The 113,121-nt window shown below is 73.5% G+C and carries 102 protein-coding genes, 3 tRNA genes, 1 other RNA gene and 2 pseudogenes (1 of these 108 only partly in view); 70 read left to right on the top strand and 38 right to left on the bottom strand.

All coding sequences use genetic code 11. The features are described 5' to 3' along the window. Nucleotides 1–3,243, top strand: the 3' portion of a protein-coding gene (locus OG294_RS16015; RefSeq protein ID WP_327067175.1) for an NAD-glutamate dehydrogenase. It extends 1,719 nt beyond the left edge of the window; only the last 3,243 of its 4,962 coding nucleotides appear in the window; the start codon falls outside the window, past its left edge; the stop codon is at nt 3,241–3,243. Between the two features lie 111 nt (nt 3,244–3,354). On the opposite strand, the gene OG294_RS16010 is transcribed toward OG294_RS16015, so the two are convergent. Beyond that, complete coding sequence (locus OG294_RS16010; RefSeq protein ID WP_327067174.1) at nt 3,355–6,120, bottom strand: FtsK/SpoIIIE domain-containing protein; 2,766 nt, start codon at nt 6,118–6,120, stop codon at nt 3,355–3,357. Between the two features lie 304 nt (nt 6,121–6,424). On the opposite strand from OG294_RS16010, the gene OG294_RS16005 reads away from it, so the two are divergent. The 3 genes from OG294_RS16005 (at nt 6,425) to prfB (ending at nt 10,901) form a co-directional block, all read left to right on the top strand. Then, nucleotides 6,425–8,305 (top strand): serine/threonine-protein kinase, encoded by a 1,881-nt coding sequence (locus OG294_RS16005; RefSeq protein ID WP_327067173.1) that lies wholly within the window; start codon nt 6,425–6,427, stop codon nt 8,303–8,305. A gap of 168 nt (nt 8,306–8,473) precedes the next feature. After that, on the top strand, nt 8,474–9,775 hold the full coding sequence (locus tag OG294_RS16000; protein ID WP_327067172.1) for a serine/threonine-protein kinase: 1,302 nt from the start codon (nt 8,474–8,476) through the stop codon (nt 9,773–9,775). Nucleotides 9,776–9,791: 16 nt separating this feature from the next. Next, nucleotides 9,792–10,901, top strand: a complete 1,110-nt coding sequence (prfB, locus tag OG294_RS15995) for a peptide chain release factor 2 (protein WP_327067171.1) — start codon at nt 9,792–9,794, stop codon at nt 10,899–10,901. A 75-nt stretch (nt 10,902–10,976) separates the two neighbouring features. Here prfB and OG294_RS15990 read toward each other — a convergent pair whose 3' ends face one another. Next, nucleotides 10,977–11,171 carry a hypothetical protein gene (locus OG294_RS15990; protein WP_327067170.1) on the bottom strand — a complete coding sequence of 65 codons (195 nt, stop codon included), beginning with the start codon at nt 11,169–11,171 and terminating at the stop codon, nt 10,977–10,979. 500 nt (nt 11,172–11,671) lie between these two features. Between OG294_RS15990 and ftsE the strand changes: the two genes are divergently transcribed. The 12 genes from ftsE to OG294_RS15930 all read left to right on the top strand — a co-directional run bounded on the left by ftsE (nt 11,672) and on the right by OG294_RS15930 (nt 24,565). Next, entirely contained in the window at nt 11,672–12,361 is a 690-nt protein-coding gene (gene ftsE, locus OG294_RS15985) for a cell division ATP-binding protein FtsE (RefSeq protein ID WP_145905956.1), read from the top strand. Nucleotides 12,362–12,416: 55 nt separating this feature from the next. Continuing rightward, nucleotides 12,417–13,328, top strand: coding sequence for a permease-like cell division protein FtsX (ftsX, locus tag OG294_RS15980; protein ID WP_327067169.1), 912 nt, complete (start codon nt 12,417–12,419; stop codon nt 13,326–13,328). Between the two features lie 24 nt (nt 13,329–13,352). Beyond that, nucleotides 13,353–14,516 carry a S41 family peptidase gene (locus tag OG294_RS15975; RefSeq protein ID WP_327067168.1) on the top strand — a complete coding sequence of 388 codons (1,164 nt, stop codon included), beginning with the start codon at nt 13,353–13,355 and terminating at the stop codon, nt 14,514–14,516. A gap of 61 nt (nt 14,517–14,577) precedes the next feature. Beyond that, nucleotides 14,578–15,054, top strand: a complete 477-nt coding sequence (gene smpB, locus OG294_RS15970; protein ID WP_327067167.1) for an SsrA-binding protein SmpB — start codon at nt 14,578–14,580, stop codon at nt 15,052–15,054. Nucleotides 15,055–15,145: 91 nt separating this feature from the next. Further along, the gene (locus tag OG294_RS15965; protein WP_327067166.1) at nt 15,146–16,477 is read left to right on the top strand and encodes an alpha/beta hydrolase; all 1,332 of its coding nucleotides are present in this window, start codon (nt 15,146–15,148) and stop codon (nt 16,475–16,477) included. A gap of 108 nt (nt 16,478–16,585) precedes the next feature. Then, nucleotides 16,586–16,957: a transfer-messenger RNA gene (gene ssrA / locus OG294_RS15960) on the top strand. Between the two features lie 229 nt (nt 16,958–17,186). Next, a complete protein-coding gene (locus tag OG294_RS15955) occupies nt 17,187–19,499 on the top strand; it encodes a HelD family protein (protein WP_327067165.1) in 2,313 nt (770 codons plus the stop codon). Nucleotides 19,500–19,899: 400 nt separating this feature from the next. Continuing rightward, a complete protein-coding gene (locus OG294_RS15950) occupies nt 19,900–21,375 on the top strand; it encodes an NAD-dependent malic enzyme (protein ID WP_327067163.1) in 1,476 nt (491 codons plus the stop codon). Nucleotides 21,376–21,878: 503 nt separating this feature from the next. Beyond that, nucleotides 21,879–22,160 carry an HU family DNA-binding protein gene (locus tag OG294_RS15945; protein WP_035848732.1) on the top strand — a complete coding sequence of 94 codons (282 nt, stop codon included), beginning with the start codon at nt 21,879–21,881 and terminating at the stop codon, nt 22,158–22,160. Between the two features lie 85 nt (nt 22,161–22,245). Further along, nucleotides 22,246–22,929 carry a response regulator transcription factor gene (locus OG294_RS15940; RefSeq protein WP_327067162.1) on the top strand — a complete coding sequence of 228 codons (684 nt, stop codon included), beginning with the start codon at nt 22,246–22,248 and terminating at the stop codon, nt 22,927–22,929. Then, the gene (locus OG294_RS15935) at nt 22,926–24,203 is read left to right on the top strand and encodes a sensor histidine kinase (protein WP_327067161.1); all 1,278 of its coding nucleotides are present in this window, start codon (nt 22,926–22,928) and stop codon (nt 24,201–24,203) included. The genes OG294_RS15940 and OG294_RS15935 overlap by 4 nt, the downstream gene beginning before the upstream one ends. A gap of 83 nt (nt 24,204–24,286) precedes the next feature. After that, nucleotides 24,287–24,565, top strand: a complete 279-nt coding sequence (locus OG294_RS15930; protein WP_327067160.1) for a hypothetical protein — start codon at nt 24,287–24,289, stop codon at nt 24,563–24,565. A gap of 129 nt (nt 24,566–24,694) precedes the next feature. Here OG294_RS15930 and murA read toward each other — a convergent pair whose 3' ends face one another. Continuing rightward, the gene (gene murA / locus OG294_RS15925) at nt 24,695–26,041 is read right to left on the bottom strand and encodes a UDP-N-acetylglucosamine 1-carboxyvinyltransferase (RefSeq protein ID WP_184937677.1); all 1,347 of its coding nucleotides are present in this window, start codon (nt 26,039–26,041) and stop codon (nt 24,695–24,697) included. Between the two features lie 254 nt (nt 26,042–26,295). Between murA and OG294_RS15920 the strand changes: the two genes are divergently transcribed. From OG294_RS15920 to OG294_RS15895, 6 genes are all read left to right on the top strand, one after another. Then, the gene (locus OG294_RS15920) at nt 26,296–26,865 is read left to right on the top strand and encodes a YqgE/AlgH family protein (protein ID WP_327067159.1); all 570 of its coding nucleotides are present in this window, start codon (nt 26,296–26,298) and stop codon (nt 26,863–26,865) included. A 78-nt stretch (nt 26,866–26,943) separates the two neighbouring features. After that, on the top strand, nt 26,944–27,222 hold the full coding sequence (locus OG294_RS15915) for a DUF3039 domain-containing protein (protein WP_327067158.1): 279 nt from the start codon (nt 26,944–26,946) through the stop codon (nt 27,220–27,222). An 88-nt stretch (nt 27,223–27,310) separates the two neighbouring features. Further along, entirely contained in the window at nt 27,311–28,927 is a 1,617-nt protein-coding gene (locus OG294_RS15910; protein WP_327067157.1) for a beta-N-acetylhexosaminidase, read from the top strand. A gap of 266 nt (nt 28,928–29,193) precedes the next feature. After that, the gene (locus OG294_RS15905) at nt 29,194–30,075 is read left to right on the top strand and encodes an FAD binding domain-containing protein (protein WP_327071567.1); all 882 of its coding nucleotides are present in this window, start codon (nt 29,194–29,196) and stop codon (nt 30,073–30,075) included. Nucleotides 30,076–30,095: 20 nt separating this feature from the next. Beyond that, complete coding sequence (locus OG294_RS41135) at nt 30,096–31,373, top strand: (2Fe-2S)-binding protein (protein WP_442789169.1); 1,278 nt, start codon at nt 30,096–30,098, stop codon at nt 31,371–31,373. After that, nucleotides 31,370–33,739, top strand: a complete 2,370-nt coding sequence (locus OG294_RS15895) for a xanthine dehydrogenase family protein molybdopterin-binding subunit (protein WP_327067156.1) — start codon at nt 31,370–31,372, stop codon at nt 33,737–33,739. The genes OG294_RS41135 and OG294_RS15895 overlap by 4 nt, the downstream gene beginning before the upstream one ends. A 124-nt stretch (nt 33,740–33,863) precedes the next feature. On the opposite strand, the gene OG294_RS15890 is transcribed toward OG294_RS15895, so the two are convergent. Next, a tRNA-Cys gene (locus OG294_RS15890) sits at nt 33,864–33,935 on the bottom strand. Nucleotides 33,936–34,202: 267 nt separating this feature from the next. Between OG294_RS15890 and OG294_RS15885 the strand changes: the two genes are divergently transcribed. Next, entirely contained in the window at nt 34,203–35,639 is a 1,437-nt protein-coding gene (locus OG294_RS15885) for an MFS transporter (RefSeq protein WP_327067155.1), read from the top strand. Nucleotides 35,640–35,678: 39 nt separating this feature from the next. Here the strand turns inward: OG294_RS15885 and OG294_RS15880 are convergent, their stop codons facing one another. Next, nucleotides 35,679–36,317 carry a hypothetical protein gene (locus OG294_RS15880; protein WP_327067154.1) on the bottom strand — a complete coding sequence of 213 codons (639 nt, stop codon included), beginning with the start codon at nt 36,315–36,317 and terminating at the stop codon, nt 35,679–35,681. 188 nt (nt 36,318–36,505) lie between these two features. Next, entirely contained in the window at nt 36,506–37,753 is a 1,248-nt protein-coding gene (locus OG294_RS15875) for a hypothetical protein (RefSeq protein ID WP_327067153.1), read from the bottom strand. A gap of 289 nt (nt 37,754–38,042) precedes the next feature. Between OG294_RS15875 and OG294_RS15870 the strand changes: the two genes are divergently transcribed. Genes OG294_RS15870 through OG294_RS15855 form a run of 4 tightly spaced genes read left to right on the top strand, consistent with a single transcriptional unit; the run spans nt 38,043 to nt 45,180 of the window. After that, nucleotides 38,043–40,643, top strand: coding sequence for a phosphatidylglycerol lysyltransferase domain-containing protein (locus OG294_RS15870; RefSeq protein WP_327067152.1), 2,601 nt, complete (start codon nt 38,043–38,045; stop codon nt 40,641–40,643). A gap of 27 nt (nt 40,644–40,670) precedes the next feature. Continuing rightward, nucleotides 40,671–41,309 (top strand): class F sortase, encoded by a 639-nt coding sequence (locus tag OG294_RS15865; RefSeq protein ID WP_327067151.1) that lies wholly within the window; start codon nt 40,671–40,673, stop codon nt 41,307–41,309. Next, a complete protein-coding gene (locus OG294_RS15860) occupies nt 41,306–42,628 on the top strand; it encodes an alpha/beta hydrolase (protein ID WP_327067150.1) in 1,323 nt (440 codons plus the stop codon). Before OG294_RS15865 ends, OG294_RS15860 begins: the two co-directional genes overlap by 4 nt. Further along, nucleotides 42,625–45,180 (top strand): DUF2156 domain-containing protein, encoded by a 2,556-nt coding sequence (locus OG294_RS15855; protein ID WP_327067149.1) that lies wholly within the window; start codon nt 42,625–42,627, stop codon nt 45,178–45,180. Before OG294_RS15860 ends, OG294_RS15855 begins: the two co-directional genes overlap by 4 nt. 15 nt (nt 45,181–45,195) lie before the next feature. Here the strand turns inward: OG294_RS15855 and OG294_RS15850 are convergent, their stop codons facing one another. Next, complete coding sequence (locus tag OG294_RS15850; protein WP_327067148.1) at nt 45,196–45,627, bottom strand: SsgA family sporulation/cell division regulator; 432 nt, start codon at nt 45,625–45,627, stop codon at nt 45,196–45,198. Between the two features lie 247 nt (nt 45,628–45,874). Here OG294_RS15850 and OG294_RS15845 point away from each other — a divergent pair, with 247 nt between their 5' ends. The 3 genes from OG294_RS15845 (at nt 45,875) to OG294_RS15835 (ending at nt 49,626) form a co-directional block, all read left to right on the top strand. Beyond that, nucleotides 45,875–47,704 (top strand): DEAD/DEAH box helicase, encoded by a 1,830-nt coding sequence (locus tag OG294_RS15845; RefSeq protein ID WP_327067147.1) that lies wholly within the window; start codon nt 45,875–45,877, stop codon nt 47,702–47,704. A 387-nt stretch (nt 47,705–48,091) separates the two neighbouring features. Then, nucleotides 48,092–48,742, top strand: a complete 651-nt coding sequence (locus OG294_RS15840; protein ID WP_327067146.1) for an IclR family transcriptional regulator — start codon at nt 48,092–48,094, stop codon at nt 48,740–48,742. Nucleotides 48,743–48,813: 71 nt separating this feature from the next. Next, entirely contained in the window at nt 48,814–49,626 is an 813-nt protein-coding gene (locus OG294_RS15835; RefSeq protein ID WP_327067145.1) for a S16 family serine protease, read from the top strand. A 16-nt stretch (nt 49,627–49,642) separates the two neighbouring features. Here OG294_RS15835 and OG294_RS15830 read toward each other — a convergent pair whose 3' ends face one another. Further along, a complete protein-coding gene (locus OG294_RS15830) occupies nt 49,643–50,146 on the bottom strand; it encodes an Lrp/AsnC family transcriptional regulator (RefSeq protein WP_327067144.1) in 504 nt (167 codons plus the stop codon). Between the two features lie 219 nt (nt 50,147–50,365). Between OG294_RS15830 and hppD the strand changes: the two genes are divergently transcribed. After that, nucleotides 50,366–51,514 (top strand): 4-hydroxyphenylpyruvate dioxygenase, encoded by a 1,149-nt coding sequence (hppD, locus tag OG294_RS15825; protein ID WP_327067143.1) that lies wholly within the window; start codon nt 50,366–50,368, stop codon nt 51,512–51,514. 87 nt (nt 51,515–51,601) lie between these two features. Here the strand turns inward: hppD and OG294_RS15820 are convergent, their stop codons facing one another. Continuing rightward, complete coding sequence (locus tag OG294_RS15820; RefSeq protein ID WP_327067142.1) at nt 51,602–52,387, bottom strand: hypothetical protein; 786 nt, start codon at nt 52,385–52,387, stop codon at nt 51,602–51,604. A 106-nt stretch (nt 52,388–52,493) separates the two neighbouring features. Between OG294_RS15820 and OG294_RS15815 the strand changes: the two genes are divergently transcribed. The 3 genes from OG294_RS15815 (at nt 52,494) to OG294_RS15805 (ending at nt 56,290) form a co-directional block, all read left to right on the top strand. Continuing rightward, nucleotides 52,494–53,207 (top strand): response regulator transcription factor, encoded by a 714-nt coding sequence (locus OG294_RS15815; RefSeq protein ID WP_327067141.1) that lies wholly within the window; start codon nt 52,494–52,496, stop codon nt 53,205–53,207. Between the two features lie 101 nt (nt 53,208–53,308). Further along, nucleotides 53,309–54,727: a HAMP domain-containing sensor histidine kinase gene (locus OG294_RS15810; protein WP_327071566.1), complete on the top strand. Its 1,419-nt coding sequence runs from the start codon at nt 53,309–53,311 to the stop codon at nt 54,725–54,727. A gap of 141 nt (nt 54,728–54,868) precedes the next feature. Next, on the top strand, nt 54,869–56,290 hold the full coding sequence (locus OG294_RS15805) for a glycosyltransferase 87 family protein (RefSeq protein WP_327067140.1): 1,422 nt from the start codon (nt 54,869–54,871) through the stop codon (nt 56,288–56,290). A gap of 47 nt (nt 56,291–56,337) precedes the next feature. Here the strand turns inward: OG294_RS15805 and OG294_RS15800 are convergent, their stop codons facing one another. After that, complete coding sequence (locus OG294_RS15800) at nt 56,338–56,781, bottom strand: SsgA family sporulation/cell division regulator (RefSeq protein WP_327067139.1); 444 nt, start codon at nt 56,779–56,781, stop codon at nt 56,338–56,340. A gap of 352 nt (nt 56,782–57,133) precedes the next feature. Between OG294_RS15800 and OG294_RS15795 the strand changes: the two genes are divergently transcribed. The 8 genes and pseudogenes from OG294_RS15795 to OG294_RS15760 all read left to right on the top strand — a co-directional run. After that, nucleotides 57,134–58,444: an RDD family protein gene (locus OG294_RS15795; RefSeq protein WP_327067138.1), complete on the top strand. Its 1,311-nt coding sequence runs from the start codon at nt 57,134–57,136 to the stop codon at nt 58,442–58,444. A gap of 72 nt (nt 58,445–58,516) precedes the next feature. After that, on the top strand, nt 58,517–59,200 hold the full coding sequence (locus OG294_RS15790) for an RDD family protein (RefSeq protein ID WP_327067137.1): 684 nt from the start codon (nt 58,517–58,519) through the stop codon (nt 59,198–59,200). A gap of 157 nt (nt 59,201–59,357) precedes the next feature. Continuing rightward, nucleotides 59,358–60,047: an endonuclease V gene (locus tag OG294_RS15785; RefSeq protein ID WP_327071565.1), complete on the top strand. Its 690-nt coding sequence runs from the start codon at nt 59,358–59,360 to the stop codon at nt 60,045–60,047. A 121-nt stretch (nt 60,048–60,168) separates the two neighbouring features. Next, complete coding sequence (locus tag OG294_RS15780) at nt 60,169–60,858, top strand: hypothetical protein (RefSeq protein ID WP_327067136.1); 690 nt, start codon at nt 60,169–60,171, stop codon at nt 60,856–60,858. Between the two features lie 58 nt (nt 60,859–60,916). Further along, entirely contained in the window at nt 60,917–62,464 is a 1,548-nt protein-coding gene (locus tag OG294_RS15775; protein ID WP_327067135.1) for a PPE domain-containing protein, read from the top strand. 71 nt (nt 62,465–62,535) lie between these two features. Beyond that, nucleotides 62,536–63,825 (top strand): S8 family serine peptidase, encoded by a 1,290-nt coding sequence (locus tag OG294_RS15770; protein WP_327067134.1) that lies wholly within the window; start codon nt 62,536–62,538, stop codon nt 63,823–63,825. Nucleotides 63,826–63,830: 5 nt separating this feature from the next. Beyond that, nucleotides 63,831–64,328, top strand: coding sequence for an HIT family protein (locus tag OG294_RS15765; RefSeq protein WP_327067133.1), 498 nt, complete (start codon nt 63,831–63,833; stop codon nt 64,326–64,328). After that, nucleotides 64,304–64,603 (top strand): annotated as a pseudogene (locus OG294_RS15760) (glyoxalase); the annotation flags it as partial. The gene OG294_RS15765 and the pseudogene OG294_RS15760, both read left to right, overlap by 25 nt. Before the next feature lie 163 nt (nt 64,604–64,766). Here OG294_RS15760 and OG294_RS15755 read toward each other — a convergent pair. Together OG294_RS15755 and OG294_RS15750 are read right to left on the bottom strand one after the other, a co-directional pair. Next, on the bottom strand, nt 64,767–65,069 hold the full coding sequence (locus tag OG294_RS15755) for a hypothetical protein (protein ID WP_184937733.1): 303 nt from the start codon (nt 65,067–65,069) through the stop codon (nt 64,767–64,769). A gap of 107 nt (nt 65,070–65,176) precedes the next feature. Next, complete coding sequence (locus OG294_RS15750; RefSeq protein WP_327067132.1) at nt 65,177–65,704, bottom strand: hypothetical protein; 528 nt, start codon at nt 65,702–65,704, stop codon at nt 65,177–65,179. Between the two features lie 310 nt (nt 65,705–66,014). Between OG294_RS15750 and OG294_RS15745 the strand changes: the two genes are divergently transcribed. Continuing rightward, nucleotides 66,015–67,184 carry a type IV toxin-antitoxin system AbiEi family antitoxin domain-containing protein gene (locus OG294_RS15745; protein ID WP_327067131.1) on the top strand — a complete coding sequence of 390 codons (1,170 nt, stop codon included), beginning with the start codon at nt 66,015–66,017 and terminating at the stop codon, nt 67,182–67,184. 22 nt (nt 67,185–67,206) lie between these two features. Here OG294_RS15745 and OG294_RS15740 read toward each other — a convergent pair whose 3' ends face one another. Together OG294_RS15740 and OG294_RS15735 are read right to left on the bottom strand one after the other, a co-directional pair. Next, a complete protein-coding gene (locus OG294_RS15740; RefSeq protein WP_327067130.1) occupies nt 67,207–67,794 on the bottom strand; it encodes an isochorismatase family protein in 588 nt (195 codons plus the stop codon). Between the two features lie 119 nt (nt 67,795–67,913). Beyond that, nucleotides 67,914–69,269: a nicotinate phosphoribosyltransferase gene (locus tag OG294_RS15735; protein WP_327067129.1), complete on the bottom strand. Its 1,356-nt coding sequence runs from the start codon at nt 69,267–69,269 to the stop codon at nt 67,914–67,916. 181 nt (nt 69,270–69,450) lie between these two features. Between OG294_RS15735 and clpS the strand changes: the two genes are divergently transcribed. The 6 genes from clpS (at nt 69,451) to OG294_RS15705 (ending at nt 72,495) form a co-directional block, all read left to right on the top strand. Beyond that, on the top strand, nt 69,451–69,744 hold the full coding sequence (clpS, locus tag OG294_RS15730) for an ATP-dependent Clp protease adapter ClpS (RefSeq protein WP_327067128.1): 294 nt from the start codon (nt 69,451–69,453) through the stop codon (nt 69,742–69,744). A gap of 68 nt (nt 69,745–69,812) precedes the next feature. Further along, complete coding sequence (locus OG294_RS15725) at nt 69,813–70,397, top strand: DUF2017 domain-containing protein (RefSeq protein WP_327067127.1); 585 nt, start codon at nt 69,813–69,815, stop codon at nt 70,395–70,397. 62 nt (nt 70,398–70,459) lie between these two features. Continuing rightward, nucleotides 70,460–70,891: a M67 family metallopeptidase gene (locus OG294_RS15720; protein ID WP_327067126.1), complete on the top strand. Its 432-nt coding sequence runs from the start codon at nt 70,460–70,462 to the stop codon at nt 70,889–70,891. A 134-nt stretch (nt 70,892–71,025) separates the two neighbouring features. After that, a complete protein-coding gene (locus OG294_RS15715; protein ID WP_327067125.1) occupies nt 71,026–71,130 on the top strand; it encodes a putative leader peptide in 105 nt (34 codons plus the stop codon). A gap of 118 nt (nt 71,131–71,248) precedes the next feature. Then, nucleotides 71,249–71,527 carry a MoaD/ThiS family protein gene (locus tag OG294_RS15710; protein ID WP_184937747.1) on the top strand — a complete coding sequence of 93 codons (279 nt, stop codon included), beginning with the start codon at nt 71,249–71,251 and terminating at the stop codon, nt 71,525–71,527. Then, nucleotides 71,527–72,495, top strand: coding sequence for a PLP-dependent cysteine synthase family protein (locus tag OG294_RS15705; protein WP_327067124.1), 969 nt, complete (start codon nt 71,527–71,529; stop codon nt 72,493–72,495). Before OG294_RS15710 ends, OG294_RS15705 begins: the two co-directional genes overlap by 1 nt. Before the next feature lie 79 nt (nt 72,496–72,574). Here the strand turns inward: OG294_RS15705 and OG294_RS15700 are convergent, their stop codons facing one another. Beyond that, on the bottom strand, nt 72,575–73,129 hold the full coding sequence (locus tag OG294_RS15700) for a type II toxin-antitoxin system PemK/MazF family toxin (protein WP_327067123.1): 555 nt from the start codon (nt 73,127–73,129) through the stop codon (nt 72,575–72,577). Nucleotides 73,130–73,296: 167 nt separating this feature from the next. Here OG294_RS15700 and OG294_RS15695 point away from each other — a divergent pair, with 167 nt between their 5' ends. After that, on the top strand, nt 73,297–73,497 hold the full coding sequence (locus tag OG294_RS15695) for a MerR family transcriptional regulator (protein WP_327067122.1): 201 nt from the start codon (nt 73,297–73,299) through the stop codon (nt 73,495–73,497). Between the two features lie 212 nt (nt 73,498–73,709). Further along, the gene (locus tag OG294_RS15690; RefSeq protein ID WP_327067121.1) at nt 73,710–74,456 is read left to right on the top strand and encodes an MBL fold metallo-hydrolase; all 747 of its coding nucleotides are present in this window, start codon (nt 73,710–73,712) and stop codon (nt 74,454–74,456) included. A 74-nt stretch (nt 74,457–74,530) separates the two neighbouring features. Here OG294_RS15690 and OG294_RS15685 read toward each other — a convergent pair whose 3' ends face one another. Further along, nucleotides 74,531–75,787: a PTS transporter subunit EIIC gene (locus OG294_RS15685; RefSeq protein ID WP_327067120.1), complete on the bottom strand. Its 1,257-nt coding sequence runs from the start codon at nt 75,785–75,787 to the stop codon at nt 74,531–74,533. Between the two features lie 253 nt (nt 75,788–76,040). Next, complete coding sequence (locus OG294_RS15680) at nt 76,041–77,285, bottom strand: PTS transporter subunit EIIC (protein WP_327067119.1); 1,245 nt, start codon at nt 77,283–77,285, stop codon at nt 76,041–76,043. A gap of 317 nt (nt 77,286–77,602) precedes the next feature. Between OG294_RS15680 and OG294_RS15675 the strand changes: the two genes are divergently transcribed. The 4 genes from OG294_RS15675 to rdgB all read left to right on the top strand — a co-directional run bounded on the left by OG294_RS15675 (nt 77,603) and on the right by rdgB (nt 79,915). Further along, entirely contained in the window at nt 77,603–77,893 is a 291-nt protein-coding gene (locus OG294_RS15675; protein ID WP_327071564.1) for a PTS glucose/sucrose transporter subunit IIB, read from the top strand. Nucleotides 77,894–77,995: 102 nt separating this feature from the next. Continuing rightward, nucleotides 77,996–78,721 carry a ribonuclease PH gene (rph, locus tag OG294_RS15670; protein WP_327067118.1) on the top strand — a complete coding sequence of 242 codons (726 nt, stop codon included), beginning with the start codon at nt 77,996–77,998 and terminating at the stop codon, nt 78,719–78,721. Nucleotides 78,722–78,823: 102 nt separating this feature from the next. Beyond that, nucleotides 78,824–79,213 carry a hypothetical protein gene (locus tag OG294_RS15665; RefSeq protein ID WP_327067117.1) on the top strand — a complete coding sequence of 130 codons (390 nt, stop codon included), beginning with the start codon at nt 78,824–78,826 and terminating at the stop codon, nt 79,211–79,213. Between the two features lie 90 nt (nt 79,214–79,303). Then, nucleotides 79,304–79,915: an RdgB/HAM1 family non-canonical purine NTP pyrophosphatase gene (gene rdgB / locus OG294_RS15660; protein ID WP_327067116.1), complete on the top strand. Its 612-nt coding sequence runs from the start codon at nt 79,304–79,306 to the stop codon at nt 79,913–79,915. 67 nt (nt 79,916–79,982) lie between these two features. Here the strand turns inward: rdgB and OG294_RS15655 are convergent. From OG294_RS15655 to bcp, 3 genes and pseudogenes are all read right to left on the bottom strand, one after another. Then, nucleotides 79,983–80,064, bottom strand: a tRNA-Leu gene (locus OG294_RS15655). 42 nt (nt 80,065–80,106) lie between these two features. Continuing rightward, a pseudogene (locus tag OG294_RS15650) lies at nt 80,107–80,250 on the bottom strand (HNH endonuclease); the annotation flags it as partial. Between the two features lie 24 nt (nt 80,251–80,274). Then, the gene (bcp, locus tag OG294_RS15645) at nt 80,275–80,748 is read right to left on the bottom strand and encodes a thioredoxin-dependent thiol peroxidase (protein ID WP_327067115.1); all 474 of its coding nucleotides are present in this window, start codon (nt 80,746–80,748) and stop codon (nt 80,275–80,277) included. A gap of 141 nt (nt 80,749–80,889) precedes the next feature. Here bcp and OG294_RS15640 point away from each other — a divergent pair, with 141 nt between their 5' ends. The 9 genes from OG294_RS15640 to OG294_RS15600 all read left to right on the top strand — a co-directional run bounded on the left by OG294_RS15640 (nt 80,890) and on the right by OG294_RS15600 (nt 89,311). Further along, nucleotides 80,890–81,243 (top strand): DUF3618 domain-containing protein, encoded by a 354-nt coding sequence (locus tag OG294_RS15640; RefSeq protein ID WP_327067114.1) that lies wholly within the window; start codon nt 80,890–80,892, stop codon nt 81,241–81,243. A 182-nt stretch (nt 81,244–81,425) separates the two neighbouring features. Beyond that, nucleotides 81,426–81,728, top strand: a complete 303-nt coding sequence (locus OG294_RS15635) for a GroES family chaperonin (protein ID WP_327071563.1) — start codon at nt 81,426–81,428, stop codon at nt 81,726–81,728. A gap of 171 nt (nt 81,729–81,899) precedes the next feature. Then, entirely contained in the window at nt 81,900–82,505 is a 606-nt protein-coding gene (locus OG294_RS15630) for a hypothetical protein (RefSeq protein ID WP_327067113.1), read from the top strand. 293 nt (nt 82,506–82,798) lie between these two features. After that, a complete protein-coding gene (locus tag OG294_RS15625; RefSeq protein ID WP_327067112.1) occupies nt 82,799–83,623 on the top strand; it encodes an ABC transporter permease in 825 nt (274 codons plus the stop codon). Next, nucleotides 83,616–84,443 carry an ABC transporter permease gene (locus tag OG294_RS15620; RefSeq protein ID WP_327067111.1) on the top strand — a complete coding sequence of 276 codons (828 nt, stop codon included), beginning with the start codon at nt 83,616–83,618 and terminating at the stop codon, nt 84,441–84,443. The genes OG294_RS15625 and OG294_RS15620 overlap by 8 nt, the downstream gene beginning before the upstream one ends. A gap of 38 nt (nt 84,444–84,481) precedes the next feature. Further along, a complete protein-coding gene (locus OG294_RS15615) occupies nt 84,482–85,438 on the top strand; it encodes an ABC transporter ATP-binding protein (protein WP_327067110.1) in 957 nt (318 codons plus the stop codon). Between the two features lie 55 nt (nt 85,439–85,493). Continuing rightward, a complete protein-coding gene (locus tag OG294_RS15610) occupies nt 85,494–86,792 on the top strand; it encodes a hypothetical protein (RefSeq protein WP_327067109.1) in 1,299 nt (432 codons plus the stop codon). 198 nt (nt 86,793–86,990) lie between these two features. Further along, entirely contained in the window at nt 86,991–88,202 is a 1,212-nt protein-coding gene (locus OG294_RS15605; protein ID WP_327071562.1) for a DUF445 domain-containing protein, read from the top strand. Nucleotides 88,203–88,270: 68 nt separating this feature from the next. Beyond that, entirely contained in the window at nt 88,271–89,311 is a 1,041-nt protein-coding gene (locus tag OG294_RS15600) for an adenosine deaminase (RefSeq protein ID WP_327067108.1), read from the top strand. Here the strand turns inward: OG294_RS15600 and OG294_RS15595 are convergent. The 3 genes from OG294_RS15595 to OG294_RS15585 form a co-directional block, all read right to left on the bottom strand. Beyond that, nucleotides 89,284–90,165 (bottom strand): YidC/Oxa1 family membrane protein insertase, encoded by an 882-nt coding sequence (locus OG294_RS15595; protein WP_327067107.1) that lies wholly within the window; start codon nt 90,163–90,165, stop codon nt 89,284–89,286. The genes OG294_RS15600 and OG294_RS15595 overlap by 28 nt on opposite strands. A 123-nt stretch (nt 90,166–90,288) precedes the next feature. Then, a complete protein-coding gene (locus OG294_RS15590; RefSeq protein ID WP_327067106.1) occupies nt 90,289–90,585 on the bottom strand; it encodes a DUF6412 domain-containing protein in 297 nt (98 codons plus the stop codon). A gap of 124 nt (nt 90,586–90,709) precedes the next feature. Beyond that, entirely contained in the window at nt 90,710–91,780 is a 1,071-nt protein-coding gene (locus OG294_RS15585) for a Gfo/Idh/MocA family oxidoreductase (protein ID WP_327067105.1), read from the bottom strand. Between the two features lie 183 nt (nt 91,781–91,963). Here OG294_RS15585 and OG294_RS15580 point away from each other — a divergent pair, with 183 nt between their 5' ends. The 3 genes from OG294_RS15580 to OG294_RS15570 all read left to right on the top strand — a co-directional run bounded on the left by OG294_RS15580 (nt 91,964) and on the right by OG294_RS15570 (nt 94,670). Continuing rightward, nucleotides 91,964–92,743 carry an HAD-IIA family hydrolase gene (locus OG294_RS15580; protein ID WP_327067104.1) on the top strand — a complete coding sequence of 260 codons (780 nt, stop codon included), beginning with the start codon at nt 91,964–91,966 and terminating at the stop codon, nt 92,741–92,743. Between the two features lie 170 nt (nt 92,744–92,913). Then, nucleotides 92,914–93,615, top strand: coding sequence for a uracil-DNA glycosylase (locus OG294_RS15575; RefSeq protein WP_442789332.1), 702 nt, complete (start codon nt 92,914–92,916; stop codon nt 93,613–93,615). A 137-nt stretch (nt 93,616–93,752) separates the two neighbouring features. Then, on the top strand, nt 93,753–94,670 hold the full coding sequence (locus tag OG294_RS15570) for an alpha/beta fold hydrolase (protein ID WP_327067103.1): 918 nt from the start codon (nt 93,753–93,755) through the stop codon (nt 94,668–94,670). Between the two features lie 4 nt (nt 94,671–94,674). On the opposite strand, the gene OG294_RS15565 is transcribed toward OG294_RS15570, so the two are convergent. From OG294_RS15565 to OG294_RS15555, 3 genes are all read right to left on the bottom strand, one after another. Next, nucleotides 94,675–95,991: a hypothetical protein gene (locus OG294_RS15565; protein ID WP_327071560.1), complete on the bottom strand. Its 1,317-nt coding sequence runs from the start codon at nt 95,989–95,991 to the stop codon at nt 94,675–94,677. A 283-nt stretch (nt 95,992–96,274) separates the two neighbouring features. After that, nucleotides 96,275–96,871: a DedA family protein gene (locus tag OG294_RS15560; protein ID WP_327067102.1), complete on the bottom strand. Its 597-nt coding sequence runs from the start codon at nt 96,869–96,871 to the stop codon at nt 96,275–96,277. Between the two features lie 393 nt (nt 96,872–97,264). Further along, a complete protein-coding gene (locus OG294_RS15555; protein ID WP_327067101.1) occupies nt 97,265–98,539 on the bottom strand; it encodes a multidrug effflux MFS transporter in 1,275 nt (424 codons plus the stop codon). Nucleotides 98,540–98,660: 121 nt separating this feature from the next. Between OG294_RS15555 and OG294_RS15550 the strand changes: the two genes are divergently transcribed. Continuing rightward, the gene (locus OG294_RS15550; protein WP_327067100.1) at nt 98,661–99,746 is read left to right on the top strand and encodes an LLM class flavin-dependent oxidoreductase; all 1,086 of its coding nucleotides are present in this window, start codon (nt 98,661–98,663) and stop codon (nt 99,744–99,746) included. Here OG294_RS15550 and OG294_RS15545 read toward each other — a convergent pair. From OG294_RS15545 to OG294_RS15535, 3 genes are all read right to left on the bottom strand, one after another. Continuing rightward, the gene (locus OG294_RS15545) at nt 99,743–101,680 is read right to left on the bottom strand and encodes a putative bifunctional diguanylate cyclase/phosphodiesterase (RefSeq protein ID WP_327067099.1); all 1,938 of its coding nucleotides are present in this window, start codon (nt 101,678–101,680) and stop codon (nt 99,743–99,745) included. The genes OG294_RS15550 and OG294_RS15545 overlap by 4 nt on opposite strands. A gap of 317 nt (nt 101,681–101,997) precedes the next feature. Continuing rightward, a complete protein-coding gene (locus OG294_RS15540) occupies nt 101,998–102,423 on the bottom strand; it encodes an OsmC family protein (protein WP_327067098.1) in 426 nt (141 codons plus the stop codon). An 82-nt stretch (nt 102,424–102,505) separates the two neighbouring features. After that, nucleotides 102,506–103,273, bottom strand: coding sequence for a VOC family protein (locus tag OG294_RS15535; protein WP_327067097.1), 768 nt, complete (start codon nt 103,271–103,273; stop codon nt 102,506–102,508). Between the two features lie 300 nt (nt 103,274–103,573). Between OG294_RS15535 and OG294_RS15530 the strand changes: the two genes are divergently transcribed. Continuing rightward, on the top strand, nt 103,574–103,954 hold the full coding sequence (locus tag OG294_RS15530) for a chorismate mutase (RefSeq protein WP_327067096.1): 381 nt from the start codon (nt 103,574–103,576) through the stop codon (nt 103,952–103,954). 41 nt (nt 103,955–103,995) lie between these two features. Here the strand turns inward: OG294_RS15530 and OG294_RS15525 are convergent, their stop codons facing one another. The 8 genes from OG294_RS15525 to OG294_RS15490 form a co-directional block, all read right to left on the bottom strand. Next, a complete protein-coding gene (locus OG294_RS15525; protein WP_327067095.1) occupies nt 103,996–104,298 on the bottom strand; it encodes a hypothetical protein in 303 nt (100 codons plus the stop codon). A 1-nt stretch (nt 104,299) separates the two neighbouring features. Next, nucleotides 104,300–104,455 (bottom strand): hypothetical protein, encoded by a 156-nt coding sequence (locus OG294_RS15520; protein ID WP_327067094.1) that lies wholly within the window; start codon nt 104,453–104,455, stop codon nt 104,300–104,302. Between the two features lie 42 nt (nt 104,456–104,497). After that, nucleotides 104,498–105,487, bottom strand: coding sequence for an EamA family transporter (locus tag OG294_RS15515; RefSeq protein WP_327067093.1), 990 nt, complete (start codon nt 105,485–105,487; stop codon nt 104,498–104,500). Nucleotides 105,488–105,565: 78 nt separating this feature from the next. Further along, a complete protein-coding gene (locus OG294_RS15510; RefSeq protein ID WP_327067092.1) occupies nt 105,566–107,923 on the bottom strand; it encodes a transglycosylase domain-containing protein in 2,358 nt (785 codons plus the stop codon). 145 nt (nt 107,924–108,068) lie between these two features. Then, nucleotides 108,069–109,265, bottom strand: coding sequence for a sensor histidine kinase (locus tag OG294_RS15505; protein WP_327067091.1), 1,197 nt, complete (start codon nt 109,263–109,265; stop codon nt 108,069–108,071). Between the two features lie 159 nt (nt 109,266–109,424). Further along, a complete protein-coding gene (locus OG294_RS15500) occupies nt 109,425–111,068 on the bottom strand; it encodes an MFS transporter (protein WP_327067090.1) in 1,644 nt (547 codons plus the stop codon). 257 nt (nt 111,069–111,325) lie between these two features. Beyond that, nucleotides 111,326–111,399, bottom strand: a tRNA-Lys gene (locus tag OG294_RS15495). A 69-nt stretch (nt 111,400–111,468) separates the two neighbouring features. After that, the gene (locus OG294_RS15490) at nt 111,469–111,909 is read right to left on the bottom strand and encodes a MarR family winged helix-turn-helix transcriptional regulator (RefSeq protein WP_327067089.1); all 441 of its coding nucleotides are present in this window, start codon (nt 111,907–111,909) and stop codon (nt 111,469–111,471) included. A gap of 69 nt (nt 111,910–111,978) precedes the next feature. Between OG294_RS15490 and OG294_RS15485 the strand changes: the two genes are divergently transcribed. Continuing rightward, on the top strand, nt 111,979–112,386 hold the full coding sequence (locus OG294_RS15485; protein ID WP_327067088.1) for a VOC family protein: 408 nt from the start codon (nt 111,979–111,981) through the stop codon (nt 112,384–112,386). Between the two features lie 50 nt (nt 112,387–112,436). Here OG294_RS15485 and OG294_RS15480 read toward each other — a convergent pair whose 3' ends face one another. Next, a complete protein-coding gene (locus tag OG294_RS15480) occupies nt 112,437–113,003 on the bottom strand; it encodes a DJ-1/PfpI family protein (RefSeq protein WP_327067087.1) in 567 nt (188 codons plus the stop codon). Nucleotides 113,004–113,121: the final 118 nt, after the last annotated feature.

The following is a 113,121-nucleotide window of genomic DNA, read 5'->3' as shown; positions in this document are numbered from 1 at the left end:
TCGCTGGGCGAGGAGGGCGACTTCCGGCTCAACCTCTACCAGCCGGTCGGCGCAAGCGACGACGAGCGCCGTTTCAAGGTCTACCGGGTCGGCGGCCCGATCTCGCTGACCGAGGTGCTGCCGGTGCTCCAGCGCCTGGGCGTCGAGGTGCTCGACGAGCACCCGTACGCGCTGCGCCGCTCGGACCACACCACGGCCTGGATCTACGACTTCGGCCTGCGGCTGCGGGAGAGCACCGAGCTGACCGACGAGGCCCGCGAGCGCTTCCAGGAGGCCTTCGCCGCCACCTGGACCGGCCGCGCGGAGAACGACGGCTTCAACGGCCTGATCCTCACCGCGGGCCTGAACTGGCGCCAGGCGGTCGTGCTGCGCGCGTACGCCAAGTACCTGCGCCAGGCCGGCAGCACCTTCTCGCAGGACTACGTCGAGGACGCGCTGCGCAACAACGCGCACACCACCCGCCTGCTGGTCAACCTCTTCGAGGCCCGGCTCAGCCCCAGCCACCAGCTGGGCGCCGACGAGCTGACCGAGGGCATCCTGGAGGAGCTGTCGGGCGCGCTGGACGAGGTCGTCTCGCTGGACGAGGACCGCATCCTGCGCTCCTTCCTGCACCTGATCAAGGCCACCCTGCGGACCAACTTCTTCCAGCGCGCCGCGGACGGCCAGTGGCACCCGTACGTGTCGATGAAGCTCGACCCGCACGCGATCCCCGACCTGCCGGCCCCCCGCCCGGCGTTCGAGATCTGGGTCTACTCGCCCCAGGTCGAGGGCGTGCACCTGCGCTTCGGCAAGGTCGCCCGCGGTGGTCTGCGCTGGTCCGACCGGCGTGAGGACTTCCGCACCGAGATCCTCGGCCTGGTCAAGGCCCAGATGGTCAAGAACACCGTGATCGTGCCGGTCGGCGCCAAGGGCGGCTTCGTCGCCAAGCAGCTGCCGGACCCGGCGGTGGACCGGGACGCCTGGCTGGCCGAGGGCATCTCGTCCTACAAGACCTTCATCTCGGCGCTGCTGGACATCACCGACAACCTGAAGGGCGGCCAGGTCGTCCACCCCGTCGACGTGGTCCGCCACGACGAGGACGACACCTACCTGGTGGTCGCCGCCGACAAGGGCACCGCGACCTTCTCCGACATCGCCAACGGCGTGGCCGAGCAGTACGGCTTCTGGCTGGGCGACGCCTTCGCCTCCGGCGGCTCGGCCGGCTACGACCACAAGGGCATGGGCATCACCGCCCGCGGCGCCTGGGAGTCGGTCAAGCGCAACTTCCGCGAGCTGGGCGTCGACACCCAGGCCGAGGACTTCACCGTGGTCGGCATCGGCGACATGTCCGGTGACGTCTTCGGCAACGGCATGCTGCTCAGCGAGCACATCCGCCTGGTGGCCGCCTTCGACCACCGGCACATCTTCCTGGACCCGAACCCGGAGGCCGCCTCCTCCTACGCCGAGCGGCGCCGGCTCTTCGACCTGCCGCGCAGCTCCTGGGACGACTACGACAAGTCGCTGATCTCGGCCGGCGGCGGGGTCTTCCCGCGCAGCGCCAAGTCGATCCAGCTCAGCCCCCAGGCCCGCGCGGCGCTCGGCATCGAGGTCGCCAAGCTCACCCCGGCCGAGCTGATGAAGGCCATCCTGCAGTCCCCGGTGGACCTGTTCTGGAACGGCGGCATCGGCACCTACGTCAAGTCCGAGCGGGAGACCAACGCGGACGTCGGCGACAAGGCCAACGACGCGATCCGGGTCAACGGCAGCCAGATCCGGGCCCGGGTGATCGGCGAGGGCGGCAACCTCGGCTGCACCCAGCTCGGTCGCATCGAGTACGCCCAGAGCGGCGGCCCGGCGGGCCCCGACGGCACCGGTCGCGGCGGCTGGATCAACACCGACGCCATCGACAACTCGGCCGGCGTGGACACCTCGGACCACGAGGTGAACATCAAGATCCTGCTCAACCAGGTGGTCGCCGAGGGCGACATGACGGTCAAGCAGCGCAACGTCCTGCTGGCCGAGATGACCGAGGACGTCGGCCGGCTCGTGCTGCGCAACAACTACGCGCAGAACGTGGTGCTGGCCAACGCGGTGGCCCAGGCGCACAGCATGGTCAACGTGCACTCGCGGATGATCAACCGGCTGGAGGCCGACGGCCTGCTCGACCGCGGGCTGGAGTTCCTGCCCAGCGAGAAGCAGCTGAAGGAGCGTCAGGCCAACGGCTTCGGGCTCACCCAGCCCGAGCTGTCGGTGCTGCTGGCCTACACCAAGATCACGCTGGCCGAGGAGCTGCTCGCCACCGGGCTGCCCGACGACCCGTACTTCCGCGACACCCTCCACCTGTACTTCCCGAACGCGCTGCACCAGCGCTTCGCCGACGCGGTGGACAACCACGCGCTGCGCCGGGAGATCGTCACCACCCTGATCGTCAACGACACGATCAACCGCGGTGGCTGCACCTTCGCCTTCCGGCTGCGCGAGGAAACCGGGGCGACCTACGAGGAGATCGCCCGCACCCACACCGCCGCTCGCGCGGTCTTCGGCCTGGAGAAGATCTGGGACGAGGTCGAGGGCCTGGACAACAGGATCCCGGCCGAGATCGCGACCCGGATGCGCCTGCACTCGCGCCGCCTGGTCGAGCGGGCCACCCGGTGGATGCTCAACAACCGTCGCCAGCCGCTGGACATCGCCTCGACGATCGACTTCTTCCAGCAGCGGGTGGACCAGGTGTGGACCAGCCTGCCCAAGCCGCTGCGCGGCGAGAACCTGTCCTGGTTCGAGAAGATCCACAGCGAGCTGACCGGGGCGGGCGTCCCCGACGCGCTGGCCACCCGGGTCGCCGGGCTCTCCTCGGTCTTCCCGACCCTGGACATCACCGAGGTCGCGGACCGTTCCGGCAAGGACGTGGCCGAGGTCGCCGACCTCTACTACGACCTCGGTGACCGGCTGGGCATCACGCACCTGCTGGACCGGATCATCGAGCTGCCGCGCACCGACCGGTGGTCCTCGATGGCGCGCACCTCGATCCGCGAGGACCTCTTCGCGGTGCACGCCCAGCTCACCGACGACGTGCTGGCCTGCGGCGGGGAGAACGCGACCAGCGAGGAGCGCTACAGCGCCTGGACCGAGCGCAACAGCACGCTGCTGAGCCGGGCGCAGACCACGCTGGACGACATAAGGGGATCGGACACCTACGCGCTGTCCAGCCTCTCGGTGGCCATGCGGGTGATCCGCACGCTGCTGCGCACCGGTTCGATGCGCTGACGTCGCCAGGACAGGACAGAGCGGCGGGGCCGCACCTTCGGGTGCGGCCCCGCCGCTCTGCTCTGTTCTGCCTGCGCCCGGTTGCCGGGCGGGCGGTTGCCGGGCGGGCGGTCAGCCCTGGGCCGCCCGCTGCAGCGCGCTGGCAAGCAGCGCCAGGTCGGTGGGGCCGTTGCCCAGCTCGCGCACCGGTCGGCGGGTCGGCGGAGCCCCCAGCTGGGCCGGGTCGACGGCGACCACGGTGGGGCGCAGCGTGGCGGTGCGCGGGATCCGGCCGCTGACCCGGGCGGTCTGGAAGGCCAGCACGGCGCCGTCCGGGCGGCGCAGGTAGCCACGCCCGGGGGTCTGCTCGGGCAGCGCGGCGGCGTCGTCGACGTGGACCAGCAGCTCGGAGTCGCCGGGGTGGTCGGTGCGCAGTGCGATCCGCCAGTGCGCGGCCTCGGCCAGTTCGCTGCCCGCGCTCAGCTCCGGGCGGCTGGTGGCCGCCACCAGGTGCACGCCCAGCCGGGCGCCGCGCTGGGCGACGGCGGCCAGCGCGCGGGCCAGCGGGCGGCCGGCCGGCGAGGTGGGGGAGAGCAGCGCGTCGTAGTCGTCGACGACCACGATCAGGCGCACGGGCGGCGCGTCGGCCACCACGGTGGCACTGCCGGCAGGTTGTGCCGTCCCGGCGACCGGGGCCGGGGCAGCCCCGGCGACCGCGGCCACCGGGGTGCGGGCGGGCGCGGGCTCGGCGCTGCGCGGCTGACCGATCACGGCCGGCCGGGAGGCCAGCGCCTGCTCGGCGAACCAGACCGGGAACGAGCGCCCGGCGAACAGCGCCTCGCGCCGGGCCAGCTCCTCGTGCAGCGCCTCGGCGGTCAGCAGCGCCCGGCGCGGGTCGCCGGCGGCGTCCAGCTGGCCGGTGACGTGCGGCAGCTCGGCGCAGGCGGCCAGGCCCGCGTCCCGTCCGCCGATCAGCTGGACGTGCAGCCGGTCCGGGCGCTCGCCCACCGCCAGCGAGGCGACCAGGGTGCGCAGCAGCTCGCTCTTGCCGGCGCCGCGGGCGCCGCCCACCAGCAGGTGGCCGGGGCCGGTCAGCTCGGAGCCGGCCAGGTCGACCGTGCACAGATCGTCCCTGGTGGTGCCGAGCAGCGCGGCGGCGGTACCGGCGGTGCTGGGCAGGTCGTCCCAGCGGGACGAGAGCTTGGCGGGGGTGACGGTGTCCAGGCGCAGCAGGTCGAGCAGGCGCAGCGCCTCCGGCAGCGGGCCGCGGGAGACGGGTGCGGCCTCGCGCAGCGGGGCCAGCGCCCTGGCCAGCCGCTCGGCCCAGGCGGGCGAGACGGCGTCCAGCGCGACCTCCTCGGTGCGCTGCTCGCCGCCGGCGACGGTCAGCCGGGTGGCCACCTCGCCGGTGACCGTGGCGGTGGCGCCCAGGCCGGGGGGCAGCTGCTCGGCGTGCTCGGCCAGGCAGAGCGCGAAGACGCCGGCGGCCGGGCCGTGGCGCAGCAGCCGCTCCAGCGCCTGGCGGGAGCGGGGCGAGCCCGGGTCGCCGTCCACCAGCAGCACGGTGGCGGGCTGCGCCTCCTCGGGCTCGCGCTCGGCGAGTTCGGTCAGGCGCTGCTCGGCCTGCGCGGGGTCCAGGCCGAAGAGCAGGCGGCAGTCCTGGCCGTGGCCGGGGCGCAGGTGCGGCAGCCAGAGCGACCAGGCCCAGTCGGCGGTGCGCCGTTCGGCCTGCTGCCGCTCGTCGGCGCTGACCACCACCAGGCTCAGCCCGCTCGGCGGGTGCAGGGTGGCGAGCTGGGCGAGCAGGGCCCGGGCCAGCCCGAGCAGCCGCACGCGCGGGCCGGCAACGCCCAGGCTGCCCGCCCGGCGCAGGTCGACGGTGACCGGGACGGCGGGCAGCACCGTGCCGGGGGTGGTGCCGGGGCCGCCCGCGAGGTCGGCGGTGCCCAGGCGCAGGGTGAGCGCGTCGGGGTGGGCGGGCACCCGCTCCCAGAGCCGCGGGCCCGGGCCGAGCGCGCTGAGCAGCAGGGTGGCGGGATCGGGCCAGCGCTCGCGCAGCGCGGTGGCCTGGCGCTCGCGGGCCTGGGCGTGCTGCTGGGCGGCGTCCCGCGCGCCGGCCGGTGCGCCCGGGGCGGGTGCGGCGGCGCGGCCGAGCCGGCGGGCCAGCAGCGAGCGGGTGCGGCCCGCTCCGCCGGGCGCGGGCAGCTCGGGCTGCTCGGCGACCGGGGGGCTGGGCCGGGCCGGGGGCGGCGGGCTGACCTGGAGGTGGCCCAGGCCGTCCGGCATGGTGGCGCGGGCCTGCTCGGCGCCGGGGGCGGTCGCCAGGGTCACGGTGGACTCGCCCAGGCGCAGCAGCGCCCCCTCGGTCAGCGCACGCGGCTCCTCGCCCAGCATGCGGCCGTCCAGCACGGTGCCGTTGGTCGAGCCGAGGTCGTGCACCGTCACGGTGCCGTCGGCGGCCAGCTGGAGGGAGAGGTGCAGCCGGGAGACGTCGGGGTCGTCGAGCGGCACGTCGGCCTCGCTGGAGCGGCCCACCCGCACCTGGCGGCCGTGCAGTCGGTGCACGCCGCCGGCGTCCGGGCCGCCGACCACGCGCAGCTCGGCGGCGGGCCCGGCGGGCGGCTCGTCGGCGTCCGGATCGGGCTCGCCGAGCGCGAGCACCGCGCCGTCGAGCAGCGGGGGGTGGCCGAGCGGGGTGCGTTCGTCGATCCGCTGGGACCCGGCGTACAGGTGCACATGGGTGGCGCTGCGTGCGCCGCGCACGCCCACGGCACCGGCCAGCGCCACCGCGAGCGAGCCGAGGGTCGTACCGACCGGGGCGGTGACCAGGACGTCGGTGGCGGGTGCGGGCACGCCCGCGCCCACGCGGGGTCGGAGGACCGTCAGCCGGATCTGCATCTCGCCCCGGGTTCCCCTCTGCTCGTGATGAGTGTTGGACCACAGGAGTGCTGGTCCTCATCCTGCCACCCGGGACTGACAGTCCGCGCACCGTACCGGATTTGACGATCTTGTGATCATCGCCATGGTGGAGCCGACGGGGACTCAGGTCAAGGCGGCCCGGAGCACCGGATCCGGCCACCACCGTCCACACGCGGGGGCCGGTCATCAGGCTGGGGTTTGGCGGACACCGTTAGAGTTGCCGCACACACGGACTATCGCCCGCAGGCGACGGTAGGCCTCGGTAGGGCAAGGAGTGCACCAGGTGCGGCCGGTAGGCAGCAAGTATCTGCTCGAGGAGACCATCGGGCGTGGTGCCATGGGCACCGTCTGGCGCGGGCGGGTACGCGAGGACGCCGGGCTGGCGGACCTGCAGCCGGGCCAGCAGGTCGCGGTCAAGGTGCTCAAGGAGGAGCTGGCCGCCGACCAGGACATCGTGCTGCGCTTCCTGCGCGAGCGCTCGGTGCTGCTGCGGCTGAGCCACCCCAACATCGTCCGGCTGCGCGACCTGGTGGTCGAGGGCGAGCTGCTGGCCCTGGTCATGGACCTGGTGGACGGCCCCGACCTCTACCGCTACCTGCGTGCCAACGGCCCGCTCAGCCCGATCGCCGCGTCGCTGCTGATGGCCCAGATCGCCGACGCGCTGGCGGTCAGCCACGCGGACGGCGTGGTGCACCGCGACCTCAAGCCGGCCAACGTGCTGCTGGCCAGCAGCTACGTGGACGGCCAGGGCGAGCAGCTGCACCCGATGCTCACCGACTTCGGCATCGCCCGGCTGGCCGACTCCCCGGGAATCACCCGCACCAGCGAGTTCGTCGGCACCCCCGCCTATGTCGCCCCCGAGTCGGCGAGCGGCCGCCCGCAGACCTCCGCGGTGGACATCTACGGCGCCGGGATCATGCTCTACGAGCTGGTCACCGGGCGCGCGCCGTTCCAGGGCGACGGTGCGCTCCAGGTGCTCCAGGCCCACCTGACCCAGGAGCCGCCGCGCCCGCCGGGCATGCCCGAGCCGCTGTGGACCGTGGTCGAGCGCTGCCTGCGCAAGGACCCGGCCCAGCGCCCGAGCGCCACCTCGCTGGCGCACGCGCTGCGGGTGGTGGCCGCCGGGGTCGGCGTGCACGCCGCACCGGCCGCGGTGGACGCCGCGCTCGCCGTGGGCGCGCTGCTGGTGCCCGAGGCGCAGCCGGCCGAGGTGCCGGGGACCGGCCCCGGCAGCACACTGCCGGGCGCAGGCCAGGCCGGCGCCCCGGGCCAGCCGGACCCGGCCACCCAGCTGCTGACCGCGCAGTACGACCCGGGCGCGGCCACCCAGGTGATGCCGCACGGCGCCCCCACGGCTCCGGGCGGCGCGCACCTGTCGGGCGCCGACCCGACCCGGATGATGCCGCCCACGCCGGCCGGCCCGCCGGCGGCCGCGCCGGGCCCGGCCCAGCCGGAGGCCCCGCACCCCTGGCAGACCCAGCTGCGCGCGGCCCGCGACCGCAACCAGCAGACCCAGGTCTTCGCCGCCGAGGAGTTCGAGCCGCAGCAGGCGCCGCAGGCCTACCCGGGCGGCGGCTACGGCTACCCGCCGCAGGGCCAGCCGCGGCCGGGCGGCTACCCGCCGCCGGGCGGCCGCGGCGAGCCGTACCAGGGCGAGCCCTACCGGGAGGAGCCCTACCGGGGCGAGCAGGGCCGGGGCTACGGTCGTGCCGAGCGCCCGCCGGTGGCCCCGCCGCCGTACCAGGCCCGGCGCCCGCAGCAGCCGCCCGGCGGCCAGCGGGACCCGTACGCCGGGCAGGGCTACGCCGAGCCGGACCCGCGCTACAGCGGTGAGCAGGCCTACCGCGAGCCGGCCCAGCGCCAGGCCCCGCCCGCGATGCCGCCGCGGCGCCCCGAGCCGCCGCTGCCCCGGGAGCGCGAGCCGGAGCCGGAGCGCGAGGCCAGGCCCCGCCGCGAGCCGCGCCCGCGCAGCCGCAACCGGATGTACATCCCGGGCCTGGGCTGCCTCAAGGGCTGCCTGATGGTGCTGCTGATCCTGGCGGTGGCCGCGATCGCGCTGTGGAACTTCACGCCGCTGCCGCGCTACTGGACCGACGTGCACAGCGCGGTCACCTCCACCACCAGCTGGATCAGCAGCACCTGGCACTCCGTCACCGGGAACTGACGGACCGCCACGGAGCGGTCGGCATTGACTCTTTGTCGACAAATGACGGCATCGAGGTCCCGCGGAGGGGTCCGGGGCGCGTAGGTTGGTCGGTGACGCACCGACCTCACGAGCGTTCCCGGACCCCCGCGACGTCCCGGGAACGCTCCCGCCGCCCACGGAGCAGCATTGGCACGCAAGATCGGCAGCCGGTACACCGTGCACCAGGTGATCGGCCGGGGGTCCGCCGGCACCGTGTGGCTGGGCGAGGGACCAGACGGACCGGTGGCCGTCAAGCTGCTGCGCGAGGACCTGGCCACCGACCAGGTGCTCGTCGGCCGCTTCGTCCAGGAGCGGGCCGCGCTCACCAGCCTGGACCACCCCCGGGTGGTCGGGGTGCGCGACATGGTGGTGGACGGCGACGACCTGGCCCTGGTGATGGAGCTGGTGCACGGCACCGACCTGCGCTCGCGGCTGGAGCGCGAGGGCGTGCTGGCCCCGCAGGCCGCCGTCTCGGTGATCGCGGACGTGGCGGACGGTCTGGCCGCGGCCCACGCGGCCGGCATCGTGCACCGGGACGTCAAGCCGGAGAACGTGATGCTCGACCTCGCGGCCCCGGCCGGCCCCGGCGGCGCGCCGCGGGCCAAGCTCACCGACTTCGGCATCGCCCGCCTCGTCGACGCCCCGCGCCGGACCAGGGCGACCCGGATCATCGGCACCCCCGACTACCTGGCCCCCGAGATCATCGAGGGACTGGAGCCGCGGGCGGCCGTCGACATCTACGCGCTGGCCACCGTGCTGTACGAGCTGCTGGCGGGCTTCACCCCGTTCGGCGGCGGGCACACCGGGGCGGTGCTGCGCCGCCACGTCACCGAGAGCGTGCCGCCGGTCCCCGGGCTGCCGGACGGCCTGTGGCGGATCATCGCGGAGTGCCTGGCCAAGGCCCCCGCCTCCCGGCTGCGCGCCGCCGAGCTGGCCGAGCGGCTGCGCGAGCAGCTGCCCGCGCTGGCCGGTCTGCCGCCGCTGGCGCTGCCCGCCCAGGACCGCCCGCCGGCCGAGGAGGCGCTGACCCCCGCCGAGGCCGTCTACGCCGAGGCGGACACCGGCTCCGGGACGCACCGCCGCCGGCGCGGCCCGGCCGTGCCGCTGGTCCCCGCCCCGGCGCCCGACTCCACCCGGGACACCCACACCAGCCTGCGCCGCCCCTCCGCCCACGAGCTGGCCGGCTACGCGGCCGAGTCGCGGGCCCAGCGCTCCGCACCGGCCGCCGGCCACCGCGGCGCCGGGCGCCGGGCGCTGGTCCGTCGCCGCCGGCAGCTCGCGGTGCTGCTGGCCGTGGTGCTGCTGGTGGCCGGCGCGATCGCCGCCTTCGGCGCCTTCGGGGGCGGCGGGCACCACCACTCGGGCGGTTCCTTCACGCACGGCGCGGCGGCGGTGGCGGGCTCCGTGGCGAGCACGGGGCCACCGGCCGGTCCCGGTGCACCGCGCTAGCCATTAGGCTGGTGGCGTGGCAGCCGTCGATCCTTCCGAAGAGCTCAAGAACCTCGAAACGACCATGGGGTCGATCGAGGCCGTCCTCGACCTGGACAAGATCCGGGCCGACATCGAACGTCTGGAGGAGGAGGCAGCAGCCCCCGCCCTCTGGGACGACGTCGCGAACGCGCAGAAGGTCACCAGCCGACTCTCCTTCCTGCAGGGCGAGCTGCGCCGGGTGGAGAACCTGCGCAGCCGGATCGCGGACGTGGAGATCCTGTTCGAGCTGGCCGAGGACGAGGGCGACGCCGACACCCGCACCGAGGCCGAGACCGAGCTGGCCTCGGTCAAGAAGGCGGTCGAGGAGCTGGAGGTGCGCACCCTGCTCTCCGGCGAGTACGACGCCCGTGAGGCCCTGGTCAACATCCGGGCCGAGGCGGGTGGCGTGGACGCCGCCGACTTCGCCGAGCAGCTGATGCGGATGTACCTGCGCTGGGCCGAGCGGCACGGCTACTCGACCGAGGTCTACGACACCTCCTACGCCGAAGAGGCCGGCATCAAGTCCGCCACCTTCAGCGTGAAGACCCCCTACGCCTACGGCACGCTCTCGGTCGAGCAGGGCACCCACCGCCTGGTGCGCATCTCGCCCTTCGACAACCAGGGCCGCCGCCAGACCTCCTTCGCCGGCGTCGAGGTGCTCCCGGTCGTCGAGCAGAGCGACCACGTCGACATCGACGAGGGCGAGCTGCGGATCGACGTGTACCGCGCCTCCGGCCCCGGCGGCCAGGGCGTCAACACCACCGACTCGGCGGTGCGGATCACCCACCTGCCGACCGGCATCGTGGTCTCCTGCCAGAACGAGCGCTCGCAGATCCAGAACAAGGCCTCGGCGATGAACGTCCTGCAGGCCAAGCTCCTGGAGCGGCGCCGCCAGGAGGAGAAGGCCCGGATGGACTCCCTCAAGGACAGCGGCAGCTCCTGGGGCAACCAGATGCGCTCCTACGTGCTGCACCCGTACCAGATGGTCAAGGACCTGCGCACCGAGTACGAGGTCGGCAACCCGCAGGCGGTGCTGGACGGCGACATCGACGGCTTCATCGAGGCCGGCATCCGCTGGCGCAAGCAGAGCGAGGCCGCTCAGTAAAGAGTGGGCAAAGCAGAAGCGGAAGGGCCCGGACGCCAGCGTCCGGGCCCTTCCGCTTCTCTTTCTTCGGCTTGATTACGCCAGCGCCTGCCGGCAGATCAGCGCCACTGCCAGCAGTGCGGCCAGCAGGGCGAGCAGGGTGGCGGGGGAGAGCGCGGCGAAGGGGCTCTGCTGCTCCTGCAGCCGGGCGCGCTGGGCACGGCAGACCGGGCAGCGGCCCTCGCTCACGCGGCCGGCGCAGTTGGCGCACACCAGATGGTCGCACGTCATGCGATCTCCTCCTTGCTGCTACTGCCAACGCACCGGGGGGCCCGATGGTTCCCGTGCCTGACCCGGGTGGGGGAGCGGCGCGGGCCGCGGCATCGCGGTTTGCCTCTACTCTGCCAGGTTCCGGGGCATCCGGCGCCCGGGCCGGGGAACCCCGGGCGGGCACTTCTCCCTCAATCATCACATTGGCGACAAGCGGACCGCGAAACCCCGGAGCCGCTGTGAAATGGCTCGCAATTTTCCCGTCATTCCTCCCCAAGAACGGACAATTCACCCGCTGTGTTCGGCGGAGCGCCCTGCGCGGCGTAAGCCGGGTCGCGTATGGTCCCGAGCCAAGGAGCGGCCCCGGCCGCCTCCACCGCCCGCCCCGGCCGACTCGCGGGGTGGGACCGACCCAGGAACGGTGCGACCGGTGGGCCTCATCGGCCCGAAGTAACGATCGGGTTACGGTAGTTGTCCGCGTCGTCAGCTGTTCCGCCTAGGATGGCCTCCGTGATGCAGCCGTGATCAGATTCGACAACGTTTCCAAGACCTATCCCAAGCAGAACCGCCCCGCCTTGTCGGAGGTCTCGCTGGAGATCGAGAAGGGCGAGTTCGTCTTCCTGGTCGGCTCCTCCGGCTCCGGCAAGTCCACCTTCCTGCGGCTGTGCCTGCGCGAGGAGCGCCCCAGCACGGGCGAGGTGCACGTGCTCGGCAAGGACCTGGGCAAGCTGTCCAACTGGAAGGTGCCGCACATGCGGCGCCAACTGGGCACCGTCTTCCAGGACTTCCGCCTGCTGCCGAACAAGACCGTGGCGCAGAACGTGGCCTTCGCGCTGGAGGTCATCGGGAAGCCGAAGAGCGCCATCAACAAGGTGGTGCCCGAGGTGCTCGACCTGGTCGGCCTCGGCGGCAAGGAGGACCGGATGCCCGGCGAGCTCTCCGGTGGTGAGCAGCAGCGCGTGGCGATCGCCCGAGCCTTCGTCAACCGCCCGATGCTGCTGATCGCTGACGAGCCGACCGGAAACCTGGACCCGCAGAACTCGGTCGGCATCATGAAGCTGCTGGACCGGATCAACCGCACCGGGACCACGGTGCTCATGGCCACCCACGACCAGGCCATCGTCGACCAGATGCGCAAGCGCGTGATCGAACTGGACAAGGGGCTGCTGGTCCGCGACCAGGCCCGCGGCGTCTACGGATACCAGCACTAGCCGGCTCCCGCCCGCCGTCGGTCCGCCAGCATTCACCTTGGAGTAGAAGAAGCTCATGCGCGCCCAGTTCATCCTGTCGGAGATCGGTGTGGGTCTCCGCCGCAACCTGACCATGACCATCGCGGTCGTGGTCAGCGTCGCGCTCTCGCTCGCGCTCGCCGGGGCCAGTCTGCTGGTCCGGGACCAGGTCAACTCGATGAAGGGGTACTGGTACGACAAGGTCGAGGTCAGCATCTACTTCTGCACCAAGGCGGACGCGAAGAACGCCCCGCAGTGTGCGAACGGTGCGGCCACCGACCAGCAGATCGCCGACGTCAAGGCGGGCCTGGACAAGCTCAAGCCGCTGGTCGAGAGCTCGACCTTCGAGACCCAGGCGGAGGCGTACAAGCACTGGAAGGACATGAACCCGGACAACAGCCTGGTCTCCGTCCTCGGTGCCGACGCCATCCCGTCCTCCTGGCGGGTCAAGCTGAGCGACCCGACCCGCTACGACGTGATCCAGAGCGCTTTCGCCGGCCATCCGGGCGTGCGCTCGGTGGAGGACGAGCGGCAGATCCTGGACAACCTCTTCGGGCTGCTCAACGGCCTGCAGACGGCGGCCTTCGTGATCATGGTGCTGATGCTCTCGGTGGCACTGCTGCTGATCGTCAACACGGTCCGGGTCTCGGCGTTCAGCCGAAGGCGCGAGACCGGGATCATGCGCCTGGTCGGTGCCTCCAACTTCTACGTGCAGATGCCGTTCATCGCGGAGGCGGCGTTCGCCGCGCTGCTCGGCGCGGTGCTGGCCTCCGGCCTGCTGCTGCTGGGCAACTACGGCGTGCAGAGCTGGCTGGCCAAGAAGGTGCAGTTCATCCACTTCATCGGCCTGTCCTCGGTGCTGCAGGTGATCCCGCTGCTGATCGTGGCCGGTATGGCGATGGCGGCGGTCGCGGCCTTCCTGACCCTGCGCAAGTACCTGAAGGTCTAGCGAAGGGCGCCTACACTCCGGTCCATGAGCGCGACTTGGCGGCGGGCACGCCACGGCGCCACCCTCAGCCTGCTGTTCGGCGCGGTGCTCTTCGGCGGCGCCGCGGTGGGCGCCTGGGGTGGCACCGGGCCCGCCGCCGCGCCGCGCCGCTGGAGTGCCGCGGACGCCGCGCCGGCCGGCGGGCCGGGTGCGGCGGCGCTCTCCCCGCAGCAGGCCGAGCGCCTGGTGGCTCGCGGCGACGACCGCTGGGCCGCCTACTACAGCCCGCAGGAGTACGCCGAGTTCGCCCAGGGCCTGGACGGCGAGTACCTGGGCACCGGCCTCTTCGTGGACCGGGACGACGACGGTGCCACGCTGATCACCGAGTTGACCGCGGGCTCACCGGCCCAGGCCGCCGGGCTGCGGGTCGGCGAGCGGCTGCTCGCGGTGGACGGCACGCCGGTGGACCGGCTGCCGGTGACCGAGGTGGTGGCCCGGCTGCGCGGCCGGCCCGGCACCCCAGCAGCCGCCGGACGCCCGGCCGGCCCCGGCTCCGCCGTGCGGCTCACGGTCCAGCGCCCCGGTGCGGCGCCGCGCGAGGTGACGGTGCGCCGCACCGTGCTCGCGGCCCAGGACGTCGCGGTCGACCACCCCGCGCCCGGCGTGCTGTGGATCACCGCCCGGGCCTTCACCACCGGCGTCGGCGAGCAGATCGCGGCGGCCCTGCGGCACGCCCCCGCCCGCGGCGCGGTGCTCGACCTGCGCGGCAACTCCGGTGGCCTGGTGGCCGAGGCCGTCACCGCCGCCTCGGCCCTGCTGGACGGCGGCCCGGTCGCCTCCTACCTGGTCGGCGGGGAGCGGCGGGAGCTGACCGCCGCACCCGGCGGGGACACCGCCACCCCGTTGGTGGTGCTGGTCGACGGCGGCACGATGAGCGCCGCCGAACTGCTGGCCGGCGCGCTGCAGGACCGCTGCCGGGCGGTGCTGGTGGGCAGCCGGACCTTCGGCAAGGGCACCGTGCAGCAGCCCAGCCGGCTGCCCGACGGCTCGGTCCTGGAGCTCACCGTGGGCCGCTGGTTCACCCCGGCCGGGCACTCCCCGGAGGGCACCGGCCTGCTCCCCGACGTCCGGGCCGGTGACCCGGTGACCGCCGACACCCTCGCCCTGCGGGTGCTCGACGGCCTGGGCACCGCCGCCGCCCGCCCGTAACGGTGCCCACCGGTAAACCGGCTGCCGAGCGGTTGCCCGGGATGCGAGAATGGCCGGTGCTATGGCAAAGGAAAAGGGACAGAAGCTGATCGCGCAGAACAAGAAGGCGCGACACGAGTACACGATCCTCGACACCTACGAGTGCGGGATGGTGCTCACCGGCACCGAGGTCAAGTCGCTGCGCGAGGGCCGGGCCAACCTGGTGGACGGCTACGCCTACACCCAGGCCGGCGAGGTGTGGATCGACAACGTCTTCATCCCCGAGTACACCCAGGGGACGTGGACCAACCACTCCGCGCGGCGCAAGCGCAAGCTGCTGCTGCACAAGATGGAGATCCGCAAGCTGGAGGCGAAGACCAAGGAGACCGGCCACACCCTGGTGCCGCTCTCGCTGTACTTCAAGGACGGCCGGGTCAAGCTGGAGCTGGCGCTCGCGGTCGGCAAGAAGCTCTACGACAAGCGGCAGACGCTGCGCGAGAAGCAGGACACCCGGGAGACGGCCCGCGCGGTCGCCGCCGTGCGCCGCCGCCAGGGCTGATTGTGCCCCTTCTGTAGCAGCTTGGTCCCAACGGGGTGAGCTGCCCTGATCAGCGACCTTTTGTCCAAGGAAGCATCAGTACGATCGCGGCATGAACGTCTCCCTGTTGGACGGCTGGTTCCCGTGGACCGTCCAGCTCGCGGCAGCCGCCGCGCTGCTCCTCGCCGTCGGCTGGCGGGACCGCCGCTGGCGGTTGCGCCGGGCGCCGCTGGCGATCGGCGTCGCGGCCGTGCTGACCGCGCTGCTCGGCCTGCTGACCGTCACCGTCGGCGGGGTCACCGACCCGCTGCCGCCCGCGCTCTGGTGGTGGCTGGGCGCGGCCGTGCTCGCGCTGACCGTGCTGGTGGCCGGCTGGCGCTCGGCGCGCTGGTGGCGCCGCGCGGTGGCGCCGCTGGCCGGGCTGCTCGCGGTGCTGGCCGGCGCCAACGCGCTGAACGCCTCCACCGGTTACTTCCCCACCCTGGACGACGCGATCGGGGAGCTCAGCGGTGCCCCGCTGCCCCAGCAGGTGACGCTCGATCAGCTCGGCTCGCTCACCGGCAGGACCACCACCGGCCGGATCGTGCAGGTGGACATACCCGACACCGCCAGCGGCTTCGCCCATCGCCAGGAGCTGGTCTACCTGCCGCCGGCCTGGTTCCGCAGCAAGACCCGCCCCAAGCTGCCGGTCCTGGAGATGATCGGCGGCGAGTACGCGGCCCCCGACAACTGGGTGCGGGCCGGCGACGCGGTGCAGACCGCGGACGCGTACGCGGCGCAGCACGGTGGTTTCGCCCCGGTCCTGGTCTTCGCGGACGCGACCGGCGGATTCAAGGTCGACACGGAATGCGTGGACGGGCCCAGCGGGATGGCCGAGGACCACCTGGTGAAGGACATTCCGCCCTATGTGGAGAAGACCTTCGACACGTCGGCCGACCCGCGCAAGTGGGGCGTGGTCGGCTGGTCGATGGGCGGTACCTGTGCGATCGACCTGACGGTCGAACACCCCGGGGTCTTCACGCGTTTCGAGGACATCTCCGGTGACATCGGCCCCAACACCGGCGACAAGCAGCAGACCATCGACAAGCTCTACGGCGGCGACGCGGCGGCCTGGGCGGCGCACGATCCGATGACCGTACTGGCTCATCACGCCAAGTTCCGCGACACCGCCGGCTGGTTCGAGAGCGGGGACCAGGAGAGCCGGCAGACCGCCCAGGGCAAGGAGCTGGCGGCGGCCGCGCGCAAGGACGGGATCAGGTGCGAGCAGACCGTGCAGCCGGGCCGGCACGTGTGGCAGTTCGCCTCCAACGCGTTCGCCCAGGCGCTGCCCTGGCTCTCCCAGCAGCTGGGCACCCCGGGCCCGCACGCCGGCAAGCCCGCCACGGTCCCCGATGCACCGGCGCCGGGCCCCGCCCCGAAGGGTTCGCCCGACCCGAAGGTGTAATCGGCTGGACCGCGCCAAACCGGGCGCGTACCATGGGCGGAGCACCACCGGGCGATGCTGATCACCCGGAGTTGTTTCTCAGGAAGCTGTACCTTCTTAAAAAAACATGGGGATGATCGGTTTCGACAGGGGACGTCGAAACAGGAGAAGCGAGCCGAGGAACGCGGCAATGATCTCGTTAACCATCTGTCGCAAAAAAATAATCGCCAATACTAAGCGCGAGACCTTCGCGCTCGCTGCCTGAGCAGCGAGTAGCCAAGGAGTCAGACCGGGGAGTTCCCGACTCGGATCCTGGCTTAATCTAGGGAACTGAACCGTCCGCCCCGGTTACGGGGGCGGGTGGGAAATCAAACAGTAGCTGGGCCCGTTGGCGGCTTGTCCGCGTGACTGCCAGGGCCGAGAAAAGCACAGCGGACTGCGCTCGGAGAAGTCCTGAATCCACTCCACTGGACCCGGGTTCGATTCCCGGCATCTCCACCATCCCATGTGCATGCGGGCCGCCTTCCTCGACGGAAGGCGGCCTTCGTGTTTCTCCGGCCGGGGTCCGGGAGTAGGATCGTCCGTCCGCCGACTTTGGACGGCGGTCTTCTCCCACCAGCAGACGAGACGTACGACAGGGGATTCCTTGGGCGCGCACGGCAGGCAGCACGCGGCCGCAACCACCGAGGCCGGCACGGCACCATCGGGCACCAGCACCACGAACACCGTGATGACCACCGCCGCGAACAGCTCGGCCGAGGGGCTGCGCGAGCGCGAGATCGCCGGTGAGCAGCGGCACCTCGACACGGTGTACCAGCGCCTGGAAGAGAAGCTCGCCGAGGCCGAGTACGTCCTGGAGGACGCCGCCCGGCGGGTCCAGGTCGGCACCCCCGGCGCGCTCGCCGAACGGGACGCCCAGGTCTACCGGGCCGGCACCCACCTCAACCGGCTGAACAACGAGTTCGAGGACTTCCTGTTCGGCCGGATCGACCTCCAGCAGGCGGACGCCCCCGAAGAGCACGGCATCCCCTCCTTCACCCCGCTCGATCCGGCCGACGAGAACGTCGCGCAGACCCTGCACATCGGCCGGCTCGGCGTGCTCGACGCGGAGTACGGCCCCCTGGTGATCGACTGGCGGGCGCCGGCCGCCGCGCCGTTCTACCGGGCCACCCCGCTGGAGCCGGGCCGGGTGCTGCGCCGCCGGGTGATCCGCTCCAAGGGCCGCAAGGTGATCGGCGTCGAGGACGACCTGCTGCGCCCCGACCTGACCCCCACGCTGGACGGCCAGGAGCTGGCCGTGATCGGCGACGGCGCGCTGATGGCCTCGCTGGGCCGGGCCCGCAGCCACACCATGCGCGACATCGTCTCCTCGATCCAGAAGGAGCAGGACGAGGTGATCAGGGCCCCCGCCGCGGGTGCCACCCTGGTCACCGGCGGCCCCGGCACCGGCAAGACCGCCGTGGCGCTGCACCGTGCCGCCTTCCTGCTCTACCAGGACCGGCGCCGCTACGCGGGCGGGATCCTGGTGGTCAGCCCGACCCCGCTGCTCGTCTCCTACACCGAGGGCGTGCTGCCCTCGCTCGGCGAGGAGGGCCAGGTGGCCATCCGCGCGGTCGGCAGCCTGGTGGACGGCATCGAGGCCGAGCGCTACGACACGCCCGAGGCGGCCCGGGTCAAGGGCTCGGCCCGGATGGTCCAGCTGCTGCGCCGCGCGGCGCGGGCCGCGCTGGAAGTGTCCATGAGCGGCTCCGCCGCCGGCGGTGCGCCCACCGAGCTGCGGGTGGCGGCGCGCGGCGAGGTGGTGCGCCTGGACGCCGCCCGGCTGCGCACGGTGCGCGGCAACGTGATCGGCAGCGGCGGCACCCCGCTCAACCTGCTGCGCCCCCGGGCCCGCCGGCTGCTGCTGGACGCGCTCTGGTCGGAGGCCACCCGGCACCTGCCGGCGCCCGCCGACCACTTCTCCCGCGAGCAGCGCCAGGAGCAGAAGGAGAGCTTCGACGAGTACGTCTCGGACGAGGCGCCGTTCCTGGACTTCCTGGACGCCTGGTGGCCCGCGCTGACCCCGCGTCAGGTGCTCGCCACGCTGCGGCAGAGCAAGCACACCAACCGGATCGCCCGGCGCGTCGTGACGCCCGAGGAGGCCCGCCTGCTGGCCGCCTCCTGGCGCCACCTGGACGAGCGCGGCCGGGGCGCGCTGTCGGCGCACGACGTGGCGCTGATCGACGAGCTGCAGCTGCTGCTCGGCGAGCCCGCCCGGCCCAAGGTGCGCGAGGTCGACGCGGTCGACCTGCTCACCGGCCTGGACGAGGTGACCACCTACGCCGACCGCAGCGCCCGCCAGCGGACCGCGGTTCCGGTGGAGCGCACCGAGTACGCCCACGTGATCGTGGACGAGGCGCAGGACCTCACCCCGATGCAGTGGCGGATGATCGGCCGCCGGTCCCGGATGGCGACCTGGACGATCGTCGGCGACCCGGCGCAGAGCTCCTGGCCGTTCCCCGAGGAGGCCAGGAGCGCGCTGGACGAGGTGCTGTCCGGCAAGCCGCGCCGCCGCCACACGCTGACCGTGAACTACCGCAACCCGGCCGAGATCGCCGAGGTGGCGGCCAAGGTGCTGGAGCTGGCCGCGCCGGGCACCCCCTCGCCGACCGCGGTGCGCTCCACCGGGATCGAGCCGCGGTTCGCGGCCGTGACCGCGGTCGAGCCCGCCGCCTTCGCGGCTGCGGCCCGGGCCGAGCTGGTCCGGCTGCTGGGCGAGGTGGACGGCACGGTCGCCGTGGTGGTCCCGATGGACCGCCGGGCCGAGGCCGCGCAGTGGATCGCGGACCTGGGCGAGCGGGTGGTGGCACTGGGCAGCCTGGAGGCCAAGGGCCTGGAGTACGACGCGACGGTGGTCGCCGATCCGACCGGCATCGCCGGCGAGTCGGAGGCCGGTCTGCGGGTGCTCTACGTGGCGCTGACCCGGGCCACCCAGCGGCTGACCGTGCTGTCCGGCCCGGACGACCTGCCGGACGCGGCCGGGGTCCCGGCGCTGCTGCGCTGAACCTGACGCTCCGTCAACGACTGTGGCCCCCACCGGAGGTGGGGGCCACAGTCCTACGTTGGTGACACCGACCCGCCATGCTCGCCTCGCGGCAAGTGGTCGCTCGAAGCGACTAAGGTTGGGCCCGGGGGCTTGGATCGAGCCGGTGTCCCGTCCAATGTAACCCATCGGTCCCGACAGGCAATCCCATGCGGCGGATTTTCGGTGCTTGTCCAGGTTCACCGCATCCTCTGTTGTCGGTTCCGTGCAATCAACGGACGATATTTCTGGGAAGCCCCTGGTAGGTGCGACGATCGGGGCCTAGGATGCGCGAGGCGCAGCATCAACAAACTGTTGAAGTAACGGCGCGTTGAGGACGGCCTGGCCAGCTCTCACCTCAGTGGACGGAAGAAGGACGTCGATGGCGACGGTGCCCAGTGTCTCCAACTCGATCACGGTGCGGCTGGAGGTTCCGGCCAGCGGTAACGCGGTCAGCAACATCACCACCGCCGTGGAGTCCTCCGGTGGCTCGGTGACCGGCCTGGACGTCACGGCCTCCGGTCTGGAAGCACTGCGGATCGACGTGACCGTGGCGGCCGCGTCGGTTGCGCACGGCGAGGAGATCGTCGAGAAGCTGCGGGCGATCGAGGGCGTCACGATCGGCAAGGTCTCGGACCGCACCTTCCTGATGCACCTCGGCGGCAAGATCGAGATGTCCTCGAAGCTGCCGATCCGCAACCGTGACGACCTGAGCATGATCTACACCCCCGGCGTGGCCCGGGTCTGCATGGCGATCGCCGAGAACCCCGAGGACGCCCGCCGCCTGACCATCAAGCGCAACAGCGTGGCCGTGGTCACCGACGGCTCCGCGGTACTGGGCCTGGGCAACATCGGCCCGCAGGCCGCGCTGCCGGTGATGGAGGGCAAGGCGGCCCTGTTCAAGCGCTTCGCCGGGATCGACGCCTGGCCGATCTGCCTGGACACCCAGGACGCCGACGAGATCGTGGCCATCGTCAAGGCGATCGCCCCCGGCTTCGCCGGCATCAACCTGGAGGACATCTCCGCGCCGCGCTGCTTCGAGATCGAGGCGCGGCTGCGCGAGGCGCTGGACATCCCGGTCTTCCATGACGACCAGCACGGCACCGCGATCGTGGTGCTCGCCGCGCTGACCAACGCGCTGCGGGTGGTCGGCAAGGAGATCGGCGAGATCCGGGTGGTCATGTCGGGCGCCGGTGCGGCCGGCACCGCGATCCTCAAGCTGCTGCTGGCCGCCGGCGTCGAGCACGCCACGGTGGCCGACGTGCGCGGCGTGGTGCACAGCGGCCGTGAGGACCTCAACGACTCGCTGCGCTGGATCGCCGAGCACACCAACCGCTCGGGTCGCACCGGCAGCCTCAAGGAGGCCGTGGCGGACGCCGACGTCTTCATCGGCGTGTCGGCCCCGAACGTCCTGGACGGCGACGACATCGCCTCGATGGCCGACAAGGCGATCGTCTTCGCGCTGGCCAACCCGGACCCGGAGGTCGACCCGGCGGTGGCCCGGCAGACCGCCGCGGTGGTCGCCACGGGCCGCAGCGACTTCCCGAACCAGATCAACAACGTGCTGGTCTTCCCGGGTGTCTTCCGCGGCCTGCTGGACGCGCAGAGCCGCACGGTGAACACCGAGATGATGATCGCCGCCGCGCGGGCGCTGGCCACCACGGTCACCGACGACCAGCTGAACCCGAACTACATCATCCCCAGCGTCTTCCACCCGGACGTGGCCAAGACGGTGGCCGCGGCCGTGCGGGAGGCCGCGCTGGCCGCCGGTGGCGAGGGCGACCAGGCCCCCTCCCGGCCGACGCCGGGCATCGTCGGCACCCTGGACACGGCCGCCTTCCCGGTCGTCCGGCTCTGACCTGGGAGGGTCCGCGGGGCGGTATTCGGTCGCTCGTCTGACCGAATACCGCCCCCGCCCGTGTCGGGCAGCCCCGATTCCTTGCGACACAAGGGGAAGGGTGTGTTTGGGCTTGTCCCCGTCAGGGCGTACGGTAGCCCTGCACGGGGCAGGCGTGTCCGACAAGTACGGAACGTCCCCCAACCACTCGGCGAGTCGTTCCCGGCCGCCGCCCGCGTCGGTCCGCCGGCGCCGACGAAGCGTCATAGCTGCGTGGGGAGGGCGCCGTTCGGGGTGGATGGCCGAGGCCCGATTGGCTTTCTCGGGGCCGGTAAGGGCAGGATTCGTTCCCAGGCAGGCACGTGGCAGGACTGACACGACGCGCGGCCCGGAGCACGAGCCGCGCACCTACCACCAGCCGCCTGAACGAGCACAGTGTGCGGACCAGCGGCCCAGCCGGGTGCCTCCGGAGGGACGACCGATGGGCCCCCGCACACCGCAACGAACAGACCACAGGAGTACACATGAACCGCAGTGAGCTGGTGGCCGCTCTGGCCGACCGCGCCGAGGTGACCCGCAAGGACGCCGACGCCGTTCTGGCGGCATTCGCCGAGGTCGTGGGCGAGGTTGTGGCCAAGGGTGACGAGAAGGTCACCATCCCCGGTTTCCTGACCTTCGAGCGCACCCACCGCGCCGCTCGCACCGCCCGCAACCCGCAGACCGGTGAGCCGATCCAGATCGCGGCCGGCTACAGCGCCAAGGTGAGCGCCGGTTCCAAGCTGAAGGAAGCCGCCAAGGGCGCCTGATCTCCGCTGGAGCGGGGGCGGTCCGGGTTTCCGGACCGCCCCCGCTCCGTCGTTGTGGCAGTGCCGCGCCGTAAGGTCGGAGACCATGCGCGTACTGGTACTGGAGGACGACCCCAGGCTCGGCCCGGAGATAGCCGACGGGCTGCGCCGGGCCGGATTCGCCGTCGACCTGGCCGCCGACCTGGCCGAGGCCGACCTCAAGCTCGCGGTCACCGACTACCACTGCCTGGTGGCCGACCGGGCGCTGCCCGACGGCGACGCCCTGCGGCTGGTCGCGGACCGCCGCGCGGCCGGCTGGCAGCGCCCGGTGCTGCTGCTCACCGCGATGGACTCGGTGGCCGACCGGGTGGCCGGCTTCGAGCACGGAGCCGACGACTACCTGGTCAAGCCGTTCGCGGCCGCCGAGCTGGCGGCCCGGGTCCGCAACCTGTGCCGCCGCCCCGAGCCGGCCCGGCTGCCGCAGCTGCGCCTGGGGGACCTGGAGCTGGACCTGCCGCGCCGCCGGGTCACCCGGGCCGGGGTGCTGCTCACCCTCACGGCGAAGGAGTTCGCCGTCCTGGAGCTGCTGATGCTGCAGGCGGGGACGGTGGTCACCCGCACCCGGCTGATCGAGAGCTGCTGGGACGAGCTGAACGAACCGATGTCCAACGTGGTCGACGTGCTGATCCGCCAGCTGCGCCGCCGGCTCGGCCCGCCGGACCCGATCGAGACCGTGCGCGGCGTCGGCTACCGGCTCGTGGACCCGGCCGGGCACGGCGGTCGCGGATGACCTCGCCGGCCGCCCGGGGCCTGCGCCGGCTGCGCTGGACCCTGACCCTGCTCTTCGCCGGCACCACGGCCGCCTGCCTGCTGGTGCTGGCCACCCTGGCCGCGCACACCGACGCCCAGTCCCGGGCCAAGGAGCTGGACAACGACGCGGCCCGGCGGGCCGGCGGGCTGGCCAGGGCGCTCTGGTTCGACAACGACACGCTGGCCGTCGACCCGCTCGGCGAGGACGAGCTGGCCCGCGGTGCCGACGTGCTCGGCGCGGTCCAGGTCCCGGCGGGCGGCACCGGGCTGCCGAGCGTGGTGCGATGGGTCCGCCCCGACACCGCCCACCTGCCGGGCGGCGAGCTGCTGGGCAGGCTCTGGACCCAGGTGCAGACCGGCCAGGACGCCACGCTGGCCACCGGGCCCGGGGGCAGCGGGCGGATGATGCGCTGGGCCGCCGCGCCGGTCTGGAACGGGGACGCCATCGCCGCCCTGGTGGTGGTCGGCGCCGACCCGGCACAGAGCCGGGCCGACCACGAGCGGCTGGTCCGCTGGCTGCTGCTGGGCTGCTCGGCGCTGGTGCTGGCCGCCGCCGCGATCGGCCACCTGCTCTCCGGCCGGGCGATGCGCCCCGCGCTGCGCGGCCTGGAGCGCCAGGAGCAGTTCCTCACCGAGGCCGCGCACGAGCTGCGCACGCCGCTGGCCACGCTGCGCCTGGCCGTCGAGCGCGGGGCCTCGGCGCCGGAGCGGGCGCCCGCGGCGCTCGCGGAGGCGGCGGCGCTCAGCGACCGGCTGGCCCGGCTGGTCACCGGCCTGCTGGCCCGCGCCCGGATCGACTCCGGCACCCAGCAGGTGGAGCTGATGCCGCTGCGGCTGGACCAACTGGTCGAGCAGACCGTGGCCGAACTGGTGGAGGGCCTCGGGACCGCGCCGGCCCAGGGCTGGGGGAGGGTGACCGTGCTGGTCGGCGAGCAACCGCTGATCGTGCGCGGCGACCCGGAGCTGCTGGGCCAGGCGGTGCGCAACCTGGTGGAGAACGCGCTGCGCTACGGCGCCGGGACCCCGGTGACGGTGGCCGCCGCGCCCGGCCTGGTCACCGTCACGGACGCCGGGCCGGGGGTGCCCGAGCAGCGCCGCGAGGCGGTCTTCCGGCGGGGCGTCACCAGCGGTGCGGGCACCGGAACGGGGCTGGCCATCGTCCGCTGGGTGGCCGAACTGCACGGCGGCAGCGCGCGGCTGGTGCAGGCGCCGGGCGGCGGCCTGCGCGCCGAACTCAGGCTGCCGCAGGAGTGACCGGAGCACCGGCCGACGAGCTGTTACACAGCTGGTGAGAATTCCTCATCGTCTTCTCATAATGCGCCTGGGAGGCTTGCTTCATGAGCAAGCGCACCTCGACGAGCGGCCGACGACTGTGGCAGATGGGCGGCATGGGCCTGGCGGCCACCGCGGTGGCGGGCGTGCTGTACGTGCTGCCGGCCACCGCCGCGGCGGAGCCGCCGGCCGCACCCGGCCGGCCGACCGCCGTGGCGGGATCGGGCAGGGCGCACGTCGACCCCGCCCCGGTGCTCCGCTCGGGGCGTGATGTGCTCGGCGCCCTGCTGGAGCGCCGGGTCCGCCACCACCGCCAGCACGAGGGCGGCCAGGGGCGGCACTGAGCTACCGGTGCACCGCGTGCCGGTGGACGGGAGGACACACCTGGCGGGGTGCCTCCTGAGCAACGGGGCCGCCCTGGCGGGGGCGGCCCCGGTTCGTTCTCCGCGCCGGTCCAGCCGGCCCGGGCGCGGTCAGACCGCCGCGAGCAGCTCCTGCTCGCTCGGCAGCTCGACGTGCGCGCCGAGTCCGCGCAGCTTCTCCATGAAGTTCTCGTAGCCGCGGTTGATCAGCGAGATGCCGTGCACGGTCGAGGTGCCCTCGGCGGCCAGCGCCGCGATCAGGTAGGAGAAGCCGCCGCGCAGGTCCGGGATCACCAGCTCGCCGCCGAGCAGCTTGGACGGCCCGGAGACGACCGCCGAGTGCAGGAAGTTGCGCTGCCCGAACCGGCAGGGGGTGCCGCCCAGGCACTCGCGGTAGAGCTGGATGTGCGCGCCCATCTGGTTGAGCGCCGAGGTGAAGCCGAGCCGCGACTCGTACACCGTCTCGTGCACGATCGACAGGCCCGCGGCCTGGGTCAGCGCGACCACCAGCGGCTGCTGCCAGTCGGTCTGGAAGCCCGGGTGCACGTCGGTCTCCAGGGCGATGGCGTTCAGCTCGCCGCCCGGGTGCCAGAACCGGATGCCCTCGTCGTCCACCGCGAAGGCGCCACCGACCTTGCGGAAGGTGTTGAGGAAGGTCATCATCTCCAGCTGGCGGGCGCCGCGGACGTAGATGTCGCCCTTGGTGGCCAGCGCGGCGCAGGCCCAGGAGGCGGCCTCCAGCCGGTCCGGCAGCGCGCGGTGGTGGTAGCCGCCCAGCTCGTCCACGCCGGTGATCAGGATGGTGCGGTCGGTGCCCATCGAGATGATCGCGCCCATCTTCTGCAGCACGCAGATCAGGTCGACGATCTCCGGCTCGATGGCGGCGTTGCGCAGCTCGGTGTCGCCCTCGGCGAGCACCGCGGTGAGCAGCACCTGCTCGGTGGCGCCGACCGAGGGGTAGGGCAGCTCGATCTTGGTGCCGCGCAGCCGCTGCGGGGCCACCAGGTAGGTGCCCTGCGGGTGCTTCTCGATGGTGGCGCCGAACTGGCGCAGCACCTCGAAGTGGAAGTCGACCGGGCGCCCGCCGATGTCGCAGCCGCCCAGGCCCGGGATGAACGCGTGGCCGAGGCGGTGCAGCAGCGGCCCGCAGAACAGGATCGGGATCCGCGAGGAGCCGGCGTGCGCGTCGATGTCGGCGACGTTGGCGCTCTCCACGTGGGAGGGGTCCAGGATCAGCTCGCCCTCCTCGTCTCCGCTGCGCACGGTCACCCCGTGCAGCTGGAGCAGGCCGCGGACCACCTTGACGTCGCGGATGTCCGGAACGTTGCGCAGTCTGCTGGGGCCCTGGCCGAGCAGGGCGGCCACCATCGCCTTGGGCACCAGGTTCTTGGCGCCGCGGACGCGGATCTCGCCTTCCAGCGGGTTTCCGCCGTGCACCAGCAGGACGTCGTCGGTCATCGTTCTCGCAATCCGGGGGTTGCAACTGCGGCAAACGGGGGTACGCCGCGGTTGGGAGAGGTAGGACCGGCGGACGTACGGCTCGGGCCGCACGGGCGCCACCTTCGATAGATGGTAGTAGCCGGTTGAACGGTTCCCTGTTCTTCTGATGGTGATCATGCTCTCTTAGGGTGGAAGCCGGTCATCATGTCCGCCGATCGGGTGAGGCGCGGCGCGGTGGAGGTTTCACCGTCCCCTGCGGGATCATGTGAGGCATGACCGCGGTCTCCTCGCACACCGGCCGGCTCCTCGTGGCGGCCCCCGTGCTCACCGATCCGAACTTCGCGCGGTCGGTGGTGCTGATGCTGGACCACGACGGGCAGGGCGCGCTGGGCGTCGTCCTCAACCGGCCCACGCCGGTGGCGGTGAACGACGTCCTGAACGGCTGGGCCCAGTTGGCCGGCGATCCCCAGGTGGTCTTCCAGGGCGGCCCGGTGGGCCTGGACTCGGCGCTGGCGGTGGCCGTGATCCCGGGCGAGCCGGGCCCCGAGGACCCGCTGGGCTGGCGCCGGGTGCACGGCGCGATCGGGCTGGTCGACCTGGAGGCGCCGCCGCAGGTGCTCGCCGGTGAGCTGGGCGGCCTGCGGGTCTTCGCCGGCTACTCGGGCTGGACGCCGGGCCAGCTGGAGGCGGAGATCGCCGAGGGCGCCTGGTACCTGGTGGACGCGGAGCCCGGTGACATCTCCTGCCCGCGTCCGGAGCTGCTGTGGCGCGCGGTGCTGCGCCGCCAGCGCGGGGCGCTGGCGATGCTCGCCACCTACCCGGAGGACCCGACGCTCAACTGACGGGGGACCGGCCGCGGTGGCGCGGCGCCGCGGTAGCGGGGGTCCGTTTCGTGCGCCGCCCCCATAGACTTGGCGCCCATGAGCACTCTTGAGCCCGAGCGCGGCCTCGGCACCGGCACCCTGGTCGAGCCCGTCCCGCAGGTGTCCAACGGCGACGGTGACCACGAGCGCTTCGCGCACTACGTCCAGAAGGACAAGATCATGGAGAGCGCGCTCTCCGGCTCCCCGGTGGTCGCGCTCTGCGGCAAGGTCTGGGTGCCCGGGCGCGACCCGAAGAAGTACCCGGTCTGCCCGATGTGCAAGGAGATCTTCGAGGGCATCGAGCCGGGCGGCGGCGGGGACGACAAGAAGAAGTAGCGGGGGGCGCCGGGTCCCGGCGCCGGGCGCGGTATTTTCCCCGTCAGTGGTCTATGCCACTTGGGGCGGGCGGGGCAGGATGTGCGCCATGGACCTGATCCCCGCACCGATCGCTGTCCGCACGACCGCCACCGACCCCGGCCTGCCGCTGGGTCCGGACACCACGCTGGCCGGTGGCCCCGGTACCGAGGACGCCGAGCGCTGGCTGCGCTCGGTGCTCGGTGCGGCCACCGGCCTGGCGCTGCCCCGGGCCGCGGACCCGGTCGTCGCGCTCGGCCTGGACCCGGCGCTGGCGCCCGAGGAGTACCGGCTCGCCGTCGACCCGGCCGCCGGCCGGGTACGGATCACCGCGGGCGGCCCCGCCGGTGCGCACTGGGGCGCCCAGACGCTGCGCCAGCTGCTCGGCCCCGACGCCTACCGCCGGGCCCCGCTGCGCCGCACCGGCTGGACGCTGCCGGCCTGTGAGCTGCGCGACGCGCCGCGGTTCGGCTGGCGCGGGGTGCTGATCGACGTCGCCCGCCACTTCCTGCCGCTGGGCGACCTGCTGCGGTACGTGGACCTGCTGGCCGCGCACAAGCTCAACGTGCTGCACCTGCACCTGACCGACGACCAGGGCTGGCGCTTCGAGGTCAAGCGCTACCCGCGGCTGACCGGGGCGGGCGGCTGGCGGGAGCGCTCGATGGTGGGCTACCGGGCCGCGGGCGTGCGCGACGACCGGCCGCACGGGGGCTACTACACCCAGGACGACCTGCGCGAGCTGGTCGCCTACGCCGCCGAGCGCGGCATCACCGTGGTCCCCGAGATCGACCTGCCGGGCCACACCCAGGCCGCCATCGCGGCCTACCCCGAGCTGGGCAACACCGACGTGGTGGACACCGCGGCCCTCGGCGTCTGGTCGGACTGGGGGGTCAGCAGCAACGTGCTCAACGTCTCGGACGCCACCCTGGCCTTCTTCGAGGGGGTGCTGGAGGAGCTGCTGGAGGTCTTCCCGTCCGAGTACGTGCACCTGGGGGGCGACGAGTGCCCCAAGGACCAGTGGCGGGCCAGCGCGGCGGCGCAGGCGCGGATCAAGGAGCTGGACCTGGCGGACGAGGCCGAGCTGCAGAGCTGGCTGATCCGGCACTTCGACACCTGGCTGACCGCGCGCGGCCGCCGGCTGATCGGCTGGGACGAGATCCTGGAGGGCGGGCTGGCGCCCGGCGCCGCGGTCGCCTCCTGGCGCGGCTACGCGGGCGGGGTGGCCGCCGCGCGGGCCGGGCACCCGGTGGTGATGTGCCCCGAGCAGTACGTCTACCTCGACCACCGGCAGGCCGACGGGCCCGAGGAGCCGATCCCGGTCGGCTTCGTGCGCACGCTGGCCGACGTCTACCGCTTCGAGCCGGTCCCGCCGTCACTGGATGAGGTGAGCGCGCGTCAGGTGATCGGGACTCAGGCCAACCTGTGGAGCGAGTTCGCCGACAGCGCCCGGGACCTCGACTACCGGGCCTTCCCGCGGCTGGCCGCGTTCGCCGAGGTGGCCTGGTCGGCACTGCCGCGCGAGGCCGCCGAGCGGGACCTGGCCGACTTCGAGCGCCGGATGCGCACCCACTACGCGCGTCTGGACGCGCTGGGCGTGGCCTACCGGCCGGCGACCGGGCCGCACCCGTGGCAGCGGCGCCCCGGGGTGCTCGGCCGGCCGCTGCCGGGACCGGCGCCGCAGGTCTGACGATGTGTCAGTCGGGTCAGGTGATCATCGGGGAACCAAGGCCGGGCTCCGGACGTCAAGAAATGGTGAACATCCGGTCTCATTGATGGGGGATCTGCCCGAAAGCGACCGGATCGTCCGGGACCCCCAGGGTGATCACGGTGCGCGATGTGCCACAGTGGCCCGACCCGGTGGGCGGCTTCAGTTTGGGTGGCCCGGACCCGTACTCTACGGGCGGTACCGCAAAGAGACTGGAGCACGGTGGGATCCTGGTGAACCGGACGATCATGCTGCCGACCTCCCTCGACGAGGCCGTCGAGACGCTGGCCACCAGCCCCACCGCCGTGCCGGTCGCCGGCGGGACCGACCTGATGGAAGCCGTCAACGCCGGCCGGCTGCGCCCGGCCGCGCTGCTGGGCCTGGGCCGGATCACCGAACTGCGCGGCTGGCGCTACGAGGACGGCGGCACCGCGGTGCTCGGCGCCGGCCTGACGCTGGCCCGGATGGACCGTCCCGACTTCGCCGCGCTGATCCCCGCGCTGGCCGACGCCGCCCGCACCGCCGGCCCCCCGCAGACCCGCAACGTCGGCACGCTGGGCGGCAACATCGCCTCCGCCGCCCCCACCGGCGACACCCTGCCGGTGCTGGCCGCACTGGAGGCGGTGGCCACCCTGGCCAGCGCCGGCGGCACCCGCGAGGTGCCGGTCGGTCACCTGCTCACCGGCGTCGACCCGATGCGCCCGGGCGAACTGCTCAGCTGGGTCCGGGTTCCGCTGCTGCACGCCCCCCAGGTCTTCCTCAAGGCCACCGGGCGCAGCGGCCCCTCCCGGGCGATCGCCTCGGTGGCCCTGGTGCTCGATCCCGCGCGGCGGGCGGTGCGTTGCGCGGTGGGCGCGGTCGCGCCGGTGCCGCTGCGGCCGCTGGACGCGGAGGCCTGGGTGGCCGGCTGCATCGACTGGGACGCCCGCGGCGAGGAGGGCGCGCAGCCGATCGACCCGGCCGCGGCCGCCGCCTTCGGCGAGTACGTCGCCACCGCCTGCGTCCCCGACGGCTACGGGGCCGACGGCTCCCTGGCGCTCGGGGTGGAGGGGCCGACGGCGACGGCTCTGCGGCTACGGCGTACCGTGGCGGTGCTGGCCCGCCGGGCACTGGGAAGGGCACTGAAGTGACGGCCGAGGTGACCGCCGACATGGCGACCGATCCGACCAACCACCCCGTCGCGCTGGGCGACGGACGACCCACCACGTCCTACACGCTGCGGGTCAACGGCTTCGAACGGCCCGTCACCGACGCCTGGATCGGCGAGAGCCTGCTCTACGTGCTGCGCGAGCGCCTCGGCCTGGCCGGCGCCAAGAACGGCTGCGAGCAGGGCGAGTGCGGGGCCTGCTCGGTGCAGGTGGACGGCCAGCTGGTGGCCGGCTGCCTGGTGCCGGCGGCGCTCGCGGCGGACAGCGAGATCAACACCGTGGAGGGCCTGTCGGCCGGCGGTGCGGCCAGCGACGTGCAGCAGGCGCTGGCCGAGTCGGGCGCGGTGCAGTGCGGTTACTGCACCCCCGGCATGGCGATGGCGGTGCACGACCTGCTGCAGCGCAACCACCGGCCCAGCGAGGTGGAGGCGCGGCAGGCGCTGTGCGGCAACCTCTGCCGGTGCACCGGCTACCGCAGCGTGCTGGCCGCCGTGCAGACGGTGGCGGACGCGCGGGGGGCGGCGCTGCTGGAGGCCGAGCAGGCCGCCGAACAGGCCGCCGGGGAGGCGGGCGCCGCACCCGCCCCCGACGCCGCGGACCCGCAGGCGCCGCTCGCCGAGCCGGCCCCGCTCCCCGCGCCGGACCCGGTGGCCCAGGCCGCCCCGGTGGCGCCGGTCGACCAGGTCGATCCGCCGGTCTACCAGGACGCCTGGACCGAGACCGCCACCACCGGCGAGGTCCCGCTGTTCGGCAGCGACGGCAGCGGCTGGATCACCGCCGACCCGCTGCTGGGCCAGCAGCCGCCCGCCGCCGAGCACCCCGCGGCCACCGCCGCCGGCATCGGCCTCGGGGTGATCCCGAACCAGGGCTACTCCGGCTACGACCCGACCGCCTACGGCCCGGGCACCGTCTACGACGGCGGCAGCAGCTACGAGCTCACCCCGGCGCACGGCACCGCCGCCCCCGGCGCGCCGTACGAGGGGACCCCGGCGCACGGCACGCCGTACGAGCCGACGCCCCCGCACGGCGTCCCGTACGACGCCACGCCCGCGCACGGCACCGCGTACCCGGCCGCGCCGCCGTACGCGGCCGGGCCGTACGCCCAGGCGCCCTACCCGGGTGTGGCCTACGACGGCGTCGGCTACCAGGGCACCCCCGCGCACGGGGTCCCGGCCCCCGGCACCCCGTTCGACGGCACCGTCTACGAGACCGCCCCCGGGATGCCCGAGGCGGGCACCCCGGCCCACGGCCTCCTCCTCCCCGAGGACGACCACGCATGACCACGCCCACCGAGACCAGCACCGCCGCCACCACCGCGGGCGAGGACACCGAGCGCGGGGGCGCGCCGCAGGGCCGGCCCGTGACGGCCTTCGGCCGGGGCGGTCCGCACGGACTGGGCAGCTCGCCGCTGCGCACCGACGCGCTGCCCAAGGCGCTCGGCATCTACCCCTACGCTGCCGACCTGTGGGCCGAGGGGATCCTGTGGGGCGCGGTGCTGCGCTCGCCGCACCCGCACGCCCGGATCGTCTCGATCGACACCTCGGCCGCGCTGGCGATCCCCGGCGTGCACGCGGTGCTCACCGCCGCCGACCTGCCCGCCCCCGGTGCGGGTGGGAGCGGCACCGGCCCGCTGTGGCCCGGCGGGCGTCCGGTGCTGGCCGGCGAGGTGGTCCGGCACCACGGCGAGCCGGTGGCCGCGGTGGCCGCCGACCACCCCGACACCGCGCGCCTGGCGGCGGCCTCGATCGCGGTCGAGTACCAGCTGCTGGACGCGCTCACCGACCCCGAGCAGGCCTTCCACGGCCCCGCCCTGCACCCCGACGGCAACCTGCTGCGCCACCTGCCGCTGCGCACCGGCGACCCCGACGTGGTCGGCGAGGTGATCGTGGAGGGCCTCTACCAGGTCGGCCGCCAGGACCCCGCCCCGATCGGCGCCGAGGCCGGCCTCGCTGTGCCGCGCCCGGACGGCGGCGTCGAGCTGCACCTGTCCTCCACCGACCCGCACGGCGACCGCGAGCGCACCGCCGCCTGCCTGGGCCTGGAGCCGGACCGGGTGCGGCTGGTGGTCACCGGGGTGCCCGGGGCGACCGCGGACCGCGAGGACCGTTCGTTCCAGGCGACGCTGGCCCTGCTGGCGCTGCGCACCGGGCGGCCGGTGAAGATGACGCTCACCCGCGAGGAGTCCTTCCTGACCCACGCGGCCCGGCACCCGGCACTGCTGAGGTACCGCCACCACGCCGACGCGCAGGGCAAGCTGGTCAAGGTCGAGGCACAGATCCTGCTGGACGGCGGCGCCTACGCCGACGTGTCGAGCGAGGTGCTGGCTGCCGCCACCGCCTTCTCGGTGGGCCCCTACCTGTGCCCGAACGTCTTCGTCGACGCCTGGGCGGTGCGGACCAACAACCCGCCCGCCGGGCGGATGCGCGGCGAGGGCGCGCTGCAGTCCTGCTTCGCCCACGAGTCGCAGCTCGACCTGCTGGCCGCCCGGCTCGGCCTCGATCCGCTGGAGGTGCGCCGGCGCAACGTGCTGGCCACCGGCGACGCGCTGCCCACCGGGCAGGCCGTCACCTGCCCGGCCCCGGTGGCCGCGCTGCTCGACGCGGTCGCCGAGACCCCGCTGCCCGCGCTCCCGGTGGCCGAGCCCGACACCGAGTGGCTGCTGCCCGGCGGCCCCGGCGGCGCGGGCGAGCCCTCGGCGGTGCGGCGCGGGATCGGCTACGCGGTGGGCATGGTGCACATGCTCGGCGCGGAGGGCGAGGACGAGGTCTCCACCGCCACCGTGCGGGTCAGCGGCGACAGCGCCACGGTGATCTGCGCGGCGGTCGACGCCGGGCAGGGCTTCGCCACGCTGGCCCGGCAGATCGTGCAGTCGGTGCTCGGGGTGAGCGAGGTCTACGTCGCGCCGGTGGACAGCGACCAGTCGATCGCCGGGCCCTCGGCCCGCGGCCGGCACACCTGGGTGTCGGGCGGCGCGGTGGAGAAGGCCGCGCTGATGGTCCGCCACCAGCTGCTGGCGCCGATCGCGGCGGACTTCGGCATGTCGGTGGAGCTGCTCTCGATCGCCGACGGCAAGATCACCTCCTACGACGGGGTGCTCGGCATGCCGGTCGAGGAGGCGTTGGAGGGCAAGGAGCTCTGGGCCACCGCCCAGTGCCGTCCGCACCCGACCGAGCCGCTCGACGAGGCCGGTCAGGGCGACGCCTTCGTCTCGATCGCCTTCTGCGCGATGCGCGCGGTGGTGGACGTGGACATCGAGCTGGGCGCGGTCCGGGTGGTCGACGTGACGGTGGCCCAGGACGTGGGCCGGGCGCTGAACCCGGGCCAGATCGAGGACCGGATCGAGGCGGGCGTGGCCCAGGGCGTAGGCCTGGCGCTGCTGGAGGACCTGCGCACCGCGGGCGGCGTGATCGCCAACCCCTCGCTCACCGGCTACCGCCTGCCCACCGCCCTGGACACCCCCGAGGTGCGGATCGCCGCGCTGCTGGAGGAGCGCGACGTGGTCGCCACCTTCGGTGCCAAGGCGGTCAGTGCCGTCCCGGCCGTGGTCGCGCCCGCGGCGGTGGCCGCGGCCGTCCGGGCCGCCACCAGCCTGCCGATCGGCCGGCTGCCGATCCCGCCGGAGGACGCGGTGGTCCTGGCGGTCTGACCGCTGCTCAGCACGTGCCGAACCCGCCGGGCCCGCCCGGCGGGTTCCGCGCTTTCCGGCGCCCGGGAATGCCGGAACATCCGGTCGGCGAGAAGCCGACCGGATATTCCGGGAAAAAACGCGGAGGCCATGACGGGAATCGAACCCGTGTAAACCGCTTTGCAGGCGGTTCCCTCAACCACTCGGGCACACGGCCGTGCGAAGGGCGCTGACGGCCCTTCGAGTCAGGAGTGGGCGGGGCGACAACAGGAGGGAGCGGCGGGGCGAATACGGTGGCACATCGCGGGGCTCCTCTCCGGTGTCGGTATTTCTGCGGTGCTTTCGGAATTCATTCTGCTGGCCGGTCGACGGGGCGTCAATAGCCGAATGTGACGGGCGTATGAAGTCCTACGACCATGGTCGTAGGATGGTCGGGACTCCAGGTCAGGAGTCAATCGCTCGGTTGGCACTTACCATGGCGGGCATGAGCATAGCCACCGAGACCTCGAAGCCCTCGTCGCTGCCGGCGGACCACGGTGGCGAAGGCGTGCTGAGTGCCCGCTACCGCGCGCTGACCCTCGGGATCGTCTCCGTCGTGCTGCTGCTCGCGTTCGAGGCGACCGCCGTCAACACGGCGATGCCGGTGGCGGCCCGGCAGCTGCACGGGCTCGGCCTGTACGCGTTCGCCTTCTCCGGCTACTTCACCAGCACGCTCTTCGCGATGGTGCTGTCGGGGGAGTGGTGCGACCGGCGCGGCCCGGTGCTGCCGCTGTTCGCCGGGATCGGGATCTTCGCGGCCGGGCTGGTGGTCGCGGGGACGGCGGGCAGCATGTGGCTCTTCGTCGGTGGCCGGGCGATCCAGGGGCTGGGCGGCGGGCTGGTGATCGTCGCGCTCTACGTGGTGGTGGGGCGGGCGTTCCCGGAGCGGCTGCGGCCGGCCGTCTTCGCGGCCTTCTCGGCCGCCTGGGTGCTGCCCTCGATCGTCGGTCCGCTGGTCTCCGGCCTGGTCACCCAGCACCTCGGGTGGCGCTGGGTGTTCCTGGCCGTCCCGGCCCTGGTGGTGCTGCCGCTGGCGGTGATGGGCCCGGCGCTGCGCCGCGCCGAGCGCGAGCTGCCGGCGGCCCCGCCCGGCGGATCGCTGGACCGGGGCCGGATCGGGCTGGCCGCGATGGCCGCGCTGGGTGCCGGGCTGCTCCAGTACGCGGGCCAGCGGCTGGACCTGCTGGGTCTGCTGCCGGCCGCGGCGGGCGGCGCGCTGCTGCTGCCCGCCGTGCTGCGGCTGCTGCCCAGCGGCACGCTGCGGGCCGCGCGCGGGCTGCCGACGCTGATCCTGCTGCGCGGGGTGGCGGCGGGGGCCTTCTTCGCCGCCGAGGCGTTCATCCCGCTGATGATGGTCACCCAGCGGCACCTGTCGCCGACGCTGGCCGGGCTCACCCTGACCAGCGGCGGGCTCTCCTGGGCTTTCGGCTCCTGGCTGCAGGGGCGCCCGGGCGCGGAGCGGTACCGCGAGCGGCTGATCAGGATCGGCTTCCTGCTGACGGCGCTGGCGATCGCCGGTGCCGCGCTGGTGCTGCTGCCGGCGGCCCCGACCTGGACCGCCGCACTCGCCTGGGTGTTCGGCGGGGTGGGCATGGGCCTGGCGATCGCCAGCATCAGCGTGCTGATGATGAAGCTCTCGCCGCCCGAGGCGGCCGGCGCCAACTCGGCCTCGCTGCAGATGTCCGACGCGCTCGGCAACGTGCTGCTGGTGGGACTGGCCGGGGTGCTGTTCTCCGCGCTCGGCGGCGGCGCGGTGGCAGCGGCGGACGCGAGCGGCGCGGGCGGCGGGGCGCGCGGCGGCTTCGCCGCGATCTTCCTGGTGATGACGGCCGTCGCGCTGCTCGGCGCCGGGCTGGCCGCCCGGGTCAGGGAACGGGCCTGAGGGCCCGGGCGGGCGGCTGACGGCCGGTCGGTCGGCCGGTCAGGAGGACCGGCGGCGCCGGTACTGCTGGAAGGTGGCCGCGCCGGCGGTGGCCAGCAGGGTCACCCCGGCCAGCGTCTCGGGGGTGTTCGGCCCGGTGCTGCCGCCCAGCCCCGCGTGCGAGGTGCCCTTGGGTCCGGTCTCGCCGGGCTGCCCGTAGTGGCCCGAGCTGCCGCTCTGGTCCTCGTGGCCCGGGCGGTCCGACTGCGCCGAGGAGCCGGGCGCCGCTGACCCCGCGCCCGGCCCGGACCCCGACTGCCCGGGCTTGGCACTGCTGTCGTGCACGGTGAAGGTGGTGGTCACCTGGCTCTTGGTCACCGTGGTGCACTTGATCGTCACGTCGTAGACGCCGGGCCTGGCGTGCTCGGGGACGGTGGCCATGGCACCCGTCAGCCCGCGCAGCGAGCCGAGCTTGACCGCGGGGATGTCCTGGCCGTCGGAGCCGCCCTGCTCGCGGGAGCGGAAGACGGCCTGGCCGCCGGCGCCGTCGCAGTTGCCCCCGTCGAAGACCGCGAACTGGCTGCCGGGGGTGACCGGGTCCGGCTCGATGATGACCGGGTTGGCGGCGGCGGTGCCGGCGCAGCCGAGGCCGACGGCCAGCGCCAGCAGCCCGGTGGCGGCGAAGTGACGAGCGCGCATGGTGTCTCTCCGGGACGCGGCCACGGGGTCGTCCCCGTGGAGGAGTAGGCGGAACCGTGTCCTGGCATCCAGGGGACGGGCTCACGCGGTGGTGCGCATCCGCACCAAGGCCGCGCGGAGGGCCGAAAACCGGCAGCTACCTGGGGTGATGGCGACTCACCCGGGGTAGCGCCAAACGGGGCCCCGGGTCAGTGCGCGGCACCCAGGAAGCTCGACCAGCCGCCCGCCGGGGCCTCGCCGACCGCCAGCGACTGCAGCTTGCGCAGCACCGCCGGGTCCTGCACCTCCAGCCACTGCACCAGCTGGCGGAAGGAGACCAGCCGCACCTCGGGCTTGTCCGCGATGGTCTTGAGCACCTCCTCGACGGCGTTCATGTAGATGCCGCCGTTCCAGCCCTCGAAGTGGTTGCCGATGTACATGGGCGCGCGGTTGGTGGTGTAGGCACGGTCGAAGCCGGACAGGTAGGACTCCGTGGCCTGCTTCTGCCAGGCCGTGTGCATCGTCGGATCGCCCTTGGTGTTGTCGCCGGACTGGTTGAACATGATGTTGTAGTCCATCGAGAGCACCTGGAAGGTGTGCCCGGGGAACGGGATGGACTGCAGCGGCATGTCCCACAGCGCGCCGCCCTGCACCTTCTGCGGCCAGATCTGGAGCCCGCCGGGCCCGCTGGTGTCGTACTTCCAGCCGCGCGCGGCGGCCGTCGGGAGCAGGCCGCGCTGGCCCTCCAGGCACGGGGCGCGCCCGCCGATCAGCTCCTTGCGGTAGTCGAAGGGCAGCGCGGGCAGGTCGGTGAAACCGGTGTTGGTCTTCCAGTTCATGACGAAGGACATCGCCTGCTCGATCTCGCTGTCCCAGTCCTCGGGCGACCACTTGCCGCCGCCGGTGGCGCCGCAGAAGTGCCCGTTGAAGTGGGTGCCGATCTCGTGCCCGTCCAGCCAGGCGGCGCTGATCTGGGTCAGCGTGTCGTGGATGTGCTGGTCGCTCAGGTAGCCGATGTCGGAGGCGCCGATGCGGTGCTGCGGCGGGTGGTAGAGCTCCTTCTTGGACTCCGGCAGGGTGTAGATCCCGCTCAGGAAGAAGGTCATCGAGGCGTCGTGGTCCTTGGCCAGGCGGCGGAACCGGGAGAACAGCTGGTCGTCCAGCTCGCCGGCGCCGTCCCACGAGAAGACGACGAACTGCGGTGGGCGCTCGCCCAGTTCGAGCGGGACCGGTTGCGGCTGGGCGGGCTGCGGGCCGGTGTCGGAGGTCGAGCCGTCGCCGATCAGGGTGGTCGGCGGCTTGGCGGGGGTGTTCGGCATGCTCGGGGAGGCGGAGCTCGGGGCGGGGGCGGCCTCGGTGCTCTTGGCGGTGGTGCCGGGGCGGGCACAGCCGGCGGCCACCGTCGCGGCGGTGGCCGCGCCGGCGGTCAGCAGGGTACGGCGGGACAGGTCGTCCATCATCACTCCGGTTCGGGTCGGGGCTCGGGGCGGGGCGCGGAACCGCGAGCGGGCGGGCGGCGGAGCTCAACGACGAGACGGTGCCCGACTGGTGGCGATTAGTCCGCTGAAAGACCGTTATGGGCGATTTGTCCCACAGCATCGCACGCTCTATCGCGGCGCACCGGGATGGCGATGCCCAAACGCCCGATAAGCGCAGCCGCACGGCGTGTCGAGTCGCGTCCCGGCCGCAAAGATCATCAGATTGGACGCGGGCTGTGCGGTGCGGGGCGGGAGGAGCCGAGGCGTCATGTGGGAGTCGCTGCGGGACGCGTACCACTCCCGGATCGTCGAGCCGGGCCGGGAGCCGCTCTTCCTGCTGCTGATCGGCCTGATCACGGCCTTCCTGTTCATCCGCTTCAGCACCCGGATGATCCGGCGCGGCACCTCCTGGTGGCCGGGCAACGTGACCCCCGGCGGCCTGCACATCCACCACGTGGTCTTCGGGCAGGCGCTGATGGTGGTGGCCGGAGTCGCGAGCTTCGCCTACCACGGCACCCACGGCCTGGCGCGCGACGGACTGGCGATCGCCTTCGGCGCGGGCTGCGGCCTGGTGCTGGACGAGTTCGCGCTGGTGCTGCACCTGGAGGACGTCTACTGGAGCGAGCAGGGCCGCAAGTCGGTGGACGCGGTGATCCTCGCGATCGCGCTGATCGCGCTGGTGCTGGTCGGCGAGCTGCCGCTGGGCGGGATCAGCGGCAAGCCCTCGATCGGGCAGCTGGCCGGGGCCGCGGTGCTGCTGCTCCTGGTGGTGGTCAGCCTGCTCAAGGGCAAGCTGTGGACCGGGCTGATCGGCGTCATGCTGCCGGTGCTCGCCGTGGTCGGGGCGATCCGGCTGGCCAGACCCGGCAGCCCGTGGGCCCGCTGGCGCTACCGCAGCCGCCCCAAGCGGATGGCCCGCGCCGAGCGGCGCGAGGCCCGGGTGCACCGGCGGATGGAGGCGTTCAAGGTGGGCGCGTACAACCTGCTGGCCGGCGCCCCGGACGCGGTACCCGACGGCACGGCGGCTGCGCCGGCCGCGGCCGAGGCCCCCGCGGCCGTCCCCGTACCCGTCCCCGCCCCCGCGCCGGCCCGCCCACTGCCGCCGTGGCGCCGGCGCTGCGCCGTGAGCGCCGAGTGGTACGCGCGGATCGCCGCCGCGCTCAACCTGCTGGCCGGGCTGATCGCCCCGTTCCGGGAGCGGGTGGAGCGGGCCAACAGCGGCGAGTTCTTCACCCCGGTGCTGGTCACCGCCGGGTTCACGGCCGCGCTCTTCGCCGCCCTGCTGGCGGTGATGCTGCGCCGGCGCAAGCGGGCGGCCTGGATCGTGGCCACCGCGGTGGCGGCGATCTACACGGTGCCCTTCGCGGTGGCCCTGGCGGTGCTGCCCGAGGACCGGGCGCACCCCTTCAACTGGGTCTCCTTCGCACTCACCGCACTGCTGCTCGCCGTGCTGCTGGCCGGCCGGCGCGCCTTCCACGCCCGGGGCGCCCGCGGCAACCTGGTGCTCGGCCTGTCCGTGCTGCTGATCGGCGGGCTGCTCGTCACCGTGCTCGGCGCCGTGCTGGTGCACGCCGGCACCACCCCGCAGGCGGACTGGGGCGACTGCTTCGGCTACGCGGTGGTGCGGCTGTTCACCGTCTCCGGCTTCGGCGACGTGACCGCGCAGGTGAGCGTCGACCGCTGGGCCGACCTGACCATCAACGTGCTCGGCGCCGCGCTCTTCCTGCTGGTGCTGCGGGTCTTCTTCCGCTCCCCGCACGGGCGGGTGCACCTGCAGCCGCAGGACGAGCAGCGGCTGCGCGCCCTGCTGGAGCGGCACGGGGCGCGCGACTCGCTCGGCTATTTCGCGCTGCGCCGCGACAAGTCGGTCTGCTGGTCGCCCTCCGGCAAGGCCGCCGTGCTCTACCGGGTGGTCAACGGGGTCGCGCTGGCCTCCGGCGACCCGATCGGCGACCCGGAGGCGTGGCCGCAGGCCATCGCGTGCTGGCGGGAGCTGGCCCGGGCCAACGCCTGGGTGCCGGCCGTCACCGGCGCGGGCGAGCAGGCCGGCACGGTCTACCGGCGGACCGGCCTCAAGGCCCTGGAGTTCGGCGACGAGGCGATCGTCGAGGTGACCGCCTTCAGCCTGGAGGGCCGCAGCATGCGCACCCTGCGCCAGGCCCACAACCGGGTCCGCAAGGCCGGCTACCGCGCGGTGATCCGCCGCCACCGGGACATCCCCACGGACGAACTGACCGCGCTGGTGCACCTGGCCGACGCCTGGCGCCACGGCCGCACCGAGCGCGGCTTCTCGATGGCGCTGGGCCGGCTCGGCGACCCCGCCGACGGCGACTGCGTGCTCGCCGAGTGCCGGGACGAGAACGACCGCACCTGCGCGCTGCTGAGCTTCGTGCCCTGGGGCGCGCACGGCCTCTCGCTCGACCTGATGCGCCGCGACCGGGAGTCGGAGAACGGTCTGGTGGAGTTCCTGGTCACCGAGCTGCTGCTGGCCGGGGCGGCCGGTGCGCTGCCGCTCACCCGGGTCTCGCTGAACTTCGCGATGTTCCGCTACGTCTTCGAGCAGGGCGGCAAGCTGGGGGCCGGACCGGTGCTGCGGCTGTGCCGGGCCGTGCTGCGCTTCCTGTCGCGGTGGTGGCAGCTGGAGTCGCTGTACCGGGCCAACGCCAAGTACCAGCCCAGCTGGGAGCCGCGCTTCCTGCTCTACGAGAAGTCCTCCGAGCTGCCCACCATCGCGGTGGCCAACGGGCTGGCCGAGGGGTTCCTGGTCCGGCCCAGGCTGCGCGGCTCGCTGCGCCGGGGCGCGGCTCACCCGTCCGGCGGCACAGCCGATGCGGCGGGGCAGGCCTCCGGTTTGGCTGAGCAGGGGTGAGCCGAGGATCTGCGGACGGGAGCCGGCGTGGGCAGGCAGCGCAGTCCCTGGTCGGCGGCGGTGGCGCTGGGGGCGACGGTGGTGGTGGGGGCCTGGCTGGTGCAGGACGGCAGCCGCGGTTCGCTGCCGCCCGCGCCGTCCGCCGCCGAGGCGGGGGAGGACGGCGCGATCCGTCCGGCCGCGCTCAGCGGCACCCCGATGCGGGCCTCGGAGCCGGTGCGGGTCAGGATCCCGGCGGTCGGTGTGGACGCCCCGGTGACCGGGGTCGGGCTGGACGGTGAGGGCCACCTGGCCACCCCGCCGGACAATCGGCGCAATCTGGCGGGCTGGTACCGTGACGGGGTGACGCCCGGCCAGCGCGGTACCGCGCTGCTGGTCGGCCACGTGGACACCGCCGCCGGCCCCGCCGTCTTCTACGGTCTGGGTGCGCTGCACCGCGGTGACCAGGTCGACGTGGCCCGGCAGGACGGCACCACCGCCTGGTTCGTGGTCGACGCCGTCGACGTCTACGACCGTTCGGACTTCCCGGACCACCGGGTCTACGGCCAGGCCCCGGACGCGCAACTGCGGTTGATCACCTGTGGCGGCGGGTTCACCAAAGGACAGGGCTACCACGGCAACGTGGTGGTATTCGCACATCTGACAGGTCATCGGGGGGCACAGTGACGGCAGCACTGGCGTGGGACGGTCCGCTGGACTGGCCGATCACCAGCGGGGTGATCCCGATCCTGGTGCTGGCGCTCGGCTGGCTCGCGCTGGTCGGCCTCGCCGTCTCCAGCAGCACCCACTGGTGGAGCCGGCGGTTCCCGTGCGCCGTGCTGCTGACCGCGGCGCTCACCGTGCTGGTGCGGGCCGTGGTGAACGACTGGTGGCAGCCGTGGCCCGACGGGCTCACCCGCGAGGTGGTGTTCTGGGTCGGGATCGGGATCCTCGGCCTGCTGCTGGCGCTCTTCCGGCTGCCCCCGCTGCGCTGGCGCGGCCGGTTCGCGGCGGTGGGCGCGGCGCTGCTGGTGCTGCTGATGTCCGGCTCGGAGATCAACCGGCAGTACGACCAGTACCCGACCCTGCGGGTGCTGCTGGCCCCCTGGATCCAGCACACCCCGACCTTCTCGGCGGGCAGGGCCACCAGCACGCTGAGCGCGCCCGCCGGGCGCACGCTGGCCGAGGTCTGGCACAGCCCGGCCGGGCTGCCGGCCAAGGGCACCATCACCACCACGGCGATACCCGGGCACAAGTCCGGCTTCGATCCCCGCGACGCCTACATCTACCTGCCGCCGGCCTACCAGGCCACCGCGCCGCGCCCGCTGCTGCCGGTGCTGGTGCTGATGGCCGGCCAGCCCGGGGGACCGGCCGACTGGGTCAACTCCGGCGACCTGGCCGGCACCATGGACTCCTTCGCCGCCGCCCACCAGGGCCTGGCGCCGATCGTCGTGGTGGTCGACCCGACCGGCTCCGACTGGGCCAACACGCTCTGCATGGACTCCAAGATCGCCAAGGCGCAGACCTACCTCGCCCAGGACGTGCCCGACTGGGTGCACGCCCACCTGCAGACCGGCACCGGCCGCGGCGCCTTCGCGATCGGCGGGCTCTCGCTCGGCGGCACCTGCTCGCTCCAGATGGCCGTCAACGCACCGCAGGTCTACGGCTCCTTCCTGGACATCTCCGGCCAGGACGAGCCCACCCTGGGCAGCCACGACAAGACCGTGCAGGCGGCCTTCGGCGGCAACGAGGCGGCCTTCGACGCGGTGGACCCGCTGCACGTGATGGCCCGCCAGAAGTTCCCCGACACCGCGGCCGCGTTCGTGGTCGGCAAGAGCGACGGCGAGTACGGCCCGCAGCAGCGCAAGGTCTACCAGGCCGCCGTCGCGGCGGGCATGAGGGCGACCTTCACCGAGGTGCCCGGGGGCCACGACTGGAACACCTTCCGGGCCGGGCTGAGCGGCCAGCTGACCTGGTTGTCCCAGCAGCTCGGGCTGATCGGATGAGCCCGGCGGAACCGCCCGGGAGCGGGCCCGCGACCACCGACGCCGGTGCCGCGCAGCCCGTCACCCCGCGGCCCGAGTCGCCCTGGCGGCGTGGGCTGCGGGCCTGGCCGCCGGTGGCCCGGGCGCTGCGCGAGGCGCCGCTGACGGTGGCGCTGACCGTGCTGCTCTGGGTGGTCGGCGCCGCCACCGGCAGCCTGGGCAGCGGCCCCTCGCCGCACCTGCTCTCCCGGGTCGGGGTGGGCATCCCGACGCTGGAGGCCGGGCGCTGGTGGACCCCGCTCAGCTCGCTGTGCTGGTGCTCGGGCATCGCCGCCTACCTGCTGACCACCGCCGCGCTGCTGGTGATCGGGCCGATCGCCGAGCGGCGGCTGGGCCGGTGGCGGGCCGGCGCGGTGGTGATCGCCGGCCAGGTGGTCGGCGTCCTGCTGGGCACCGGCCTGGTGCGGCTGGGCATCGCGGTCGGCGAGACCTGGACCCAGGGGCTGAACGAGCAGGTCGCGGTCGGCCCGGCGCCGGGGCTCTTCGCGCTCGCCGGTGCGGTCAGCTTCCGGCTCACCGCGCTGTGGCGGCGCCGGCTGCAGCTGGTGGTGGTGCTGGTGCCGCTGGTGCTGATGCTCTACGTCGGCCACCTGCAGGCCGTCCAGCGCCTGGTCGCGGCGGCCTTCGGGCTGGCCGCCGGGCTGCTGCTGGTCCGCGAGCGGGTGTCCTGGCGGCCGCGCCGGCCCTCGCACGCCGAGACCCGGGTACTCGTCGCGCTCTGCGTGGCCGGCTCCGCGCTCGGGCCGCTGATCGCCTCGCTCTACCGGGACGCCTACGGCCCGTTCAACACCTTCAGCGACCTCTACTTCTCCCGCCCGCCCAGCGCCGAGGACATCGCCTACGCCTGCTCGGTGTCGGCCGACGAGTGCGCGCACCTGAAGTCGGCGCTGCACTTCTACGACTCGCCGGGGCGGCTGATGGCGGCGCTGATCCCGGTCCTGCTGCTGGTGCTGGCCGAGGGGCTGCGCCGCGGCCTGCGGCTGGCCTGGTGGTGCATCGCGGTCGTCCAACTGCTGTGGATCGCGCTGCTCAGCTGGCTGCTGGAGGTGCTGCTCGGCCAGGCCGGCGACCTCGGCGGCCAGGGCGAGGTCTGGCAGCTGGTCGGCGAGGCGCTGCTGATGCCGGTGCTGGTGCTGCTCCTGCTGCTGATCACCCGCAAGCGCTTCTCGCTGCGGCTGCCCGCCCGGGACCTCAAGCGGCTGGGCCTGGTGACCGGCGGCACCCTGCTGGCCGCGTGCCTCGCCTACCTGGGGATCGGCTGGCTGGTGCGCGACCAGTACAACCCGGACGCCACCCTGCCCGTCCTGCTGCGGGGCCTGCCCTCGGAGTTCCTGCCGCCCGCCTACAACGACCTGATCCTCACCTCCCCGGTGGCCGTCGGCGGCACCTCGCAGGCCCTGTCGGCCTATACCGGGCTGCTGTTCTGGGTGGTCACCCTGCTCTCGCTGCTGCTGGCCTTCCGCCGTCCCAGCGTGCAGGCGGACGCCGCGGACGCGGCCCGGGCGCGCGAGCTGCTGACCCGGCACGGCGGCTCGACGCTCTCCTTCATCGCCACCTGGGACGGCAACCACTACTGGTTCGACGAGGGGCGCGAGGCCGCCGTGCCGTACCGGGTGATCTCCACCGTGGCGCTGACCACCGGCGATCCGTTCGGCGAGCCGGCGGCGCGGCGGCGGGCGGTGGCCGGGTTCGCGGCGTACTGCGACGCGCGCGGCTGGACCCCGTGCTTCTACAGCGTCACCCCGCAGACGCTGGACGAGGGCGAGCGGCTCGGCTGGCGCTCGCTGCAGGTCGCCGAGGACACCGTGGTGCCGCTGGCGGACCTGGCCTTCACCGGGAAGAAGTGGCAGGACATCAGGACCTCGCTGAACAAGGCCCGCAAGGAGGGCATCACCGCCGAGTGGTGGAGCTGGCAGCACGCGCCGATGGCCGTGCGCGACCAGGTGCGCTCGATCTCGGAGGAGTGGGTGGCCGACAAGGGCCTGCCCGAGATGGGGTTCACCCTGGGCGGCCTGGACGAGCTGGCCGATCCGGCGGTGCGGATCCTGGTCGCCGTCGACCAGGACCGTACGGTGCACGGCCTGACCAGCTGGATGCCGGTCTACCGGGACGGCGAGCCGATCGGCTGGACGCTGGACTTCATGCGCCGGCGCGCCGACGGCTTCCGCGGCGTGATGGAGTTCCTGATCGCCTCCGCGGCGCTCGGCTTCAAGGAGGAGGGCGCCGAGTTCCTGAGCCTGTCCGGGGCGCCGCTGGCCCGGGCGGACCGCGGCGTGCCGCAGACCGCGCTGCAGCGGATGCTCGACTGGATGGGCAAGAGCCTGGAACCGGTCTACGGGTTCCGCTCGCTGCTCGCCTTCAAGGCGAAGTTCCAGCCCGAGTACCGGCCGATGTACATGCTCTACCCCGACCCGGCGGCGCTGCCCAGCATCACCCGGGCGATCGGCAAGGCCTACCTGCCGCACCTGACGCCCAGCCAGGGCATGCGGCTGATGCGCAGGCTCTCGGGCTGAGCCGCGCGGCCCGGGTCAGCCGAGCAGCTCGGCCAGCGCGCGGTCGGCGTCCAGGTGGCGGCCCTCCTGGTGCTCGGGCACGCAGCGGTAGCTGGCCGCCAGGAAGCGCCGCAGGTCCCCCGCCTCGAAGCGGAGCAGGGCGATCCCCTCGGGTGCCCGCAGCTCGACCATCGTGTGCGGACCGCGCGAGGGCCTGATGTGCACGTCGCCCAGCCCGGCGGGCAGGTCGAGCCCGGTGGCCAGCAGCTGCCGGGCGAAGACCCAGACCACCTCGTCCGCCGCGGACGGCGCCGCCACCTCGTCCAGCGAGTACTCGCCGGGGAACACCAGCCGGACCGCCAGCGGGTCGGCCGCCCGGTAGCGCAGGGTCACCTGCAGCCGGGTGGAGCAGTGGCTGGACAGGATCAGGGCGGCCTGGACGGACTGCTCGACTGCGGCGCTGCACATGGGGGCTCCTCGGGTCGGGTGGTGCGCGTACGACAGGAGAGAGTGCGGGGGAGCGGGTTGATTACCCGGGTTCGCGGGGTGATCCCGGTCACGTGGCGTCCGTCGGTGTCGAGCCCTCGATGACGGCGCAGCCCGGTAGGCTAGGCGGGTTGTCCGATCGCCCATCCACCGCACACCCGGGCCGCTCCACCGCCCTGACCTGCGACGATCCCCCTCGGAGACCGTGAGTACTGCCGCCTCGTCCGCCATGTCGCCCCTGTTCTCAGACGCGCAGCCGACCGCGCAGCCGCAGGCCCGTCCGGCCGCGGCGGCCGGGCAGCACCACCTGTCGCCGGCCTTCCCCGGGCGTGCCCCCTGGGGCACCGCGGGCAAGCTGCGCGCCTGGCAGCAGGGGGCGCTGGACACGTACATCGAGAAGCAGCCCCGGGACTTCATGGCGGTCGCCACCCCGGGCGCCGGTAAGACCACGTTCGCCCTCACCCTGGCCTCCTACCTGCTGCACAACCACCTGGTGCAGCAGGTGACCGTGGTCGCGCCGACCGAGCACCTGAAGAAGCAGTGGGCCGAGGCCGCCGCGCGGATAGGCATCCGGCTGGATCCGGCCTACTCCTCGGGGCCGCTCTCGAAGGACTACCACGGCATCGTGGTCACCTACGCGGGCGTGGGCGTCAACCCGATGCTGCACCGCAACCGCACCGAGGCGCGCAAGACGCTGGTGATCATGGACGAGATCCATCACGCCGGCGACTCCAAGTCCTGGGGCGAGGCCTGCTTCGAGGCCTTCGAGCCGGCCACCCGCCGGCTGGCGCTGACCGGGACGCCGTTCCGCTCGGACACCAACCCGATCCCGTTCGTCCAGTACGAGGCGGACACCGACGGGCTGCGCAAGTCGGTGGCCGACTACACCTACGGCTACGGGCACGCGCTGGCCGACCACGTCGTGCGTCCGGTGATCTTCCTGTCGTACAGCGGCAACATGCGCTGGCGCACCAAGTCCGGCGACGAGCTGGAGGCCCGGCTCGGCGAGCCGATGACCAAGGACCTGATCGCCCAGGCCTGGCGCACCGCGCTCGCTCCGCAGGGCGAGTGGATCCCCAACGTGCTGCGGGCCGCGGACAAGCGGCTGACCGAGGTGCGCAAGGCGATCCCGGACGCGGGTGGTCTGGTGATCGCCACCGACCAGAACGCGGCCCGCGCCTACGCCAAGATGATCCGCGAGATCACCGGGCACAAGGCCACCCTGGTGCTCTCCGACGAGGCCGAGGCCTCCCAGCGGATCTCCGACTTCTCGGCGAACGACGACCGCTGGATGGTCGCGGTCCGGATGGTCTCCGAGGGCGTCGACGTGCCGCGGCTGGCGGTCGGCGTCTACGCCACCTCGATCTCCACCCCGCTCTTCTTCGCGCAGGCGGTCGGCCGCTTCGTGCGCGCCCGCAAGCGCGGCGAGACCGCCTCGGTCTTCCTGCCCTCGGTGCCGATGCTGCTCGGCTTCGCCAACGAGATGGAGCTGCAGCGCGACCACGTGCTGGACCGGCCCAAGAAGGAGAGCGAGGGCCTCTTCGACGAGGAGGACCGGCTGCTGGCCGAGGCCGAGCGGGCCAACGACGGACCGGACGGCGCGGGTGGCGAGGAGCTCTCCTACGAGGCGCTCGGCTCCGACGCCGTCTTCGACCGGGTGCTCTACAACGCCATGGAATTCGGCATGCAGGCGCACCCGGGCAGCGAGGAGGAAGAGGAGTACCTCGGCATTCCCGGCCTGCTGGAACCCGACCAGGTGCACCTGCTGCTGCAGAAGCGCCAGAGCCGGCAGATCCAGCGCTCGAAGAGCAAGCCCGCCGACGAGGCCGACCTGCTCGAGCTGCCGGCCGAGCAGCGCCCGGTGGTGACCCATCAGGAGCTGCGCGACCTGCGCAAGGAGCTGAACGGGCTGGTCGCCGCCTGGCACCACCGCACCAACCAGCCGCACGGGACGATCCACAACGAGCTGCGCCGCCAGTGCGGCGGCCCGCTCACCGCGCAGGCCACGGCCAATCAGCTCAAGGCCCGGATCGCGATGGTCAGGAAGTGGGCGAACTGATGCCCCGCCCGGTGCGATTCCGCTAACGATTCGCTGGGAGTCCACTGGGGAGATGCTGTGGAGGTGAGGGTGTCCGAAGTCCGAACCCAGGGCACCCGAACCATCGCCGTGCTCCGGTGAAATTGGTGGCATTGCCCCGATAGGTCCGAATCGGAAATATCGATCATGACCGAATTTTGGACAACCACTTCCGCAGCGGCGAATCAGTTATTACCTTTCCCCCACGCTCTCACGCAGGCACGACCGCCGACCGGAGCGCTCAGAGCCGCGTGTGCCGACGACGACGCAGCCGGCCTGGACCGCGTCCACCACCCCTGCGCGCGACACCACCGTCCCGTCCCGGCCCTCCGCCGAGGCTGCCGACCACCGCGGAAAGGAATGCGTGTCGTGACCGCAGAGACCTCCCAGACCCTCGACCGCGGCGTCAGGGTCCTCAAACTGCTGGCCGACTCCGAACGCGGCCTGACCGTGACCGAGCTGGCCGCCCGGCTCGCCGTCAACCGCACGGTGGTCTACCGGCTGCTGGCGACCCTGGAGCAGCACGGCCTGGTCAGACGTGACATCGGCGGCCGGGCCCGGGTGGGCCTGGGCGTGCTGCGGCTGGCCCACCGGGTGCACCCGCTGCTGCGCGAGGCCGCGCTGCCGGCGCTGCGCAGCCTGGCCGAGGACCTCGGCGCCACCGCCCACCTGACCCTGGTGGACGGCACCGAGGCGCTCGCCGTGGCCGTGGTGGAGCCCAGCTGGACCGACTTCCACGTGGCCTACCGCACCGGCCTGCGCCATCCGCTGGACGAGAGCGCCGCGGGCCGGGCGATCCTGGAGGCCCGCAAGTTCCCGGGCCAGCGCCGGCCCGAGCAGAGCTTCGTGATCACCCGGGCGGAGGAGCAGTCCGGCGCCAGCGGTGCGGCGGCCGCGCTGGTCGGGCTGAGCGGCATCGAGGGCAGCGTCGGCGTGGTGATGCTCAACGGGCTGGTGCCCGAGCGGGTCGGGCCGCGGGTGGTGGAGGCCGCCACCGAGGTGGCCGACGCGCTGCGCTGAGCGGACGGTGCGCCCCGGCCGCCGTGTGTTCGACGGGCCGTCGGGGAAATGAGGGGCGCCGGTGTGTTTGGATGCCCTACGTGCCTGCGCTCACCGCTGACCCGAAACCGTCCGGCCGTCCGACCATCCGGCTGCGGGCCGTGCTGCTCTGCGCCGTCGTGCTGGCCGGGTTCCTCGCGTTCTCGTTCCTGGCCCCGCTGCCGTTCACCAAGACCTGGCCGGGGGACACCGCCGACGCGCTGAACAGCTACCAGGGCCAGCAGGTGCTCACCATCACCGGCGCGCCGGTGCGCCGGACCAGCGGATCGCTGCGGGTCGTCACGATCAGCGCGACCGGGCCGGGGGACTCGCTCACCCTGGAGCAGGCGGTCTCGGGCTGGCTGGACCCGGACGTCGCGGTGCTGCCGCGCCAGGCCGTCTACCCGCCGAGCAACCCGAGCGCGGCCACCCAGGAGATGACCCAGTCCCAGGACGACGCGACCATGGCCGCGCTCGACTACCTGCACCTGTCGCCGGACCAGGTCAAGGTCACCGTCGACCTGGGCCGCATCGGTGGCCCCAGCGGCGGGCAGATGCTGAGCCTGGCGATCATCGACAAGCTGGTCGGCAACGGCAAGGGCGGTGACCTGACCGGCGGGCGCAACATCGCCGGGACCGGCACCATCACGAGCGACGGCACGGTCGGCCCGGTCGGCGGGGTCCAGCTGAAGACCCACGCGGCGGCGCGCGACGGGGCGACCGTCTTCCTGGTGCCGCGCGGCGAGTGCTCGGACGCCAAGGTGAACCCGCCGGCCGGGCTGCGGCTGGTGCCGGTGAACACGCTGACCGACTCGCTGAACGCGCTCAACGCGCTGAACAGCGGCGGCCCGCTGCCCAGTTGCTGACACCGAGGGCGAGCGCTCAGTCGGACTCGGCGGCCTGCTGGGCGCCCTCCGCCGCGGCCTGGGCGACCAGCGGCAGCACCCGGTAGGGCACCGGGTTCTCCAGTGCGATGGCGGTGGAGGCCCGGACGATGCTGTCGAAGCCGACCACCCGGTCGATCACCCGCTGCAGATCGGCGTTGGAGCGCGCCACGATCCGGCAGAGCATGTCGCCCTGCCCGGTGATGGTGTGCAGCTCGAGCACCTCGGGGACGGCGGCCAGGTGCGCCCGGGCGTCCGCGCCCTGCCCCTGGGAGATCTCCAGGGTGGCGAAGGCCGTCACCGGGTACCCGAGCGCGGCCGGCTCCACCTCGGGACCGAAGCCGCCGATCACGCCGCGCGCCTGCAGCCGGTCGAGCCGTGCCTGCACCGTGCCGCGGGCCACCTGCAGGCGGCGCGAGCACTCCAGCACGCCGATCCGCGGCTCCTGGGCCAGCAGGGCGATCAGCCGGCCGTCCAGGGCGTCGATGGGAGAGTTCAGCACGATGGCCCTTTCGCTGGGCAACCTGTACAGGCGACGCACGAATTGTCCCGCCGAACGGCACAGCTTGACCAGAGCAAAATGGAACAGTTGCTTAATGCTGTGATCAGCGCCACGCTCCCTGCACAGCCCGTGGCGAAGCACCCCCATGCCGAACCCGGCTCACCCCCGCCCCACACCCTCGGGGCGCGTCGAGGTCCAACGCCCTACAGGGAGGCCGTCATGACCGATACCGCCGCTCAGTCCGTCCCCGCGCACGCGGGAGAGGTCGACCCCTTCCCGGTCCGGGGGATGGACGCGGTCGAGTTCGCCGTCGGCAACGCCAAGCAGGCCGCGCACTACTACTCCACCGCCTTCGGGATGCGCTGCGTGGCCTACCGCGGCCCCGAGACCGGCCACCGGGAGACCGCCAGCTACGTGCTGGAGTCCGGCAGCGCCCGGTTCGTCCTCACCTCCGTGATCAAGGCCACCACCGAGTACGGCAAGTTCCTGGAGCAGCACGTCGCCGAGCACGGCGACGGCGCGATCGACCTGGCGATCGAGGTGCCGGACGTGCGCGCCGCGTACGCCTACGCCACCGGGCACGGCGCCACCGGTGTGGTCGAGCCGCACGAGGTGAACGACGAGCACGGCACCGTGGTGCTGGCCGCGATCGCCACCTACGGCCAGACCCGGCACACCCTGGTCGACCGCTCGCGCTACTCGGGCCCGTACCTGCCCGGCTTCGTGACCCGCGCGCCCATCGTCGAGCCGCTCAAGAAGCGCAACTTCCAGGCGATCGACCACTGCGTGGGCAACGTCGAGCTCGGCAAGATGAACGAGTGGGTCGCCTTCTACAACAACGTCATGGGCTTCACGAACATGAAGGAGTTCGTCGGCGACGACATCGCCACCGAGTACTCCGCGCTGATGTCCAAGGTGGTCGCGGACGGCACCCGCAAGGTGAAGTTCCCGCTCAACGAGCCGGCCATCGCCAAGAAGAAGTCGCAGATCGACGAGTACCTGGAGTTCTACAACGGCCCCGGGATGCAGCACATCGCGCTGGCCACCAACGACATCGTCCAGACGGTGCGCCAGATGCGGGCGGCCGGCGTGGAGTTCCTGGACACCCCGGACAGCTACTACGACACGCTCGGCGAGTGGGTCGGCGACACCCGGGTGCCGATCGACGAGCTGCGCGAGCTGAAGATCCTGGCCGACCGCGACGAGGACGGCTACCTGCTGCAGATCTTCACCAAGCCGGTGCAGGACCGGCCGACCGTCTTCTTCGAGATGATCGAGCGGCACGGCTCGATGGGCTTCGGGAAGGGCAACTTCAAGGCGCTCTTCGAGGCGATCGAGCGCGAGCAGGAGAAGCGCGGCAACCTCTGAGCCGTCCACTGCGCGGTGCGCACCCCGGGTCGCCGCCGACCCGGGGTGCGCGGCGTTGCGCGCGGCTCCCGACGGCCGACAGGGCGGTCAGCGGACCACGGTCTGCACGTCCGGGGCGTGGCCGTTCCAGGTGACGAAGACCGAGTTGGCGGCGTTGCCGCGGGAGAAGTCGATGCGCAGCCACTCGTCGCCGTTCCACAGCTGCATCTGCCAGCCCGGGTCGGGGACGGCGGAGACCAGCTCGGCGCTGTCCGGCCCGAGGTCCAGCGCCACCCGGCCGCCCGGCACCAGGTAGCTGTGCACCGTGCCGGTGGTGGCGCCCACGGTGCCCGCCGAGCCCTGGGTGCCCAGCGCGGCGCTCAGCGGGTCCTGCGCGTCGTCGTCCGGGGTGCCGCCCGGGCTGTCGTCGTCGGAACTGCCGGGCGTGGTCGCGCCGCTGCCGCTGGGGTTGGTGGTGCCGCTGGAGCTGGTGGTGCTTCTGGGGTCCGCCGCACCGCTGGGCGCGGGCCTGGTCACGGGCGCCGGGGCGGTCACGGGTGCGGCCGTCGTCGGCGGCGTGGGCGCGGGTGCGCCGGCCGTGGGGCGCGGGGCGGGGGTGGCGGGCTCGGCGGGCGCGGCACGGGACCGGGAGGCGGCCGGCGGGTCGGTCGGCGCGGCGGACAGCGGGGTCGCCCCGGTCGGCGGTGCGGACGGCGCGGGTGCGGCGGCGGTGAGGCCGGCGGGCTGGTCGGGCGCGGCCACCGGCAGCGGCAGGGCGCTGGGCGCCTCGAAGGCGGAGTCGGACAGGACGGCATTGACGCCCAGCCAGGACAGCACCACCCCCGCTGTGGTGGCCACCGCCCAGGCGCCCGTCTGAACCAGTCCGCTTCGCATCGCCCGCCATCCTGCCGTATCCACCGGCCGGTGACGGCGGGGGCCCTTCGGCCCGGATCCCGGTGCCGGGCCCGGCACCGGGCCCGATGCCGTAGCGTGCAGGGCCATGGCAACAGTCCTGGTGGTCGAGGACGACCCGTTCGTCCGTTCGGCCCTGATCCGGCACCTGTCCGAGTGCGGGCACGCGGTGCGCAGCGTCGGCACCGCGCTCGAGGCGCTGCGCGAGGTCTCCCAGGTCGGCTGTGACCTGGTCATCCTCGACCTCGGCCTGCCCGACCTGGACGGCGGCGAGGCGCTGAAGATGATCCGCGGGCTGAGCAACGTGCCGGTGATCGTCTCCACGGCCCGCGACGACGAGGCGGAGATCGTCCGGCTGCTCAACGACGGCGCGGACGACTACCTGGTGAAGCCCTTCTCCGGTGAGCATCTGACGGCCCGGATGGCGGCCGTGCTGCGCCGGCTCGTCGGCGGCGCGGCCCCGGTCTCGCCGGTGCTGCGGGTCGGCGGTCTGGCGGTGGACGTGCAGCGGCGCGAGGCGGTGCTGGACGGCCAGGCGCTGGACCTGACCCGCCGTGAGTTCGACCTGCTGGCCTTCCTCGCGGCCCGGCCCGGTGTGGTGGTGCCGCGCCGCGAGATCCTGGCGGAGGTCTGGCGGCAGACCTACGGCGGCGACCAGACCATCGACGTGCACCTGTCCTGGCTGCGCCGCAAGCTCGGCGAGACCGCCTCCACGCCGCGCTACCTGCACACCGTGCGCGGCGTCGGGGTGCGGATCGAGGCCCCGGCCCCGGCCCCGGCGGGCGCGGAGCACCAGCCGTGAGACCACGGGGCGGCACACCGGCGCCGGTCGCACCGGCGGGCGGTGCACGGCCGGCGGAGGGCGCCGCGGCCGGCGAGCGGCCCGCGCCCGCCGGCCAGTCGCTGCGCTGGGTGCTGGTCAAGGCGGCCGTGGCCGGGACGACGATGGTCGCGCTCGCCTTCCTGATTCCGCTCGGCCTGATGGTCCAGAAGACCGCCAGGGAGCGCGCCTTCACCGCCGCCGACCGCCAGGCCGCCGCGCTGGGCCCGGCGCTGGCGATCACCACCGACCAGGCGGCGCTGTCCCGCGCGGTGGCCAGCACCGACGCCGGCGCCCGGGGCTGCATCGCCGTCCACCTCCCGGCGGTCGGCTCCGGCCCCGCCCGCAGCGGCGCCGGCCAGACCATCGGCACCGGCCGGGCCCAGGCCGCGGAGATCGCCGCCGCGGCCGGCGGCCGGGTGCTCACCGTCGCGGTGCCCGGCGGCTACGCCCGCCTCCAGCCGGTCGCCGTGGACCCGGCCCGGGTCGCCGTGGTGGAGGTCTTCGTCGCCGACGCCGACCTGACCCGCGGCGTGCCCACCGCCTGGCTGGTGCTGTCGCTGGTCGCGCTCGGCCTGGTCGCGCTCGCCGTGCTGGTGGCCGACCGGATGGGCGCCCGGCTGGTCGGCGCGGCCCGCCGGCTGGCCGGTGCGGCCCGGGCGCTGGGCGCCGGCGACCTCGCCGTGCGGCTGCCGGTGACCGGACCGCAGGCCGAGGGCAGCCCCGCCGAACTGCGCGAGGCGTCGGCCGCCTTCAACGCGATGGCCGACCGGGTGGTCCAGCTGCTGGCCGCCGAGCGCGAGCTGGCCGCCGACCTCTCGCACCGGCTGCGCACCCCGCTGACCGTGCTGCGGCTGAACGCCGCCTCGCTCGGCGAGGGGGACGCCGCCGACGCGACCCGGCACGCGGTCGCCCAGCTGGAGCGCGAGGTCGACCAGATCATCCGCTCCACCCGCCGCGCCCCCGGCGAGCCCGCGCCCGTCGTGGCGGGCTGCGACGCGGCCGAGGTGATCCGCGAACGCGTCGGCTTCTGGTCGGCGCTGGCCGAGGACGAGGGCCGGCCCTGGCAGCTGCACGGCGCCGAGGTGCCCGCGCCGGTGCCGGTGGCGCGCGGCGACCTGGCCGCCGCGGTCGACGCCCTGCTCGGCAACGTCTTCCGGCACACCGCCGTCGGCACCGCCTTCGCGGTGGACGTGACGGCCGCCGAGCACGGCGTGATCGTGCTGGTCGGTGATGCCGGAGCGGGGTTCGACGATCCGTCGGCCGCGCTGCGACGCGGCGAGGGGGACGGCGGCGAGGGCTCCACGGGCCTCGGCCTGGACATCGTCCGCAAGCTCGCCGAGGCCAGCGGTGGACACCTGGCCCTGGGCCGCTCGGCCGCCCTGGGCGGTGCCGAGATCCAGCTGCGGCTGGGCGGCGAGCGGCCCGCCCCGGTCGCCCCCGCACGCCGGCTGGGCCGGGCCCGGCGGGCGGGACGGGGTGCGGTGCGGCGCGGGGCCTGAGGCAGCCGGAGCGGTCCGGTCACCGACCGCTCCGCAGGACGATCTTCACGGCCCGTAGCGGCCCGAACGAACCGGCGGTCGGGTGGTGGTCGTCCGGTATGGTCGATGGCTGGTCGACCGACCGGCGGGATGGAGCGGGCAGTGACAGCGGTGCAGCAGGACCAGGGGACCGCACAGGTCGCCCCCGGCCCCGTCCCCTCCGATGCCCCGGCCTGGCGCCGCCGGCTGGAGTCCCCGATACGCGCGGTACGCGAAGCACCGCGGCAGCAGATGCGCAAGGCCGCCCTGATCGCCCTGGGCTCGCTGCTCGCCTACGCCGTCGTCCGGCACTTCATCGGCACCTCGATGGTCGACATGATGGTCTACCGGGCCGAGGGCGGCGCCGTGGCCAACGGCCACGACCTCTACGCGCTGCGGGTCACCCAGTGGAACCTGCCCGCCACCTATCCGCCGTTCGCGGCGATGCTCTTCGTACCGACCACCTGGCTGCCGGTCCCGTTCCTGCGGGTGGCGGTCACGGTGGGGAACATCGGGCTGCTCGGGCTGGCCGCGCTGCTCTCGTTCCGGCTGGTGGGCTGGCCGCGCCGGGAGCTGCGGCCGGTCGGCGTGGTGCTGGTGGCCGGGCTCGGCGTCTGGCTGGAGCCGGTCTTCACCACGCTGCGCTACGGCCAGATCAACCTGATCCTGCTCTGCCTGGTGCTCTGGGACGTCACCACGCCCGACCACCGCAAGTGGAAGGGCATCGGCATCGGCATCGCGGCCGGCATGAAGCTCACCCCCGGGCTCTTCGCGGTCTACCTGCTGCTCACCGGACGCGTCCGGGCCGCCTTCACGGCCGGTGCGGCCTTCCTGGCCTCGTTCGCGATCGGGGCGGCGGTGCTGCCCGGCGCCACCTGGGGCTTCTGGACGAAGTATCTGTACGACTCCTCCCGGGTCGGCGTGGTCTACATCGTCGACAACCAGTCGCTGCGCGGCGTCACCGCCCGGTTCCTGCACCTGGCCGACCCCGGCATCGTCGCCACCCTGGCCGCCGGGCTGATCGCGGTGGCGGGCCTGGCCGTCGCCACCTGGACCTACCGCAGCTCCCGCTGGCTGCCGCGGGGCGAGGCCTGGGGGGTGTGCTGCGCCGCCGTCACCGCGCTGCTGATCTCGCCGATCAGCTGGACCCACCACTGGATCTGGTGCGTGCCGATCGTGATCCTGCTGGCCGCCGAGGCCGCTCACGAGCGCTCCAGGCCGCCGGCGGTCCGCCGTCGGCGCTGGCGGCTGATCCACCGCCTGACGGTGGTCGGGTTCTGCTCGTTCTCGATGTGGCTGGTGCCGCACAAGGGCATCACCAACCTGCAGATGAACATCTTCAAGCAGGTGCCGGCGGGGATGTACCCCCTGATCGGGCTCTGCTTCCTGCTGGTCGCCGCGCTGCGGGTGCGCTCCCGCCGCCGCGCGGCCGGCCAGCCGCTGCTGCCGCCCCTGGTTCCGGGACAGCGGGTGGGCAGTGCGGACGAGGGGACGAGGACGGACGTGGTGGGCGCGGCCGGTCAGCGCGCCCCCGCGGCGCGCTGACGTCCCCGGTCGGTCGGCGCCGGACCCGCGGCACCGTCGGCACGCGCTCAGGCCAGCAGCTCGGCGAGCGAGCTGTCCAGGTCCAGCACGTTCAGCTCACCGCCGGGCGGCACCAGCCGGTGCGCCCGCTCCAGCCAGGCGGCCACGGCCGGCAGCGGCGCCTCCAGCAGGGCGTCACCACCCGGTGAGGTGAGCGCGAGGCAGAGCACGCTCTGCCGCCCGCTGTGGGTGACCCCGGCCGCCGGGTGGGGCCGGGTCGGCCAGATCCGCACGTCGCCCTGGCCGCACGGGCGGAAGGTGCCCTCCACCAGCAGCTCCCGGGAGAACACCCAGGTCACCGGGGTGCCGGTGTCCAGGTGGAAGGTGATGTGCACCGCGTACGGGTCGTGGCTGCCGTACGAGAGCCGGGCCGGGACGGGGACGCTGCGCTCGGGGGAGAGCACCAGGTTGAGCTCGAGTTCCAACTCCACCACGCTCGGCCGGCTGTCCATGTCGCTGATCCTCTCGGTCGCGTCCGGGCCCGCGGTGGGCCCGGTACACCTGGAGAGAGCGCGGAGCGGCCCGGCTCTTACACGGGTTTTCGATCCGATTTCCGCAAGCTCTCCGAGGAGCGGGAGCGCGGCCCGGCCGCAGGGCGCGCAGCGTTCGGTGCGCGCTGGCAGCGCACGAGGGGGCGTGCTCGGCCGGGCAGGCAGACCACCGGGCCAGTCAAGCGGGTCGGGCTCCCGGCCGTGGTCCTTATCCGCAACTCTCCGCCGGAGCCGATCCGGAGGTACTACTCTTTGTGACTGCCCGGCGACGTGGCGTACCCCTCGCCGGCGGATCACAGGAGAGTAGATCTGCATGTCGGACCAGCCGTTGGTCGCCAGCGCGGACACCGCCGCGGTCCCCGCGCCCGGTTACTACCCGGACCCGTCGGTGCCGGGCTTCGTCCGCTACTGGAACGGCGGCACCTGGGTGCCCGGGACCAGCCGCCCCGCGCCCGCCGAGGGCGAGGTCCTGGCGGTGCCCGCGTTTGCGGCCCGGCCCGCGGTGCGCCCCAACGCGCGGTACATCCCGCCGCCGGCGGTGCCGGAGCGCGCGGCGCCGCAGCGGGCGGACGGCGGCGGGGGCGAGACCGGGCCGGTCTTCCTCGACCAGACCGGGGCTGGGGCGGTCTTCACCATGGCGCCGCCGGAGCCGGAGAGCGCGGCGGAGCTGCCGGAGCACAGCGGCTGGCAGGCGGACCCGCAGGCGCAGCGCGGGCTGCTGGAGACCGGGCGGGCGCCGCGGTGGGTCTCCTGGGGAGCGCTGGAGGAGGCGGCGCCCGCTGCCGAACCGGCGCCGGTGGCGGTACGGCGGGCCGAGCCGGTGGCGGCCGTGCCCGTGGCCGAGCCGGAGCCGGCCCGCGCGCCGGTTCCGGTGCCCGTCGCGGCGCCGGCCGTGCCGACGGTCCCGGCGGTGTCTGCGGTCCCGGCGGTGCCTGCTGCGCCCGCGGCGGCCGTGGTGCGCCGGAAGTCGGCGGAGCCGACGTCCAGTGCTGCGGTGCTCCCCGCTCGGGCGGCTCGGCCGCCTGCGCGCGTGACCGCGTCCGTGCCGGTGCCTGCTGCCGCGCACGTTTCCGCGCCGGTGGTGACCGGCGCGGTCGGCCGGCGGCTGGCGGCCCGGCTGGTCGACGTGCTGATGCTGGGCGGCCTGGGTGCCGCGGTCGGGATCCCGCTGACCATGGCGACCCTGGCGGACGTGCAGCTGAAGCTCGACCGCGCCCGGACGGCCAGTCACCTGACCGGCCGCGAGGTGCAGGTCTGGCTGATCGACGGCAGCCTCATCGGCCGGGTGGCGCTGCTGCTCGGCACGCTGCTGCTGGGCGGCTTCCTCTTCGAGGTGCTGCCGACGGCCCGCACCGGCCGCACCTTCGGCAAGAGACTGCTCGGCCTACGGGTCGTCAGAGCCGAGGCGGGGCCGCAGGGGCGCGACGGTCGCGGTGGTCACGGTGGCCGCGGCGCCGATCGAACCCAACCGCGGCCGCCGAGCCTGGGCCGGTCCTTCGTCCGCTGGCTGGTGGGCCAGCTGACGATGGTGACCGTGCTGGGCCCGCTCGTGCTGCTGGCGGACCGTCAGCGGCAGCGCGGCTGGGCCGATCGGGCGGCGCGGACGCGGGTCGTCAAGGCCTGACGCCCAGGCGCCGATCATCAAAACGGGTCAAATATCCATAGAAGATACGATTTTCGATGTTCTACTCTCCCTATGAGCACCTACGACCCTTCGAGCTCTGAGCCGGAAGGGGGCGGCAAGCCCTCCTTCGACAAGCAGCCGCCTTCGTCGAGCACGCCCGGGGAGACCCCGCCCAACGGCTCCCCGTACGACACCAACGCCTATGGCGCCGGCCCCTACACGGGCGGCCCGTTCGGGGGCGACCCGCACGGCGCCGGTCCGTACGACGGCGGCCCGCACGGCGGTGGGCCGGGGGGATCGCCCTACGGCGCCCCGGGCGCCGGGCAGCCCGCCGGCATGCCGCCGCTCGGCACCTGGCCGCACCGGATCCTGGCCCGGGTGATCGACTACGTGCTCATCCAGGTGATCGCGCTCGTGGTGGTGCTGCCCTTCACCGGCTTCGGCAACCGGGACGGCTGGACCGACGGGGTCTGGGTCTACTACGCCCTCTACCTGGTCTACGAGGGCGTGATGCTCTCCCGGGACGGCCAGACGCTCGGCAAGAAGGTGATGAACGTCCGCGTCGCGATGCTGGCCGACGGCAGCAGCCCGGTCAGCTCCGCCGCGTGGACCCGCGCGGCGGTCTACACGCTGCCGGCCGCGATCTGCTGCGGGATCTGGTGGCTGGTCGACGGCATGTTCGGGGTGTTCAACAAGCCCTACCGGCAGTGTCTGCACGACAAGGCGGCGAAGACGGTGGTGGTTTCCACCCGGTGAGGGTGGGTGCGGGCGGACCGCGCCGGCGGCAGCGCTAGCGTGGTCCGCGACGTCCGTACCGACTTCGGGGGAAACCGTGAGCGTGTCCGACCGCCCTGCCGACTGCCCTGCCGACGGCCGCGGCGTGCCCGGCGCGGGTGCCGAGGCGCCGGCCCGGGTGGACCTGGCGAGCTGGCCGCGCACCGAGGAGGCGGCGCTCGCCGAGCAGCGGCGGCTGCGCCCGCTGGTCGAACCGCAGGGGCCGGCTCCCGCCCCCGGCGCGCTGGTGGCCGGGGTGGACGTGGCGTACGACGACGAGCGGAACACCGTCGCCGCGGCAGCCGTGCTGCTCGACCTCGGCACCCTGGAGGTGGTCGAGGAGGCCACCGCCGTCGGCCCGATCGCCTTCCCGTACCTGCCGGGGCTGCTGGCCTTCCGCGAGGTCCCCGCCGTGGCCGACGCCCTGGCCGGGCTGCGGCAGCGGCCCGACCTGGTGGTCTGCGACGGCTACGGCCTGGCCCATCCGCGCCGGCTCGGGCTGGCCAGCCACCTCGGCGTGCTGACCGGACTGCCGACCCTGGGCGTCGCCAAGACGCCGTTCGGCTTCGAGCACTGGGACCCGGCACCCGAGCGCGGCGCCTGGTCCCCGTTGCTCGACCGGGACACCGGCGAGGAGGTGGGCCGTGCACTCCGTACCCGCGCAGGGGTGAAGCCGGTCTTCGTGTCGGTCGGTCACCGGATCGGGCTGACCGAGGCGGTCGCCGTCGCCCTCGCGCTGACGCCGCGTTACCGCCTGCCGGAGACCACCCGACAGGCCGATTCGCTGTGCCGCAGGACGCTGGCGGCGAGCCTGCCGGTCGACTCCTGACGGGACGCCGGGTGTTGCACGGCGGGGTTGGAGTTGAGTTGAATACTTGGGAAGCTGAGTCGGTTCGGGACTGACGCGAACACGACGGGCATGACGGGGTGAAACGGGGGAGGCACGAACCGTGGCCGACAAGCGGAGCAGCGGATCGGGTTCGACGGGCGGTGCCGGTTCGGGCTACCAGGTCGAGGTGGACAGCCTGCGCGCGTTCGCGGGCCAGGTCCGCGGCCTGCTGGCGGAGTTCCAGGCGAGCGCCGACGGGCCCACCACGCACGCCAGGACCGGCGTGGGCGGCACCTCCTTCGGCGAGTTCGCCGAGGCCAAGGCGCTGCACGACCAGTACGAGCTGATGCGTGACGGCCTGCGCGACGTGCTCAGCGCGTTGCACGAGGCGATCGACGACGCGCAGCGGAAGGCCGATCTGACCGCGACCAACTACGAGGAGCAGGAGCACCGGACGGCGCAGACGCTGAAGGTCTCCTCCGACGGCTGGTCGGTCAGCACCGCGACCCCTGCGCCGATCACCTACGGCGCGGGCGCCGCCGGGGTGGTGGCGGGCGCTGTTGCCGGGCGCTCGGCAGCGAAGCCCGCCGGCCGGACGGCGGTCAAGGACACGGCGGCGGAGGCACCGCAGGAGCCCCCGGCGGTGACGCCGGGGGAGGTGCCGGGGGAGGCACCTGGAGCAGTGCCTGGCGCGGTGGCGCCGGGTGGCGGGGTGCCGGGTGCGGCGGGGAAGGGCAACTCCACGCGGCCCGGGGTGACGGACGAGAACGGCGACGGGGACGGCGGACCGGTGGAGCAGCCGACGTGGTGATGACAACCGTGCAGAGGACCGAGTGCAGGACCGACCGTGGGACCGGAGGCGTGCGATCGTGAGTGCCGATGTCACCGACTTCAACGGCTACAGCCACAGCGCGCTGCGGAAGATGGTCGAGGCCCTGAACTCGGGCGATGTGATGGCCGCCAGCGACCCCTGGCGGCGGGCGTCGGACACCCTCAAGAAGATCCGCACCGCCCTGGACACGGCCTCCGGCGACGCCACCTACAGCTGGCAGGGCAACACCAGCGACGCCTTCTACTCGAAGATGACCAAGCTGGCGACGAGCGTCAACAACGCGGCGGCGTACGCGAACGACGCGGCCAACACGTTGCAGATGATGTCCGAGGCGATCGACCAGGCCAAGCACGACATGCCCGAGGAGCCCGGCTTCTGGTCCCAGGTCGGCAACGCGATCTCCGACACCGCGCAGAACGCGGTCGGGATCCAGGACGACAGTACGCAGATCCCGATCAAGGATCAGAAGAAGTCGGAAGCGGTCGCGGTCATGCAGACCCTGGCCAACAAGTACCGGACGGCGACGCCGGTGCTGAAGCCGCCGCCAATCCAAGATTATGACGAGACACAGGTACCACCCCCGGACCCGACAGCTTCGGCTGCCCTGAGCGCCTTCGTGATGGGCGCTGGCCTCGGCGCCATCGGTGGTTACACCTCGGCCCCTGTGAACACCCAGGTGGTGGGCCGTGTTTCCGAGGTACCGGCTGCTCCGGCAGTCGCCCCGCCGCGTCCGTCGGCCTGCGCGCCCGTGGCGCCGACGGATGCCGGGATCAAGGGTGGCGTCGCCAATCCGGCACCGAAGCCGTTGAAGTCGGTGGCGGTCGGCGCGGATGCGCCCGTCGCCGACCACAAGGCCGACTCGCACGCTGCCCGCCCGGCCTCCGGGCCGTCAGCTCCCGTGGCGCAGTCGAGCGTCACGGGCAACGGGACCGGTCTCGACGCCACTGCTGTCGCTGCGCCAAGGCCGCCCTCGGCCGCGCCCTCGGGCGGTCCGACCGGTCTGGTCGGAGGTGGGGGCGGCTCGGGCAGCATGCCGCCGATGGGCTTCGGTACCGGCGCCGGACGGATTCCGACGGTGGATCCCCGGCTCTCCGCCGGGGCCTTCAACGGTGAGGCGGAGTCGAACCGGCGTCCAGGTGTGGGCGGGTCGACGCCCGGCGAGGAGGGCGCAGAGGAGTCGGCCGGCGGCTCCGGACGTCCCGGTGCGACGCGGCAGGGTCTCGGCCCGGCCGAGGAAGCGTCAGCAATTGGTCGCAGCAGCGGCTTCGGGCGCGGCGGCGCTGCCCGGAGGAGTGGCGGCGGCGGGTCCGTGGTCGGCGAGGGCGAGGAGGCGATGGTCGGCCGGGCCGAGAGCGCGCAGCGCAAGGGCTTCACCGAGGGCGGCAGCGGCCTCGGCCTGCGCGGCCGGGCGGCGAGCGAGTCCGAGGCCGCCGCCGCGGAGCGGCCCCAACCGGGCCTGCTGCCGGGCGGGACGCAGGCGGCCCGCCGGAAGAAGCGGAAGGAAGGCAAGCGGGCCGACTACCTGGTCGAGGACGAGGAGACCTGGATGTCGGACGAGGGCGTCAACCCGGGCGTGGTGGAATGAGTCACCGACTGAGGTGACAGCTTCGAGGAATGGGGTGATCGACAGTGGCGAGTCGTCGGCCGGTGCGGGGGATGGCCGTCCTCGCCGCGGGGGCGTTGGTGTGGGGGCTGGCGGCTGCGCCTGCCCTCGCGGACAGCACCAGGGATCAGCAGTGGCCGTTGCAGGCCTACCAGGCCGATACCAAGGTGTGGCCGATCAGCCAGGGGGACGGTGTGACCGTCGCGGTGATCGACACCGGAACGCAGGCGGATCATCAGGATCTGACCGGGCAGGTCCTCCCCGGAGCCGACTTCTCGGGCGATCAGACCGACGGCCGGGTGGACAAGGACGGTCACGGCACCGGCATGGCGAGCCTCATCGCCGGGCACGGGCACGGGGACCAGGCCCAGGACGGCGTGATGGGGCTCGCGCCGAAGGCCAAGATCCTGCCGGTGCGGATTGCCCTCGCGAGTGCGGGCGACGTCCAGGCAGGCCCGGACAGCAAATTTCCAGATGCTCTGCGCTACGCGGTTGATCATGGGGCAAAGGTCGTCAACATGTCGTTCGGTGGCCCGATGCGAACCAGCCCCGACGATCGCGCGGCCGTCTCCTACGCGATGGCACACGACGTCGTCCTCGTAGCGGCTACCGGCAACCTCGGTTCGGTGGTCTCCTATCCCGCCGCCTTCCCCGGTGTTGTCGCGGTCGGGGCGATCGACCGGCAGGGGAACGTCTGGGACCACTCGAACCGCGGCCCCGAAACCACGCTGGTCGCACCCGGGGTGGGCATCACCAGCGCGGGCAACAAGAGCGCGACCGACTACCGCTACGCGAACGGCACCTCCGACGCCACCGCCTACGTCTCCGCCATCGCCGCCCTGGTGCGGTCGAAGTACCCCGCGCTCTCGGCCGGTCAGGTCATCCGGCGCATGATCACCAGTGCCGCCGCGCCCCCCGACCACAGCCAGGTGCCCAACGACCGCTACGGCTACGGGATCGCCTCGCCCTCCAAGGCGCTCGCCCCCAATCCGGCGGTGGACAACGGGCCGAAGGACAACCCGCTGCTGACCCGCGTCGAGTCGCAGGGGGCGCCGGACTCGTCCTCGCCGGCGCCGGTGCCGCAAGCAACCGGCGGCAGCCACGGCGGATCGACGCTCTGGCTCTACGGGGCCGGTGGCGGGGTGCTGGTGCTGATCGTGCTCGGCGTGACGTTCCTGATCCGCCGGGCCAACCGGCGCCCGGCCGCCGCCGCCCCGGCCGCCCCCAACGGCGTGCCGGCGCCGGGCGCCTACCCGCCCCCGTATCCACCTCAGCAGCCCTACCCGCCTCAGCAGCCCCATCAGGCGCCCTACCCGCCCCAGCACCACGACCCCAGGAGCTGACCCGCGTGCCTGCCGAAGCCGCCGCCACAGCCACCTGCTTCTCCTGCGCCAACACCGCGCTCCTGCCCGACCTGCCGCCGCGCGAGTCGGTGGCGCTGGACGAGCACTGGCGGGTGGCGCACGCGGTCGGGGTGGGGCTGCTCGGGTGGCTGGTGCTGGTCCCGCGGCGGCATGTGACCACCATCGCCGAGCTCACGGACGAGGAGGCGGCGGCGCTCGGGGGGTGGCAGGTGCGGCTGTCGCGGGCGCTGTCGGAGGTGACGGGGTGCGTGAAGACGTACCTCGCGCAGTTCTCCGAGGCACCGGGCTTCAGCCACCTGCACTTCCACCTGGTGCCGCGGCCGGCCGAGTTGGATCCGCAGCTGCTCGGGCCCGGCGTCTTCACGCTGATCGACAACCCGGCGCACCCCGCGCCCGAGCCGGCGGCGATGGATGCGTTCGCCCGGCGGCTGCGTGCCTGTCTCGACCGCAATCAGAATTCTGGGGCGAGGCCCTGGGGATGACCGAGCTGGTCAAGCCGCCGGTGCTGGCGGCCCGGGGCGGCTGCTGGTTCCGGGGCGGCGGGCCGGAGGTGCACCTCGGCGTCGAGCAGGACTTCGTGCCCGCCCGCAAGGCGCACCCGGGCATCCTGGTGCACGGGCTGCGGGCGCTGGGCGAGCGGCTGGAGGCACACGGGCACCCGGTGCAGTGGGACGGCGAGTTCCCCGGGTACGACCGGTTCTACGCCTTCGACAAGGTGGGCAACCGGCTGGAGTTCCTGGAGCCGAAGCAGGGCTGACGGCGTTGGGCCACTCATCGGGCCGGCAGAGCTGGGGTCCCCCGTCACCGTGGCTGCCGGTCGCCCCTCGCGGGCTCGCGCAGTCTCGGTGCCATGGTCCGTGCTGGCTGCACGGGTGGTGCTGGTCGTGCGGTTGGTGCGGGTCGTGCGCGTGCCACGGTGTTCAGGCGACGAGTTCGCGGGCCTCCAGGTAGGTCCGCACCACCGCCATGCCGTACACCGGCTGGATCAGTTGCTGGCCTTTGAAGAAGGGCCGGGCGGGTGCGAACCCGGCCGCGACGAGCAACTCGCGGATCTCTGCTATCTCCGCCTCGCTGCGGGCCGTGAAGCGGACCTCCCAGCCCTTCTTGTACGTCGAGCCCCGCTCGCCGGCCCGGCGGGCGGGGTCGGGCTGCCGGACGTATCCGGGCAGCCGGCCCAGGCGCAGCTGCGCCGCGCTCAGACCTGATGTCTCGTCATATGGCATGCCCTGATGGTAGGCAATGCCTCTGCGGCACTTGTTCCGAGGGAGTGTTCCCGGGGCGTGGCCCGGGTCACACCGGCGCGCGGTGCCGCGCGCCGGCCCCGGCCGGTTCAGGCCGTCGCCGGGCCGTCCTGGGCGGCGAGCGGCGCGGCCGGGACGAGGTGCAGGGCGTCCTGGGCGGCCTTGGCCCGGGCGTTCTCCAGCGCGCGCAGCGCGGTCTGCTGGGTGAAGGCGAGCAGGCCGACCGTGATGGCGGCCATCACCACGCCGAAGACCAGGTGGGCGGCGGTGCTGGTGACCGTGACGCCGACGGCGTTGAGGACGAAGTGGCTGCCGAGCCGCAGCGCGAGCAGCCCGATGGCGACCTTGCGGGTCTCCTTGCCGCGCCAGAGCGCCTTGGCCAGCCGCAGGCGCTTGCGCATCATGGTCAGCGAGACGGCGATGTTGGCGACGACCAGCGCGCCGAGCACCGGGAGCAGGACCGGGTAGGCCTTGATCAGGTCGTAGGCGCAGGCGAAGACGGCCTCGAAGCCGAAGAACCAGACCGGGAGCTTGAGCTCCTCGATCGGCTCGGTGATGGCGGCGAGCCCCTTGGGTGCGGCGTCGGTCCCGGCCGGCTTGGCGGTCTTCGTGAACATGGCGGACTCCCCGTTTTCCGTCCGGCCTCGCGCTCTCCGCCCCGCCGGTGATCATGATTCTGCCGGGCGGCGGCCCATCGGGGCCAGTGCGAAAGGGTCACTCGTCCGTCATGACGGATGTCACGGTCCGGGCCCGAAATCGGGGTGTGGTTCAGGTCGTGACGCAATCTGCAAGTACTTTGCTCCTAGTTACTCCGTTTGAGTGAGGGTATGGCGACTTTAGTGCTGGGCTGTCCCGATTTGACGACGGTTCAGTAACGGTGCGTCAGGTCATGAATGCGGCGACCGGGTGACAGGGGAGGGTTGTCGCATGAGCTACCAGATCCCTTCCTCGGTCCCCTCGCTCGAAGAGCTGGCCCGCCGCCAGCAGAACGTGATCACGGCGAGTCAGCTGCGCGCCCGCGGCGTGCCGTCCCGGGTGGTCAGTGAGCACTGCCGGCGCGGCGGTCCCTGGCAGCGCCTGCTGCCCCGGGTCTACCTGCTGCAGACCGGTGCGCCGACCCCCGAGCAGCGGATGTGGGCCGCGCTGCTCTACGCGGCGCAGAACGGCCGCGAGACGGGCAGCCGGGAGGGCGCGGTGATCACCGGCGCCGCGGCCCTCGCGCTCTACGGGTTCACCGCGGTGCCCCGGCTCCCGGCGGTCACCGGCGTGCAGGTGCTGGTGCCCAGGCAGCGCCGGCTGCGGGACGCCGGTGATGTGCGGATCCAGCGCACCGCACGGGAGTTGGAGGCTCATGAGGTGCACGGGCTGGCCTGCGCGCCGGTGGCCAGGGCGGTGGCGGACGCGCTGCGCGAGTGGATCGACGGCGAGGCGGCGGCCGAGGCGGAGCGTGCCGAGCAGTGCGCCGCGGAGGCCTCAGGGACGGGTGCCGGCCAGCCCGCGAGCCAGCCCGCGGGCCAGTCCGTGAGCCAGTCCGTGAGCCCGGCGACCGGGCCGTCCGCCGGGCCGGCGGTGCGGCTGGAGCCGCGGGCGCTGCGCTCGGTGCTGCGCGAGGCGGTGGCCGGGACGGCCGCCGACGCGCAGCCGGGCTGCACCCTCGCCGAGCTGATCGCCGAACTGCGCGAGGCGCACCTGATCGAGGTCCCGCGGGTCCGGGCGGCGGTGGACGAACTGCTCGCCGCCGAGCGCGAGTCGGCGCTGCTGTCGGTGATCGAGCTGGCCGCCGCCGAGTTGCTGCCCGCTCCGCTGGTCGGCCCCGAGCTGCGGATGCGCGGCGGCACCTTCGTCGCGGTGCCGGACCTGTACTGGCCGCAGGCGGGGGTGGCGGTGGAGGTCGACTCCGAGCTGCGCTGCGTCAGCGAGGGCGAGCAGGCCTGGGTGCGGGCCGGTCAGCACCGGATGGAGTACCTGGGGGTCCGGGTGGTCTACCTCGACGCCGAGCGGCTGGCCGGCGAGCCGGCGGCGGTGGCGGAGCAGCTGCGGCAGACCTTCCTGGTGGGCGGGGCCGACCTCGTCGAACTGCTGCTGTCGGAGGGCTGAGCGGCACCCGCCGCCCAGCGCCTCACCCCAGGGCCGGGGCTCCGGTCAGCTCCACTCCGGCCTCGCGCAGCTGGTCGAGCGCGGCGGCCGTGGTCGCGGGCGCGACGCCCGCGGTCAGGTCGAGCAGCACCCGGGTGGCGAACCCCTCGCGCACGGCGTCCAGCGCCGTGGCCCGCACGCAGTGGTCGGTGGCGAGGCCGACCAGGTCCACCGCCGTCACGGAACGCTCGCGCAGCCAGTCCGCGAGCGAGCCGCCGTTCTCGTCGACGCCCTCGAACCCGCTGTACGCGGCCGCGTACGCGCCCTTGTCGAAGACCGCCTCGATCGCCCCGGAGGTCACCGAGGGCGCGAAGTTGGGGTGGAAGCCCACCCCCTCCGTCCCGGCCACGCAGTGCGGCGGCCAGCTGTCGACGAAGTCGGGGTCGGCGGAGAAGTGCGCCCCGGGGTCGTGGTGGTGGTCGCGGGTGGCCAGGATGTGGCTGTACTCGCTGCGGGCGGTGGCGATCAGCTCGGTGATCGCAGCCGCGACCTCGGCGCCGCCGGCGACGGGAAGACTGCCGCCCTCGCAGAAGTCGTTCTGCACATCGATGACGATCAGGGCCCGTTGCATGGCTGGTTCCTCGCAGGCGGTCGGTCGGGGTAGGGGAGTGGAGTGTGGCCACTCTAGGGAGTGGGGGTGGGGGGCGGAAGGGGCGGCACCGGCGGGATACCGCCCCTGGCGTCCGCCCGTCAGCCCAGCAGCAGCTCGGTGGTCAGCACCGGCTCGCCCTTGGAGAGCTGGGTGGCCGACAGCGGCAGCGCGGCCCGGGAGCGCAGGTGCCGCTCGCGTGCGGCGGTCAGCGGCTCGCGTCCCACCATCTCGCCGCCGCGCACCAGCGGGACCTGCAGCGCGTACGGTGCGAGCTGCTCCGGCAGCGCTCCGGTGCCCACCACCTCGGCCTCGGCCACGCCGTCCGCGTCCGGGCGCCGGGCGGCCCACTTGCGCCCGCCCACACTGGACTTGGCGCCCGCCGAGCGCTTGGCCACCGGCACCAGCGGTGCCTCGGGACCGGCCGAGGCGGCGCGGGCCACCAGCTTGTAGACCATGGCGCAGGTCGGGTGCCCGCTGCCGGTCACCAGGCTGGTGCCGACCCCGTAGCCGTCCACCGGGGCGGCGGCCAGGGCGGCGATGGCGTACTCGTCCAGGTCGGAGGTGACGATGATCCTGGTCCTGCGCGCGCCCAGCTCGTCCAGCTGGCGGCGGACCCGGTGGGCGAGCAGGGTCAGGTCGCCGGAGTCGATCCGTACCGCGCCCAGCTCGGGCCCGGCCACCTCGACGGCGGTGCGCACCGCCTCGGCCAGGTCGTAGGTGTCCACCAGCAGCGTGGTCCCGGTGCCCATCGAGTCGAGCTGCGCGGTGAACGCGTCCCGCTCGCTGTCGTGCAGCAGGGTGAAGGCGTGCGCGGCGGTGCCGGTGGTCGGGATGCCGTGGGCGAAGCCGGCCGCCAGGTCGGAGGTGGCGGCGAAACCGGCGATGTAGGCCGCGCGGGCGGCGGCCACGGCGGCGGCCTCGTGGGCCCGGCGGGCCCCCATCTCGATGCACGGCCGCTCCCCTGCGGCGGCCGTCATCCGGGAGGCCGCCGCCGCGACCGCCGAGTCGAAGTTGAGGATGGAGAGGATCACCGTCTCCAGGATCACCGCCTCGGCGAAGCTGCCCTCCACGGTGAGCAGCGGCGAGCCGGGGAAGTAGGCCTCGCCCTCCGGGTAGCCGTGGATGTCGCCGCTGAAGCGGTAGTCGGCCAGCCAGCTCAGCGTGGCCTCGTCCACCACGCGCTGGTCGGCCAGCCAGTCCAGCTGGGGGGTGGTGAAGCGGAAGTTCTCCACCGCGTCCAGCACCCGGCCGGTGCCGGCGAACACCCCGTAGCGGCGGCCGTCGGGCAGCCGGCGGGTGAAGACCTCGAAGACCGAGCGGCGGTGCGCGGTGCCGCTGCGCAGTGCGGCCTGCAGCATGGTCAGCTCGTAGCGGTCGGTGAGCAGCGCGGTCGAGCCGGCTGTCGGCGAGGTGGGCGCGGCGGACTGCGTCGCCGCGAATGCCTGGGCGTCCATGAGGATGATGCTACTACCACTTAGCGTCAGATTGACGATTTCCTGCCCGAGGGCCGGGTCGGAATCGCTCCGAGGTCCCCCGGATGGCAGCATGGGAGGTCAGACGAGCTGTACCGAAGCATGCCCGGATCCGGCTGGACCCGCTCCGGGCCCCGCGAGCCACCGATGAGGAGAGCCAGTCGTGAGTGTCGCGCCGGCCGAGATCGAACGCCCCGAGGCCGAGAGTCTCCCGGTGGCGGAGCCGGACACTCCGTGGGTGACCATCGTCCACAACGACCCGGTCAACCTGATGAGCTACGTCCTCTACGTCTTCCAGGCCTACTTCGGCTACCCGAAGGAGAAGGCGCGCAAGCTCATGATGGAGGTCCACACCCGGGGCCGCGCGGTGGTCTCCAGCGGTACCCGCGAGGAGATGGAGCGCGACGTGCAGGCCATGCACGGCTACGGCCTGTGGGCCACGCTGCAGCACGACTGACCCGCCGTCGGCCGGCGGGGCGCCGGCTGATCCAACGACACCTACGAGAACCGGACGGTTACCTGACGATGGCTGGGTTGTTCGAGCGGACCCGAGACGGCGGCGCCGCGATCGCCCTTGAAGAGGTGGAGGTCGCCATCCTCCGCTCGCTCGAGGTGCAGATGCTGGAGCTGATCGGTCCAGGCCCCGGCGAGGCGCCCGGTGCCGAGGCCGACCCGTTCGCCGCGCTCTTCGCCGACGGGCCCACCGAGGCGCCGGGCGATCCCGCGCTGGCCCGGCTCTTCCCCGACGCGTACGGCGAGCCCGGCAAGCCGGTGGACGCCGGGACCAAGGCGGCCGCCGGGGAGTTCCGCCGGTACACCGAGCTGGACCTGCGCGCCCGCAAGCGCGAGGACGCGCTGCTGGTGATCCGCTCGCTGGACACCGTCGGCCAGGGGGGCGGGGTGCTGCAGCCCAGCACCGAGGACTGCCCGCGCTGGCTGAGCGCGCTCAACGACCTGCGGCTGACCCTCGGGGTGCGCCTGGAGGTCACCGAGGAGGACGAGCAGGGGCTGTACAGCCTGCCCGACAGCGACGAGCGCAAGCCGCTGGTGATGGCCTACCTCTGGCTCGGCGCGATGCAGGAGTCGCTGCTGGAGGCGATGACGGGCTGAGCCCGTCCGGCGGGTCCCGGGTGAGCCCGGGGCCCCGGACGGCCGGGCCCTATCCTGGCCGCATGCTGACCATCACCCGAGAGCTGCACGACGCGATCGTCGCCCACGCCCGCGCCGACCACCCGGACGAGGCCTGCGGGGTCGTCGCGGGCCCGGCCGGCAGTGACCGCCCCGAGCGCTTCATCCCGATGCTGAACGCGGCCCGCTCGCCCACGTTCTACGAGTTCGACTCGGCCGACCTGTTCAAGCTGTACCGCGAGATGGACGACCGGGACGAGGAGCCGGTCGTGGTCTACCACTCGCACACGGCCACCGAGGCCTACCCCTCGCGCACCGACGTCAGCTACGCCTCCGAGCCGAACGCGCACTACGTGCTGGTCTCCACGGCCGAGGGCACCGGCGTGGACGACCCGTTCCAGTTCCGCTCGTTCCGGATCGTCGAGGGCGTGATCACCGAGGAGGAGGTCACGGTCGTCGACGGCGCCGCCGCCTGACCGGGGCGCCGGCATCGCCCCCGGTGCAGGAGCGACGGGGCGGGCCGCGGGGGAATCTCACAGCGTGGTCGAAAAGCATCCAGTCTGCGAGACGCGCATGTCGGAACCGGGGCGGGAATCTATACGATGAGCCCATGCGTTCCGTCGATGTGAGCACTCAGGCCCCGGGCACCCGCCTCGTGGCGCGCCTGCACATCGACCTGTGCCGGCACGCCGCGGCCATCTGTCCCGGCACCTGAACCGCGATCGCCCCGCCCGTACGGGGAGGCCGCGCAGCACGTCCCGTCGCACGTCACGAAGCCAGTTCACCCCCGCCGCGCGCCCGCGGCACCCTCTCACCCGCCCAGGAGCGCAGCCATGGCCATCGAGGTCCGCATCCCGACCATCCTCCGTACCTACACCGACGGTGCCAAGGCCGTCGAAGGCGCCGGCACCAACCTCGGGGAGCTCATCGCCGACCTCGATGTCCGCCACCCGGGCATCGCCGCCCGCCTGCTGGACAACGGCGACCTGCGCCGGTTCGTGAACGTCTACCTGAACGACGAGGACGTCCGCTTCCTGGAGGGCATCGCCACCGGCGTCAAGGACGGTGACAGCATCACCATCCTGCCCGCCGTCGCCGGCGGCTCCCGCTGATGCGCTACGACAGCCCGCTCGCGGCCGTCGGCAACACCCCGCTGGTCCGGCTGCCCCGCCTGTCCGCCGCCATTCCCGGCAACGCGGACGGGCGGGTCAGCCTGTGGGCGAAGCTGGAGGACCGCAACCCGACCGGCTCGATCAAGGACCGCCCGGCGCTCTACATGATCGAGCGGGCCGAGGCCGCCGGCCGGCTCACCCCCGGCTGCACCGTGCTGGAGCCCACCAGCGGCAACACCGGTATCTCGCTGGCCATGGCGGCCAAGCTCAAGGGCTACCGGATGGTCTGCGTGATGCCGGAGAACACCAGCGAGGAGCGGCGCGAACTGCTGCGGATGTGGGGCGCGGAGATCATCTCCTCGCCCGCCGCCGGCGGTTCGAACACGGCGGTGCGGGTGGCCAAGGAGCTGGCCGCCGAGCACCCCGACTGGGTGATGCTCTATCAGTACGGCAACCCCGACAACGCCGGGGCGCACTACGCCACCACCGGTCCGGAGATCCTGGCCGACCTGCCCACGGTCACGCACTTCGTGGCCGGACTCGGCACCACCGGCACCCTGATGGGCGTCGGCCGCTTCCTGCGCGAGAAGGTGCCGGGCGTGCGGATCGTGGCCGCCGAGCCGCGCTACGACGACGTGGTCTACGGGCTGCGCAACCTGGACGAGGGCTTCGTCCCCGAGCTCTACGACGCCGAGGTGCTCACCACCCGGTTCAGCGTCGGCTCGGCCGACTCGGTCCGCCGCACCCGTGAACTCCTCGCCGAGGAGGGCATCTTCGCGGGCGTCTCGACCGGCGCGATCCTGCACGCCGCGCTCGGCGTCGGCCGGCGCGCGGCCGAGGCGGGCGAGCAGGCGGACATCGTCTTCGTGGTCCCCGACGGCGGCTGGAAGTACCTGTCCACCGGCATCTACACCGCCGAGAGCACCGAGGCGGCCGTCGAACTGCTCCAGGGCCAGCTCTGGGCGTGACGCCACCGCACCACAGGCGTGGCCGGCCCCCGAGCAGGGGAGCCGGCCACGGCGGTGTCAGGGGGCATGCGGGTGGGGTTCACCTGGACGGGTGAGCGCTCTGGACGCGGGCCCAGAGGTGGCTGTCGACCGGGCCGACGCGGCGGCGGAAGTGGGTGAGCGGGACCTGCCGGAGTTCGTCCAACTCCAGCCAGCTGGCCCGGCCCTGGCGGTCGGCGACGGTGCCCGGGGGGAGGGCGAGGACGCCGGGCAGCTCGGCGTGGTGCTTGCTGGTGATCTTCGCGACGGTGGCGGTGCGCCCGTCCACCCGCAGGACCAGGCACGGGCGGTCCTTGCTGCCGTGGCCGTCCTCGAAGGGGACTTCGGCCCACCAGATCTCGCGCGGCGCGGGCGTCCGCCCGGCCCCGCCGGGGCGCGCGCCGGGCCGTTCGTCCCGGCCGGCGGGCCCGGGGCGGCCCGCGGGCGGTGCGCTGCGCGGCCGGGGCGGGCGGGGGCCGCGACCGCGGTCCGTTCCGCCGCCCGATCCGCTGCCCCGGCGCCGGCCCGCGAGCACCGCGAGGCCGATCAACAGGGCCAGGGCGGCCAGCACGATCAGCCCGATCAGCGTGGGCGGGACGCCATGCGAGTGATTCATGTGCTGACCGTACCGGGCTGTGACAGTTGAGAATTTATCCGCTTCCCGTTTCCGCTCTGTCACGGATCCATCACCGGGCCCGGCCGACACCCGCGCCCCTCACGTCACCGGAAATCGTTCAGGCAAGCCCCTAGCTCAGCTCTCGGAACACCCGGAGGTGGCGCCAGATGAGCAGTCAGCGCAGCAACGGCGACGCGTGGTCCTACGCCGAGATCGCCCGCCACATCGGAGTCCAGCCCGACACCGTGCGCAGCTACCGCCGGCACGGCCTGCTCCCCGACCCCGACTTCGTCGACCAGGCCGGCCACCCGCGCTGGTACGCCGACACCATCCGGGCCTGGGCCGTGCGCCGCCCGGGCCACCGCTGAGAAGGGGTGCGTCCGCCCCCGCGCGCGGCCCGAGCGCGCGACCCGCCCCCGCGCCGCCCCGTTCTGGTGATTCCAGCCACAGCGCGGCACGGGGGCGGGGGCAAAGTGCCGCTCCGCCCTTACTCTCGACACGCGACCGCTGCAGCTACCCGCCGGTGTGACCCGGCGGTAACTGGCGTGCTCGGGACCTGGATCGGGCGGAGGGGCTCAGGATGAAACTGACTGTGGTGGGGTGCTCCGGGAGCTTCCCCTCGCCCGACTCGCCCTGCTCCAGCTACCTGGTCGAGGCCGACGGCTACCGCCTGGTGCTCGACCTCGGCAACGGCGCGCTCGGCGCCCTGCAGAACCACATCGGCCTGTACGACGTGGACGCCGTCGCGCTGAGCCACCTGCACGCCGACCACTGCGTCGACCTGTGCGTCTACTTCGTGGCCCGCAACTACCGCCAGGAGGGCTGCCCGGAGCCGCTGCCGGTCTACGGTCCCGAGGGCACGCCGGGCCGGCTGGCCCGCGCCTACGACATGCCCGAGCAGCCCGGGATGAGCGGGGTCTTCGAGTTCCACACGCTGACCCCCGGCACCTTCGCGCTCGGCCCGCTGACGGTCACCGCGATCCGGGTCAACCACCCGGTGGAGGCCTACGCCTTCCGGATCGAGCACGGTGGCCGGTCGCTGGTCTACTCCGGCGACACCGGGGAGTGTCCGGAGCTGGTCGAGCTGGCCCGGGACTGCGACTTCTTCCTGTGCGAGGCCGCCTTCACGGACGGCAAGGAGACCGTGCGGTCGATCCACCTCAACGGCCGCGAGGCCGGCGAGCACGCGGCCGCCGCCGGTGCGCGCCGCCTGGTGCTCACCCACATCCCGCCGTGGACCGATCCGCAGCGCAACCTGCGCGATGCCGAGGCCGCGTTCCGGGGCCCGGTGGAGCTGGCCAAGGCCGGCGCGACGTACGAGATCTGAGCGGGGAGACGGACATGCGAGAGGGGCACCGGCCGCGGCCGGTGCCCCTCTCGCATGCGGTCAGTGCGCGGGCGTCACGCCTTGGTGACGTCCTCGACCTCGTCCTCGGGCTCGCGGCCCGGGGTCGGGAGGTTGAACTTGGTGATCGCGAAGCGGAAGACCACGTAGTAGACCACCGCGAAGACCAGGCCGATCGGGATGATCAGCCAGGGCTTGGTGGCGAAGTGCCAGTTGAAGACGTAGTCGATCGCGCCGGCCGAGAAGGTGAAGCCGTCGTGCACGCCGAGCGCCCAGGTGATCATCATCGACAGCGCGGTCAGCACCGCGTGGACGGCGTAGAGCGCGGGGGCGATGAAGAGGAAGGCGAACTCGATCGGCTCGGTGATGCCGGTCATGAACGAGGTCAGCGCCAGCGACATCATCATGCCCATGACGGCCTTGCGGCGCTCGGGGCGGGCGCAGTGCGCGATGGCGAGCGCGGCGGCGGGCAGGCCGAACATCATGACCGGGAAGAAGCCGGACATGAACTGTCCGGCGCTGTGGTCGCCGGCGAAGAAGCGGTTCAGGTCACCCTGGACCAGCTTGCCCGAGGCGTCGTGGAAGGTGCCCGCCTGCTGCCAGAAGAAGGTGTTCGCGAACTGGTGCATGCCGACCGGCAGCAGCCCGCGGTTGATCAGGCCGAAGATGCCGGAGCCGACCGCGCCGAGGCCGATCGCCCAGTTGCTGAAGCTGTTGAGCGCGTCGCCGACCGGGCCCCAGGCCAGGCCGAAGGCGATGCCGAGGAAGGTGCCGACGAAGGCCATGATGAGCGGCACCAGGCGGCGGCCGTTGAAGAAGCCGAGCCAGTCGGGCAGCTTGGTGCGGTGGTAGCGCTGCCACAGCGTCGCGCTCAGCAGGCCGATGACCACACCGCCGAGCACGCCCGGGTTCTGCGGGGTGCCGGCCGGGTTGGCGGCCGTGACGCTGCCGGACATCGGGAAGACCGTCAGGACGTTGTGGAAGACCAGGTAGCCGACGAGGGCCGCGAGTGCGGTGGAGCCGTCCGCCTTCTTGGCGAGACCGATGGCGATGCCGACGCAGAAGAGCAGCGGCATGTTGTCGAAGACCGCGTGACCGGCGGCTGCGAAGGTGGCGACCAGCTTGGCCGGCAGGTGCAGCTTGTCCTGTACGTCCGTCTGCCCCAGGCGCAGCAGGATTCCGGCGGCCGGCAGGACGGCGATCGGCAGCTGGAGGCTGCGGCCGATCTTCTGCAGGCTCTGCAGGGAGTTCTGCCCGAACTGCTTGAGGGGCGATGGTGCGGCGGGCGCCGGTGCCTGCGCAGTCGTACTCATGGGGTGGTTCCTCACGACAGGGCGTACCGGGTGGGGTGCGGCCGGGGCCGGTACGCGAACTGGTCTACACCACTAGTGGTGTAGACCAGTTTTGTAGCACGGGCCGAGAGGGGCTGGAAGGGCAGAAAGGCCCGCAGGTGGGAAGCGCTATGAAATCGAAACCTTGTTGTGGATTAACGATCATCCCACTGGATCGCGATCGAACCGTGAGCTGTCTCACGCTGGGCCATGACGGCCCTTGGGGCCACTGGGTTCAGTCCCTGGTGGTGTCCTCGACCTCGTCCTCGGGCTCGCGGCCGGGGGTGATCAGATTGAACTTGGTGATCATGAAGCGGAAGAGCGCGTAGTAGACCACCGCGAAGCAGGCGCCGATCAGGATGATCAGCCAGGGCTTGGTGGCCAGGGTCCAGTTGATCAGGTAGTCGATCAGGCCGGCCGAGAAGCTGAACCCGTCGTGCACCCCCAGTGCCCAGGTGACGCCCATCGACACCCCGGTCAGCAGGACGTGCGCCACGTAGAGCAGGGGGGCGACGTAGAGGAAGGAGTACTCGATCGGCTCGGTCACGCCCGTCACGAAGCTGGTCAGCGCGACCGAGGTCATCAGGCCCATCACCTCCTTGCGGCGGTGCGGCTTGGCGCAGTGCGCGATGGCCAGGGCGGCGGCGGGCAGCGCGAACATCATGATCGGGAAGAAGCCCGAGGTGAACTGCCCGGCCGTCGGGTCGCCCGCCAGGAAGCGGTTGATGTCGCCGTTGACCACGGTGCCGTCGGGCTTGGTGTAGCTGCCGTACTGGAACCACATGAAGGTGTTCAGGAACTGGTGCATGCCGATCACCAGCAGCGCGCGGTTCGCCACGCCGAAGATGCCGGAGCCGAGCGGGCCGAGGTCGGAGAGCCACTTGCTGAAGTGGGTCAGCGCCGTCCCGATCGGCGGCCAGACCCACAGGGCCAGGACCGCGAAGACCAGCCCGACGAAGGCCATGACCATCGGCACCAGGCGGCGCCCGTTGAAGAAGCCCAGCCAGTCCACCAGCTTGGTCCGGTGGAAGCGCACCCAGCACCAGGCGGACATCAGGCCCATGATGATGCCGCCGAAGACCCCCGGGTTCTGGTAGCTCGGTGGCGTGGTCGGCGGCTTCACCGGGAACTGGTGCAGGATGTTGAAGTAGACGAGGAAGCCGGCCACCGCCGCGAGCGCGGTCGAGCCGTCGGCCTTCTTGGCCATGCCGATCGCGACGCCGACGCAGAAGAGCAGCGGCAGGCCGAGCGAGGAGTCCAGCAGTGCGCCACCGGCGCCCGACAGCACCTTGGCGACGTCCGGCCAGTCGGCGACCTTGCCCTCGGGGCCGAAGATGTCCGGCTGGCCCAGGCGGTTGAGGATGCCGGCGGCGGGGAGCACGGCGACCGGCAGCTGCAGCGAGCGGCCCATCTTCTGCAGGCCCCCGTAGAAGGTCTGCCACCGCTGCTTGCGCGGGACCGCGGGGCTCGCCGAGCTCATCATCGTCCTTCCGCAGTTCCGGCAGGCCGGAGCCGCGAGCGGTCCGGGCGGTGGGCGGTTGCGGGAACACCGGCACCACCCCGCACGTTTTGGGAAGTACACCCGTATTGGTGTAGACCAGTCGTGGCGCAGCCGTACCGACGTGGACCTGAACCCCACTCATCGTCATCCTGGGAGGAAGATCCACGACGTGCGCGCGGTGCTGGGCCGATCGGGTACCAGCGTGGCGCATCATCCGGAACCGGGTGATCCTGGTCGCGCCGGTGTGCGCGGCGGGCTGCTGAGCCCGCGTCATCCCGGCCACCCCCGCAGGGCACATCGCAGGACGGCCTCCGGCAAAGCAACCGGAACGCCGAAACAGAGGGAGAAAGACAATGGCCACCAAGGCTGAGAAGATCGTCGCCGGTCTCGGCGGTATCGACAACATCGAAGAGGTCGAAGGCTGCATCACCCGGCTGCGGACCGAGGTCAAGGACGCCTCCCTCATCGACGAAGCCGCCCTGAAGGCCGCCGGCGCCCACGGCGTGGTGAAGATGGGCACCGCGATCCAGGTCGTCATCGGCACCGACGCGGACCCGATCGCCGCCGAGATCGAGGACATGATGTGAGCTGAGGCTCACCCGGCACCGCCGCCCGGGCCCGTCACCGCACCGCGGTGGCGGGCCCTCGGGGTATGTCCGGTATGCGTGGAGCGACTAGGCTCAGACGCTATGTCACGCATCGACGGTCGCACGCCCGACCAACTCCGCCCGATCACCATCGAGCGCGGCTGGAGCAAGCACGCCGAAGGCTCGGTCCTGGTCTCCTACGGCGACACCAAGGTGCTCTGCACCGCCAGCGTCACCGAAGGCGTCCCGCGCTGGCGCAAGGGCAGCGGCGAGGGCTGGGTCACCGCCGAGTACGCCATGCTGCCGCGCGCCACCAACACCCGCGGCGACCGCGAGTCCGTCCGTGGCAAGATCGGCGGCCGCACCCACGAGATCAGCCGGCTGATCGGCCGTTCGCTGCGCGCCGTGGTCGACCACCGCGCGCTCGCCGAGAACACCATCGTGCTCGACTGCGACGTGCTGCAGGCCGACGGCGGCACCCGCACCGCCGCGATCACCGGCGCCTACGTCGCCCTGGTCGACGCCGTCTCCTGGGCCCGGGAGCGCAAGCTGCTGCGCGCCAAGGGGCAGCCGATCACCGGCGGCGTCAGCGCGGTCAGCGTCGGCATCATCGACGGCGTGCCGATGCTCGACCTGCGCTACGAGGAGGACGTGCGCGCCGAGACCGACATGAACATCGTCTGCACCGCCGACGGCCGCTTCGTCGAGGTCCAGGGCACCGCCGAGGGGGCGCCGTTCGACCGCGACCTGCTCAACCAGCTGCTCGACCTGGGCACGCTGGGCTGCGCCGAACTGGACGAGATCCAGCGCAAGGCGCTCGAGGGCTGATCGGATCCGAACGGATCACGTCAGGGTGGGCGGGCGGGGCTGTACACGGCGCCGTCCGGAACGTACGGTTCCCGGACCAGCACACCGCATCGGAGGACCGCGATGCAGCAGAGCATGACCCGTCCCGCCGCCCTCGCCGTGGCCGCGCTGATCCTCGTCCTCCCGCTCAGTGCGGTCAGTTGCTCGGCCACCCGGAAGGCGCTCGACTGCGGCAACACGGCGGTGCGCGTCGGCACCGACCTCGGCCAGCTCAACAGCGCCTACGGCAACGCGAACAACGACCCGGCCGCGGCCGGGCGCGCGCTGGCGAACCTCAAGGCCGACCTCGACAAGCTCGGCAGGAACGCCGGCGGCACCGACGTCTCCAAGGCCGTCACCGACCTGCAGCAGCAGGCCGACAAGGCACAGCAGGCGATCGACGCCAAGCAGGTCCCCGACCTCGGGCCGATGGGTGACGCGGCGTCGAACCTGACGAAGGTCTGCACCGGCTGAGCCGCTGACGGGCCGTCGCACGGCCGGGCGGCGGCCCGTCAGCGGGCCGTTGGGCGGCGACCGGGGCGGGACGGGGGATACTCGGGGGTCATGAGCACTCCCCGACGCCTCGTCCTCGCCACCCGCAACCAGCACAAGGTCATCGAACTGCGCGCGATCCTCGGCGCCGCGGGCCTCGACGTCGACCTGGTCGGCGCCGACGCCTACCCCGAGATCCCCGACGTCCGCGAGACCGGCGTGACCTTCGCCGAGAACGCCCTCCTCAAGGCCCACGCGCTCGCCCGGGCCACCGGCCTGCCCGCCGTCGCCGACGACTCCGGCCTGTGCGTGGACGTCCTCGGGGGTGCGCCCGGCATCTTCTCCGCCCGCTGGGCCGGCAAGCACGGCGACGACCGCGCCAACCTGGAGCTGCTGCTCGCCCAGCTCTCCGACATCGCCGACCCGCACCGTGGCGCCCACTTCGCCTGTGCGGCGGCGCTGGCCCTGCCGGACGGCACCGAACGCGTGGTGGAGGGCCGCCTGCTGGGCACCCTGCGCACGGCCCCGGCGGGCGAGGGCGGCTTCGGCTACGACCCGATCCTGCAGCCCCTCGGCGAGACCCGCACCTGCGCGGAACTGACCGCAGCGGAGAAGAACGCGATCAGCCACCGGGGCCAGGCGTTCAGGGAACTGGCGCCGGTGGTGGGGGAGTTGCTGGGGTGAGCCCAACGCGAGGAGAAGGCCGGGCTGAAGCTCTCAGCCCGGCCTTCTCCTCGCAGGTGAACCTGAGTGCGGCCGAAGGGATTCGAACCCTCAAGCCCTCACGGGCCAGCGGACCTAAACCGCTTGCGTCGCCGTTGCGCCACGGCCGCAGGAACTGCTGCGGCCAATGGTACTTGGGTCCGGCGGGTTGTTCACATCCCGTTGGTGAGATCCGACGACGCGCTGATCTTCTTGCGGCGACAGTAGGTCGCGGTAACGGCGTGACAGTTGGGGCAGAGGAGGCGGAGGTTGTTGGGTCGATTGTCCGACCAGTCTCCGTTGATGTGGTCGACTTCGCCGCCACCGCTGTGGGGGTCGGGTCAGGCCTCGACCTTGAGGTCGCGCAGGAGCTTGGCGACGTGGCCGGTGGCCTTGACGTTGTAGAGGGCCCGCTCGACCTTGCCCTGCTCGTCGACGATCACGGTGGAGCGGATCACGCCGACCACCGTCTTGCCGTAGAGGGACTTCTCGCCGTAGGCCGCGTAGGCCGCAAGGACGGACTTGTCGGCGTCGGAGAGCAGGGTGACCTTGAGGTTCTCGGTCTCACGGAACTTGCCGAGCTTCTCCGGCTTGTCCGGCGAGATGCCGATGACGTCGTACCCGGCGCCGGCGAAGACCTCCAGGTTGTCGGTGAAGTCGCAGGCCTGGGTGGTGCAGCCGGGGGTCAGGGCGGCGGGGTAGAAGTAGACGATCACCTTGCGGCCGAGGTGGTCCGCGAGGGACACCTGCTTGCCGTCGGCGTCGGGCAGGGAGAAGGCGGGGGCGGTGTCCCCGGCCTGGAGACGCTCAGTCACGGTTGATCTCCTGTGCTGGACTAGGTGGTCGTGCCATCGGCAAACCTACCTCTGATGGTGGGTGGGACTGCGCGCCCTGGCGGGGGAGCTGACAGACTGAGCGGGAGCAGACCGTGACGCGAGGCGAGTGAGGTGGCCCGGGTGGGCAAGGGGAAGACGAAGGACGCGGTGCGGGACGACGCCGGGCGGAGCACCGCCGAGATCGAGGCGAACATCGCCCGCACCCGCACGCAGCTGGCAGACACGCTGGACGAGCTGGCGATGCGGGTGCACCCGACCACGGTCGCCGCCCAGGTGCGGGCGAAGGCGCTGGCCGCGGTGGAGCAGCGGGCCGGGCGGCTCTACGTCGGCGCCAGCCGGGCCGTGGAGCAGGTGAAGGCGCAGTTCGTGGACGAGAAGGGCCAGCCGCGCAAGGAGCGGATCGTGCCGGCGGTGCTGGTCGGCGGCGGTGTGCTGCTGCTGGTCGCCTCGGCGCGCAAGCGCAAGAGCGACTGACGCGAGCGGGGCGACCGACCGGGGACGGATCGTGGGCCAGCGCTCCGGCGTGGGCCCGCGCCAGGTACCGTCTGGGCGTGAGCGCGAACGACGAGCAGAGCAAGCAGGCCGAGCAGCCGGTGTCCACCGGGCTGCCCGAACACGGCCGACACGACCGGCTGGGCGAGAAGCTGCCGATCCGGATGCTGCATGACCGGGTGCTGGTGCGCACCGAGGGCGGGGAGGGCGAGCGCCGCTCGACGGGCGGGATCCTGATCCCCGCCACGGCCGAGCTGAGCAAGCGGTGCACCTGGGCGGAGGCGGTCGCGGTGGGCCAGTCCGTGCGCGCGGTGGAGCCCGGGGACCGGGTGCTGTACGACCCCGAGGACAAGCTGGAGGTCGAGGTGCGCGGCGCGACCTACGTGCTGCTGCGCGAGCGTGACCTGCACGCGGTGGCCGCCGAGCGGCTGAAGGACTCGGAGGGGTCGACGGGGCTCTACCTGTAGGACCGCCGGCGCCGTTGGCATGTCGAGGGCCCCGCCTGGTGTCAGGTGGGGCTCCTCCTCGTTCGGGCTAGGCGGGGTGGCTGGGGTGGGTCGGCTGACTCACCGTGTGGAGTGCGGCGGATGCGTTCCGTCGCGACTCCCCGAGCCCCCTGGAACAGGAGAAGTACCCTCATGCGTGCCCTTTGGACGGCTGCCGCGCTCACCGCGGCGATGAGCCTCACCACGGTCGGCGCCGCGGCTGCGGCCGTCCCCACCCGGGACCCCGACGCGCTGGCGGTGGTGGCGGCGCACCTGGCCTCGCTGCCGATGCCGGCGATGCCTGCCATGCCGGTGCGGGATGCGGATCCGGCGCTGCCGTCGCTCCCGATCACCCTGCCGACGGGCCTGCCGTCGCTGCCGATCACCCTGCCCACCGGCTTGCCGACGAGCCTTCCGTCGCTCCCCGCGCTGCCGACGAGCCTTCCGTCGCTGCCCGCGCTGCCGACGAGCCTTCCGTCGCTGCCGGTCACCCTTCCCTCCCTGCCGGCCCTGCCGACCAGCCTTCCCACCACCCTGCCGGGCGTCGGTGCGCTGACCGCGCTGCTCAGCTCCTTGCTGTCCACGATCACCAACCTGCTGGCCAGCCTCGGGATCCCGATCACGCTGCCCACCCTGCCCGCTCTGTCCCCCGCGGACCCGGCTGCTCTCCAGCAGACGGTGAACGGCCTGCAGCGGGCCGCGGAGCAGCTGAACGGGGCGGTCTCGGCCGCCAAAGCGGGTGCCGCGCACGCGCACTGACGCTGCTGTGCCCCTGATGCCCCCGGCGCCGCGCCTCGGCGCACCGGGGGCATCAGCGCGTCCGGGGGCATCGGCGCGTCCGGGTGAGTCCGCGGAAAAACCCCTGCCGTCGCGGGGGCGGGCCGCTACCGTGGTCTGACACAACCTCAGATCTGTTGCAGCCCCGAACGAGGCCCCGGACCCCCCGGGTGTCCATCGGTCGGGGCTCTTGGGCGCGGCCCCGCGCCGGGCGGCGCCGTCCTGTTCGCGTGCGGAGCGGCAGCTTCGCCGAAAAGTCGACAAGGAGATATTTGATGGACACGTCGGCCGGGCTCTACCTGGCCATCGCGCGCGGCGGCTTCCGCCGCTACTCCACCTACCGGGTGGCGACGCTGGCCGGGGCCTTCACCAACACCGTCTTCGGGTTCATCCTGGCCGCCACCTTCCTGGCCCTGTGGCGGGCCAAGCCGGGCCTGGGCGGCTACGGCACCGGACAGGCCGTCACCTACATCTGGGTCAGCCAGGCGCTGCTGGTGACCGTCGCGGCCTGGGGTGGCGGGTTCCAGGACGACATCCAGGCGCGCTTCCGCACCGGTGACATCGCCGTCGACCTGTACCGCCCGGTGGACTTCCTCGGCTGGTGGCTGGCCGCCGAGCTGGGCCGGGCGGCCTTCCAGCTGCTCACCCGCGGCGTCGTCCCGCTGGCCGTCGGAGTGCTGGCCGGACAGGCCGTGCTGCCACGCTCGGTGCTGACCTGGCCGGTCTTCCTGGTCTCGGTGCTGCTCGCCGTGCTGGTCAGCTTCGGGCTGCGGTTCCTGGTCTCGGTGGCCGCCTTCTGGCTGCACGACGCGGACGGGCTGCGCGCGCTGATGCTGGTGATCTCGATGTTCATGTCCGGGATGCTGCTGCCGCTCACCCTCTTCCCCGAGGGGCTGCGGCAGGCGGCCCAGGCGCTGCCCTGGTCGGCCATCATCCAGGTGCCCTGCGACGTCTTCCTGGAGCGCTACGGCGACCGGCCGCTGACCGGGCGGGTGCTGGGCGAGCTGGGGTTCCAGCTGCTCTGGGCCGTGCTGCTGCTCGCCGCCGGGCGCCTGGCCCAGGCGCTGGCCACCCGCAAGGTGGTGGTCCAGGGTGGCTGACCCGCTGGTCGCACGGGTCTGCTGGGCGGCCACCTCCTGGCGGCTGGCAGCCGCCATGTGGATGCGCGCCGCACTCTCCTACCGCACCTCCTTCGTGCTGACCTCGCTGGGCAGCCTGGCCATCACCGGCCTGGACTTCGTGGTGCTGGTCCTGATGCTGCGGCACACCGGCCGGCTCGGCGGCTGGACGCTGCCCGAGATCGGTCTGCTCTACGGCACCTCGGGCTTCTCGCTGGGGGTCGCCGACCTGCTGATCGGCTCGGTGGACGGGCTGGGCGAGCGGATCCGCTCCGGAGAGCTGGACGTGCTGCTGATCCGGCCGGCCCCCGCGCTCTCGATGGTCTGCGCCGAGCGCTTCACGCTGCGCCGGATCGCGCGTCCGCTGCAGGCGCTGGCGGTGCTCGGCTGGTCGCTCGGCGAGCTGCCGCTGCACTGGACCTGGGGGCGGATCCTGCTGCTGCCCACCCTGCTGATCAGCGGCACGGTGATCTTCGGGGCGGTCTTCGTGGCCGGTGCGGCCGTGCAGTTCTGGTGGGACGAGAGCCGGGAGTTCCAGAACGCCTTCACCTACGGCGGCGCCAGTCTGCTCAGCCACCCGCCCGGCATCTACGCCAGGAAGCTGCTCGCCGGGGCCACCTTCGGGATCCCGCTGGCCTTCGTCAACTGGCTGCCGCTGCTCTACCTGCTGGACCGCCCGGACCCGCTCGGCCTGCCGGCGGCCTTCGGCCTGGCCTCGCCGCTGGCGGCCGTGCTCAGCGCGCTGGGCGCCGGGCTCGCCTGGCGGGCCGGGCTGCGCGCCTACCGCGGCACCGGCAGCTGATCAACCGTCAGCTCCGCTCCACTGAAAGGAAGTCAGTCATGAGCCTGATCGAACTCGACTATGTGTCAAGGACCTTCAGTATCCGGACCAGGACCGGCCGGCTGCGCCGTGAGCGGCGCGAGGTGCGCGCGGTGGACGGGTTGAGCTTCACCGTGGCGGCCGGCGAGTGCGTCGGCTACATCGGGCCGAACGGCGCGGGCAAGTCGACCACGATCAAGATGCTCACCGGGATCCTGGTGCCGACCTCGGGCCGGCTGCGGGTGGCGGGGGTGGACCCGGCGCGTGACCGGGTCGCCCTGGCCCGCCGGATCGGGGTGGTCTTCGGCCAGCGCACCACGCTCTGGTGGGACCTGCCGCTGCGCGACTCCTACGAGCTGGCCCGCCGGCTCTACCGGATCCCACCCCCTCGGTACCGGGCCAATCTGGCCCGGTGTGTCGAACTGCTGCAGCTGGGCGACCTGTTGGACACCCCGGTGCGCCAACTCTCGCTCGGCCAGCGGATGCGCGGCGACCTGGCCGCCGCGCTGCTGCACGACCCGCAGGTGCTCTACCTGGACGAGCCGACCATCGGCCTGGACGTGGTCAGCAGGGCGCGGGTGCGCGAGTTCCTGCGGGAGATCAACGCGAGCGGCACCACCGTGCTGCTGACCACCCACGACCTGACCGATATCGAGCAGCTGTGCGGGCGGGTGATGGTGATCGACCACGGCCGGGTGGTCTACGACGGCGACCTGCCGGGGCTGCACGCGACGGGCGAGAGCGAGCGGGTCCTGGTGGTCGACCTGGCCAGGGAGGCCGCGCCGATCGAGGTGCCCGGCGCGCGGGTGGTCAAGGTGGAGGGCAGTCGGCAGTGGCTGGCGTTCCCGGCCCAGCGCAGCGCGGCGCCGATCGTGGCCGCGGTCGCCGAGCGCTACCCGCTGCTCGACCTTTCGGTGCGGGAACCGGCGATCGAGGACGTGATCGCGCGGATGTACGCGGGGGTCGCGATCGGCTGAACGGGCGTGACCCGGGCGGGGCGGCGGCGGTTGAGTCCTGCGGCGAGGTGATGGTGTGGCGGGCAGTGCGCGGGCGGGCGGGGGCGAGGGCACCCCGGTGCCCGAGGTGACCGTGGTGCTGGCGGTCCGCCACGCGCCGGCCGCCCGGTCGGCGGCGCTCGCGGCGCTGCCGGCGCAGTCGATCCGGCGCCGGCGCTCCGGCGCGCTGGAGGTGCTGGCCGTCGCCGACTGCGCCCACGGTCCGGCCGACCAGTGCGCCACCGACTGCGCTGCGGGCCTGCGGCTGCGCGGCTGGGCCGAGCGGTACCCGGACCTGGTCCGAGCGGTCGAGCCGGCGGCCGCCGGGCAGCTGGCCGAGCTGGCGCGCGGGCGGTACCTGCTCCTGCTCGGCCCCGAGGAGCCGCTCGCCGCCCAGGCGCTGGAGCGCCTGGTGGCGCTGGCCGACCGGACCCGCGCCGACGTGGTGCTGGGGCGGCGGGCGTGGGACCGGCGGGCGATCTTCGACCGGTCCTGGACCCGGGTCGAGGCGGTGGACTGTGTGCTCTCCGGGGCGCTCGGCGCGGTCGCGCTGCTCCGGCGCGACCTGCTGACCGGCGCCGGGCTGCGTCCGCGGCTGGAGCTCGGGGAGCACGCGGCCCGCCCCCTCACCCTGGCGGCCTGCCTGAGCTCGCGCCGGATCGCGGTGCTGGGTGGGGAGGACTGCCTGGTGGCGGCCGAACCGGACGAGGCGACGGACGAGGCGGACGCGGCCACGGACGGGCCCACGGACGAGGAGCAGGATCGGGCAGCGGGAGGCCGGGCGGCCGGGCCGGTGGCCGGCCCCGGGCGGCCCCGGCACGAGGAGCGGCTGCGCGGGGTGGCCGCGCTGGTGGAGGTGGTCCGGCAGCTGGCCGAGCCGGGGGCGGAGCTGGCGGTGCTGCTGGACTGGGTGTCCGGCTGGGAGCTGCCGCAGCTGCTGTGCACCGACTTCCTGACGCTGGAGGTCGCGGCGCAGCGGCGGCTCTGCGCCGGGGTGGGCCGGCTGGTCGAGCGGCACTGCCCGCCGGTGCGGTTGCAGGCGGTGGCCGCCCGGGACCGGCTGCGGCTCGAACTGGCCTGCCGCGGCCGGGTGGCGGCGCTGCGCCGGTTGATCCGCTATCAGGCGGCCTACGGCGAGCCGGCCATGCACCTGGTCGCGGGGGAGCGGGCGGCGCAGCCCCTGGCGGTGGCCGCACCGGATGCCTCGACGCCGGCCGAGCCCGCGCTGGTGGTGCAGGTGTGGCGCGGGCTGGTGCCGGTCCAGCTGCGGCGGCGGCTGCGGCGGCAGCCCGCCTGGCGCGGCTTCGTGAACCGGGCCTACGCGCGCTGGGGCTGAGCCCGGCGCGGGCCGGGAGGGCCCCGGCCGGCGGGGGCTCAGGGTGAGGTCAGGGTGAGGTCAGGGACGGGAGAACGCTTGATCGCCCCGTCGATCGGTGACACTGGTCGGGTGGAGAGCGAGAACAGCGCGCAGGCAGCCGGGGCGGGCGTCCGGTTCACCGCGGCGGACGAGGAGAAGCGCCGCGGCGTGCGCCGGATGAAGGCGATCGCGACCGGGTTCCTGGCGGTGGCCTCCGTGGTCTACGCCCTGTCCACCTGGGCCGGCGCGGCCGGCTGGGGCAGCTGGACCGGTTACGTCTCGGCCGCCGCCGAGGCCGGCATGGTCGGCGCGCTGGCCGACTGGTTCGCCGTCACCGCGCTCTTCCGGCGTCCGTTCGGCCTGCCGATCCCGCACACCGCGATCATCCCGACCAAGAAGGACGCCTTCGGCCGTTCGCTGGGCCAGTTCGTCGGCGAGAACTTCCTCTCCGCGCAGGTGGTGCGCAGCCGGCTGGCCGCGCTCGGCGTCGCCCGTCGGCTCGGCGAGTGGCTGGCGGTGCCCGCCAACGCCGACCGGGTCACCACCGAGGCGTCGGCGGCGCTGCGCGGGGTGCTCGCGGTGCTGCGCGACGAGGACGTGCAGGCGGTGGTCGGCGAGGCGATCACCAGGCGGGCGGCGGCCACCCAGGTCGCCGAGCCGATCGGACGGCTGCTCGGCAAGGTGGTCGCCGACGGCGGCCACCACGGCGTGGTCGACCTGGTCGCCGTCCGGGCGCACGACTGGCTGAGCGAGCACCACCAGGACGTGGTCTCGAAGGTCGCCATAAAGTCGCCGGGCTGGACGCCCAGGTTCATCGACCACCAGGTCGGCGAGCGGGTCTACAAGGAGCTGATGCGGTTCGTCACGGCGATCCGGGACGACCCGCAGCACCCGGCCCGCGGCGCGATCGACACCTTCCTCGCCGACTTCGCGGTGGAGCTGCAGACCGATGCCGCCACCCAGGCCAGGGTCGAGCGGGCCAAGGCCGAGCTGCTGGCCCGCGACGAGGTGCAGGAGCTGATCGCCTCCTCCTGGAGCGCGGTGCGCACCCTGGTGCTGAACGCCGCCGAGGACGAGCAGAGCGAGCTGCGCCGCCGGATCCGCGCGGGGGTCGGCTCGTTCGGGCGGCGGCTGGCCACCGACGAGCGTCTGCAGGCCAAGACCGACGGCTGGCTGCAGGACGCGGCGCAGTACGTGGTGGAGACCTACCGGTCGGAGATCACCTCGCTGATCTCGGACACCGTGGCGGGCTGGGACGCCGCCGACGCCTCGCGCAAGATCGAGGCCAACGTGGGGCGTGACCTGCAGTTCATCCGGATCAACGGCACGGTGGTCGGGGCGCTGGCCGGTCTGCTGATCCACACCGTGGCCACCGCACTGGGCGGGTAGGCCGTGGCGCCGTCCGGCATGCCATGATGCGAAGTCTGTCCAGCCGGACGACCAAGGAGAAGATCAGCATGCCCCGAGGGACCGACGGGATCCAGGCGTTCATCGCCGGACTGCCCAAGGCGGAACTGCACGTGCACCACGTGGGTTCCGCCTCGCCGCGGGTGGTGGCCGAGCTGGCCGCCCGCTACGAGGGCCGCAGCCAGGTGCCGGCGGATCCCGAGGCGCTCGCGGAGTACTTCACCTTCACCGACTTCGCGCACTTCATCCAGGTCTACCTCTCGGTGGTCGACCTGGTCCGCGACGCCGAGGACGTGCGCACGCTCACCTACGGCGTGGCCCGGGACATGGCCCGCCAGCAGATCCGCTACGCGGAGCTGACCGTCACCCCGTACAGCTCGGTCCGCCGGGGCATCCCGGACGTGGCGTTCATGGAGGCCATCGAGGACGCCCGCACGTGCGCCGAGCGGGACTTCGGCGTGGTGCTGCGCTGGTGCTTCGACATCCCGGGCGAGGCGGGTCTGGCCTCGGCGGAGGAGACGGCGCGGCTGGCGCTCGAGGTCGGCGCCGAGGGGCTGGTCAGCTTCGGCCTCGGCGGGCCGGAGATCGGGGTGCCCAGGCCGCAGTTCAAGCCCTACTTCGACCGGGCCAGGGCGGCGGGCCTGCACAGCGTGCCGCACGCCGGGGAGTCCACCGGGCCGCAGACGGTCTGGGACGCGATCCGCGAGCTGGGCGCCGAGCGGATCGGGCACGGCACGCAGTCGTACCAGGACCCGGCGCTGATGGACTACCTGGGCGAGCACCGGATCCCGCTGGAGGTCTGCCCGACCTCCAACCTGGCGACCCGGGTGGTGGAGCGGCTGGAGGAGCACCCGATCAAGCGGTTCGTGGACGCGGGCCTGCTGGTCACCGTGAACAGCGACGACCCGCCGATGTTCGGCACCGACCTGAACACCGAGTACGCGGTCGCCGCGAACCTGCTCGGGCTGGACGAGGCGGGCGTGGCCGCCCTGGCCAAGAACGCGGTGGAGGCCTCGTTCCTGGACCGGAGCGGCAAGCAGCGGATCGCCGGCGAGATCGACGCCTACCTCGCGGGCTGGGACCGCCGCTGACGGGCCGGCCGGGCGGCGGTCTTCGCCGCCGGCCGGGGCGCGGGCAGGGCGGGCGCCTTGGCCCGGGCGGATCCCTTGACCGGGGCAGCTGCCTTGGTCCGGGCGGATCCCTTGGCCCGGACGACTGCCGTGGCCGGGGCGGATTCCTCGACCGGGGCGGCCGGCACGCCGGCCGCCCCGGTGCCGCGGTGCAGCAGGGCGCGCTCGGCGGCGGACCAGGCGCTGGTGGTCAGCAGGTAGAGCGCGGCGGCCAGCGGGACCAGGGCCGCGAACAGCACCGTGCCGAACGCGAGGTAGGGCGCGATCGCCGCGCCGGGAGCCTGCGGCGCGGCCTGGGCGGCGGCCCTGGCCCGGCGGAAGCCCACGTAGCCGACCGCGGCCAGCGCCGCGTAGAGCACGCCGAACACGGCGTACTGGCCCACCCCGTGCGCGGCGCCCAGGTGGGTGCCGAGCGGCACGCCGGCCAGCGTGTGCCCGAGCAGGTCGTTGTGGACGCCGTCGACGGTGGGCAGCGTGAAGAGGCGGTACATCACCGAGAAGAACGGGATCTGCACCAGCATCGGCAGGCAGCCCGCGAACGGTGAGGCCTGCTCCTCGCGGTACAGCTCGGCGAGCGCGGCCTGCAACTGCTCGGGACGGCCCTTGTGCTTCTTGTTGAGCTCGGCGACCCGCGGTGCCAGGCGGGTGCGGCTCTTCTCGCCGCGGGCCGCGGCCCGGGCCAGCGGGTGCAGTGCCAGGCGCACGCAGATGGTGAAGAGCACGATCGCGGCCGCGGCCGGCACGACGTGCGCGAAGGCGCCGACCACGGTGTGGGCGAGGCCGATGGCGGGATCGAAGATCGAGAAGATGGACATGCGGGGTGGGCCCTCCGGCGTCTGACGGGATGTGAGACGGCGGACGGCCGCGCAGCGCGCGGTGGTACGCGGGGGTGCCCGGACGTGGGTGCCGGACGGTGCCGGGAGGCTGGTCCCGGAAGGCTACGCGGCCGCCAGGGCCGCGCCCGGTGCCCTGGGCCGGCGGCGGCCCCGGGCGTCCGGATCGCGTTGCGGCAGGAAGGCGGTGCGCAGGGCGTGCCGCCGCAGGGTGCCGTCGCGCACCGCGTGCGGGGCGCGCGAGCCGAGCAGCCGGGCCAGCACGAACGTGGCCGAGAGCACACCGGCCAGCACCACCAGGGTGGCGGCCGTGGCCAGCGCGGTGAGGCCGCTGCTGCCACCGGGCAGCAGGTCACCGGTCAGCAGCCGGAGCAGGCCGAGCAGCAGGACGAGCGGATGCACGACCGACCTCCTCGGGGCTGCGGCGGGGACGCGGGACACGACGCGGGACGCGGCGTGGGAATCAGACCTTCAGGCCGATGGTACGACAACCGGGGCCGGTCACCCAGGGTGTCGCCGGGGGCGTTCAGTGCAGCAGGACGGTGTTGCCGGTCGCGGCGCTCTGCCGGGCGGCCTCCAGCACGCCCAGCGTGGCGACCGCGTCCAGCGGGTCCACCGGGGGCGGGGTTCCGGTGGCCAGCGCATGGGCCAGGCCGGCGTAGAAGGCGGGGTAGTCGCCGGGGTCGGTGACCAGCTGCGTCGCGTGCTCGTCGGTGCCCAGGGTGCCGTGCCGGGCGGGGTCCTCGACGCCCCACGGCCGGCCGTCGCCCGGGCGCCGGCCGGCCCGCAGGTCCGCCTCCTGCGGGTCCAGGCCGTCCTTGACGTAGCCGGCACGGTCGCCGAGCACCCGCAGCCGGGGCCCGGCCAGGGGAGCGATCGCGCTGGTCCACAGGTGCGAGCGGACGCCGCCGGTGTGGCTGAGGGCGAGGAAGGCGTCGTCGTCGACCACCGCGCCGTCGCGCCGCACGTCGATCTCCGCGTAGACGCTGCCGACCGGCCCGAACAGGGTCAGCGCCTGGTCCACCAGGTGGCTGCCCAGGTCGTAGAGGGTGCCGCCGGCCTCGGCCGGGTCGGCCAGCTCGCGCCAGCCGGCCTTCGGCTTGGGCCGGAACCGCTCGAAGCGGGACTCGAAGCGGTGCACCCGGCCCAGCGCGCCGGCCTCGATCAGCCGCCGAGCGGTGCGGAAGTCGTTGTCCCAGCGCCGGTTCTGGAAGACGGTCAGCAGCGTGCCGCGGGCCTCGGCGAAGCCGCACAGCGCGCGGGCCTCCTCGGCGGTGGTGGCCAGCGGCTTGTCCACCACGGTGGCCAGGCCCACGGTCAGTGCCGCCCGGGCCAGCGGCAGGTGGGTGCGGTTCGGGGTGGCGACGACCGCGACGTCGTACTCGCCGGCCTCGGCGAACAGCTGCTCGGGGGTGTCCAGCGCGCGGGCGCCCGGGTGCTCCGCGGCCAGCCGGGCGCGGCGCTCGGGGTTGGCCGTGACCACCGCGGAGAGGCTCAGGCCCGGGGTGGTGGCGATCAGCGGGGCGTGGAAGGCGGCGCCGGCCAGACCGTAGCCGATCAGGGCGACGCGGTACGGGGCGGGGGAAGCGGCGGTCATGCTCCTCACTCCATCACGCGGGCCCGGGTCCGGTGGGCGGGACGCGCTGCCGCGGCGTGGACGGGCCGACTAGGCTTGGCCCCGTTGGGGCAGCCAGTGGCGCTCCGGCCGGCCGTCGATGTCCGGTTCGGTGCGATGCGGGAAACATCCGTCGACCATCGCAAGACTTCGGGAGAGACGTACGTGGCAGAGCGCAAGCCGATCGAGTCCTGGCTGACCGACATGGACGGGGTCCTGATCCACGAGGGCACCCCGATCCCGGGCGCCGACGAGTTCATCCGCCGGCTCAAGGAGTCCGGCAAGCCGTTCCTGGTGCTGACCAACAACTCGATCTACACCCCGCGCGACCTGGCCGCCCGGCTCTCCGGGATGGGCCTGGAGGTGCCGGAGGAGTGCATCTGGACCTCCGCGCTGGCCACCGCGAAGTTCCTGGCCGGCCAGCGCCCCGGCGGCACCGCCTACGTGATCGGCGAGGCGGGCCTGACCACCGCGCTGTACCAGGCGGGTTACGTGCTGACCGACAACAACCCGGACTACGTGGTGCTGGGCGAGACCCGCACCTACAGCTTCGAGGCGCTGACCAAGGCGATCCGGCTGATCAACGCCGGGTCCCGGTTCATCTGCACCAACCCGGACGAGACCGGTCCGTCCACCGAGGGGGTGCTGCCGGCCACCGGCTCGGTGGCCGCGCTGATCACCAAGGCCACCGGCGTCGAGCCGTACTTCGTCGGCAAGCCCAACCCGCTGATGATGCGCGAGGCGCTGAACACCGCCGGGGCGCACTCGGAGAGCGCGGTGATGATCGGCGACCGGATGGACACCGACATCGTGGCCGGCCTGGAGGCGGGCATGGAGACGGTGCTGGTGCTCACCGGGCTGACCGCCGCCGAGGACGTGGAGCGGTTCCCGTACCGGCCGACCCGGGTGGTCAAGTCGATCGCCGACCTGATCGAGCTGGTCTGACGCACGGTCACGCGGCGGCCCGGTGCTGCCGGGCCGCCCGCCGCACCCGCGGGCGCGGCTGTTGTCGGCGCGGCTGTGTAGCGTTCGCGGTGAACGGTTGACGGGCGGGCCGGTTGGCCCGGTGTGGGAAGGTTGATGTGGTGACCGAGGTCGCTGAGGTGGATGCCGCCGTGTCGGGAGTCGAGCCCGGGGGAGAGTTCGAACTGCCGGACTCCTGGCGGGAGGTGCTGGCCGGGGAGACCGAGCAGCCGTACTTCGCCGAGCTGGCCGGCTACGTCGCCGCCGAGCGGGCCGAGCACGAGGTGTTCCCGCCGCGCGGGCAGGTCTTCTCGGCGCTGGCCGCCACCGCCTACCAGGACGTGCGGGTGCTGGTGCTCGGCCAGGACCCGTACCACGACAACGGCCAGGCGCACGGCATGAGCTTCTCGGTGCTGCCGGGGACCAGGACCCCGCCCTCGCTGCGCAACATGTTCAAGGAGCTCAACACCGACCTCGGCCTGCCGGTGCCGGACAACGGCTACCTGATGCCCTGGGCCGAGCAGGGCGTGCTGCTGCTCAACGCGGTGCTCACGGTGCGCGCGCACGAGGCCAACTCGCACAAGGGCAAGGGCTGGGAGAAGTTCACCGACGCGGTGATCAAGGCGGTCAGCGCCCGTCCCGAGCCGTGCGTCTTCGTGCTCTGGGGCAACTACGCCAAGAAGAAGCTGCCGCTGATCGACACCGAGCGGCACGTCGTGGTCCAGGGGGCGCACCCCTCGCCGCTGTCGGCCCGGCTCTTCCTCGGCAGCAAGCCGTTCTCGCAGATCAACGACGCGCTGACCGGCTTCGGCAGCGAGCCGGTCGACTGGCGCATCCCGGACCTCAAGGGCTGACGGGCGCCGGGCGGGCGACGGCGCCCGAGGTGGTGACGGGCACCACTGCGGGGCGCCGAGGGGGGTTGGCCGACGCCATGTCGGGGGGTGCCGGGGCGGCGGTACGGTGCCGGGACCCCAGCTGGAAGGTGGCGTCGATGAGGTCCGACCGGTCCGCGTGTCCGTCCGTGGTCGAGGAGGTGGCGGTCGCGGTCCCCGGCGGCGAGTTGGCCGTGCTGCGCTGGCCGGGGGCCGAGCCCGGTGCTCCGGTGGTGCTGGCGTTGCACGGCATCACCGCGAACGGGCGGGCGTGGGAGCTGGTGGCCCGCGAACTGGCCGGGCGGGTCACGCTGCTGGCGCCCGACCTGCGCGGCCGGGCCCGCAGTGCGGGGCTCGGCGGCCCGTACGGGATGGCCCGGCACGCGGACGACATGGCCTCGGTGCTGCGCCAACTGGCGGGCGGGGCGGGCCCGGTGGTGGTGGCGGGGCACTCCATGGGGGCCTTCGTGACCACCCGGCTGGCGGTGCGGCACCCCGAACTGGTGCGCCGGGTGGTGCTGGTGGACGGCGGGGTCGGGTTTCCGCTGCCGACCGGGACCGGTCCCGAGGCGCTCGCCGCGATGCTCGGCCCGGCGGTGGCCCGGCTCTCGATGACCTTCGCGGACGTGGCGGCCTACCGTGCCTTCTGGCAGGCGCACCCGGCCTGGCCGAGCCTGGACGAGACGGTGGCGCAGGCCTATCTGCTGCGCGATCTGACCGGTAGCGAGCCGCTGTTGCGCTCCGGGTGCGAGCGCGAGGCGGTGGAGGCCGACGGCACGCAGCTGCTGCTCGACCCGCAGGCCGCCGCCGCGGTGCGCCAACTGCCGTGCCCCGCCGAGCTGCTCTGGGCCGAGCGCGGTCTGTTCGACGAGCCCGAGGCGGTCTACGACGAGAAGCGGCTGGCCAGGGCCGAACTGACCGGCCCTGACCTGGCGCTGCGCCAGGTCAGGGGCAGCAATCACTACTCGATCCTGATGGGCCGGGCCGGTGCCCCGCTGGTCGCCGAGCGGATCCTGGCGGCCGCGAACCCGGCCTGACGGACTACTGGGCCGCCGGGCTGCCGGAGGCGGGGGCGGCGCCGGGGGCGCCGAGGAAGCTCTCCCAGCCGCCGGCCGGCGCCTGGCCGATGCCCAGCGAGCGCAGCTTGCGCAGGGTGGACTCGTCCTGCACCTCCAGCCACTCGACCAGCTGGCGGAAGGACACCATCCGCACCTCGGGCTTGCCAGCGATGGCCTTGATGGTCGCCTCCACGGCGTCCATGTAGATGCCGCCGTTCCACTGCTCGAAGTGGTTGCCGACGAAGAACGGTGCCCGGTTGCCGTTGTAGGCGCGGTTGAAGCCGGCCAGGTAGGAGCCGGCCGCCGCGTCGCGCCACTCGTTGAACTTGCCCGGGTCGCCCTTGGGGTCGCCGTTCGACTGGTTGGCCATGATGTTGTAGTCCATCGAGAGCACCTCGAAGGAGTGCCCCGGGTACGGGATGGACTGCAGCGGGAAGTTCCAGATCGCGCCGTTCTGCACCTTCTGCGGCCAGACCTGCTTCTCGCCCGGCGAGCTGGCGTCGTACTTCCAGCCGAGCTTGGCGGCGGTCGGCAGCAGGTTCTTCTGCCCGTCCAGGCAGGGGGTGCGACCGCCGATCAGCTCCTTGGTGTAGTCGAAGGGCAGCGGCGGCAGGTCGGTGAAGCCGGTGTTGGTCTTCCACTGGGTGACGAAGGAGACCGCCTGCTGGATCTCGCTCTCCCAGTCCTCCGGCGACCACTTGTTGACGCCGTTGTGGTCGGGGCGGGTGGAGCAGAAGTGGCCGTTGAAGTGGGTGCCGATCTCGTGCCCCGCGAGCCAGGCCTGGCTGACCATCTTGATGGTGTTGCGTATCGCGCCGTCGGACAGGTACGGGATGTCGGAGGCGCCGACCGAGTGCTGCGGCGGGTGGTAGAGGCTGGTCTTCGTCTTGGGCAGCGTGTAGATGCCGGAGAGGAAGAAGGTGAAGGTGGCCTTGTACTGGTCGGCGAGCTTGAGGAAGCGGTCGAACTGGCCGTCGTCGGTGGCGCCGGCGCCGTCCCAGGAGAAGACCACGAACTGCGGGGGGCGCTCGCCGGGCTTGAGCTTCTCGGCCTTGGGCTGGTTCGGCTGCGGGCCGGAGTCGGAGGTCGAGCCGTCGCCGATCGGGGTCACCTTGCCGGACGGCGAGCCGGAGGGCGAGGGGGCCGGGCTGCCGCTGCCGGACGCGCCGCCCGGGCTGCCGGCGCCGCCCGGCGCGCTGTCGGAGTGTGAGGCACTGCTGCTGCCGCACGCGGTGAGTGCCCCGAGGGCGGCCGTGGCCGCCCCGGCGCCCAGTACGGTCCTGCGCGAGATGCTGCTCATGGTCTCCCCAGCCAGCTCGAACCAGGCCGCTTCCGCGGGCATTGCGGAAGCTGCCAGGGTAATTACGGCATTTGATCAGATTATTTAAACCAGGATGTCATGCGGCACTGGTTGGATCCAGGAGCAACCGTACCCGCGCCGCCTCTGGAGATGACGCCAAAAGTCGGCCGATGGCTGCGTCGGCGGGGTTCTGTTGCAGTCCTGGGACATTTCGGACGTGCGAGCGGGCAGGGGCACGGGCAACACCCCGGCAGCCGTGGGGAACCCGGGGTCCCGGTGGGTCTCAGGCGGGGTCGACGGGCAGCGCGGCGGCCAGCCGCCGGTGCCGGCGGACCAGGCGCGCGACGGCGGCGCTGATCGCGGTCGCGGCGGCGCAGGAGACCGCCATGCTCAGCCAAGTGGTGTTGAACCAGTGGCTGTTCAGCCAGCCCAGGGTCACGATGTAGCCGGCCCAGACCAGGGCGGCCAGCGCCGACCAGCGCAGGAAGCGGTGCGAGGGGGCCGGCGAGTGGCCGATCGCCAGGTCCAGCACGGTGCGGCCACCCGGCACGAAGCGGGCCACGATCACCACGGCGGCGGCGGTCCGGTTGGTCCGCCCGTCCAGTGCGTGCTGCACCCGGCGGATGTTGCCGGCCATCTTCGGCCGCTTCGCCAGCCGGCGCCGCACGAAGGGTGCGCCGCGCCGGGCCAGGGCGAGCAGCAGCACGTCGCCGAGGAAGGAGGAGAGGGCGACGGCGCCGGCCAGGATCAGCGGCGCACCGGCTATCCGGTCGGTCTTCAGGACGGCCAGGATCACCAGGGTGCCGCTGGGCAGGAAGGGCAGGAAGGCGTCGCCGAGGACGGCCAGCACGGCCAGCACGCAGAACCAGGACGACGTCACGAGCGCCGCGCTTCCCAATGGATCCAACTCCCTCCGGACCGCCCGGAGGAGAACAGGTGGCTCAGGGGTACCACGCTATCGGCTCTGTATGAACGCTTGCTGAGGGCCCCCTGCGCTGCGCGCTCCTCGGGTACCGGGCGGCGCCGCGGACAGGCGTGGACCCCCGCGACGGGGTGTCCGTCGCGGGGGTCCACGAGGGTCGCCCGGAACTGGTCCAGTCCACTGGCGTGACTGAGGCGCGGGCGCTGATCGGCGCCCCGCTGCGGCATCCAGCCTGCCCGACCCGAGGGGCGCTTAGCGAGATCGGCGGCTGGCGAGAACCGGCGCTGGCGTGATCCCGCCAACACGCAGGGCGACGATGCGCAGCCGGCGGGCCGCCCCGCTGACACCGGATCAGCCGCGCAGCGGGTCCGGCACCGCCTGCCAGGGCCGGACCAGCAGCACGAAGGAGGCCAGCGTCGCCAGTGCCATGCCGAGGATCACCACCGCCATCGGCAGCGCGCTGTCGTGCCCGCCGAGGCCGACCAGGGCCGGCGCGATCGCCCCGGTGAGGAACTGCATGGTGCCCAGCAGCGCGGAGGCGGTGCCGGCCGCGTGCGGGGCGCGCTGCAGGGCCAGCGCCGAACTCGGCGTGCTGACGATGCCGAGCCCGGCCGCCATCACGAAGAGCCCCGCGGTGATCCCGGGCAGGCCGCCGTGGTGCCCGGCCGCCATCAGCACCAGCGCCACCCCGGAGAGTGCGAGCAGCAGGGCCCCGGCGAGCTGGATCAGGTGCGAGGGGAACCGGCCCAGCAGCTGGCGGCCGGTCAGCTGGGACAAGCCCGCCAGCCCGACCTGGACCAGCGCGAAGACCAGGCTGTAGCGCTGCGCCGAGCCGTGGTAGACCTCCTGCACCACGTAGGGCGAGCCGGCGATGAAGGCGAACAGCGCGCCGAAGCCGAAGGACACCGTCAGCAGGTAGGCGCTGAACAGCCGGTCGGCCAGCAGGCCGCGCATGGTCCGCAGGGTGTCGCGCAGCCCGCCGGTGCGGCGCTGCCCGGGCGGCAGCGTCTCGCGCACCAGCAGCACGGAGGTGACCAGGATCACCAGGCCGAGCACGGTGAGCACCCCGAACACCCCGCGCCAGGAGGTGACGCGCAGCAGCTGCCCGCCGAGCACCGGCGCCACCAGCGGTGCCGAACCGGAGATCAGCATCAGCGAGGAGGCGAACCGGGCGGCGGCCAGACCGTCGAACAGGTCGCGCACCACGGCCCGCGAGATCACGATCCCGGCCGCGCCGGACAGGCCCTGCAGCACCCGGCAGGCGATCAGCACCCGGACGTCCACCGCGAGCGCGCAGCAGGCGGTGGAGAGCACGTACAGGCTCATGCCCACCAGCAGCGGGCGGCGCCGCCCGAGCGCGTCGCTGAGCGGCCCCGCCACCAACTGGCCGAGCGCGAGGCCGACCAGGCAGGCCGTCAGGGTCAGCTGGACCATGGCGTCCGAGGTGTGCAGGCCGGTGGTGATGCCGGGCAGCGACGGGAGGTACATGTCCATCGAGAGCGGCGCCAGCGCGCTCAGCGAGCCCAGCACCAGGGTCAGCAGCAGGCCGACCGACTGGACGGTGGTGAGGGGTTCCGGGGCGCGGGCGGGCGCCGGGGTGGTCGCGAGGCGGCGGCTGTCAGGCATCACCCCACCGTAGGGCCTGTACCGATGTCTCGAACACCACAACGGCCGCCCCGGGGAACAGGCGCCGGGTGCGCGCTGTTGTCCCGCTGCGGAACGGCAGTGCGAAGCGGAAGGTTGACCCATGACCGGCGAGGACCAGCGGCAGACCAGGCAGGACATCCGGGGGGTCGCGCGCGGCACCGCCCCCGCCCCGCTCTCGATCCTCGACCTCGCCCCGGTGGGTGCCGGCTACACCGCGGCCCAGGCGCTGACCGCCACCACCGAGCTGGCCCGCGGCGCCGAGCGCTGGGGCTACCACCGCTTCTGGGTGGCCGAGCACCACGGCATGCCGGGGGTGGCCAGCTCCACGCCCGCCGTGCTGATCGCCCACCTCGGGGCGCACACCAGCACGCTGCGGCTCGGCTCCGGCGGCGTGATGCTGCCCAACCACGCGCCGCTCGCCATCGCCGAGCAGTTCGGCCTGCTGGAGGCGCTGCACCCGGGCCGGATCGACCTGGGCCTGGGCCGGGCGCCCGGCACCGACCCGGCCACCGCCCGGGCGCTGCGCCGCGGCGAGCACGAGGACCCGGACGACTTCCCGCGCCGGCTGTCCGAGCTGACCCACTTCCTGGACGGCGCCTTCCCCGCCGGGCACCCCTATGCCCGGCTCAGCGCGGTGCCGAACGGTCCCGAGCGCCCGCCGGTGTGGCTGCTCGGCTCCTCCGGCTTCAGCGCCCAGCTGGCCGGGCGGCTCGGCCTGCCGTTCGCCTTCGCGCACCACTTCAGCGCGGAGAACACGGTGCCCGCGCTGGAGCTGTACCGCAGCAGCTTCCAGCCCTCCGAGGTGCTGGCCGAGCCGTACGCGCTGATCGGCGTCAGCGCGGTGGCCGTGCCGGAGGGCGGGCGGCAGGCCGCGCGCCGGCTGGCCGCCTCGGCCGGGCTCGGCATGCTGCGGCTGCGCCGGGGCATGCCCGGGAAGATCCCCACCCCCGAGGAGGCCGCCGCCTACCCCTACAGCCCAGCCGAGGCCGACTTCCTGGAGAACTGGCTCGGCAACGTGGTGCTGGGCGCTCCGGAGGAGGTGGCCGAGGGGCTGGAGGAGCTGCGCAAGCGCACCGGCGCCGACGAGCTGATGGTCACCTCGCACGTGCACGGCCACCAGGCACGGCTGCTCTCCTACGAGTTGATCGCTCAGGCCTACGGCCTGGCGGCCGGCCAGGAGGGTTAGGGCCGCAGCGCGGGGTGGTCGGAGCCGGGCAGCTGGATCCGGCCCTCGCGCAGTATCCCGGCGACCAGTGAGGCCTCGCCGGGGCGGGCGAAGTACCAGCCCTGCGCGGTGTCGCAGCCGGTCAGCCGCAGCCGCTCGGCCTGGGCCGCGTTCTCGATGCCCTCGGCCGTCACGGTCAGGCCCAGGTCGTGGGCCAGGCGCACCATCGCGCCCACGATCTGCTCGTCCGCCTCGCTGCGGCGCGAGCGCAGGTCGGGGCGGCCGACCGGGGCCGGGTCGCGGAAGCCCTCGATGAAGGTGCCGTCCAGCTTCAGCGCGTGCACCGGCAGGCGGGAGAGGTAGGCGAGGTTGGAGTAGCCGGTGCCGAAGTCGTCGATGGCGATCCGCACGCCCATGTCGGCCAGCGCCTGCAGGGCCTGCAGCGGCCGGCCGCTGGGGCCGAGCACGGCGCTCTCGGTCAGCTCCAGCTGGAGCAGCCGGGCGGGCAGCCCGGTGCGTTCCAGCACCTGGGCGACGTCCGCGACCACGTCGGAGTCCCAGACCTGACGGGCCGCCAGGTTGACGCTGACGAAGGCCTCGGTATCGGGGAACTCCGCCAGCCAGCCGCGCGCCTGCCGGCAGGACTCCTCCAGCACCCATTTGCCGAGCGGCACGATCGCCCCCGACTCCTCGGCCAGCGGGATGAACCGGTCCGGTGACAGGGTGCCGAACCGGGGGTGGCGCCAGCGCACCAGCGCCTCGGCGCCGTGCACGGTGCCGTCCGCCAGGCCCACCAGCGGCTGGTACTCCACGGTGAACTCGCCGCGCTCCAGCGCCGGGCGCAGCGCGGTGGTGAGCAGCCGGCGGGTCAGCTGGTGGGCACCGCGGTCGCGGTCGTAGAGGGTCCAGCGGGCGCGGCCGTCGGACTTGGACCAGTAGAGCGTGGCGTCGGCGTCCTTCACCAGGTCGGTGGGGCTGGTGCCCTGCACCGGGCGCTCCACCACCCCGACGCTGGCGGTGACCGCGAGCCGGTGCCCGGCCACCTCGAAGGGCCGCTCCAGCAGGGTGAGCAGCTGGGCGGCGAGGCCGGTCAGCTGCTCGCTGCCCTCGCTGTCGGCGACCAGCACGGCGAACTCGTCGCCGCCCAGGCGCGCCACCAGCAGCCCCTCGCCGGTGACGAAGCGCCGCTCCAGCCGGGCCGCGACGGCGCTCAGCAGCTGGTCGCCGATGTGGTGGCCGAGGGTGTCGTTGATCGCCGCGAAGCCGTCCAGGTCCACGTAGCAGACGCCGACCCGGCGCCCCGCGCCGTCGCCGGGGCGCTGCGGGTCGGGCAGGCAGGCGGCGTTGAGCCGGTCGAAGAAGAAGGTGCGGTTGGGCAGCCGGGTCAGCGGATCGTGCAGTGCCTGGTAGGCGAGGCGGTCGCCGAGCCGGCGCCGCTCGGTGATGTCCTCGAACATCGCCAGGGTGTAGAAGGGCTTGCCCTGGGCGTCGCGGACCAGCGTGATGGTCACGTTGCTCCAGACCTCGCGCCCCTCGCGGTGCTTGAGCTGCTTCTCCACCCGCAGCCGGTCGCGCTTGCCGTTCACCAGTTCCAGGTAGAGCCGGCGCGGGGTGTCCTCGGGGTCGATGATCTCGTGCAGGTGCATCCGGACCAGTTCGCCGACCTCGCGGCCGAGCATCGCGGCGAAGGCGGGGTTGGCCTCGATCACCAGGTCGTCGGTGTCGATCAGCAGCATGCCGATGCCCGCATCGGCGAAGGCGGCCCGGAACCGGGACTCGCTGGCGCGCAGGGCGGCGAGCAGCTCGTCGGTGTCGGCCGCCAGTGGTGCGCCCCGCTCGGCCGCGGCCGCGGGCACCGCCGCGGACAGGGGGGCCGCGCAGTTGGGGCAACAGGCGGGGGAGGGCAACCGGGTCGGTGGCGGCTCGGTGATGGGGAGCAGCGTGTCGGGACGCACGCCGTTGCGGTGTGCGTCGGCCCCCTCGTTCCGGCCTCGCACTGCACGCTCCCGTCCGCCGCTGACGCTCGCTTGCTCACGCTCTTCAGGGGCGCTGCTGATTGACGACGCGTCAGCCGGGTGGGCCGGACGGCTGTCAAGAGCAGAGCACTGTGCCCGATCATAGGGCGCCGGGGGAAGCCGGGGCCACAGCCGTCAGGGTGAATCACGGCTTCCGGTGGGAGCACGGGCGGGGACGGATACGCCCCCGGCGGGCACCGTGTGGTGCCCGCCGGGGGCGTGCGCGGGGCGGACGAGCCCCGGTCGGGCCGGGAGCCTCAGGCCAGCTTCGCGCTGAGCGTGATGGTGGTGCCTGCCAGCGCCTTGCTCACCGGGCAGTTGGCCTTGGCGTCCTCGGCGGCCTTGACGAAGCCGGCCTCGTCCAGACCCGGCACCTCGCCGACCACGGTCAGGTGGATCCCGGTGATGCCGGTGCCCGGCTGGAAGGTGACCTCCGCCTGCACGTCGAGCTTGGTGGGCGGGGTGCCGGCACCGGCCAGGCCGTGCGAGAGGGCCATCGAGAAGCAGGCCGAGTGGGCGCCCGCGATGAGCTCCTCGGGGCTGGTCCTGCCGTTCGGCTCCTCGGACCGGGCCGGCCAGGAGACCGGGAACTGCCCGATGCCGGAGGAGGCGAAGGTCACCTCGCCACTGCCGTCGAGAAGGTTCCCCTGCCATGCGGTGCGAGCGGTGCGAACAGTTGCCACGATCGGTACCTCCTGCTGCTCTGATGCTCTGGAAAGAGACGTCGGTATGACAGATCCGGTCACGCCGGTCCCAGACTACTGGTCAGGGCAACTGGCAGAAGGTCACCTTGGCGCCGCCGGGGTCGGTGCACGGCGCCATCCGTCCGTACGGCGAGTCGAACGGGTCGCGCAGCACCCGGCCGCCCAGGCCCGTCACCTGGTCGGCCGCGTGGTCCGCCTCGGGCACCGCGAAGTACACCGACCAGTACGGCTGGGGAACCGCGGCCCGGTAGCGGCCGCAGACCGGCAGGCCGTCCGTGCCGGGCACGCTCCAGGCGGTGTAGTCGAACGCGCTCCCGTCGCCGACCTGCTTCTGCTGGTAGGGGAAGAGCTCGGCGTAGAAGGCGTCCGCCTGGTCGGCCTCGGGGGTGGTGAGGTCGTGCCAGCACATCGCGCCCGGCTCCCCGTAGACCGCCGCGCCCGGGTGGCCGCCCGGCTGCCAGAGCCCGAAGGCGGCGCCGGCCGGGTCGTAGCCGAAGGCGAGGCTTCCTGCGCCCGGCACCCGGTGCGGGCCGAAGACCGCCGTGCCGCCCACCCGGGTCACCCGGTCGTAGACCGCGTCGAGTTCACCGGCGGCCAGGTAGACGTTCCAGGACCAGGGCAACTGCTCGGCGCCGGCCGGCGGTGGCAGCAGTCCGGCCGCGGGCCGGCCGTCGAGCAGGCACATGGTGTAGCCGTTGTACTCGGCCCCGAGCTGCTCGAACTCCCAGCCCAGGATGGGGCCGTAGAAATCCGCGGCGTCCAGCGGGTCGGCACAGGTCAGGTCGGTCCAGCAGGGAGCGCCGTCGGGGTAGGAGTCGCGCAGGGGCATGGGGATGGGCCTTTCCGTGGGGGAGCTGTCTCTGCGTCAGAATCCGGCCGGTTGTCACTGTCCGCAACTGGAGGGTGATCGCATGCGATCAGGGGGAGCCGGTCGCGGCGGCGCTGCCCGCGGTGCCGGGCGCCGGGTCGCCCGGCGGTTGTCCGGATGGTGGGCGATCCGGGCAATTGGGGAGAGTCCGGGCCGGGCCGCCTGTTAGATTTGCCCGGCCCGCGCGCCGGGCAGTCCCCAGGCCACCGGCCCCTTTCGCGCCCGGCCCCGTGGCCCGGCGCCCGAACCGGAGCAGACGCGATGACCGAGCAGCCCGCGACCGAACCCACCGCCGCGACGGCGGACGTTGACGACGCCGTCCGCGAGGAGCTGGCCGACCTGCGCCAGAGCATCGACAACATCGACGCCGCGGTCGTCCACATGCTCGCCGAGCGGTTCAAGGCCACTCAGCGGGTCGGCACGCTCAAGGCGGCCCACAAGCTGCCCGCCGCCGATCCGGCCCGCGAGCGGGACCAGATCCGGCGGCTGCGGCAGCTGGCGGCCGGTGCGCGGCTCGACCCGGTCTTCGCGGAGAAGTTCCTCAACTTCATCATCGCCGAGGTGATCCGCCACCACGAGGCGATCGCCAGCGACGCCGCGACCGGCGGGCCTTGCGACAGCCGAGGCTCCGCCGACAGCTGAGGGCACGCCGACAGCCGAGGGCGCGCCGGTCGCGGCCGGGATCAGTGCAGCCGGGACCGGCCGCTGCCGGGCGCCGTGGCACCGCGGCGGGTGCGGGCGGGGCGGGACGGGCGGACGTCCGGCCGGCTCGGCCGGTCCTCGGTGGGCGGGGCCGCCGCGCGCTGGCGGGCGCCGAGTAGGGCCAGGGCCGCGGCCGCGGGGGGCTCGGTGACGCCGAGTTCGCGCATCGCGGCCTGGTGCTCGGTGCACCACAGCGGGCTGGCCGGACTGCCGTCGGCGTAGCCGAGGCCCTCGGGCGGGAGGTAGTGGACCCCGCACTCGGTGCACTGGAAGAGGAGCCGCATCTCAGTTCACGTGTCCCTTCCCGCCGCAGTGGGCACAGGGGGACAGGTAGTTCTCCTGCTTGGGCTGCCGCGTGCCGTCGGGCTCGGTCTCGACGGTGTGTCGGATCTTCTCGGTGACGCCAGTACCGCCGCACCGCGGGCAGATCTGGTGACTCACGGTGCCGACGCTACTCCTGACGGCCGATGCCCGGGAGGGGTTTCACACGTTCGTGGGAATGCTCGCCGTGGGCGGGTCGAGGGCCACCTGGTCGGGCTCCGCGCCGCCGCCCGATCCGCCGGCCTGGGCGGCGAAGGCGCCGAGCAGCACCAGCAGGCCGCCGAACAGCTGCAGGGTGCCGAGGTGTTCGTCCAGCAGGAACCAGGCCGTGACGGTGGCGACCACCGCCTCGATGTTGGCCACCACCCCGGCCACCGGCGGCGAGAGGTGGCGCACCGAGACCACACCGGTCAGGTAGGCGAGGACGGTGGCGACGAGGATCATCCAGGCCGCGGGCAGCAGCGCGGGGACCTGGTGCCCGGCCATGGTGACGTGGCCGCCGAGCTTGCTCCAGTGGCCCTGCCAGGGGCGGGCGACCACGGTGAGCACGAGCGCGCCGATCAGCAGCCCGAAGGCCGCCATCCCCAGCGGGTCGGCGGGCTTCTCGCCCCGGCCGCCGGCGTCGGCGAGCACGAAGTAGCCGACCTGGCAGCAGGCCGCGCCGAGCGCGAAGAGCACGCCGACGGCGTCGAAGCTCAGCCCCTGCCAGACCTCCACCACGCAGGCCAGCCCGGTGACCGCGACCGCGGCGCCGACCGCCGCGCCGCGGCTGACCGGGCGGCGCTGGACGAAGCGCACGTAGCCGAGCAGAAGCGGCGGCCCGAGGTACTCGATCAGCAGCGCGACGCCGACGGGTATCCGGGATATCGCCGCGAAGTAGCAGGCCTGCACCCCGGAGACGCCGAGCAGCCCGAAGCCGAGCACCAGCGCCGGGCGCTCGCGCAGCACCGCACGGTGGCGCCAGGCCACCGGCAGCAGCACCAGGGCCGCGCCGGTCGCCCGCAGCCAGACCACCTGGAGCGGGGACAGGCCCGCCTCGATCAGCGGTTTGGCCGCCGTGCCGGAGCCGCCGAAGGAGACGGCGGAGATCAGCGCCAGGGTGAGGCCGACGGCCCGGCGGGAGGGCGGTGCGGAGGCCGGGGTGGAGTGCATCGGATCATTCTGCCAGCAGCCCGAACACCTGTGCCGATGGCCAGGAGCTGGGCTGGGCCGGGTTGTGCGGGGCAGGGGTTAGCCGACCCCGGCCGGGACCGGCGGGATGCTGCCTGCCCCGGAGGGCTGGGCGGGTGTCGTCGGTGTCGTCGGCGGGGACGTCGGCGGACGGGACGGCTCGGCGGTGACCGGGGGCCGGGACGGCCGGCTCGGCGAGGTGGGCGGCGCCACCGGGGTGGACGGCGTCGACGGCTCCGCGGGCCGGGTCGTCGGCGGGTCCGGGGTCGGCTCGCTCGGCGCCTCGGGGGTGGCCGGGCTGCTCGACGGCCGGCTGTCGGCCGAGGGGCCGGTGCTGTCCGGGGCCGTGGGGCGGGAGGTGCTCGGCCTGGTCGCGCGCGGCGAGGCGGCGGACGACGCAGCGGGGGTGTCCTGTGCCGCCGCGGTGGTGCCGGGCGGGGTGAAGCCGCCGACCGGGGTGCCCAGATGCGCGGCCTTCATGTAGTCGGTCCAGATCTGTGCCGGGTAGCCGCCGCCGTTGACCCGCCCGCCGCCGGCCGTGCCCGAGAGCGTGACCTGCTTGCCGCTGCCCGCCTGCTCGCCGAACATCGCCACCGAGGTCACCAGCTCGGGCGTGTAGCCGACGAACCAGGCCGAGCGGTTGCCGTCGGTGGTCCCGGTCTTGCCGGCCGCCGGGCGGCCCAGCTCCTTGGCGCGCCACCCGGTGCCGCCCGGGTCGGCCACCACGCCCTGCAGCATGTCGGTGACCTGCCGGGCCGTCTGCTCGCTCACCGCCCGGTCGCCGTTCTGCCGGGACGGCAGCGGCAGGTCGACGCCGTCCCGCTGGAGCGACTGGACCAGGTACGGGGTCTGCTGCCGTCCGTCGTTGTCCAGCGTCGCGTAGACCCCGGCCATGTCCAGCACGCTCGGCATCGAGACGCCCAGCGGCAGCGAGGGCACGGCGTTCAGCTCGTTGGTGTCGGCGGGCAGGCCGAGCGCGATCGCGCTCTGCCGGACCTTCTCCAGGCCGGTGTCCTGGGCGAGTTGGGCGAAGACGGTGTTGACCGACCAGTCGGTGGCCTGGCGCAGCGTGATCTGGCCGTACTCGGCCTCGCCCTCGTTCGGCGGCGCGTACGGCGGCTTGGCCGTACCGCCGCGCACCGGGCGGCGGTTGGCGCCGTCGTAGACCGTGTCGGGGGTGATGGTCCGCCCGTCCTGGGTCTTCGCGCCGCTCTCCAGGGCGGCGGCCAGCGCGATCGGCTTGAAGGTCGAACCGGCCTGGTAGTCGCGGCGGGTGGCGTTGTTGACGAAGTGCCGGGTGTAGTCGGTGCCGCCGTACATGGCCAGCACCGCACCGGTCTTCGGGTCCAGCGAGACCGCGCCGGCCTGGATGTCGCCGTCGCCCGGGCGCTTGGCCGCGTCCAGCTTGTCGGTCAACTGCCGCTGCACGGCGGTCTGCAGGTCCGCCTGGCGGGCCGGGTCGATGCTCAGGGTGATCCGGTGGCCGCCCTTGGCGAGCGCCGCCTCGTCCACCAGCGTGTGCGAGACCAGGTACTCCTTGGCGGCGTCCACCAGGTAGCCGGCCTGTCCGGCGAGGCCGAGGGCCGGCTGCGGGGCGCGGACCTGCGGGAAGGTGGTCGCCGACCGGTCGGCGGCGGACAGCCAGCCCTCCTGGACCATGCCGTCCAGCACGTAGTTCCAGCGGGCGGTGGCCGCGCGTCTGCCCGCCTCGTTCGCGGTCGAGACGTCGTAGACCGAGGGTGCGTTGAGCAGCGTCGCGAGGTAGGCGCCCTGCGCGGCGTCGAGCCTGCTCGCGTCCACCCCGAAGTAGGCCTGCGCCGCGGCCTGGATGCCGTAGGCGCCGCGCCCGTAGTAGGTGGTGTTCAGGTAGCTCGCCAGGATCTCCTGCTTGTCGAGCGTGGCGTCCACCTTGAGCGCGATGAAGACCTCCTTGATCTTCCGGCTGACCGTCTGCTCCTGGGTCAGGTAGGCGTTCTTGACGTACTGCTGGGTGATCGTCGAGCCGCCCTGGGCGCCCTTGCCGGTGGCGGTGTTCCAGCCGGCCCGCAGCAGTGCGGCCGGGTTGACGGCGCCCTCGCGGTAGAAGCCGCGATCCTCGGCGGCCAGCACCGCGTGCTGGGCCTCGGGGGAGATCTGGTCCAGCGGCACGCTCTCCCGGTTGGTCTCGCCGGTCTGGGCGAGCACCGTGCCGTCCCGGTAGAGCCAGGTGTTGCGCTGCGCGGTGGCGGCGGCGTGCGCGTCCGGGACCTTGACCAGCAGTACGCCGAGCGCGAAGAACCCGGTGGCGAGCAGCAGTACGGACAGGGTGGCGAAGAGGCTGAACCGCCAGGTCGGCACCGCCCGGCGCCAGCCGCAGCGGCGCGGGCGCCCCGAGTGCAGCAGACGGCGTGGCAGGGAACGGGCGGCGGGTCGCGGCACGAGGCCATTCCTCTCAGCCAGGGCAGGGGACCGTGAAAGCCTGCCTGGCACCGCCCGGGGAACGGTAGGGACTTTTGTCCCTTTTGAGGGAAGTGGCGGGAGAACAGCTGATTGATGGTGAATTCGCCCCTTGGTGCAGGGGCGACTAGGCGGCCTGGTGCTCTGTCAGGTCCGTGGCCACCTCGGGCAGCGGCAGCCAGAGCCGCACCGCGAAGCCGCCGCCGCACTCGGGCGCCGCCTCGATCGTGCCGCCCAGCAGGGCGGCCCGCTCGCGCAGCCCGATCAGGCCGTGCCGCCCACCGGGCAGGCCGGAGTCCGGACAGGGCCCGGCCGGTGCCTCGTTGCGCACGCTGACGTGCAGCGCCTCGGCGGTGATCCTGACCAGCACCTCGGTCCGGGCACCCGGCGCGTGCTTGCGCACGTTGGTCAGGGCCTCCTGCACCGTGCGATAGGCCGCGCGCTCGACCGGCTCGGGCAGCGTCCGCTCCAGGCACCCGTCCACCTGCAGCGTGGCGGCCACCTCGGCCGCACCCACCAGGCGGGGCAGGTCGGCCAGCCGGGGCTGCGGCACCAGCTCGGTGGGCCCGGCCCCCGCCGCGCGCAGCACCAGGATCATCGAGCGCAGCTCCTCCAGGGTGGCCACCGCCAGGCCGCGCAGGGTGGCGGCGGTCTCCCGGGTCACCGGGTCCTTGGTGGTCACCTGGAGGGCGCCGGCCTGCACCGCGATCAGCCCGGCCTGGTGCGAGACCACGTCGTGCATCTCGCGGGCTATCCGGGCCCGCTCCTCGGCGATCACGGTCTTCGCGTAGAGCGCGCGCTCGTGGTCGCGCAGTTCGGCGAGCTCGGCGACCCGCTCGGAGAGGTCCCGCTTGGTCTGGGCGAGCAGCCCGAGCGCCACCGGGCCGACGCCCAGCATGGTCGCGAAGATCAGCTGCTGGGTGATGCTGCTCAGGCTCTCGGTCCGGAACGCGGTGATCGGCCAGGGCAGGAAGCTGCCCAGCACCACCAGCAGCGCCGCGAGCGAGCGCTGCCAGCGCGCGCGCTCGGTCCGGGCCACCGTGTACGCGGCGATCACGGCGGCGACCAGCGCGTTGCCCGCGTACAGCCCGGGGAGGGTGAGCAGCAGCACGGTGCGCGGGAAGGGGCGGCGCAGCACCAGGACGGCGGCGGCCAGCAGCGAGACCGCGAAGTGCCAGTCGTGCGTGGACGGCACGTTGAGCAGGGCGTCGAGCGAGGCGGGGACCACCAGGAGGGTGTCCACCAGCCACGGGTGCCAGCGCCGCTCAGGACGCCAGAGCCGGCCCATCGACCGCTCGGTCCACCCCTTCGCTCTGGCTGCCACGCTGCTCGCTCCGATCCTGCCCGACCTGCCCCGACCTGCCCGGGCACTCTGGCGACGGTACCGCACCGCTTCGGGCGGTGCGGGCCGTGCGTCCAGGGGTTGGGACCCGCGCAGCACCGTGGTCGGTTCCCGGGCGGGGCGGCCGGCCGGGGCGCGGTGTCAGCAGGCGCTGCCCCGGGGCAGCCGGTAGCGCGCGTCGACCTGGTAGTCGCCCGGGGCGGTCACGGTCAGCCTGGTCCAGTCGCCGTCCTGGCTCAGGCAGGCGCCACCCGGACCGTGCACGGTGAGCCAGGGCGAGTAGGGGATGCGCAGCTGCACCTGGCCCGCGGCACCGACGGTGAGCTGGATCCGCTCCGCGTCCGCCCGCAGCACGGTGGCCGGCCCGTCGGCCAGCGGCTGGGCGTCGGTGAACCGGAAGAGCCGCCAGTGCTCGTCGTGCCAGACCTCCTCCAGGTAGCCGAGGCCGCCGCGCACCAGTGCGGCCTCGGCGTCGCCGGCGATGTCGGTGGGGCCGGAGGGCAGCGCGACGTAGCCCACCGCCCAGCGCTGCAGCCAGTCGTGGTAGCTGGCCGGGGTGAGCGTCCTGTCGTAGAAGAGCGGGTTGCGCTGGACGTCGGCCTGGCGGTTCCAGCCGCGGGCCAGCTGGGTGACGTCGGCCAGCCGCCAGGACTCGTAGTGGTTGAGCATCGGGACCGCCTCCACGCGGGCCCGCTCGGCGTGCAGCTGCTGCAGCTCGGCGACGAGCGCGTCCGCCTGGTGGGTGGGCGAGGGGGTCGGGATGCCGATGATGTTCGCGGTGATCGTCCAGTAGGCCGCCATGCCGAACCCGGCGACCAGGGCGGTGACGCGCCGCCAGGACCGCAGGGGGCGCCACTGTTCGTTGCCGAGCAGGGCCAGCAGCACGACGCCGCCGAAGATCAGCGCCAGGCGCTGCACGTTCATGCCGATCGGCGTCGGGAAGGCCAGGGTCAGCGCGGAACCCAGCGCGTACACCAGGGCGCCCAGGCGCACCGCGCGCCACGGCCGGGGGACCAGCAGCGCCACCACCAGTGCGGTGCCCGCCGAGAAGACGGCGGTGGAGGCGGAGATCGGGTCGACCCCGAAGAACGGGAAGAGCGCGGCGCAGCCCAGCACCACCACCGGCGGCGGCACGGCCATCGCCCAGCCGGTCCGGTAGCGCCGGGTGAGCAGCAGCGCGGCGGCGGCCACGTCGACGAAGAGGCCGGCCACCGGGCTGGCCGTGGTCGCCAGCAGCGCGCACAGGGCGACCGCCGCGACCCGCCACCAGCTCGCCCTGCGCTGCTGACCGGCCACCACCACCGCGGCCAGGCCGAACATCAGGCCGAGCGCGAAGGTCACCCGCCCGGCGGCGATGTCGCAGGTCAGCGCGAAGGCTCCCCACAGCGCGGCGGGCAGCGGCCGGCGCACGTGGGAGCGCTCCAGCAGTACCGCGAGCAGCGCGGTCGAGAGCACGGCCGCCGCGACCGCCGTGGTGCGCACCCCGAACAGGGCCATCAGCCACGGGGCGAGGACGCTGTAGGAGGCGGGGTGCATGCCGCCGTACCAGGAGAAGTCGTACGCCGAGCCCGGGTGCTTGCCCACGAAGTCGGCCCAGGCGAACTGCGCGGAGAGGTCGGCGGTGACCCCGGCCATGAGGCGTGCCCAGAGCAGGCCCATCAGCAGCGCGACCGCGGTGGAGACCGCGACGGGGGAGGTCCAGCGTCTCCAGCCGTCGCGTCGCTCCGCCGGGGCGGTGGGCTCCGGCGGCGTCGGGGGTGCGGTGGGCTGCTGCAGAACGCTCACTGCGCGTGGTTCTCCCGTCTTGGTGGGGCGCCGGGGTCGGCCAGGTCGACCGGTGCCCGCGATGCCGGGTAGCTCCGGCCCCCGTGAGCTGTCACCGCCTGATCGTCCATCTTGCGACGATGCTCCCGTGCCGCCGCCACCGGGGGTCGGCGCCGTACCGGGGAGAACGGATCGGCGGGCGGGAGCGGCTCACCGCACCGTGGCCGGGAAAGCCGGATGGGCCGCTCTCCCGAAGGAGAACGGCCCATCCCGTGTTGTGCGCCGCCAGGGACTCGAACCCCGGACCCGCTGATTAAGAGTCAGCTGCTCTAACCAACTGAGCTAGCGGCGCTTGTTCAACGCGGAGAACATTACCCGACCAGGGGGCCTATGCCGAAATCGGGCGGTACCGGCACTCCCGTCACAGGGCGCCGCCCGCCCGGAGGACCCGCAGCAGCAGCCCGTGCAACTGCTCCCGCTCGGTGGCGGAGAGCGGGGCCAGCACCTCGTCCTGCACGGCCGCCGCCTCGTCGTGGAGCTCGCCGAGGGCGGTGCGGCCGGCCGGGGTGAGCGCGACCTGCATGCGGCGGCGGTCGGCGGTGGAACGCGTGCGCTCGACCAGGCCGGCCCGGCTCAGCTCGTCCAGCAGGCGTACCAGGTCGCTCGCGTCGATACCCAGGCGTTCGGCCAGCTCGCGCTGGGCGTGCGGGCCGAAGTCGGCGAGCGAGGCCAGGACGGACAGGTGCCACAGGCGCAGCTCCCGCTCGGCGAGCCGGGCCGCCAGCCGGCCCCTGGCCCGGCGCCCGGTCTGGGCCAGCAGGTAGCTGGTGAGGTCGAGCAGGCTCGGGGGTGTGGCATCCATGGCAGGGATTGTAGGGTGATCACCAATGATGGGTGGTCACCCATTGATTTTCGCAGCCCGGAGGCTCCGTTGGACGCGCTCTACCCACGCCTGCTGGTCACTCGCTTCGCCGACTGCTTCCGCTTCTACGACGCCGTCCTGCCCGAACTGCTGGGTGCGGTGCGGCAGAAGGGCGACGAGTCGGGCCCGTACGCCAACTGGGACGTGGCCGACCAGGCCGTCCTGGTGCTCTACGACCGCGCCGCACTGGCCGCCGCCGTCGGGACCGGCGAGCTGCCGCCGCTGGCACCGCCCGCGCAGGATGCCGCGATGCTGGTCTCCCGGGTCGCGGACGTCGATGCCGCGCTCGCCCTCTGCCTGGCGAACGGCGCCACCCCGGTGACGCCGGCCACCGACCGCCCGGAGTGGGGGCCGACCCTGCGCTCGGCCCATCTGCGCGACCCCGAGGGCCACTTGATCGAGCTGCAGTCGTACTGAGCGGATCCGCGGGGGTGGGCCGGCCTGCCGGCGCACCCCCGCGGGCGGGGTCAGGCCGCCGGGGCCTTGGTCCGCAGCACCTCGATGAACGCGCGCAGCCAGCCCGGGTGGTCCGGCCAGGCGCGCGCCGAGACCAGCACGCCGTCCACCACGGCCTCGCCGTCGCGGTAGGTCGCGCCGGCGGCCCGCACGTCCGGCTCCAGGGCCGGGTAGGCGGCGGTGGTCCGCCCCTGGAGCACGCCGGTCGCCGCGGTGATCTGCGGGCCGTGGCAGATCTGCGCCACCGGCTTGTCGGTCTCGAAGAAGTGGCGGGTGATCCGCTGCACCTCGGGGTCGTTGCGCAGGTACTCGGGCGCCCGGCCGCCGGGGATCACCAGGGCGGCGTACCCGGCCGGGTCGACCTCGTCGAAGGCCAGGTCGGCGGGCCAGGTGTAGCCCGGCTTCTCGGTGTAGGTGTCGAAGCCGTCCTCGAAGTCGTGCACCACGAAGCGCAGCTTCTTCCGGCTCGGGGCGGCGATGTCCACCTGGTACCCCTCCTCACGCAGCCGCTGGTAGGGGTAGAGCACCTCCAGCGACTCCGCGGCGTCCCCGGTGATGAGCAGCACCTTCACAGCCATCCATGGCCTCGATTCAGACGTTCCAAGGGGGTGGGCGATGCGCGCGGGCACGGTAGCCGCCCGCTCACGCAGCGGCACCGTCCCTCCGGCCCCGCGTACCTCCCCGCCCGGCAGCCCC

This window comes from Kitasatospora sp. NBC_01302 (assembly GCF_035976515.1).
In the GTDB taxonomy this organism is placed as follows: Bacteria; Actinomycetota; Actinomycetes; order Streptomycetales; family Streptomycetaceae; genus Kitasatospora.
This window is presented reverse-complemented; position numbering and strand designations above follow the sequence as displayed.

Excerpts from the sequence above, each read along its gene's own strand:
- OG294_RS16010 (WP_327067174.1), bottom strand. The coding sequence starts at position 6,120 with ATGCAGATCCGGCTGACGGTCCTCCGACCCCGCGTGGGCGCGGGCGTG.
- OG294_RS15990 (WP_327067170.1), bottom strand. The coding sequence starts at position 11,171 with ATGACGTGCGACCATCTGGTGTGCGCCAACTGCGCCGGCCGCGTGAGC.
- ftsX (WP_327067169.1), top strand. The coding sequence starts at position 12,417 with ATGCGCGCCCAGTTCATCCTGTCGGAGATCGGTGTGGGTCTCCGCCGC.
- OG294_RS15975 (WP_327067168.1), top strand. The coding sequence starts at position 13,353 with ATGAGCGCGACTTGGCGGCGGGCACGCCACGGCGCCACCCTCAGCCTG.
- smpB (WP_327067167.1), top strand. The coding sequence starts at position 14,578 with ATGGCAAAGGAAAAGGGACAGAAGCTGATCGCGCAGAACAAGAAGGCG.
- OG294_RS15965 (WP_327067166.1), top strand. The coding sequence starts at position 15,146 with ATGAACGTCTCCCTGTTGGACGGCTGGTTCCCGTGGACCGTCCAGCTC.
- OG294_RS15955 (WP_327067165.1), top strand. The coding sequence starts at position 17,187 with ATGACCACCGCCGCGAACAGCTCGGCCGAGGGGCTGCGCGAGCGCGAG.
- OG294_RS15950 (WP_327067163.1), top strand. The coding sequence starts at position 19,900 with ATGGCGACGGTGCCCAGTGTCTCCAACTCGATCACGGTGCGGCTGGAG.
- OG294_RS15945 (WP_035848732.1), top strand. The coding sequence starts at position 21,879 with ATGAACCGCAGTGAGCTGGTGGCCGCTCTGGCCGACCGCGCCGAGGTG.
- OG294_RS15940 (WP_327067162.1), top strand. The coding sequence starts at position 22,246 with ATGCGCGTACTGGTACTGGAGGACGACCCCAGGCTCGGCCCGGAGATA.
- OG294_RS15935 (WP_327067161.1), top strand. The coding sequence starts at position 22,926 with ATGACCTCGCCGGCCGCCCGGGGCCTGCGCCGGCTGCGCTGGACCCTG.
- OG294_RS15930 (WP_327067160.1), top strand. The coding sequence starts at position 24,287 with ATGAGCAAGCGCACCTCGACGAGCGGCCGACGACTGTGGCAGATGGGC.
- murA (WP_184937677.1), bottom strand. The coding sequence starts at position 26,041 with ATGACCGACGACGTCCTGCTGGTGCACGGCGGAAACCCGCTGGAAGGC.
- OG294_RS15920 (WP_327067159.1), top strand. The coding sequence starts at position 26,296 with ATGACCGCGGTCTCCTCGCACACCGGCCGGCTCCTCGTGGCGGCCCCC.
- OG294_RS15915 (WP_327067158.1), top strand. The coding sequence starts at position 26,944 with ATGAGCACTCTTGAGCCCGAGCGCGGCCTCGGCACCGGCACCCTGGTC.
- OG294_RS15910 (WP_327067157.1), top strand. The coding sequence starts at position 27,311 with ATGGACCTGATCCCCGCACCGATCGCTGTCCGCACGACCGCCACCGAC.
- OG294_RS15905 (WP_327071567.1), top strand. The coding sequence starts at position 29,194 with ATGCTGCCGACCTCCCTCGACGAGGCCGTCGAGACGCTGGCCACCAGC.
- OG294_RS41135 (WP_442789169.1), top strand. The coding sequence starts at position 30,096 with ATGGCGACCGATCCGACCAACCACCCCGTCGCGCTGGGCGACGGACGA.
- OG294_RS15895 (WP_327067156.1), top strand. The coding sequence starts at position 31,370 with ATGACCACGCCCACCGAGACCAGCACCGCCGCCACCACCGCGGGCGAG.
- OG294_RS15885 (WP_327067155.1), top strand. The coding sequence starts at position 34,203 with ATGAGCATAGCCACCGAGACCTCGAAGCCCTCGTCGCTGCCGGCGGAC.
- OG294_RS15880 (WP_327067154.1), bottom strand. The coding sequence starts at position 36,317 with ATGCGCGCTCGTCACTTCGCCGCCACCGGGCTGCTGGCGCTGGCCGTC.
- OG294_RS15875 (WP_327067153.1), bottom strand. The coding sequence starts at position 37,753 with ATGGACGACCTGTCCCGCCGTACCCTGCTGACCGCCGGCGCGGCCACC.
- OG294_RS15870 (WP_327067152.1), top strand. The coding sequence starts at position 38,043 with ATGTGGGAGTCGCTGCGGGACGCGTACCACTCCCGGATCGTCGAGCCG.
- OG294_RS15855 (WP_327067149.1), top strand. The coding sequence starts at position 42,625 with ATGAGCCCGGCGGAACCGCCCGGGAGCGGGCCCGCGACCACCGACGCC.
- OG294_RS15850 (WP_327067148.1), bottom strand. The coding sequence starts at position 45,627 with ATGTGCAGCGCCGCAGTCGAGCAGTCCGTCCAGGCCGCCCTGATCCTG.
- OG294_RS15845 (WP_327067147.1), top strand. The coding sequence starts at position 45,875 with ATGTCGCCCCTGTTCTCAGACGCGCAGCCGACCGCGCAGCCGCAGGCC.
- OG294_RS15835 (WP_327067145.1), top strand. The coding sequence starts at position 48,814 with ATGCCCTACGTGCCTGCGCTCACCGCTGACCCGAAACCGTCCGGCCGT.
- hppD (WP_327067143.1), top strand. The coding sequence starts at position 50,366 with ATGACCGATACCGCCGCTCAGTCCGTCCCCGCGCACGCGGGAGAGGTC.
- OG294_RS15820 (WP_327067142.1), bottom strand. The coding sequence starts at position 52,387 with ATGCGAAGCGGACTGGTTCAGACGGGCGCCTGGGCGGTGGCCACCACA.
- OG294_RS15815 (WP_327067141.1), top strand. The coding sequence starts at position 52,494 with ATGGCAACAGTCCTGGTGGTCGAGGACGACCCGTTCGTCCGTTCGGCC.
- OG294_RS15800 (WP_327067139.1), bottom strand. The coding sequence starts at position 56,781 with ATGGACAGCCGGCCGAGCGTGGTGGAGTTGGAACTCGAGCTCAACCTG.
- OG294_RS15795 (WP_327067138.1), top strand. The coding sequence starts at position 57,134 with ATGTCGGACCAGCCGTTGGTCGCCAGCGCGGACACCGCCGCGGTCCCC.
- OG294_RS15790 (WP_327067137.1), top strand. The coding sequence starts at position 58,517 with ATGAGCACCTACGACCCTTCGAGCTCTGAGCCGGAAGGGGGCGGCAAG.
- OG294_RS15770 (WP_327067134.1), top strand. The coding sequence starts at position 62,536 with ATGGCCGTCCTCGCCGCGGGGGCGTTGGTGTGGGGGCTGGCGGCTGCG.
- OG294_RS15755 (WP_184937733.1), bottom strand. The coding sequence starts at position 65,069 with ATGCCATATGACGAGACATCAGGTCTGAGCGCGGCGCAGCTGCGCCTG.
- OG294_RS15750 (WP_327067132.1), bottom strand. The coding sequence starts at position 65,704 with ATGTTCACGAAGACCGCCAAGCCGGCCGGGACCGACGCCGCACCCAAG.
- OG294_RS15745 (WP_327067131.1), top strand. The coding sequence starts at position 66,015 with ATGAGCTACCAGATCCCTTCCTCGGTCCCCTCGCTCGAAGAGCTGGCC.
- OG294_RS15740 (WP_327067130.1), bottom strand. The coding sequence starts at position 67,794 with ATGCAACGGGCCCTGATCGTCATCGATGTGCAGAACGACTTCTGCGAG.
- OG294_RS15735 (WP_327067129.1), bottom strand. The coding sequence starts at position 69,269 with ATGGACGCCCAGGCATTCGCGGCGACGCAGTCCGCCGCGCCCACCTCG.
- OG294_RS15725 (WP_327067127.1), top strand. The coding sequence starts at position 69,813 with ATGGCTGGGTTGTTCGAGCGGACCCGAGACGGCGGCGCCGCGATCGCC.
- OG294_RS15720 (WP_327067126.1), top strand. The coding sequence starts at position 70,460 with ATGCTGACCATCACCCGAGAGCTGCACGACGCGATCGTCGCCCACGCC.
- OG294_RS15715 (WP_327067125.1), top strand. The coding sequence starts at position 71,026 with ATGCGTTCCGTCGATGTGAGCACTCAGGCCCCGGGCACCCGCCTCGTG.
- OG294_RS15710 (WP_184937747.1), top strand. The coding sequence starts at position 71,249 with ATGGCCATCGAGGTCCGCATCCCGACCATCCTCCGTACCTACACCGAC.
- OG294_RS15705 (WP_327067124.1), top strand. The coding sequence starts at position 71,527 with ATGCGCTACGACAGCCCGCTCGCGGCCGTCGGCAACACCCCGCTGGTC.
- OG294_RS15700 (WP_327067123.1), bottom strand. The coding sequence starts at position 73,129 with ATGAATCACTCGCATGGCGTCCCGCCCACGCTGATCGGGCTGATCGTG.
- OG294_RS15695 (WP_327067122.1), top strand. The coding sequence starts at position 73,297 with ATGAGCAGTCAGCGCAGCAACGGCGACGCGTGGTCCTACGCCGAGATC.
- OG294_RS15690 (WP_327067121.1), top strand. The coding sequence starts at position 73,710 with ATGAAACTGACTGTGGTGGGGTGCTCCGGGAGCTTCCCCTCGCCCGAC.
- OG294_RS15685 (WP_327067120.1), bottom strand. The coding sequence starts at position 75,787 with ATGAGTACGACTGCGCAGGCACCGGCGCCCGCCGCACCATCGCCCCTC.
- OG294_RS15680 (WP_327067119.1), bottom strand. The coding sequence starts at position 77,285 with ATGAGCTCGGCGAGCCCCGCGGTCCCGCGCAAGCAGCGGTGGCAGACC.
- rph (WP_327067118.1), top strand. The coding sequence starts at position 77,996 with ATGTCACGCATCGACGGTCGCACGCCCGACCAACTCCGCCCGATCACC.
- OG294_RS15665 (WP_327067117.1), top strand. The coding sequence starts at position 78,824 with ATGCAGCAGAGCATGACCCGTCCCGCCGCCCTCGCCGTGGCCGCGCTG.
- rdgB (WP_327067116.1), top strand. The coding sequence starts at position 79,304 with ATGAGCACTCCCCGACGCCTCGTCCTCGCCACCCGCAACCAGCACAAG.
- OG294_RS15635 (WP_327071563.1), top strand. The coding sequence starts at position 81,426 with ATGCTGCATGACCGGGTGCTGGTGCGCACCGAGGGCGGGGAGGGCGAG.
- OG294_RS15630 (WP_327067113.1), top strand. The coding sequence starts at position 81,900 with ATGCGTGCCCTTTGGACGGCTGCCGCGCTCACCGCGGCGATGAGCCTC.
- OG294_RS15625 (WP_327067112.1), top strand. The coding sequence starts at position 82,799 with ATGGACACGTCGGCCGGGCTCTACCTGGCCATCGCGCGCGGCGGCTTC.
- OG294_RS15615 (WP_327067110.1), top strand. The coding sequence starts at position 84,482 with ATGAGCCTGATCGAACTCGACTATGTGTCAAGGACCTTCAGTATCCGG.
- OG294_RS15605 (WP_327071562.1), top strand. The coding sequence starts at position 86,991 with ATGAAGGCGATCGCGACCGGGTTCCTGGCGGTGGCCTCCGTGGTCTAC.
- OG294_RS15600 (WP_327067108.1), top strand. The coding sequence starts at position 88,271 with ATGCCCCGAGGGACCGACGGGATCCAGGCGTTCATCGCCGGACTGCCC.
- OG294_RS15595 (WP_327067107.1), bottom strand. The coding sequence starts at position 90,165 with ATGTCCATCTTCTCGATCTTCGATCCCGCCATCGGCCTCGCCCACACC.
- OG294_RS15585 (WP_327067105.1), bottom strand. The coding sequence starts at position 91,780 with ATGACCGCCGCTTCCCCCGCCCCGTACCGCGTCGCCCTGATCGGCTAC.
- OG294_RS15570 (WP_327067103.1), top strand. The coding sequence starts at position 93,753 with ATGAGGTCCGACCGGTCCGCGTGTCCGTCCGTGGTCGAGGAGGTGGCG.
- OG294_RS15565 (WP_327071560.1), bottom strand. The coding sequence starts at position 95,991 with ATGAGCAGCATCTCGCGCAGGACCGTACTGGGCGCCGGGGCGGCCACG.
- OG294_RS15555 (WP_327067101.1), bottom strand. The coding sequence starts at position 98,539 with ATGCCTGACAGCCGCCGCCTCGCGACCACCCCGGCGCCCGCCCGCGCC.
- OG294_RS15550 (WP_327067100.1), top strand. The coding sequence starts at position 98,661 with ATGACCGGCGAGGACCAGCGGCAGACCAGGCAGGACATCCGGGGGGTC.
- OG294_RS15535 (WP_327067097.1), bottom strand. The coding sequence starts at position 103,273 with ATGCCCCTGCGCGACTCCTACCCCGACGGCGCTCCCTGCTGGACCGAC.
- OG294_RS15530 (WP_327067096.1), top strand. The coding sequence starts at position 103,574 with ATGACCGAGCAGCCCGCGACCGAACCCACCGCCGCGACGGCGGACGTT.
- OG294_RS15525 (WP_327067095.1), bottom strand. The coding sequence starts at position 104,298 with ATGCGGCTCCTCTTCCAGTGCACCGAGTGCGGGGTCCACTACCTCCCG.
- OG294_RS15515 (WP_327067093.1), bottom strand. The coding sequence starts at position 105,487 with ATGCACTCCACCCCGGCCTCCGCACCGCCCTCCCGCCGGGCCGTCGGC.
- OG294_RS15490 (WP_327067089.1), bottom strand. The coding sequence starts at position 111,909 with ATGGATGCCACACCCCCGAGCCTGCTCGACCTCACCAGCTACCTGCTG.
- OG294_RS15480 (WP_327067087.1), bottom strand. The coding sequence starts at position 113,003 with ATGGCTGTGAAGGTGCTGCTCATCACCGGGGACGCCGCGGAGTCGCTG.